The organism is Nocardia aurea, assembly GCF_003123685.1.
Classification (GTDB): Bacteria; Actinomycetota; Actinomycetes; order Mycobacteriales; family Mycobacteriaceae; genus Nocardia; species Nocardia aurea.
The window spans coordinates 633,636-748,978 of record NZ_QCYJ01000103.1 but is presented as its reverse complement, the minus strand read 5'-3'; the positions used below and the strand labels follow the sequence as shown (position 1 = coordinate 748,978).

Sequence of the window (115,343 nt, the reverse complement as noted above, 5' to 3'; positions counted from 1 at the left end):
TCCCAGCACCAGCAGCAACGCGACACCGCCGACGACCGGCGGCAGCACGAGCGGGACGGTGACGAGGGCGCGCAGCAGCGAACGTCCGGGCAGGTCCGCGCGGGCGAGCAGCCACGCGAGCGGAATCCCCAACACGAGGCAGATCAGGGTCGCCGAAGTCGCGCACACCAGCGAAAGCCGCAGCGCCTGACCGACTTCGGCACTCGCCAGCCGCTCGGGCAGGGTCGACCACGGCGCCCGGAGCAGCAGCCCGATCAACGGGACGACCAGGAATGCCAGCCCGCAGACGGCGGGCAGTATCAGCGCGACCGGAGGCCGCCCCAGTACCGCCCGTCGCCGCGAGGCCGTTCTCACGGGGTGTCGAATCCCGCCGCGGTGAACACCGTCTTCGCCTGGGCGCCGGTGACGAATTCGACGAACGCCGCCGCGGCCGCCGCGTTCGGGGCGTGCGCGAGCGGTGCGACCGGATAGTCGTTGACAGCCTTGGCCGATTCGGGGAATTCGATGCCGGCGACCTTGTCCCCCGCCGCCTTCACATCGGTGCGGTAGACCAGCGCCGCGTCGACCTCACCGAGCGTCACCTTGGTCAGCACCGCCTTGACGTCCTGCTCACGGGTGTCGGGCTGGGGCGTGATACCCGCGGTCTCGAATACGGTCTTCGCCGCCGCACCGCACGGCACCTGCTCGGCGCACAACGCGATCTTGGGCTCGGTCCTGCCGAAATCGGCCAGTCCGGTGATGGCGCCCGGATTGCCCTTGGGCACGGCGATCTCGAGTCTGTTGCGTACGAACGTGACCGGCGCGACCGTGACTTCGCCCTTGTCCCGTACCTGCTGCATGTTCTTGGGCGCCGCGGAGGCGAAGACGTCCGCCGGAGCGCCCTGGTTGATCTGTTCGGCGAGCGCCGAACTGGCGCCGAAGCTGTAGACGACCTTCACCCCCGGGTGCGCGGCCTCGAACTGCTTGCCGAGTTCGGTGAAGGTCTCGGTCAGCGATGCCGCCGCGAATACCGTCACGGTGCCCGACACCGACGCCGCGTCCGCGGATTCGGACTTGTCGTCGGAACCGCAGCCCGCCACGGTCACCACCGCGAGTACCGCCGCGAACGCGACGCCCCATCTGCGCATGAATTTCATCCTCGTCAACTTTCCGGAATCTCCACCACGACGTGGGTGGACTTCACCGAGGCGACAGCGATACTGCCGACTTCCAGACCGAGCTCGTCGACCGATTCCCTGCTCACCAGCGACACCAGCCGGAACGGTCCGGCCTGCATCTCCACCTGCGCCATCACGGTGTCCTTGACGATCCTGGTGACGATGCCGCGCATCCGATTGCGCGCGGACGCCGCGACCGTCACCCCCGGCTCGGGAGCTTCGGCGTTTGCTCGCAGGAATTGGGCGAGCTCGCGGCCGCTGACACCCTTGCGGCCGCTGTCGAGCTGGATCGCGTTCAACCGGCCCTGATCGATCCACCGGCGCACCGTGTCATCGCTGACACCGAGCAGGGCGGCTACCTCGCTGATCCGTAAATTCGACACGATCGACAGCATATTGCCGCAGACACGGAATTGTGAAGCGAGAAGATCCGTAGATCAGGAGGTCACTGCGGCAACGGCAGGAGTTCGGCGACGCTACCGCGTCCGGAGTTCGGCCCGAGCAGCGCGAGCGCCTGGCAGCCGATCAGGTCGGCCAGATGCGGTGTGCGCGCCGCACCCGCGCTCTGCCACACCCCGCCGGGCAACTGACGCACCGGCACCACCGCGGTGAGCGTCTCGTGTGATCCCGACCGGTCGCTGATCCGGCCCCACAGTCGCTGCCGCGAGGTGCGCGCGGTCAGCGCGTCCACGATCGCGGGAGCGCTGACCAGCAGCGCGGCCACCGCGGCGAACGGATTACCCGGCAACGCGAGCAGCACCCTGCCGTCGGGGAGTACCGCGACGATCTGCGAGCCGCCGGGCCGCATCGCCACCCCGTCGAGGAGTACGCGCGCGCCGATCTCGGTGAGCACATCGCGCAGATGATCGGCCGCACCGTGTCCGGTCGCGCCGGTGACCACGACCATCTCGGCGTCGCGTTCCTGGGTGAACCAGGCGAGCAGGTCTTCGGCACGGTCCGGCAGATGCCGGACCGGTCCGCATCCGATATCGCAGGCACGCAGCAGTTGCGGCAGTACCGGTGCGAGCGCGTCGCGGGTCTGGCCTTCGGCGAGCGGGCCGCGCGCGCGGATCTCGTCGCCGGTGATCAGCACATCGGCGCGTACCGGTCCGCGGACCGCGCCGGTGGGAGCCTCCGCGCTCGCCGCGGCCGAGACCACCGCGGGGCAGACCCGGGTCCCGTGGCCGACAAGCACTTCCCCGCCCTCCCACTGCTCACCGCAACGGCGCATATCGTCCTTCAGCGGCGCGCCGGGCACCCTGCGCACCATCAGGCGACCCGATACCCGCGCCGTCTCGGCGAATTCGTCGCGCATGACCGCCGTGGTCCCGGTCGGAGCCGCCGCGCCGGTCGCGATCCGCACCGCGACCCCCGACGACAGCGGACGCCCTCGACCGTGGCCCGCCAGCCTGGCATCGGCGCGCAACGTCCACCAGGGACCGGGGCCGCTCACCGCGTAGCCGTCCATCGCCGCGGTGTCGACCCGGGGCAGCGCGGTACCCGCGATCAGATCTTCGGCCAGCGTCGCTCCGGACGCGTCCGCGAGCAGCGCGAAACGGGCCGGGACGGCGATCAGTTCGGACCGGAGGACCTCGGCGACACCGTCGACGCCGATCGGCAGCATCCGCACACTCTCCACGCTCACGACAGCCTCCGATTCGATCTCCGCCCGCCCTGTGCCCGCGCTCGTCCCGTCCGCTCGACATCGACAACGCGGGGCGAATAGATCCTCATCGTCGGACATGACGCGCGATGGTCGCATCGGTTGCCCGACAGTCACCAAACCCTCACCCCGCCACCGCCCCGGCGGTGCGTTCCGCGCGCCCAGCCGGCGGATCTGAGGGGATGCCGACACGCTGTGCGCGATCGTCGGCGGCGTGCTCGGTGTGCGGCTCGGCTCTCGGGGTATCCCGGAAACATGGCGCAGCCGTCGAGAGCCCCTTCCGCTATGGGCGGGGTCGTAGGATACTTCGGCTACGCCCAGTTCTCAGCAAGCCCACAGTCATCTCTGGCGTATGCCACGGTTTGATGAGGTGAACTGGTATTCGGACGGCCGACAGGTCGCCGGCGACCGATCCCAGGAGGTCAGGCCGTGAGTAGCGCAATGACGACATCCCGCCGCGAGTTGGTACGGCTCGCCGGAATCGCGGGTGATTCGGTCAGCAGGCGCGGGCTGCGGTCGATCAACGCCGACGCCGTGGCCTCGTGGACCGATCCGGTCACCGGTCGGGTCGCCTTCGTCGTCGCCGACGGTGTCGGAGATCACCTGCTCGCGGCACGGGCCGCGCGGGCCGCCGCGACGGTCGCCGCGAAGGAGAGCGCCCGCGACGGCGCGGCGGCGGGCATCCTCGCCGCGCAACGACGTCTGCTGCGCGAATTCCCCGAACCCAAAGCCGACAGCGCGCTGGTCGTCGCGGTACTGCCGACGGCCGGCAAACCCGACTGTTCGGCCGACATCGCCTGGGTCGGGGATTGCCGCGCCTACCGCTGGAACGGCCGGATGCTGCATCAGATCACCACCGATCACACCCTCGCGGAATACCTCCGGATGCGCGGCCAGTACGCGGCGCCGCGCACGAATCACATCATCACCACCACCGTGCGCACCGTACGCGAAGATCAGATCGGCCGCGCCGCCACCGGCTCCAGCAACGGGCGAATCCTGCTCAGCACCGACGGGGTGCACAAACGCCTCGATATGGCGACGATCAAACTGCTGCTCGCCACGGGGGAATCACCGAGCGCGACCGCGGAGGCGATGGTGGACGCGGCCCTGGACGGCGGCGGCAGGGACAACGCCTCGGCATTCGTGATCGACCGGCACTGAGCCGCCCCGGCGGACCCGATCAATCGCCCCTGATCCGGGCGTGCAGGTGCATATCGTGCCACCCGTCCGCGTGCAGACCGGCGCTGCGCCTGGTGCCCTCCAGCGCGAATCCGAGTTTTCTCGCCACCCGGCACGATTGCGTGTTCCGCACCGAATGCGCGAGTTCGATGCGATGGAAGCCGCGCGCGTTCAGCGCCCAGTCGGTCAGGGTCGCCGCGGCGCGCGGGGCCACGCCACGGCCGCGTGCGGCGGGCACGGTCCAGTAGGCGACCTCGGCCTGGCCGTAGGCGGATATCCCGCAACGAGGCACGGCCGAGGAGGGCGTCGGTGCCGGTGTCGACGACCGCCCAATTGGCATGGGTCGCTTCGCTCCACGCCTTCGCCCACACCTCCAGCCAGCCGCGCACCTCGACCACCGAGACGGCGCTCCGGGTGTGCCAGCGCTGAATCCCGCTGTCCTGGAACGCCTCGAAGACCGCGGGCGCGTCGTCGGGAGACCACGGCCGCAGGGTGAGGTCGTCCACGACGAAGGTCGGTTGCGCTGTGGCGGTGAAGTATTCGGCGTCGAGTAGATCCGGCGTTGTCGGTGGCACGATCGTCCATTCTGCCCTCGAGCGCCGCCGAAAGGGAGAAGCCGCGCCCCCGAGGGAGACGCGGCTTCTCGAAATCGACCGGACCTTACAGGTATTGACCCGTATTCGACTCGGTGTCGATGGAGCGGCTGGCCGAGGCGTTCTTGCCGGTGACCAGCGTGCGGATGTAGACGATCCGCTCGCCCTTCTTGCCGGAGATGCGAGCCCAGTCGTCCGGATTCGTGGTGTTGGGCAGGTCCTCGTTCTCGGAGAACTCGTCCACGATCGAATCGTAGAGATGCTGGATGCGCAGACCCGGATTACCGTTGTCGAGCACCGACTTGATGGCGTACTTCTTGGAGCGGTCCACGATGTTCTGGATCATGGCGCCGGAGTTGAAGTCCTTGAAGTACAGGACCTCCTTGTCACCGTTGGCGTAGGTGACCTCCAGGAAGCGGTTGTCCTCGCTCTCGGCGTACATCCGGTCGACGACCCGCTCGATCATCGCGCGGATGCAGGCGCCCTTGTCGCCGCCGAATTCGGCCACGTCATCCGCGTGCAGCGGCAGCGTCTCGGTGATGTACTTCGAGAAGATGTCCTGCGCCGATTCGGCGTCGGGCCGCTCGATCTTGATCTTCACGTCCAGACGGCCCGGCCGCAGGATCGCGGGGTCGATCATGTCCTCGCGGTTGGAGGCGCCGATGACGATGACGTTCTCCAGGCCCTCGACGCCGTCGATCTCCGAAAGCAGCTGCGGCACAACGGTGGTCTCCACATCGGAGGAGACACCGGAACCACGGGTGCGGAAGATCGAATCCATCTCGTCGAAGAACACGATCACCGGGGTGCCCTCGGAGGCCTTCTCACGCGCACGCTGGAAGATGATCCGGATATGGCGTTCGGTCTCGCCGACGAACTTGTTCAGCAGCTCGGGGCCCTTGATGTTCAGGAAGAACGACTTGGCTTCCTTGGCATCCTCACCGCGCGCCTCGGCGATCTTCTTGGCCAGCGAATTGGCCACCGCCTTGGCGATCAGCGTCTTGCCGCATCCGGGCGGACCGTAGAGCAGCACGCCCTTGGGCGGGCGCAGCGCGTACTCGCGGAACAGATCCTTGTGCAGGAAGGGCAGTTCGACGGCGTCGCGAATCTGCTCGATCTGCCGGGTCAGGCCGCCGATGTCGTGGTAATCGACGTCGGGAACCTCTTCCAGTACCAGATCCTCGACCTCGGCCTTGGGGACGCGCTCGAACGCGAAACCCGCCTTGGTGTCGACGAGCAGGGAATCTCCGGGACGGAGTTTGCGGATCGGCGAATCCGGGTCGTCCACGTCGTCGTTCTCGGCGATCTTGGACAGCGGGCCCGACAGCCACACCACACGTTCCTCGTCGGCATGACCGACCACGAGGGCGCGACGGCCGTCGTCGAGGATCTCCCGCAGGGTGCCGATCTCGCCGATCGCGTCGAAGACGCCCGCCTCGACCACCGTGAGCGCCTCGTTGAGGCGGACGGTCTGGCCGTACTCGAGTACGGCGGTGTCGATATTCGGCGAGCAGGTCAACCGCATCTTGCGTCCCGAAGTGAACACGTCGACCGTCTGATCGTCGTACACGCCGATCAGAATGCCGTATCCACTCGGTGGCTGACCCAGCCGATCGACCTCCTCGCGCAACGCGACCAGTTGCTGGCGCGCTTCCTTGAGGGTGTCCATCAGCTTCGTGTTGCGAATGGTCAGCGAATCGACGCGGGCTTCCAACTCCCGTGCGTGATCCGGCGAATCGGCGAGTTGCCTTCGGAGTGCAGCCGCCTCGGCGCGTACCGCCTCGAGCTCTCTCCAGGCCGCCGAATCCGAATTCTCGATGGGGCTCATGTGCTGCTCCTCCCAGTCCCGGTCTATCAACGCTACCGGGCGTGGTCAATTCTCGCTTTCCGACATGGTTTCTTCGTGATCACATCTGCACTGCGATCGGCGGCCGGAGGTCCATGTTAGCCTGCCCTAACCCGATTGGGGCGAGAGTTGTCGCCCCACGAGCCGAAAGGTTGCTCACCATGCTCCTTCCCGCCAGAACTCTGCGCTTCTGCGTAGCGACGGCCGCGGCGGCCATCGCCGTGACAGTCGGTCTCACCGGATGCGGATCCGACGACGATTCCGGTTCCGCCACCGGCACCACTGCCACTGCAAGTACCACAACCGCCGCCTCGGCAACCACCGGATCGGGGCAGGCCGCGGGCGCGACGCCGTCGGTCGAGGAGTTGCAGACCACGCTGGCGATTCTGTCCGACCCGGCCAAGACCACCCAGGACAAGGTCGCGATCGTCGTCGACGGCGAGAAGCGGGCCACCAACATCGAGTCCATGACCAAGGCTCTCGCGGGCTACGGAACGCTGAAGTTCGTGGTCAGCGACGTGAAGGTCACCGGCGACACCGCCACCGCGCAGGTCGTCATCAGCTCGCCGAACGGCGACGCGCCGCCCATGCCCCTGACCTGGCAGCAGGTCGGCGGCAAGTGGAAACTCTCCGACGCGAGCACCTGCGTGCTGCTCGGGTTCGCCCAGGCGCCCTGTACGCCGTAGTCGCATCGGGCCCGTGCGTGCCCACCGGCATGCACGGGCACGGGGCTCAGCCCTTCGAGGGGCGACGTTGGGGCTTGGGGGTCACCGTTCCCTCGGCGAGGCGTCGCGCGCTCACCAGGAAGGCCGTATGCCCCTGCATGCGGTGCTCGGGGCGTACCGCGAGGCCGACCACGTGCCAACCGCGCACGATCGACTCCCAGGAACGCGGTTCGGTCCAGCATTCCTGTTCCCGCAATGCCTCCACGATCCGCGACAACTGTGTGACGGTCGCCACATAGACGATCAGGACACCTCCCGGCACCAGCGCCTTGGCGACCGCAGGCAGCGCGTCCCACGGCGCGAGCATGTCCAGCACCGCCCGATCGACCGGTTCGCCGTCGTAGTCGGCGACGTCGCCGACCGTGAGCGACCAGTTAGCCGGACGTTCGCCGAAGAAGGTCTCCACATTGCGTACGGCGTGCTCGGCGTGGTCGTCTCGGATTTCGTAGGAGATCACCTCGCCTTCGGGGCCGACCGCGCGCAACAGCGAACATGTCAGCGCGCCGGAGCCCGCACCCGCCTCCATCACCCGCGCGCCGGGAAAAACGTCGCCCTCGTGCACGATCTGCGCGGCGTCCTTCGGGTAGATCACGGCGGCCCCGCGCGGCATCGACAGCACGTAGTCGATCAGCAGCGGACGCAGCGCCAGGTACGGTGTGCCGTTCGTGGAATTCACCACGGCGCCCTCGTCGGCGCCGATCAGGTTGTCGTGCTTGATGCCGCCGCGGTGGGTGTGGAATTCCTTACCCGGCTCCAAGACGACCGTGTAGAGGCGCCCCTTGGCATCGGTCAGCTGCACCCGGTCACCGATGGTGAATGGCCCGGTCCGTCTGGCCGTCATGAATCTCCGTTTCGCTGGCGTGAAGGTGCTGTCGGCGCGAGCGTGGCCTGCGTGCTCACGCAGCGACCGCCGTTCGCGCCGCGGTGTCGGTACCGCCGGATAGCCTGCCAGGTATGCCAGCGCCCGTGTCCACGCCCCCTGCCGACGACGAGATGTCCTCGGCGCCCGAGCCTGCCCGGGTCCGGCGACGCCCCGCGCTGTCGCCCTCGCGGGCAATGGATTTCAAACAGTGCCCGTTGAAGTACCGACTGCGCGCGATCGATCGGATTCCGGAACCGCCCACCCGGCACGCCGTGCGCGGGACGGTCGTGCACGCCGTGCTCGAGGACCTGTTCGGACTGCCCGCAGCGGACCGGGCGCCCGAGCGCGCCGATACCCTCGTCGTCCCGGCCTGGGAGCGGGTACTGGCCGACCGTCCAGAGATCGCCGCACTGTTCGCCGACTCCGGTCTCGACGGATTCCTCGCCGAGGTGCGCGCCCTGGTCGAGAGCTACTACCGGCTGGAGGATCCGACCGGCTTCGATCCGGAATCGCGGGAGGCCGGGGTCGAGGTGGAACTCGACGACGGGGTGCTGCTGCGCGGATTCATCGACCGCATCGATGTGGCGCCGACGGGTGAGCTCAGGGTCGTCGACTACAAGACCGGTCGCGCGCCGGGGCCGACCAGCGAGACCAAGGCCCTGTTCCAACTCAAGTTCTACGCCCTGGTCGTGTTGCGCACTCGCGCGATCCTGCCCGCCCAACTACGGCTCATCTATCTGGCCGACGAACAGATACTCACCTACGCGCCGGACGTGGAGGAACTGCTGCGTTTCGAACGCACCCTCTCCGCGCTGTGGGCGGCCATCACCGACGCCGGGCGCACCGGCGATTTCCCGCCGAGCACCAGTTGGCTGTGCTCGTACTGCGATTACAAACCGCTGTGCCCCGAATACGGCGGTACGCCGCCGCCGTACCCGGGTTGGCCGTCCGATGGGCTGACCGAATCGCCGGACGAGACGCTGGCGGAAGCGGTTTCGGACTGAAGTCGCCCCCTGATCACACCCCGAGTTCGTCGCAGAGGTCGACGTAGCGCTCGAGGTATTCGGGGGTGGATCGGTGGGCCGCCAGCCCGACGGTGTCGAATTCGTCGGAGCCGGGTTCCGCGAGCACGCCGAGCGCGCGCAGGGCCTCGTTGACGGTGCGCACCGAGCGCACCGGTCCGCCGTCGACGGAGACGACCGCCCACTGACTTCCGTTTCCCGCGAAATAGTCCGTGAACAGCACGGCGAAGGTGGGGTCGGGCCGGCCGCACAGTCGCGCCGCGATCGTGGCGGTGACCGCTTCGCGGGGAAAGATGCCGGGCGCGTCGGAGGGCAGGTCGAAATATTCGGTGAATCCATGTCGGGCTTGCCGGTACGCCGTGTAGTAGTGCGTCAGGTGGAACAGGGTCAGGTTCTCGCGCAACGACACCGGCGCCAGATCCCATTCCACGGCCGCGTCCGCGTCGAAGTGTCCCGGTACGAGAAGCGCGGTGATGGCGTGTGACACACACAGCACCCTATCGCTGCCCGTCACGCGCCGAGGGAGGCCGCCCGTCGGACCGAGGCATCCGACGGGCGGTCACCCGAGTTCCCCGCGCGGCGCGATCAGACGGTGAAGTTGTGGAAGAGCAGCACCGAAAGACCGAGGCCGACAGCGAGATTGACCACCGCGGCCGAACCGAAGACCGCGATCGGTCGCCAGCCCGCGTCCCGCAGTCCCTTCAGGGAGAATTCCAGGCCGATGGAGACGAAGGCCAGGATCAGGAACCAGGTGCGCAGGTCGTTGACGATCGCGATATGCGCCGCGCCGGTCTTCTTGTCCACCGATTGCAGATACAGCGTGCCGATCACCGACGCCGCGATGAAGGCCAGTACGAATTTCGGGAAACGATCCCAGAATTCACGCGGTGACGGGCGCGCGCCACCCGCCACCCGTTCGACGCGCAACGTGAAATACGCGGTGAGCGCGATCGCGACGACGCCGATCAGGGCATTCTGCGTGGTCTTCACGATCGTGGCGATCTGCAACGCCTCCTCCCCCGCGATCGCGCCCGCGGCGGCCACCGCGGCGGTGGTGTCGATATTGCCGCCGATCCACGCGCCCGCGACCTCGTCGGACAGATCGAACACCTCGGCCAGCCACGGCAACAGGAAGATCGACGGCAGCGCGAAGATGATCACCAGCGACGCCGCGTACGCGATCTGTTCACGCCGGGCCTGCACCGCGCCCGCCGCCGCGATCGCCGCGCTGACACCGCAGATCGATACCGCCGAGGACAGCAACGCGCGCAATTTGTCGTCCAGTCCGAGCACTCCGCCGAACCACCAGGTGAACCCGAAGACGATGGTGATCAGCAGCAGCGCCTGCACGATCGAGGGCCCCGCCGCCGTCACCAGGATCTTCAGGTTGATCGAAGCCCCGAGCAGCACCACGCCGGTCTTGATGAAGAATTCCGTGCGAAATCCCGCCGAAAGACGCTCCCGCAGATCCAGTTTCGTCAGGATCACATTGCCGATCAGTCCGATGGCGATCGCGTACACCGGATACTCGATCGATTTCGCCACCCGCCGCAACGGCGTGTCCTGCGCCCACCTCGGCACATGGATCTCGAGGTACCTGGTCAGCGCCCCCAGCACCAGGACCACCGCGACACCGGCCACGATCCACGAGATCGTCCCCCGCGATCCCCCGTGCAGCGCGGCGTTTTCCGACACCGAGGCGTCGGCATCGCCGCTGTCGGCGCGCGCCTGCGCTTTCCGCACATCCACCGCGCCGGTTCGCTGACCGTCCGGCTCGGTACCGGCCCCCGACTCCGCACCGGTCACCACGGTGCTCCCCTCCTCGCCGGGCACCGCCTCGCGCTCGGTATCTCGGCCACCGGGCACCTGCGCCGACATCAGGGCACCAACCATTCGGGAACGGCCCCCACCAGGACCAACGCGACGAGAACCAGACCGACAACAGCCGCCAGCCAATCCTCGTTCCAGACGAACAAGCGCCCCCGACGTTCTTCGGGCGGTGTGTGCGACATGGTGAACTCCTTGCGTTCCTCACCGAGAGCCCGCACAGTACCGACGCCGCGCACACACTGACACCTGTTGCATTCACCGTGAATCAATCACGCGCACAGGCCGAATCGCCGAGAGCAGGGGCCTGTCGACGGAACGCCGAGTCGGACCGTCCGACGGAAAGTCGAGGTGGACCATCCGGCCGGTCGGATCGATGTGATGGGGCCGGTAACAAGCCATTAGGGGGACACCTAGGGGTTTGCACGCCTCACCGATGACGCGACAGTGAGGTCATGCGCACAATTTCCGGTGCCGGCTCGACAGACCGGTCCCCCCGCGGTCAGCGACGGCCACGAGTCGGGCACATCGAGTTCCTGAACTGGCTGCCGATCCTGTGGGGGCTCGCTCGCACGGGCAATCTCATCGATCTGGATCTGGTCCGCGATACGCCGGAGAACCTCAGCGACGCACTGGTCGCCGACGATCTCGACATGGGTCCCATCAGCCTGATGGAGTTCCTGAGCCACTCCGACCAACTCGTGATATTGCCCGATATCGCGATCGGCTGCGACGGCCCGGTCATGTCCTGTCTGATCGTCAGCAAGATTCCGCTCGATCAGCTCGACGGCGAACGAGTCGCGCTCACCTCCACCAGCAGGACCTCGGTGCGGCTGACGAAACTGCTCCTCTCCGAACACATCGGGGTCCATCCGGAGTATTTCGTGAGTCCGCCGAACCTGGAAACAATGCTGGCGCAGGCGCCCGCCGCGGTGCTGATAGGTGACATGGCATTGCGCGCCGCGCTGTTCGACGCTCCCGCAGCGGGACTGCTGGTGCACGACCTCGGGCAGATGTGGCGGGACTGGACCGGACTGCCCTTCGTGTTCGCGGTGATCGCGGCCCGGCGCGACTTCGTCGAGCGGGAACCGGAAACCGTCCGCCGCGTCCACGCCGACCTGCTCGCCGCCCGCGACATCGCCATGGCGGAGATGGACGAGCTCTGCGCACGCCTGGCTCGCTGGGAGGAGTTCGACGCCGCCACCCTGCGCCGGTACTACACCGACGCACTCGACTTCGGACTCGGCCAACGACACCTCGCGGGCATCGCCGAGTTCGCGGCGCGGGTGGGCGGCCCCGCGGCCGGCTTCTCGATGGATGTCTTCGCGACGCTGCCCGATTCGGCGTGAGCCGAGTCCGACGAAGGAGAGAGTGATGCGCTTTCACGGGTCACCGTTCGACAGCGATCCGGCGCGCGGCGACAGCGACAGGACCGTGGCGTGAACGATCAGGAATACGACGTCGTCGTGGTCGGTGGCGGATCCGCCGGGGTGGCCGCCGCCGTCGGCGCAGGCCGGGCGGGCGCGAGAACGCTGCTGGTGGAACGCGGTCCGTGCCTCGGTGGGGCGGCCACGCTGCGCAATGTGCTCACCTACTGCGGGATCTACACCAGGTCGGACCCGCCGCGGCAGGTGGTGTTCGGCATCGCCGAGGAGGTGTTGGCGGGCCTGCGGGCCATGGACGCGGTGACCCCGCCGACCCGATTCACCTCGGTCGCCGTCGTTTTCGATCCGGAAGCGGTGAAAGTCGTCCTCGACCGGATCTGCGCCGAGGCGGGCGTCGAAGTCCATCTCGACAGCCAGCTCGTCGCCGCCGATCGTGGTGCGGGCGAGATCATGTCGATTCGCGTCGCGAACCACCAGGGCGTTCGACAGATCAGCGCGGCCGCGTTCGTCGACGCGACCGGCGAGGCCGATCTGGCGACGTTCGGCGGCGCCGCGGTGCGCTACGGCAACGACGGACTCGTCCAGAACGGCACGCTGGGCGTCCGCTTCGGCGGTATCTCGGCGGAGGCCGATATCGCCCGCGACACGCTGTCGGCGGCCATCCGGGCCGCCAAATCCGGTGGCGCTCCGCTGCTGGCCGAACGCGGACTCGTCGCGCGCCTGCCGGTATCGGGTGACGTCATCACCTACGTCGTGGACGAGGGTTACGACGCCCGCGACGTGGGCCAGTCGACCCGCGCTCAGACCCACGCGCGAATCCAGGCGCGCGACTATCTCACCGCGCTGCGGGCCATCCCGGGATGGGAGCGCGCCTACATCGTGAGCACCGGCCCCGAGATCGGTACCAGGGAGTCACGCCACGTCGTCGGAACCTGTCAACTGACGGTGGACCAGGTCCGCGGCGCCGCCCGGTCCGAGGATGTCATCGCCCTCGGCGCCTGGCCGATCGAATATCACCCCGGCGCCGGGGTTCTCCCGCAGTGGGAGTTCATCGCCGACGACGGCTTCTACGACATTCCGTTCGGCGTGCTCCGGAGCATCGACACCGTCAACCTGTTCGCCGCGGGCCGCGTCGTCGACGCCGACCGCCTCGCCGGGGCGTCACTGCGGGTGATGGGCACCGCGTTCGCCACCGGACAGGCCGCGGGCATCGCCGCCGCGCTCTACGCCGACCGCACCACGGTGCTCGCCGTCGGCGCGGTCCAGAAACATCTCGTCCACCAGGGCGTCTACCTGCCCACGATGGATTCGCCCTGAGAACAGATTCCACCGAGACGAGAAACGGGGCCTGGTGACAGGCCCCGTTTCTCGTCTCGGTACCGGGTGGTCAGTCCACGCCGACGATCGCGGCGGTGCGCTCGACGACGCGGGCGCCGAACTCGGGATCCCGCGACGCCGACGACGAACGGGCGAACCCGTTCCTGTTGTGATAACCGCCGGTGGTGTGTGCCGACTCGGGGTCGGTGGCCAACCGGACGAGCGGGGCGGCCCCGCTGCGCGCACCGGTCATGAACGGGCGCCCCACGGTTTGGATCACCCGGAACAATCCGCCCGCCGCCACACCGAACCGGGTCGCCACCGCGCCCGGGTCGGCAGCGTTCACGGTGATCCCGGAGCCCTCCCAGCGCCGCGCGAGCGCGTAACTGTAGGCGAGAGCGGCCAGCTTCGCGTCACAGTACGCCGCAACCTGGCGGAACTTCCGCTCGTAGGACCAGTCGTCCAGGTTCGGATCGCCGCGTCTCTCCATGAACGACGACGTCACGATCACCCGCGAGGGCACCCCGGCCGACTCGGCACCGGCACGCAGTCCGTCGAACAGCCGGTGCGTCACCGCCGCGACGGCGATGTGGTTGAGGGCGAACGACCGCTCCACCCCGTCCGGCGAGAGCTCACGGTCGGCGAACCCGCCGCCCGCGTTGTTGAGCAACACGTGCACACCGCCGGGCGCGGCCGCCCCCACCTGTTCGGCGAACGCGCGCACCCCGCTCAACGAGCCGAGGTCGGCGGCGACCGGAACGAAACGGCCCGCGCCCGCGGCGCCCAACTGCCGCGCCGCGGCCGCTGTCCGTCGCGAATCACGTCCGTGCACGACCACTGTCGCGCCCGCCGCGCCCAGGGCCGCCGCGGCGGCATAGCCGATACCGCTGGTCGAACCGGTGATGACGACGGTGCGCCCGGACATCGATCCGGGCGCCGGGTCGGTCATCTCAGCTCGCGTTCGACTCGGACAGCGACACCACGGTCTTGCCGACGTTCTCGCCGCGGATCATCGCCGAGTACGCCTCGAACGCGTTCTCGATCCCGTCGAACACCGTCTCCTCGGCCTTCAACGAGCCGTCGGCCAGCCAGCCCTTCGCCTGCGCGAGGTAGTCGGGCAGGATCGCGAAGTAGTCGGCGGCGTTCATGCTGAACAGCGACACCCGCTTGCCGATGATCAACGGCAGGTTCTTCGGGCCGGGGGGCAGCGAGTCGGTGTCGCTGTCGATGGTGGCGAGCGAGCCGGACAGGACCACGCGGCCATGGGGTTTGATCACCCCGAGCGCGGCATCGAGCTGCTCGCCGCCGACATTGTCGAAGTAGACGTCGATACCGCCCGGTGCGGCAGCGGCCAACTGGCCGGCCACATCACCGGCGCGGTAGTCGATCGCGGCGTCGAACCCGAATTCCTCCAACAGCTTTCGGGTCTTCTCCGGTCCGCCCGCCGAACCGATCACCAGTTTGGCCCCGAGTTTGCGCGCCAGCTGACCGGCCACCGAACCGACAGCGCCCGCCGCCGCCGAGATGAACACGACGTCACCGTCGCTCACCTTCGCCACCTCGGTGAGACCGACGTAGGCGGTAAGCCCGGTGGTTCCGAGTACGCCCAGATACGCCTGCGGTGCAACGGAAGTCACGTCGAGGGGCTGCGCCCAGGCCGCCAGAGTGTACTCGCGCCAGCCGTCGAAGTGGCTGACGACCGCGCCGACCGGCAGCGCGTCGTTGGCCGAGGCGATCACCGTACCCACGGCGGCACCGGTCAGCGCGACATCGAGATCGAACGGCGGCAGATAGCCGTCACCCGCGTTCATCCGGCTGCGCATGTACGGGTCGACCGACATCCAGTCGTTGCGGATCAGCGCCTGGCCGGGGGCGGGATCGGCCAGGGTCACCGTGGCCAGTTCGACATCGGCGAGCGTGGGGGTTCCGGCGGGACGGGCGATCAGACGCCATTCACGGCTGGTAACAGGCAAGGCAAGCTCCTTGGCTCAGGGTGGGCGGCGCGCCGGGATCACGCCGACGCGGGGTTGCTGTCGATGAACTCGAATATCGCGGTGTCGTCGGCCAGATCGATCCGTGCGCCGACGACGTCGGGTTGTTGCGGGCCACGCAGGCGTTGCACGGCGTCGAGCAGTCCGGCGACGGCACGATCGCGTTCGGCGTCCGACGGATCGGCCGCGCCCAATCTGTCGAGCAGGGCGGTCAATTCGCCGAGCAGCGGCGCGACCGAGTCGGCATCGGATGCCAGCAGGCCACACAGGTGTTCGGTGAGCGCGTACGGCGTCGGATAGTCGAACATCACGGTGGTCGACAGCATGACGCCCATCGATTTCTTCAGGTGGTTACGGAGCTCGACCGTGGTCAACGAGTCGAACCCCATGTCTACGAATCTCTGTTGTGGTTCGAGTGCTTCATCGGCCACCCGACCGAGCACGGTGGCCACATGTCGTGCCAGCAGTTCCGACACGACGCGACGCCGGTCGGCGCCACTGCGCCCCACGAGCAGCAGCGCGGTGTTCTCCAGCACCGGCGCCGACTGCGCACTGCGACGCATACGAACGATCGTACTCAACATCGCGGGCAACGGCGACCCGGCCGTGGCCGACGCCCTCGCCGCCGCGACATCGATACGCATCGGGACCGACGCCTGCGTGCCCGACGACAGCGCCGCGTCGAACATCCCCAACGCCTCCGCGGTGGACAGGGGCGTGAACCCACCGCGCGCCATCCGGTCCAGATCGCGTTGCGCCAGATGCCCACTCACGCCGCTGCTCTGGGACCACAGCCCCCACGCCAACGATGTGGCGGGCACCGCGGAGCGGGCGGCGCGCACCGCGAGCCCGTCCAGGTAGGCGTTGCCCGCCGCGTAGTTGGCCTGGCCCGCGTTGCCGAGAACGCCCGCCGCCGAGGAGAACAGGACCAGCGCCGACAGGTCGAGGTCACGGGTCAGCTCGTACAGGTTCCACGCGGCGTCGACCTTCGCGGGCAGCACCCGGTCCAGATCGTCGATGGTCAACTTCTCGAACGCCGCGTCGCTCACGGTGCCCGCGCAGTGGATGACAGCACCGAGCGGATGCTCGGGATCGATACCGTCGAGCAGGGCCGCCAGCGCGGCCCGATCGGCGACATCGCACGCGGCGACCGTGGCTTCGGCGCCGCCTTCGCGCAACTCGGCGACGAGTTCGGCCGCCCCGGGCGTCTCGGCGCCGCGCCGGGAGGTCAGCAGGAGTCGCGCAACTCCGTACTGGGCCACGACATGTCGTGCCAGCGCGGCGCCGATCGTGCCGACACCGCCGGTGATCATGACCGTGTGGCCGGGATCCAGCGGCGGCGGCACGGTGAGTACCACCTTGCCGACCTGGCGGGCCTGGCTCACGAACCGCAGCGCGCTCGTTGCCTGTCGCACGTCCCAGGTGGTGACCGGCGGCGGGGTGAGCGCGCCCGCGTCGAACAGTGCCACGATCTCGGCCAGCATCTGCGCGATGCGGTCCGGCGCGACCTCGGTGACGAGGAACGAGTGGTAGCCGACACCCGGGTACTCGGCGGCGATCGCGGCGGGATCGCGGCGATCGGTCATGCCCATCTCGACGAACTGCCCGCCGCGCGGCAACAGCCGCAGCGACGCGTCGACGAATTCGCCTGCCAGCGAATCGAGGACGACGTCGACACCGTTCCCTTCGGTCGCGACGCGGAACTGTTCCTCGAAGTCCAGGGTCCGCGAATTGGCGATCTGCTCGGGCGACAACCCATCCGCGACCAGCACGTTCTGCTTGCCGGGACTCGCGGTCGCGTAGACCCGCACACCCCAGTGCTTCGCCAATTGCCGAGCGGCGGTGCCGACGCCACCGGTCGCGGCGTGGATCAGCAGGGACTGGCCCGCGCGCAGCTTCGCCAGGTCGAGCAGACCGTAGTACGCGGTCAGGTACACCACCGGTACCGAGGCGGCCTGAGGGAACGACCAGCCCTCCGGAATCCGCACGATCGTGCGGTGGTCGGTGACGACCGTCGACCCCACACCGTCGAACAGACCCATCACCCGATCGCCGGGCGCGAAGTCGGTGACGTCGGGCGCCACTTCGACGACCACACCGGCGCCCTCGCCACCCAGCACGGCGTCCGGATTCGGGTACATGCCGATACTGATCAGCACGTCGCGGAAGTTGATGCCCGCCGCCCGCATCCGCACCCGAACCTGCCCCGCGGCCAGCACCGGAACGGGATCCTCGGCCAGGCGGCTCAGACCGATCGTGGTCAGCGTGCCCTTCTCACCGATCGTCAACCGCCAGTGCGGATCCCGGATCGGGTCGGCCACGTCGATGACGTCGTGACGGACCATTCTCGGCACCGAGGCATTCGCCCCGCGCCAGGCCACCTGGGGCTCGGCCGCCGCGACGGTCGCGGCGACGGCGTCGTCGAGCCCGGTGTCGGGACCGATGTCGAGCAGCACCAGCCGATCCGGGTTCTCGGTCTGGGCCGACCGCAACAGTCCCCAGATCGCCGCACCGCGCAGATCGACGGTGTCGGTCACCTCGACGGCCACCGCACCGCGCGTCACCACGACCAGCGTGGTGTCGGTCAGGCGTTCGGTCGCGAGGAACCGCTGGACCCGGTCCATGACCAGCGCCGTGGTGGCGCGCACCTCCGAGGGCTCGTCGGTGCCGTCCGAGGCGACGACCAGGACCGCGTGTTCCGGTGCGGTCCGCGCGCCCTCGAGGTCGGCGACACTCGGCACGGGCGCCGCGGGCGTACTCGGCAGCGCGGCGCCGGGCAGAGGAATCCACTCCACCGCGTAGAGCGGATGCGCGCTCGAACGGGTCCGCGCGTCGGATCCCGCCGACTCGCGCAACAGCAGGGCGTCCACCGACAGCACCGGTCGGCCCGCGGTGTCGTCGGCGGTGACCCGGAGACGATCGGGTGCCGTCGCCGTCAGGCAGACGTGCAGCACCGACGCACCCACCGCGTGCAACCGCACGCCCTCCCAACCGAACGGCAACCGCAGGGGCGCACCGGGTTCGGTGTCGACCATGCCGTGCAGCGCGGCGTCGAGCAGCGCGGGATGCAGGTGGAACCGGGTGGTGTCGAGGTGGTCGGGCGCCGCGACGGTGGCGAACACGTCGTCCCCGCGGCGCCACAACCCGCGGACACCCCGGAACAACGGTCCGTATTGATAGCCGAGTCGCTCGAGTCGCTCGTAGAAGTCGGCGGTCTCGACCGGCACCGCGCCTTCGGGCGGCCACGGCGCCGCCGAGCCGGTATCGGTCGCGACGCGGTCGCCGAGCTCGCCGCCCGCGCTGAGGGTCGCTTCGGCATGGCGCCGCCAGCCCGCTCCGGCGCCCGCGTGCACCGTCACCGGGTAGCGGCCGTCCCGCGGTTGGTCGATGACGAGCTGGACGCGCACGTCATCGGTGCCGGTCAGCGTCAACGGGGCGACGACGATCAGGTCGTCGACGCGGTCACAGCCGACGCTGTCGGCCGCCCGCAACAACAGCTCGACGAATACCGCGCCCGCCACCACGATCTGCCCGTCGATCCGGTGATCGGCCAGCCACGGGTGCGTCCGGGTCGACAGCACGCCGGTCAGCACGACGCGGCCACTGTCGGCGACCGAGATCTCCGCTCCGAGCAGCGGATGCGCCGCGGCGTCCAGACCCGACGCGGTCACGTCACCGGCACCGGCCTCGATCGGCAACCAGAAGCGCTGGTGTTCGAACGCATAGGTAGGCAACGGAATTCGTCGCCCTCCGGCCAGCGCGGGCAGCCCGGCCCAATCCACCGCGACGCCGGCGGTGAAGGCACGGGCCAGCGCGGTGCACACCGAGAGTTCCTCGTCCTGCGCGGGGCGCAGCAACGGCGCGACGACCGCGTTCGACGAACCGTCGTCGTCGGCGAGCACCAGCGACGACAGCGCCGCACCCGGCCCGACCTCGAGGAAGACGCCCACCCGACCGGATCCGCGCAACCAACTCAGCCCATCGGCGAAGCGCACCGGGTCGCTGACATGGCCCACCCAGTATTCGGGCGAGCACAGTTGCGCCGCGGTGGCGCGTTCCCCGGTGCGGTTGGACACCACCGGAATGTTCGGCGGGTGATAGGTGAGATCGGCGCACACGGCGGCGAACTCGTCGAGCATCGGCGCCATCAACGGCGAATGGAACGCGTGGCTCACGCGCAGGCGTTTCACCGACGCCGCGTCGAAGTGCGCGGCGATCTCGGCGACGGCGGCCTCGGCGCCTGAGATCACCACCGATCGGCGCGCGTTCACCGCGGCGACGCTGACCTGGGTGGACCGCTCGGCGATCAGGGCCGCGACGGTCTGCTCGTCGCTCGCGATCGACAGCATCGCCCCGCCTTCGGGTAGCGACTGCATCAGGGTTCCGCGCGCCGCGACCAGGCGGGTGGCGTCGGCCAAGGACCAGACCTCGGCCAGATACGCCGCGCTCACCTCGCCGATGGAGTGTCCGACGAGGAAATCCGGTCGTACACCGAATGATTCGATCAGCCGGAACAGTGCCACCTCGGTCGCGAACAGCGCGGCCTGGGCGTAGGCGGTGCGGTCGAGCAGCCCCGGCTCGCCTGCGCCGTCGATGACGAGCTCGCGCAGGGATCGCCCCAGCGTGGCGTCCAGGTGCGCGCACACCTCGTCGAAGGCGGCCGCGAAGACCGGATAGCGCGCGGCGAGCGTCGCGCCCATGCCGACGCGCTGAGCGCCCTGGCCGGGGAACAGCATCGCCACGCGGGCCGACGGGTCCACCGAGCCGAGGTGGACCGCGCTGGATTCGGTGTCCGCGGCCAGCGCGGCCAGCCCGGATTCCAGCTCGTCGCGACCGTGGCCGAGGATCACGGCGCGGTGGCCGAACCGGGACCGGCTCACCGCCGCGCTGACACCGATATCGGCGGCCGTGTGTTCGGGGTGCTCGGCGAGTGCCTCGCCGAGCCGGGCGGCGTTGGCGCGCAGCGCCGCCGAGGTCTTGCCGGACAGGATCCACGGCGTCAGCGGCTCGTCCGCCGGGTCCACGAACGCGGGGTCACCGAACGCGGGGTCACCGACCGTGGCGGATTCGAGGATAACGTGGGCGTTGGTGCCGCTGATGCCGAACGACGACACCGCCGCGCGCCGTGGCCTGCCGGTCTCGGGCCACGACCGGGCCGTGGTGACCAGTTCTATCGCGCCGGAGTCCCAATCCGCGTGCGGCGTGCGGTCATCGACGTGCAGCGTGGGCGGGACGACTCCGCCTCGCATCGCCAACACGGCCTTGATCACCCCGGCCACGCCCGCGGCGGCCTGGGTGTGGCCGATATTCGATTTCGCCGAGCCGAGCAGCAGCGGACGGGTCCGCCCCTGCCCGTAGGTGGCCAGCAGCGCCTGCACCTCGATCGGATCGCCCAGCCGGGTACCCGTGCCATGGCCTTCGACGAGGTCGATGTCGTCGGCGGTGAGCCGCGCGGCGGACAGTGCCCGCGCGATCACCCGTTCCTGCGCCTGCCTACTCGGCGCGGTCAAACCGTTCGACGCGCCGTCCTGGTTGACCGCGCTGCCGCGCAACACCGCGAGCACCTCGTGGCCGAGACGGCGAGCGTCCGACAGCCTTTCGACCAACACGACCGCCGCGCCCTCGGACCAGCCGGTCCCGTCGGCGGCCGCGGCATACGATTTGCACCGGCCGTCGGCGGCCAGTCCGCCCTGCATCGCGAACTCGGCGAACACCTTCGGCGTCGACATCACGGTGACACCACCGACCAGGGCCATCGAGCACCCACCGCGCCGCAACTCCTGCGCCGCGGTGTGCAGAGCCACCAACGACGACGAACACGCCGTGTCTATGGTCACCGCCGGACCCGTGAGACCGAGCGCGAAGGCGACCCGGCCGGACACGACGCTGGCCAGGCTGCCCGTGCGCAGATGGCCCTCCACCTGTTCGGGCACGGCGTGCAGGCGATCGGCGTAATCGTGGTACATCACGCCCGCGTACACCCCGGTCTCGCTGCCACGCAGGCTGACCGGATCGATACCCGCGCTCTCGATCGCCTCCCACCCGACCTCGAGCAGCAGCCGCTGCTGGGGGTCCATCGCGAGCGCCTCACGCGGCGAGATCCCGAAGAACGCCGGATCGAAATCCATGGCGTCGTACAGGAATCCACCGAGATGGGGATAGGGCTGCGCGTCCGGTTCGTCGACCCAGCCCCGGTCACCGGGGAAGTCGCCGATGCTGTCCACGCCTTCGAGCAACTGCGTCCACCACCGGTCCGGTGAGTCGGCGCCGCCGGGCAATCGGCAGGCCATGCCCACGATGGCGATCGGCTCGGACAGCTGGGTACTGAGCTGATCGTTGCGCCTGCGTAGCTGATCGCCTTCCAGCAGCGAACTACGGAGCGCTTCGACCAGTTCGTCGTCGTGTGGCGTCATGGCTACCGCTCCTGGTTGCCGCAGCCGCTGCCACGCAGCGCGGCGATATCGATGAGATCGGCCATGGCGGCGTAACCCGCGGGGCCGACGTGGTTGTCCAGGCCGCGGTACCGCGACAGGATGATCGCGTCGGCGTGCGGGTCGGCCAGCAACGCGTCGTAGTCGACGACGCCGTCAGCGATCCGCTGGGTGCGCACCCAATCGTTGAGTTCGACCCTGCGCTGATCCGCGAACGGTGCGAAATTGCCCGCCAGCAGCGAGTACTTCAACGGCGGGTTGGTACCGAGCACCACCCGGATGCCCGCCGCCCGCAACCGGTGCACGGCCTCGGTGTAGCCGGCGATCATCTCCGCGGTCGTCGCCCACTCGGGGATCGCGAAGTCGTTGGCGCCGAACATGACGATCGCGTCGGTGACTCCGGCCACCTCGATCACGTCGGGCTGGATCCGGGTCAGGCCACGGGGGCCGAGTTGCGGCAGGGTGCGCAACGCGTCATCGAGCAGCCGATTGCCCCAGATACCCGAGTTGACCACCGAGATCGGGATCCCCGCGGCGTCGAGTCGACGTTGCAGGAAGTCGGTCGGACGCAGATTCTGGTCGACGGCCGCCGGTGACTGTGGCACCTCGGAGTAACCGCTGCCGACGAAACCCTCGGTGATCGAATCGCCGAAGGCCACCAGCGTCGACGCCGAAGCCGGGGCGAGGACGTCGACACCGGAGACGTACAGCACCGAAGTCGTTGTGCGGTCCAGCGATCCGCCGTCGACGTCGTGGGTCCGGTCACCGGTGCCCGGCGAACCGTAGTAGCTGGTCGCCATGCCCTGGAGATGTTCGGTCGGCGCGCGTGAGCTGCCCGGAACGTAGACGCTCACCGCCAGCGGTTCGAACGAACCGAACGACAGGGCGACCGGGTCACTGACCACGTCGCCGCCCGCCGGGACCGTCACCGACGACGCGCCGCCGAAGGTCACCGTCCGCAGCGAGTCGGACCAGACCCGCGGTCCCCCGGCCTGTTTGCCGACCGTCACCGAGGTGAAGGTCACCTCGGCGGGGCTGAGCCGGTTGGTCAGACGCACACGCAGGGTCGCGCCCGCCCGATGCGGCGTGATCACCATGCGGTAGGTCTGGTCACCCACCGAGGTGATCGGATCGAACGAGAAGTCGGCCTGCGAGGCCGAATCCGACGGCGCGGCCATCCAGGTCGCCACCCAGTGGTCCGCCCCGCAACCACCGCCGACCGGAGCCGACCCGGCAGACCCACCGGTGACCGCGACGAACCCCGCGATCAGCGGAACGATCGCCAGCAATCGCCAGTTGGCCCGGTTGCGTCGGCGTGTCATCGCCATCGACTCGCTCCTGTGTTCGCGAAGGCGGCGCGCAACGCGGCCGCCGGATTGTCGTTGCCGCGCAGGCTGCGCCAGCACACGTGGTGGTCGGGGCGCACCAGGATCGCCCCGTCGTCGGCGATCTCGCGGACCCGCGACCAGGCACCGTCCTCGCGATAGGTGGCCGCGACGTGGTCGTCGCCGATGGCCGCGACCACGAACGGGGCATCGGGGTCGGCGCCGAGCTCACGCGCCGCGTCGAGCCACGGCTGTCCCTCGGGACCGACCAGCAGCACCGGGCGGTCGCGCGGAACCAGGTCCAAGGTCGACAGTCGGGTGCCGTCCTTGTCCAACCACGCGTGCGGCAACCGGTGCCCGGGCCGCGTGGTCGGGTGGTAGATATCGCCCATCGGCGCGCGCGGCGGCGCCGCGGTGCCGTCGGGGGTGAGGGCGCCTTCGGCGTAGGCCAGGCCGAGTTCCATGTCGTGGGCCTGGCAGTCGACCCGGTGGGTGCGGAACACCTCACCGGCCCGGGCCCTGGTCGTCGCGCCACGACGGGAATCCTCGAAGTACACGTGGAAGAACGCGGGCCGCACCAGCCGCGGCACCTGGGGACCGAAGCCGAGCGCGTTCTCGGTGATCAGTTCGGTGTTCTTCAGGATGCCCAGCGCCCAGTCCAGATTGTCCCGGCCGACCGGGCGTCGCTCGGATTCGTAGCTGTCGAGCAGGGAGGCCTCCGAGCGCCCCGACTCCACGGCCGCGATCTTCCAGGCCAGATTGTGGCCGTCCTGGATGGCGGTGTTCAGGCCAAGCCCCGCGGCCGGTGGCATGCGGTGCGCCGCGTCGCCCGCCAGGAACACATTGCCCACCCGGTACTTCGCCGCGAGCACCGCGTCGACGGTCCAGCTGCTCACCTTGTGCAAGGTGATCGGCAGGTCCGGCGCCTTGAGCACATCGCGAATCCGTTGCAGCAGCGCGTCTTTGCGGGTACGTGCCGGATCGTCGGCGTCCGCGGTGAAGTGCAGACCCCATTCCTCGGAGAACTTCCCCCAGGTGGGTCCCATCTGTACCAGCATCGCGCCGGACAACTCGGCGAGTTCGGGGTTGATGAAGAAGGTGATCAGGGCGCCGTCGTGCTGCCAGCGCGACAGGTCGGCCGAGAAATGCGCCGTGGTGACCTGGTGGAACTTCGGCCACCCCTCCATCTTCACCTTCAGCCGCGGCCCCACGGTGCGACCGCCGTCGGCGGCGATCAGGTACTTCGCCCGCACCGTCGACTCCACGCCGTCGGCGTCGCGCAGCCGGGCCACGATCATCGAGCCCTCGTCGACCCAGTCGAGCAGTTCGCACCCGTACCGGACGCGACCGGGCGCACGCTGTTCGGCCAGGTCGCGCAGGATCGGCTCCAGCCGGATCTGTGGCAGGTTGGTCGAATCGACCGGGCTGTCGCCCGCGTAGCGTTCGCTCAGCGAGCCCGCCCCGAAGGCGTCGAGTTCGTAGAGCACCTTGCCGTCGTAGGGGCCGCGGCCGGTCAGCGAGGTCTGCCACACCACCTTGCCGAACTTGTCCAGTGGCGCGCCGACCGCGGTGATCGCGTCGGCGACCCCGTGCTGGCGGTACAGCTCCATGGTCCGCTGGCTCAGGTAGTGGGCCTTCGGCAGCCGCGACGTCTCGCCGCGTTGCTCGATCAGCAGGTGATCCACGCCGAGATTGGAGAGGAAGATCGACGTGGACAACCCACACCCGCCCGCGCCGACGATCAGTACGGTGACGTTGTCCGGCTGTGTCATTGGCGCTCCGATCAATTGTGGCTGTGCCCGGAGGTCATCCCGGGTGTGACCGGATGCGGATCGGCACCGGCCGCGAGCTCGTCCGGCCAGACCGGGTACGGGAACGCGGTGTCCATACCGCCGACCACGCCGGGAATGTCGCCGAACGGGCTCAGGTCCGAGGCCACCGGCGTCGTGGGGTTCGTCGGGTCGAGGAAGATGTGCACGTCCCAGCCGCGCGGATGGACCAGCCCGGACGGTGTCGACCCACCCGGCAGCGGGGTGTCGCCCCGCTTCTGGCCGAGATAGTCCTCCTGCGGCGGCATCATGTACATGTCGAACTTCGGGAAGGTGTGCACGCCACGCTCGTGGAAGGCCCAGTCGCCGCGGAACATGCACAGCCCCACCTCGTTCGGGGTCTCACCGGGGGTGTAGACACCGGCGTAGAACCAGCCGACCAGGTCGTACGGGAACGCGGGCGTCACGGCGTCGTGGTAGTCGAAGCCGGTCTGTCGTGAGCGGTAGAACAATCCCGCGGGCTTGCCGCTGACCACGGTGTCGCGGCCCGGGTTCATCCCGGGCATCTGCTTGCCGATGATCTGCAGTGCCTGGTTCAGGTCCAGCAGCGCCACACCCATCCGCTCGTACTGCACCCAGCCGTGCGAGTCGGGACCGTAGGTGCCCGCGGCCGCCAGCGGCGCCAGGTCCTGCGGGCCGTTCAGCGTCCGCAGCGGACCGAGCAGGTCGAACACGCGCTGCTGGTCGGCTCGCAGCGACGCGGTGCGCTGTTCGGCGGTACAACGGTCGCTCGCGATCGGCACCCCCGGCTTCGCCACGGCGATCGGTGACGCCACGGCGTTGGCGATGACCGCCAACGCGGACACCAGAAGAGCGGCGGCACCATGATGTCGCATTCGCATGAGGTCGGTATTTCCTTTCTGACGACCCGGCGCCGTCTCGTCGACGACGCCGGGTCAGGGGTGAGATGACGAACTGTGCCGCCGCCGCCCGCTGCGATGCCCGGGGCGCGGCGGCGGCCGACCTACCCCAGGCTCGCGGGGTCGCTGTCGAAGAACTCGAACAGTTCGTCGTCGGCGGCGCTGCCGAGTTCGGAGATCACGGCATCGTCTTCCTCGCCCCGCACGGCGCGCAGGAGTTCGTCGAGGCGGTCGGCGATATCGGTCCGCTCGGCACCGCTCAGTGCCGCTGCCGCGAAACCCGCGGCGACGGTGTCGATCTCGGCGATGATGCGCGCCGCCGCCGCGTCGGCCGGGACGATCTCCTCGCACATGTACCGAGCCAGGATGGCCGGCGTCGGGTAGTCGAACACCACCGTCGTGGTCAGCTTGAGCCCGGTCGCCGACTTGAGTCGGTTACGGAACTCCACCGCGCCGAGGGAGTCGAAGCCGAGGTCGGTGAACGCCTGGCCGGGCCCGATCTCGTCGGGCGAATCGTGCCCGAGCACCGCGGCGGCATGCGACCTGATCAGAGTGAGCATCGTGCGCTCCTGATCCACCGGACTCATCGCGAGCAGGCTCTTCGCCAGCGAAGAGGATTCACCGGCCTCGCCCGCGCCACCTCCGGCACGCCGAGGTGCGGCCCGCAGCAGACCGCGCAGCGGCGGCGGCAGCAGTGTCGGATCGTCGGCGCCCGCGGCCCTGATCGCCGCGAGATCGAGCCGCGCGGCCACCGTCAGCGCCGCACCCGTCGACAGGGCGTTGTCGAACATGACCACACCGTCGGCGGTGTCGATGCCGATCATGCCGTCGCGACGCATGCGCGCCCGGTCGATATCCGACAACTCCGCGGTGATGCCACTGGCCTGCGCCCAGAGTCCCCACGCGATCGAGGTCGCGGGCAATCCGAGTCGCTGCCGGTGCTGGGCCAGCGCGTCGAGGTAGACGTTGGCGGCGGCGTAGTTCGCCTGACCCGGACCGCCGAGCACACCGGCGACCGAGGAGTAGAGCACGAACTCCGCGAGCCCCAGGTCCCGGGTGGCCACGTGCAGGTTCCACGCGGCGTCGACCTTCGGCCGCAGCGCGGTCTCCAGGCTCTTCGGGGTCTGTGCCCCGAACACCGCGTCATCGGTCACGCCCGCCGTATGCACGACCGCGGTCAGCGGGTGTGCCCGCGGGATGTCGGCCAGCAGCGCTGCCAGCGCGTCGCGGTCGGCGACGTCGCAGGCGGCGATCTCGACTTCGGCGCCGAGCGCGATCAGTTCCTCGCGCAGTTCGCTCGCACCCGCCGCCGCCGAACCACTGCGGCTGGTCAGCACCAGGTGACGCATCCCCCTTGCCCGCACCAGGTGACGAGCGATCTCCCCACCGAGCACGCCCGTGCCGCCGGTGACGAGCACCGTGCCCTCGGGATCGAGCGGGGCCGGAATCGTCAGTACGTTCTTGCCGACATGCCTGGCCTGGCTGAGGAAACGGAACGCCTCCGGCGCCCGGCGCACGTCCCAGGTGGTGACCGGAAGTGGGGCAAGCGCGCCGCTCGCGAACAGCGCCACCAGTTCGGTGAGGATCTCGTGCAGCCGGTCGGGTCCGGCTTCCATCAGCACGAATCCGCGGTAGGCGACACCGGGATACTCCCGCGCGATCTTCTCCGGATCACGCACGTCGGTCTGGCCCATCTCGATGAACCGACCGCCGCGCGGCAGCAGCCGCAGGGACGCGTCGACGAAATCGCCCGCGAGCGAGTCGAGGACCACGTCCACGCCGCGCCCGTCGGTCGCGGCCAGGAACTTCTGCTCGAAGTCGAGGGTGCGCGAGTTCCCGATATTCGCGTCGTCGTAGCCGATCTCGCGCAGGGTCTTCCACTTCGGCTCGCTGGCCGTCGCGTAGACCTCGAGCCCGAGGTGCCTGGCCAGCTGGGTCGCCGCCATGCCGACACCACCGGTCGCGGCGTGGATGAGCAGCGACTCCCCCGCCCGCACGCCTGCCAGATCGACCAGCGAGTAGTAGGCGGTGCCGAAGACCGCGGGGACGGCCGCCGCTTGCGCGTAGGTCCACCCCTCGGGCATCGCGGCCACCATGCGCTGATCGGAGACGACGGTGGAGCCGAGTCCGGAGAACAGGCCCATCACCTTGTCGCCGACGGCGAATTCGGTGACGTCGTCGGCCACGTCGACGATGATGCCCGCGCCCTCACCGCCGATCGGCGCGTCCGGATCCGGGTACATGCCGAGCACGATCAGTACGTCGCGGAAGTTCATACCGGAGGCCCGCAGTCGCACCCGCACCTCGCCCGGGCGCAAGGGCTCGCTGTCGGAACTCTCGACCAGCACGATGTTGTCGCCGTGCAGCGTGCCCTTGCCGAGCGAGGTCAGCAGCCACGGCCTGCTACCGACCAGGGCCGATCCGGACGCGCTGTCCGCGCCGGGACGGGCGAGGCGGGGTACGTGCGGCACGCCGCGCCGGAACGCGACCTGCCCCTCGGAACCGCCGAGCGTCGCGGCGACGGCGGCGCGGTAGTCGTCCGCGTCGTCGACGTCGACGAGCTGGATACGGTCGGGCTGCTCGGCCTGCGCGCTGCGCAACAAGCCCCACACCGGCGCCACCGCCAGGTCACCGATCGGCTCGGCGCCTTCGATCGAGACCGCGTGGCTGGTGACCACCACCAGGGTGGCGTCGGCGTTGCGCTCGTCGGCGAGCACGTCCTGTACCCGCCGCAGCACCGTGGTCACCGTGGTGCGCACCGCGTCCGGGCCCGGCACGTCCTCGGTGTCGCCACCGAAGCGCAGCACCACGGCCTTGGCGCTCGCGGTGCTGACCACCTCTTCGTACTCGTTCTCGACGTCGGCGTAGGGCTCCCAGTTCCCCTGTGCCGCTTCGACAACCGGCTGCGGCACCCAGGTCGATGCGTACAGCCCCTCGGCGGCGGCCGGCTTCGCGGACCCGCCGAGCGCGTCGCGTGACATCGCCCGCAGCGACAGTCCGTCCACCGTGACGACCGGTGCGCCCGCCGTGTCGACCGCGGTGATCGACATCCGATCCGTGCCGGTGGCCGCGAGTCGAACGCGCACCGCCGTGGCGCCGACCGCGTGCAGGGTGACGCCCTCCCACGCGAACGGCAACCGGATCTGGTCACCGTCGGTATCGCCGCCGGCGACGGCCATCGCGTGCAACGCCGCGTCGAGCAGCGCCGGGTGGATCCCGAACGCTCCCGCCGCGCCGCGCGCCTGCTCCGGCAGTTCCACCTCGGCGAACAGTTCCTCGCCGCGCCGCCAGACCGCGCGCAGCCCCTGGAACACCGGACCGTAGCCGTAGCCCGCGTCGGCGAGTTCGGCGTAGGGATCACCGATCTCGACCGAGGTGGCGCCGGACACGGGCCAGCTGGCAGGCTCCGCCGTCACGACCGCGGACGCGTCGTCGAGCACCAGCGAGCCGGTGGCGTGCACTGTCCACTCCGCCTGCTCGACCTCGTCGTCGAGCTGCTGGGGCCGCGAGTAGACGGTGATGGGACGATCGTCGCCGGAACCACCGACCACGGCCTGCACCTCGACACCACCCCGCTCGGGCAACACCAGCGGTGCCTGCAACACCAGTTCGCCGATCCGGGGGACGCCGACCTGGGCACCGGCCAGCAGGGCGATCTCCACGAACGCGGTGCCCGGCACCAGGATCGAGCCGCCGACCACGTGATCGGCCAGCCAGGGCTGGGCCCGGGTCGACAACAGGCCGGTCAGCAGCACATCGTCGCCGCCGCTCGCCTGCGTGATCTTCGCGCCGAGCAGCGGGTGATCGACCACGCCGAGGCCGACGCCCGCGACGTCGCCGGTTCCGGTCGGCTTGTCCAGCCAGTAACGCCGGTGCTGGAACGCGTAGGTCGGCAGGTCGACCCGCGCGACCGCGTCCACATCGATGCCCCGGGTCCAGTCGACCGCGGTGCCCGAAGCGTGCGCGGCGGCCAGACCCGCGTAGAACGCGATCGGCTCGTCCTGCTTGGGTCGCAGCAGCGCGGTGGCCACGGCGACGGCCTCGTCGACACCGTCGTTGAGCACCTCGTCGACCAGGGTGGTCGAACTCGCGCCCGGCCCCACCTCGAGGAACACCGTCGCGCCGAAATCATGCGCGGCGCGCACGCCGTCGGCGAAGCGGACCGCCTCGCGGACATGGCGCACCCAGTACTCCGGGGTGCACAGCTGCTCGGGTTCGGCGACCGTGCCGGTGACGTTGGAGACGATCGGGATCGACGGCCGCTGGTAGGTGAGCGAGGCGGCGACCGCGCCGAATTCGGCGAGCATCGGCTCCATGAGCGGCGAGTGGAACGCGTGGCTCACCCGCAGCGGTTTGACCGTGTGTCCGAGCGAGCGCAACTCCGCCGCGATGTCGTCGACGACCTCGGCAACACCCGAGATCGTCAGCGCCGACGGGCTGTTGATCGCGGCGATGGCCACACCGCTCTCGCGGCCGGACAGCAACGGCAGCACCGTCTGCTCGTCCGCACGCACCGACAGCATCGCGCCACCCTCGGGCAGCGCCTGCATGAGCCTGCCACGCGCGGCGACCAGGGTGGCCGCGTCATCCAGCGACAGCACACCCGCGACGTGGGCGGCCGAGATCTCGCCGATCGAGTGTCCGAGCACCAGATCCGGTAGGACGCCGAAACTCTCGGCCAACCGGAACAGCGCCACCTCGACCGCGAAAAGCGCGGCCTGGGTGAAGGCGGTGTGATCGAGCAGCGCCGCCTCGGCGGTATCTGGTTCGGCGAAGACGACCTCGCGCAGCGAACGCCCCAGTGCGGGGTCGAGCCGCGCGCACACCTCGTCGAAGGCGGCGGCGTACACCGGATACCGCTCGTACAGCGCGCGCCCCATGCCGACGCGCTGCGCGCCCTGGCCGGGGAACATCACCGCGGTCTTGGCGGAGCTGCCCGCCACGCCGACCGCCACGTTGGCCCCGGCGTCGGCGGTCGCGGAGTCTTCGACGACCGACGCGGCCGTCTTCAGCGCCGCGATCAGTTCCTCGCGGGTGCTGCCGAGCACCACCGCGCGATGGGCGAACCTGGCGCGCCGGGAGGCCAGCGAATACCCGATGTCGGCGGGCGAGTGCTCGGGATGATCGTCGAGGAAGGTGCTCAACCGGGCGATCTGATCGGACAGCGCGGGCGCGGTGGCCGCGGAGACGACCCATGCCGTCGCCGCGGGCTCGACCTGCTCGACACCGGCTGCCTCGGGCTCGCTCTCCTCGGTGACGGGAGCGGGCGCCTCTTCGAAGATCACATGGGAGTTGGTGCCGCTGATACCGAAGGCGGACACCGCCGCCCGGCGCGGACGGTCGACCTCGGGCCACCGCGTGGCCTCGGTCACCAGTTCCACCGCACCCGCGTCCCAGTCGACCTGGTGCGACGGCTCGTCGACGTGCAGGGTCGGCGGCACCGTCCCGTGCCGCATCGCCATGATCACCTTGATCGCGCCTGCCACACCGGCCGCGGCACTGCTGTGACCGATGTTCGATTTGATCGAGCCGAGCAGCAGCGGCGTCGTGCGGTCCTGGCCGTAGGTGGCCAGCAGCGCGTTCGCCTCGATCGGGTCACCCAGTGGGGTGCCGGTGCCGTGCGCCTCGACGACATCGACGCCGGACGCGGGAATCTTGGCATTGCGCAGCGCGGCTTCGATGACCCGCCGCTGCGATGGGCCGTTCGGCGCGGTCAGACCGTTGGACGCGCCGTCCTGGTTCACCGCGGATCCGCGCAACACGGCCAGGACGGGGTGGCCGTTGCGCTGCGCGTCCGATAGTCGTTCCAGGACAAGCAGTCCGACACCTTCGGACCAGGTGGTGCCGTCGGCGGCGGCCGCGAACGCCTTGGCCCGCCCGTCCGCCGAAATCACGCGCTGACGGGAGAAGGCGATGAACGCCTCCGGTGTCGGCATGATCGTCGCGCCACCGGCCAGTGCCAGCGAACATTCGCCCGACCGCAGCGAATTCGCGGCCTGGTGAATGGCCACCAGCGACGACGAGCACGCGGTGTCCAGCGAGACCGCGGGGCCCTCGAGGCCGAGCGAGTAGGCCACCCGCCCCGACGCGACGCTGGAGGTCCGGCCGATCAGCAACCAGCCGGCCAGACCACTGCGGTCGTCCATGATGGTCGGGCCGTATTCGACCTCGATGATACCGGCGAACACACCGGTATCGGTGCCGCGCAACGTATTCGGGTCGATACCCGCACGTTCGAGCGCCTCCCAGGCGACCTCGAGCATGTGCCGCTGCTGCGGTTCCATCGCCAGCGCTTCACGCGGGCTGATGCCGAAGAAGGCAGCGTCGAAATCGGCGGCGGCTTCCAGGAAGCCGCCGTGCGAGGAGTACGACGTCCCTTCGTGGTCGGGGTCGGGGTGATAGAGACCGTCGACGTCCCACCCGCGATCGGTCGGAAACCGCGAGATCACGTCACGACCGTCGGCGACCATCTGCCACAGATCCTCCGGGGATTCGACGCCGCCGGGATACCGGCAGCCCATGCCGATCACCGCGATGGGCTCACTCGACCGGTATTCCACCTCCTGCAGACGCTGCCGGGTGCGATGCAAGTCGATTGCGGCTCGCTTCAGGTATGCCCGAAGCTCCTCTTCGGTCGCCATTGCGCGTCTCCTCCGATGAACGATGTGATTCGCGGTTCGCCGATTCCGACGCGACTTCGCGTGGATCGCACTCCGACTTGCGCGTTCGCCGTCGATTACTCCGACGGCCGACATCACCCATCGTCAACGGACCTGACACTCGCTGGAACCCCTAGCTTCTCCCCTACTCGCCGCACAACCGTTCGGATGGCCACCTCCCTTCTACCGGGGTAGCGTTCGTCTGGGGCAGGACCGACTTGACGGCTTCCGAATTGCGTGGGTAAATGAGAACGATCGTTCGTTCAGCGTGCAGACGACCGTAATCGGACGCCAAGGGGAGATAGGGCCGGAGATGACCTCGCAGACTTGGACAGAAGAGACCGACCCCGACTGCATCGACGACGCCACCGCGGCGGCGATGCTCGAGGGTGCGCCGTGGCGGCGGCTCGCCGTCGTCGGCGACAGCACCGCGATCGGCCTCGGCGCGCCCTATCGCGGCTACCGCAGGCTCACCTCGTTCGCGCGGATGGCCGATACGTTGGCCATGGCGGTCGGCCCGATCAACTACATGAACCTGGGCACCCCGTGGGCTACCTCACGGGAGGTCGTCGAGGGACAGAAAGACCTGATGGTCGCGTTCGAGCCGGATCTGGTGATGATCTCTTGCGGCGGCAACGATCTGATGACCGAGGCCCCCGACTACGAGGCGATCGCGGCCAATCTCACCGAACTGTTCGACGCGGGCAAGAGCGTCGGCGCACAGACGATGACGATGACCCTGGCCGACGCGTTTCCCGACCAGTCGATGGTGCGCTTTCGGAGCAGTCTGGCGCGGCTCAACGAACTGGTGCGCAAAATCGCCGCCGAGCACGACGCGATCCTGATCGACCTGTGGCATCACTCGGTCGGGCACCGCCCCGACGTGATGAGCAACGACCGGATCCACTTCAACATGTCGGGCCACGCCGTGCTCGCCGCCGAAGCCGTCAAGGCGCTCGCGGCCCGTATTCCGCAGCGGGCCGGCAGCGCTTAACCGATCAGGGCCGGCGCGCGATCCCCGCCGGTGGCGCATTCGCGCAGCAACCGCAGCATCGAGGCACGCGCGCGGTCGAAGACGTCCGGGTCGCCGAGCAAGATCATGTCGGACGCGGCGGCACGCTCGATCGCGGCCAGTTCGAACGCGAGTTGGGCCGGGTCGGTCTCGGCCGAGATCTCGCCGAGTTGCTTGGCCTCGATCACCGTCTGGCGGTGGAACTCGTGCCACTGCCGCCAGACCGACACGATCGCGTCGCGCACCCGTCCCGGCCGTGCGCCGTATTCCGATCCGACCGACAGGAAGAAGCACGCGCCACCCGAACCGATGTCCTCGTTGAGATGGTCGATCCACGCTTCGCACAGGGTGCGCAAGCGGACGAGGCCGGACGGCTGGCGCAGCGCGGGGCTGATCACCGACGCGATGAACTCGGCCTTCGCCTCCTCGATCGCCGCCAGCTGTAACTCCTCCTTGGAACCGAAGAGCCCGAACACGCCGCTCTTGCTGGCGCCGAGCGAGGTTGCCAGGCGCCCGATCGTGAGCCGGTCCAGTCCTTCGACCGCACCGACCCGGACCGCTTCTCGCAGGATGGCACGGCGGGTGTCCTGCCCACGCGCGGTCTGGATATCGCTCATCGACCCGAACTCCTCTCCCGACAAAAGTCCGATACGCCCGTTGTCGTGGCGTATCCATCACCCACGATAGCCGAACAAGCGTGCGGCCAGTTAGTGCACATGGCAACGGCCGAGCCGACACGTCTTGCATGTCCAGAGCACCCGTGCGTAAATAGATGCGTACGAACGTTCGGTTCATCACTAGACTGAGAGGTCGTCATGAACGTTTTCCCCTCCACCGCGCGCCCGCGCGGGCGGTGCGACGATCGGACAGGTGAACGATGACTGACAAGACGCCGACCGAAGTGCCGTCCGCGGTGGAGCCCCGTCGCGTTCTGCTGATCACCGCACTGGCCACCTTCGTGGCCTTCCTCGACATGTCCGTGGTGAATGTCGCGTTCCGCAGCATCGCCGAGGACTTCTCGGACACCTCGCTCTCCACGCTGTCCTGGGTTGTGAGCGGCTACGCCGTGTTCTTCGCGGCGGTACTCACCCCGGTCGGGCGCTATGCCGACCTGATCGGCCGCAAGACGGTGTTCCTGTGGTCGCTGCTCGGGTTCACCGTCGCGTCCGCGTTGTGCGCCGCGGCGCCGACCGTCGAAGTTCTCATCGGCGCTCGCGCACTGCAGGGCATGGCGGCGGGCGGCATGATTCCCGCCGCGCTCGGCCTGGTTCTCGGCGCGTATCCGCCGGAGAAGCGGGTCGCGGCGGTCGCGGCATGGGCGGGCGCCGCGTCGGTGTCCGCGGCGTTCGGTCCCGCGGTCGGCGGCTTCCTGGTGTCGGCCTTCGATTGGCCCGCCATCTTCCTCATCAACGTCCCCGTCGGCATCTTCGCCCTGATCGCGGGCCGCGCCTGGCTGCCCGAGATCAAGGTTCCCTCCTCGGTACGGCCCGATCCGATCGGCGCCATCCTGGTCGCGGTCGGCGTCGGCGCGGCGGTCGTGGGGTTGACCCAGGGCGGGCAATGGGGTTGGACCAGTCCGGCCTTCCTCGGCTGCACCATCGGCGGGCTCGTGTTGCTCGCGCTGGGCATCCTGCGTTCGATGCGCACACCGGTGCCGACCTTCGAGGTCGACCTGTGGCGCAATCGCACCTTCGCCTCGGCGAGCGCCGTCTCCTTCCTGTTCGGCATCGTGATGTTCGCCTGGCTACTGGCGACCCCGCTGTGGACCCTGCTCGTCTGGGACTACTCCGTCTGGGAAACCGGTCTGGCCAATACTCCCGGCGCCTTCACCGCGGCGGTCGGCGCGGCCATCGTCGGCAAGTCCAAGCACCCCGACATCGCGCGCCTCGCGACGATCGCGGGCACCCTCTGCTTCGGCGTCTCGGCGGTCCTGTTCGCGCTCCTGCTCGATGAGACGCCGCGCTTCTGGACGGTGTGGTTCCCGATCGGCCTGCTCCTCGGCCTCGGTATCGGCCTGGTGATGACGGCGGTGTCCAGCGCCGCAGCGACCTCGGTGCCGGAGGAGAAGTTCGCCTCCGGCTACGGCATGAGCACCACCGCCCGCCAGATGGGCGGCGGCTTGGGCATCGCGGCCTTCGCCGCGATCACCACGTCGGTCACCACCGGCTGGCTCGACGGACTGCACACGGTGTTCTGGTTCAGCGCCATCGCGTGCATCCCCGTGGTCCTGGCCGCCCTTCCGATGGGTCCGACCGTTTCGACGCCGATCACCGAGACCATCGCCGAGCCCGCTCCTTCACCGACACAGGCATAACCGCGTCCCTGAGCGGGGCCGCGGATCACTCGGTCGCGGCCCCGCTCAGGTGTTTTCGGGTCACGGCGCGCACCGTGAGCGCCCCGGTACCGCAAGGACGCGTCCAGCCTTCGAACACGGTGGGCACATGGACTGCGCCCGCTCGAAATCCCACGACCGGTCACGGCCGCGAACCTCCGTTTCTCCTACCGATCAGGAGCCTCGTATGTCCACCAAGGAACAGAGCCCGAGCAACGGCGCGAGCAGGCCGCCACTGTCGAAACGAGGTGTCGTCCAGGTCGCCGCGGCGGCGAACGTGGTCTCCGGCACGGCGTCGTTCGCGCTCGCGGCAGACCTCTGGAAACTCGACGACGGCCTGTCGACCCCGCTGCTGTACCTCATCGGAGCACTGTGCTTCGTCGCCGCGATCGTCACGGCGTGGGGCAGCCGCGTGGTCGGCGAGGGGGCATGGATCGTGGGGGTCGTCGCGATCGACGCCGTCGTGACGATCGCCTTCATCGCGACGATGATCCTGTCCTGGAGTCGGATCACACTGTCCGGCGGCTATCTCGCGATGGCCGGGGCCTGCCTCGCGACCCTCGCGTCGCTGGCGACAGTGGCGGTGGCGGTGGGGACCGGCGTGGTGGATGCCCCGGCGAGTCCGGGACACCGGCCGTCGCCGTCACAGAGCAGAGACCCTCGCGGACAGCTCCTTTCGCCCCAGTTCAACTGACCCACTGCGGTTACCTCCTGACCGGGGAGACCTGACGCCACCCTCCGATCGTGAGCGGCCGAGCCGATTGCGAGACAACAGGTTCTGTCGCATCGCGTCCGGCCGCGCCGTCACCGGGTGAGCCGAGGTAGGGGTCGGGTAGGGGTGGCGACGGCACCGGCGGTCACCTGTGATTGCCGTAACACGTTGGTAGACAACGCATTCGCGATACGGAGAGCTGGATTGTCCGAGATTTCCTCGACCGAATCGAATCCCGACCGTAGCGGTACGAGTCGACGTCGTATGCTCGCGGTCACCGCCGCGGTGATCGGCTTCGACATCGTGGCGGGCCAGTGGATCACCCACGGCACCGCCGCGGCGCAATCGCCGTTCGACGATGTGCCGGAACTGGACGGCAAACTCTTCCTGGACAACGGCGCTCGCGCCGGCATGTCCACCGATCGCGGCCAGATCGTCACCAGGATGCCCGCGGCCGTCCTGCGTCCCGGCTCGGCCACCGACATCCAGAAGATGATCCGGTTCTGCTGTCGACGAGGGATACCGGTGAGCGCGCGCGGTGACGGCCACGCCACCCACGGCCAGTCCCTGACCGACGGGCTCGCGATCGAGACCCGTTCGTTGACAGCGATTCACGAGATGTCCGACGACCACGTCGTCGTGGATCCGGGCATCTTCTGGGGTGACCTGGCCGTCGCGACGTACAACGCGCGTCGGCGCACGCCACCGGTGATCCCCACGATCACCAAATTGACCGTGGGTGGCACACTCTCGGTCGGCGGCGCGGGCGCCAACGTCCATTTCGGGCTCCAGACCGACAACGTGCTCGAACTCGACGTCGTCGATGGCACCGGTACCCTGCGCACCTGTTCCGCGACTCAGAACCGGGATCTGTTCGAGGCGGTGCTGGGAGGTCTGGGTCAGTTCGGCGTGATCGTTCGCGCCACCATCCCGCTGATCCCCGCGCCGACACGGGTGCGGGAGTGGCGATTCAACTACCTCTCCACCGCCGATCATGTCGCCGACACCCGCCTGTTCACCCTGCGCGGTGAACTCGACGAGGTGCACTCGGAATGGCTGCCCGGGTCCACCGGCCCGGTGCGGCTGGTGACGGTCGCGAAGTACTTCGAACCCGGCGCCGAACCCGACGGCGGACATTATCTGCGCGGCGGGACGATCCCCGGTCTGCTGGCGATCCAGGAGGACTACGACTGGTTGCCATATCTGCTCCGCAGCGACGCCCTGGTCGATCCGCTCGTGAACCTCGGCTACGACCAACTGCTCAAGCCCTGGTTCGACGTGATGCTGCCCGACTCGGTCGCCGCGGAATTCATCGCCGCGGAATTTCCCGAATGGGCGCCCGAGATCATGGGTCTGGGCGTGATGGACCTGAAAACGGTGCGGCGATCCCGAGTGTCCAACCCGATGTTCCGACTGCCCGCCCCCGACGGCAGCGACCTTTACCACACGTTGAGCGTGCTGCGGACCTCGCTGCGTCCGGGCCCCGACCCCGCCTACGTCGAGTACTGGCTGACCCGCAATCGCCAGATGTACGAGCGGGCACGCGCACTCGGCGCCGTCCGGTACCCGGCCGACTCCCAAGACTTCACCACGGCGGACTGGGCGGCCGAGTACGGCGACCGCTGGCCCGAGCTGGTCGCCCGCAAGCGTCGTTACGATCCCGAGTCGATCCTCGGTATCGGCGTCGACATGTTCGCCGGCGCATAGACGAGTTGTTCCGAGAGGTTGGCGTGTATGGCGGGTCGGTCGCCCGTGTCGGTGGGTGACGGGGTTGGTTGCTTGTCTGAGTAGCTCGGTTTTGTGACCGCATACGATTGCCGGTGTGGGGCCAGTCTGGACCTGGCCCCACACCGGGTGTTATCGAGCGGGAGCGACACTCAGTCGCGGCGGTCCCCATTCCGCGATGCGAACCGGCATCGACTCACCGACCTGTGGGGTCCGGTCCCATGAATCCTTGTGCAGCAAACCATGAATTCCGGGCGCGACCTCGACGAACGCACCGAACGGAACAACCGATACGACGGTCGCGTCGACAACGGCGCCGACTTCGTGCCCGTCCTGGAACGCCTGCCATACGGCAAGCGAAACCTCATGAGAGGACATTGATTTCACCTCCTTTCGCAGTCCCGAGAAATCGTGGGATGCGTTCGGAGGGCGGGCCTCTGGCCCGCGCCACGCTCACCGCGCGGCCGGGAACCCCGTCTGTGTGCGGCTTACAGCCGACCCGGCAGTCACGAGTGCCAGGGTAACAGAGCCGAGCAGGCGCACCGCACGACCACCGTCGGAGGTTCGGCTCTGATCGTTGGAATATTCTGCGCGGCAATCGATTCCGAACGTCGAGCCCGCGATGCACAGCGTCGGACAAGGACCGGATCCCCCGGACCGACACCCGCCCGGCGCATCGCCGGTCAACGGGGCCATCGTCGCCGGCTCCCGAGCCGCATGCCGAAAGCGACGCGAACTTCGCAGCGCCGCGACCGTCGGATCATCGAGCGGATTGCCATCCGAGCCCCCTCCCCACACTCCCAGCCCCGCCCCGCGCGAGCCCGACGAGCGCCCCATTCGCGGCCCGTCTCGCGTCCGACCGATCGAACGCACCCACCACAGGCGCGAGTCTTACGAGCGCCCCGTTCGCGGCCCGTCTCGCGTCCGAGCGGTCGAAGCAATGCGCCGAAGGCGCGAGTCTCGACCGCTCGGACGCGAGACAAAGGGGGCCGCGAACCCGCGGCCCCGGCCGCCAAATTTCAGAAAGCTCGGCAGGACCTGATGTCGGTGGCCAGGATCGCTTTCGCGCCGAGATCGGCGAGTTGGTCCATCACGTCGTTGCCCTGCTTGCGCGGTACGAGCGCGCGCACGGCCACCCACGTGTCGTCGGCCAGCGGCGAGACCGTGGGCGATTCGAGTCCCGGTGTGATCCGTACCGCTTCGTCGAGGAGGTTTCTCGGGCAGTCGTAGTCCAGCATCAGGTACTGCTGGGCGAAGACGACGCCTTGGATGCGGGCGACGAGTTGGTTGCGGGCGCGGTCCTGGTGGTCGGAGCCCTCGCGTTCGACGAGGACGCCTTCGGAGTCGCACAGCACCTCGCCGAAGGCGACGAGGTTGTGTTGGCGCAGGGTGCGGCCCGATCCGACGACGTCGGCGATGGCGTCGGCGACGCCGAGCTGGATGGAGATCTCGACCGCGCCGTCGAGGCGGATCACCTCGGCGCGGATTCCTCGGCGTTGGAGGTCGGCGCGGACGAGGTTGGGGTAGGAGGTGGCGATCCGTTTGCCGTGGAGGTCTTCGACCTTCCATTCGGTGTCGGCGGGGGCCGCGTAGCGGAAGGTGGAGCGGCCGAAGCCCAGTGACAGCCGTTCCTGGACCGGTGCGCCGGAGTCGAGGGCGAGGTCTCGGCCGGTGATTCCGAGGTCGAGTTCGCCCGAGCCGACGTAGATGGCGATGTCCTTGGGGCGGAGGAAGAAGAATTCGACCTGGTTGGAGGGGTCGAGGACGGTGAGGTCGCGCGAATCGGTGCGCCTGCGGTAGCCGGCTTCGGTCAGGATGGAGGTGGCGGCTTCGGAGAGCGAGCCTTTATTGGGGACTGCGACGCGCAGCATGGGAAGAGTGTCCTTTCGGGTGACGGTGTGAGCGGCGTCTCGCCTCGGCGGAGGCCGGGGCCGTCACAGATGTCGGTACACGTCTTCGAGCTTCAGTCCGCGGCCGACCATCAGCACCTGGACCCAATACAGCAGTTGCGAGATCTCCTCGGCGAGTGATTCGTCGCTCTCGTGCTCGGCCGCCAGCCACACTTCACCGGCCTCTTCGAGCACCTTCTTACCCTGGGTATGGACGCCGGCGTCCAGTGCGGCCACGGTGCCTGACCCCTCGGGTCGGGTGACGGCACGGTCCTGCAGCTCGGCGAACAGGGTTTCGAAGTTCTTCACGGGTGACCATTCTTTCAGACCCCCGCACACTCCCCGCACACCGCACCACCCGCCACACACCTCATGAGCGCCACGGTCACTCCGACGCCCGCGGCTCGCGCCCATCCGACGCCCCGGCCGGTCGAGACCCCACCCACCTCAGGCACGAGTCTCGACAGCGGCCCGTCCCGCCCCCAGCAGTCGAAACGCACCCACCACGGGCACAAACCTCACGAGCCCCCGCTCGCAGCCCGTCCCGCACCCGAGCAGTCGAAACGCACCTACCAGAGACACCTGTCTCGCAAAGCCCTGCAAGCGTCCCGATCACTACTCGTCTCACACCCGACCGATCGAAACGCACCCACCACAAGCACGGGCCTTACGAGCGCCCCGTTCACCGCCCATCTCGCGTCCGAGCGGCCGAGGAAACCCCGCCACAGGCACGAGCCCCATCTACAAACACCCCGATCACGGCCCGTCTCACACCCGACGGCCGAACCCCCCACCACAGGCGCGAGCCCGACCAGCGCCCCGTTCGCGGCCCGCCTCATGCCCGACCGATCGAAACGCACCCACCACAGGCGCGAGCCTTACCAGCGCCCCGTTCGCGGCCCGCCTCATGCCCGACCGATCGAAACGCACCCACCACAGGCGCGAGCCTTACGAGCGCCCTGTTCGCGGCCCGTCTCGCGTCCGAGCGGTCGAAGCGCATGCGACGAAGTCGCGAGTCTCGACCGCTCGGACGCGAGACAAAGGGGGCCGCGAACCCGCGGCCCCCGGGCCGCCAAAATCACAGCACCCGCGGCCCCGGCCGCAATCAACTCAGCAGTGCCTCGAGATCGGCGACGGCGGTGCGCAGATGTCCGGCGAAGGCGTGCATCTGGTCGGCGACGGTCTGCGGGGTGGCCAGGTACAGGTTCCAGCGGTCCGGCAGCAGGACGTAGGCGATGCCGATGCAGGTCGGGCTGGTCGAGCCGAAACCGAAGTACTCGATATTGACCGAGGGTGCCGAGCTGGTGCTCAGGTAGTCGTCGCGCATGACCACCCAGCCGGGGCTGTCGTAGAGCGCGATGGGTTCGGTGACTCCGAGTTCCTCGCCCCGGCGACGCTGGATCCACTGCAGTTCCCACAGGTGCTGTTCGGGGGCGTCACCGGATTGGCATTGCCGCGCGCGCTCGACGTGCGCGGTGGCGGCTGCTCGCGCGGCCTCGAGTTTGGCCGCGGTGTCGAGAGCGGGGTTTTCCACGGCGTCGACGAAGGCGATGATCTCCGGGGTCACCACGCGCATGGCCTCGGTGCGGCCGTTGCGGTATTGCCTGGTGGCGATCGATTCGTAGGTGGCTCCGGTGATGCCCTTGCTGCGGCGGTGCGCGAGCTGGTAGCTCAGTTGCGCGAAGGCGTCGGGGGAGATCTTGAGCTGCTTGGCCCGCGCCGTGCCGAAGTTCTCGAACGACACCGTGGTGGTGGCGTTGTCGGCGGCGTATTGCGCGAAGTCGGCTCCCGCGGCGGCGATATCGGCGCGCAACGCGTCGTCGAGTACGAACTCGATCGGCGCGATGGGTGGAGTGCCCTGTTTCTGCGCGCCCGAGTGTGCCGCGTGGTCGGCGGCCGAGGTTTCGAGCAGGGTGTCGACGAAGGACAGGATGGTGGTGCCGTCGAGTCCGCAGTGTTCGATGTTGATGCCCGCCCGGCCGTCTTCGAACACCAGGAACGAGACGGATTTGTCGAACCAGCGGTTGGCGCTGTCACCGTGCAGCAGCTGATCGCAGGCGTGCAGGGTGTCGGTGGGGGTGAGGTCTTCCAGGCAGAGGCAGAACAGCGCGGTTTCGAGGGTGTCGAGCGCGTCGACGTTGGCGGGCACCGCCCGCAGCGCCGCCCGGCTCGCGGCCCATTCGGCCCGCGCTTTGGTGGTCAGGTGCCCGACCCCGGCCTCGGTGCGGGTCGCGCCCGCCTCGCGGACCGCGCGCAGGCCGTCGATCAGGTCCTCCAGCGCGTACGGCGCGCCCTCGGGGCCGATCACGTCCATGCGGAAGATGTTGCCGCGGAACAGCACCGCGATGTGACGCGCGGTGGACGGGCCGGGCGAGTCGTCGCTGTAGGGCACCCGGACGCTGTCCTGCACCTCCCCCGGAATCCGGGTCTCAGAGAACAGGTACTTGTTCTGCCACATCGACAACTGCTGGCCGCGCTGGGTGACCGGCGGGATGGATTCCTCGTCGAGCGCGAGTTTGTAGTCGACGGCGGCCGAGACGATGGCGGCGGCGCGTTCCACCTGGGTCGCGCCGGTGGATGCCGCGAGCACGGTGTCGTCACGGAACAGGAAGAAGAAGTTGGCGTTCAGGGCGATCCGGTCGCGCCTGCCCAGGTACCGGGACGGCCAGAATCGGTCGAGCCAGCTGCCGACGCCGGGGGTGGCGTCGTATTCCCGCAGTTCCGCGTGCAGGGTGCGGGCGGGGCTGTCCGCGCGCAGCAGGTCGTCGACCGCCGCGCGGGTGGTGGCCAATTCGTCGTCGTTCAGCAGCGGGGCGCACCATTGCAGGAAGCGTTCGGCGCTGTCCTCCAGGGTGGGCAGGGGTACCCGGGGCAGTTGGTCTTCGGCGGCGAAAGTGCGGTCACTCAAGTCGGATTCCTCGGGGACGTGGGATGGGTTCGGAGAGACTGCGGTGGGTCGGCGGCCGTTGGCACGGCACACCGATTCCACTACAGATCCTCGGCCTACGGCCGAAGTTTGGGAAGGGGTGCGGCGCGTGTCGTCCGCCGCAGCCGTGCGGCCTGTCGCCGTGCGGTCCGCTCAGGCGTCCTCGTGCGAGCCGACCAGCGGGCGTGAGATGTGCAGACCGGCGTAGAGCCAGCCATCCGATTCTCTTCCCGCGGTGTCGATTCCCCTGTCCGCCAGCGTGTCGAGCACCTGATCGCGTTCGTCGGCCGAGGCGAATCGACGTTGTTCGAACAGGCCGGGCACCTGTTCGGTGCGGTAGCCGAGCGCGGCGAGTTCCTCCGCGATCGGCGCGAAATCGAACATCCGCAGGACGAAATGCGCCATCCACGGCCTGCGGTGCGGATGGGCGGTGGCGATCCGCGCGAGGGTTTTCTCGGTGACGTAGCCGATGCATCCGGTGGAGACGACGATATCGGCCGAGGCGAGGACCTCGCGCTGCTCGTCGGTCGGTTCGGCGGCCTCGAGGTCGGCGTGCACCGTGTCGTGCAGGAAGCCGGCTTCTCGCGCGTAGGCCAGTGCGGGCAGCGCGGCGTCCATTCCGAGGAACCGGAGATCGGCGTACCCGTCCGCGCCCACCAGCCGGGCGCGGTCCTCGGCGATCAAGCTGTCGCGGTCGGATTCCGAAGCGCCACGGTAGTGTTCGGCCAGTTGGTCGATACTCGCACCGAGACGTAACAGCGCCGCGTTGACGCCGTAGGAGCAGCCGATATCGAGCACGGTCGGCGCCCGGCCGCGCGCCGACGCGCGATATTCGCGGATCTGCTGTTCGAAGAAGGGCTTTGCCAGTTCCGGTATCCGGTAGTTCAATTCGGACATCCGGGCGTAGTACTCGCGGGGATCGTCTCGGTCGTAGATGTGGTCGAAGGAGGCTTTCCCGGTCGTATGTAACGGCACTGGCACGCGTGTGGTCCTCTCGGTCGAGCGCGATGATCGGCTAGTCGAGTAGCCGGTCGCCGCGGACAGCGTCGGCCGCGGCTAGATGGTCGGGTAGCACCCGGCCGAACAATTGGCGGGTGCGTTCGACGGTGCCGATGACACCGGGCCGGTCGGTATAGGCGAAGATCGCCGAATGTCGTTGGTCGCCACCGGTTACCGGGGACACACGGTGCAGGGAGAAACGTCCGCGGAACAGTTGCAGATCGCCCGGACGCAGGTCGAGACTTCGGATGAGCCGCTGCCCCGAACCGGTCAGGACATCGCGCACGTCGTCGAGGTTCTCGGCGTGCGGTGAGCGGATGTTCGGGCAGTACTCGAAGATTCCGCCGGATTCGGCGGGTCGGGTGAGCATGCTGACGGTGAATTCGTTGGTGTCGAAATGCCAGGGATGCGACATTCCCGGCGCGACCACGTTCAGGCACAGTCCGGCGAGCGGGTCGGCGAATTCGTACAGTTCGGCGAGACCGAAGCAGTCGGCGACGAAGCGCTGGAATTCGGGGCTGGTGTAGAGCCGGTGGATCAGGGCGTCGGCGGGAATGCGGTCGCGGGGAACGAAGGCGTTGCCTCGTTCCAGCACGATTCGGCCCGGATGTCGCTGCGGGAGTTCCGAATCCAGCGGGATGTTGTAGGCGTTGACCCGCTCGACCTCGTAGTAGGCGTGCGGCGCTATGGCCTCGCCCTGCTCGCGCAGGATCTCGATCAGCGCGGGCCGGATGAATTCGCGCAACACCGTGCAACCGGATTCGTCCAGTTCCGCCCGCGCGAGCGCCACGGCCTCGCGTCGGCGCGCCGATTCCGAATCGGTGAGGGGATACCGTGCGACATCGATGATCTCGTCGAGAACCCCCGTCGTTGCCATAGCGTTATTTTGTCCGAGACCGCGCCGACACGCCCGGGATTCCGAAAAAGTAGCCGGTGACTACAGTCACAGACAAAATTCTGGACCACTCGTGTTGCGCCACAGCGACTCTCGGCGCGACAGAGCGCGGATCTCCCTGTCCCGGCAGCGGAATCCGGTCGGTCGATATGCGACGAGGTCGTCAGATCCTGGCGTGGAGAGCGTGTTTCAGGTCCGACAGCGACAGCCCGGTCAGCGACTCCCGGAAGATCCGGCCCGGCGCGGGCGGCACGGCGATCTCGCACGGGACGACGATGACCGCGCATCCGGCCGCCTGCGCCGCCATGGCGCCGGTCGGCGAATCCTCCACCGCGACGCATTCTTTCGGATCGACTCCGAGCAGTTCGGCGGCGCGCAGGTACACGTCGGGTTCCGGTTTGCCCTCGGGAACCTCGTCACCGCAGACCGAGACATCGAAGTAGTCGCGGCCGAGCGTGTCGAGACCGAATTCCGTGAGCGACCGCTTGGTATTGGTGACCAGCGCCGAGGACAGGCCGGAGGTGCGCACGAGTGCGAGCGCGTCCTTGGCCCCGGGACGCCACGGGATCGGCCCGGTCATCAACTCGGTGACGCGGACCTCGAGGAAGCGCCCGGCCGCGAGTATCGCCTCGGCGGTCGGTTCGACACCGAGGCCGGTGAAGAGCAGGCGCAACGCGTTCGGACCCGAGGCGCCGATGAGCGCGTGGCGGAGTTCGTCGGTCATGACGCCGCCGAGTTCGACCGCGAGCTCACGGACGCCGATATCCCACAACTTCTCCGAATCCAGCAGCGTCCCGTCCATATCCCACAGAACCGCGGCGAGTCGCGCTGTCACCGGTGTGCTTCTCCTTCGATACCCGATCCGGGCAGGCGGCGGCCGAACCCGGGCAACGATCGCGACGGCGCTCGTACCAGCGGCGATCTGTTCCCGACCAGCCTAACCGGCCGACCGACCCGGCGGCGACCACCGGGCGGGCTCGCGAGATGTGGGCGCCGTCACCGGGTCAGGTACTCGACGCGGAAATCAGCAGGCGGCCACCTTCGGAGGACACCCGGAACCATCGGCTCTCCGTCGACGTGCTGCCGTCGGTCTTGACGTAGGTGAGCGAGGCCGTCGCGCCCTGACCACCGTCCGGGGTGACGCCGTTGACGCGCACCGAACGGATCGACGACCAGAACGAGGAATAGGCGTTGTAACCGCCGGTCTGGGATTGATACGACGGACTCAACTGAGCCCATGCCCCCGAGATGTTGCCGGGCAACATGCCGTAGTACCCCTGGATGAACGCCGCGACCTTGTCCGGCGTCGGCGGACCGCTCGGCGTGGTCGGGGCGGGCGTGGTCGGCGGCGGGGCGGTCGTGCTCGACGGCGGTGGCGTGGACGCCGACGGCGGGGCGGACGGAGACGAACTCGCGGCGGGCGGGGCCGCGGGCGCGGTCTGCGGCGGTTGCTCCATGATCGAACCGTCGCCCGGGCCGGAGGACGGCGCGACCGGGGCGTTGGTCGACTCGCCACCGGTGGGCGGGGCCGCGGTCGAGGAATCGTCGCCGCCGTTCTGCACGGTCACGATCAGGGCGATGACCACCAGCAGCGCCACCACGACGGCCGCGCCGACACCGAGCAGTTGTTTGTCCGGTCCGCGCGGATTCGAGCCGCCGAGGCCGGCGAGCGTGCCGCCCGGCCGGGTCGGAGGCGGTGGCGTCGGACTGGACATCGGCACGAATTCGGTGGCGTCGGTGGAATTTCCCGATGATGTCCCGGTCGCCGATGTGCCGAGTACGGCGGTCGCGCCCGCGTCCCCGCCGGGCGCGGGCAGGATGGCGGTCACCACCGGCACGGAGGAAAGTTCCGGGACCCGGCCCGCGGCGACGGCTTCCAGCGCCTCCTTGGCCTCCCGCATGGTCAGCCGCGCCTCGACGGTCCCGGCCAACAGCCGCATCAGCACCGGGCCGAGCGGTCCCGCGTTACGCGGTGCCGCCACCTCGCCGCGCGCGACGGCGTGCAGGACCGCGAGCGGGTTGTCGCCCTCGCCGAACGGCGGCGAACCCTCCACCGCGGCGTAGAGCGTGGACCCGAGCGCGAAGACGTCGGACGCGGGTTCGGGATCCTCCCCGCGTGCCACCTCGGGCGCGAGATAGGCGGGGGTGCCAGCGAGGAATCCGGTCGCGGTCACGGTCACGTCGCCGACGGCGCGCGAGATGCCGAAATCGGTGATCTTCACGGTGCCGTCGTCGGCGACGAGCAGATTGGCGGGTTTCACGTCGCGGTGCATGATGCCCGCGGCGTGCGCGGCGGCCAGCGCGGCCGCGGCCTGTGCGCCGATGCGGGCGACCTCGATCGGCGGCAGGGTGCGTTTACCGGAGAGTTTGGCGGCCAGGCTCGGCGCATCCATATACTCCATCACCAGCCAGGGCTGGCCGTCCTCCTCCGCCACGTCGAAGACGGTGATGGCGTTGGGGTGGTGCAGCCTGGCCGCGATCCTGCCCTCGCGCATCGCCCGCAATTTCGCCTCGAGCGCCTGGGAATTCGACAGGGTGGAGGCGAGCAGCAGTTGCTTGACCGCCACCGTGCGGCGCAACCGAACGTCGGTGCCGCGCCACACCACTCCCATGGCTCCGCTGCCGATCGGGTCCGCGAGCCGATACCTTCCAGCGATCAACCGATCCGCCGTCATGTGGTTGTGCCCTCCTGCGCCACGCCGAGCCATCCAGCACTACCGCGCGTCAGGAACCTCCTGTGGCCTTCGAAAATCCTACGCGCCGTAATGCTTTGCACCCACACACTCCAGCGTTAGCATCCGCCGACTGCTCCGGATGCAGTTGCAACAGTGTCGACAATGACATACCCACCCGACAGACATCCAGCCATGCCCCCGTCGAGAGGCGAACCGGCCGCCCGAACAGCGCGGGCCCGTTCGCGCACCCACCGTACCGGCCGGTAGCCATCGTGGTGCGATATTCGTTCGACACCAGGGCATTACACGCCCGCGACCGCGCCGCCAACCACGCGAGACGGCGCGGCGATCCGCGAACGGGCGACGGTGATCACGATCACAGTCGGGCCGCGCGTGTATCGAGTTCACCCGCGGCCCGGCGGTGTCAGGCGTTGAAGTACTTCGCCTCGGGATGCAGCAGCACGAAGGCGTCGGTGGACTGTTCGGGGTGCAACTGCAACTCCTCCGACAGCACGACGCCGATCCGGTTGGCATCGAGCAGATCCACCAGCTTCGCGCGATCCTCCAGCTCCGGGCACGCGCCGTAGCCGAAGGAATAGCGCGCGCCGCGATAGCCGAGTTTGAAATAGTCCGCCACGTCGGCGGGATCGGATTCGGCGACCGCGTGTCCTTCCAGCACCAGTTCCTCGCGGATCCGGCGATGCCAGTACTCGGCCAGCGCCTCGGTCAACTGGACGCCGATGCCGTGCACCTCGAGGTAATCGCGGTAGTTGTCGGCGGCGAAGAGTTCGTTGGCGAAATCGGCGATCGGCTGCCCCATGGTGACCAGCTGGAACGGCAGCACGTCCACCTGTCCGGCCTTCTCGGCCTGTTCCCTGGAGCGGAGGAAGTCCGCGATGCAGAGGAAGCGATCGCGCTGCTGACGGGGGAAGGTGAACCGATACCGCTGCGGCGCGCCGGGATCCGGTTCGGTCAGCACGATGACATCGTCACCCTCGGACACCGCCGGGAAATAGCCGTACACGACCGCGGCATGTTGCAGCACGCCCTCGGTGGACAGCCGGTCGAGCCAGTACCGCAGCCGCGGCTTGCCCTCGGTTTCCACCAATTCCTCGTAGCTCGGACCTTCGTCGCCGCGCTGACCACGCAGGCCCCACTGTCCGAGGAACAGCGCCCGCTCGTCGAGCAGACCCGAATATTCCTGGAGCGAGAGTCCTTTCACGACCCGGGTGCCCCAGAACGGCGGAACCGGCACCGGCAGATCGGCCGCGACATCGGACCGCTCAGGCACCACGACCGGCACTTCGGCGGCCTTGCGCTTCTCCGCGATGCGCTTGGACCGCTCGTGGCGGGCCTTGCGTTCGGCCGCCTTCTCCCGTTCGGCGACGGCCTGCGGACTGTTCGGATCGATGCCGCCGCCGCGTTTGACGGTCATGATCTCGTCCATCAGGCGCAGACCCTCGAAGGCGTCGCGGGCGTAGTGCACCGCGCCCTCGTAGACCTCGGTGAGATCGTTCTCGACATAGGCGCGAGTCAGCGCGGCGCCGCCGAGCAGGACCGGGAACTGATCGGCCACGCCCTTGGAATTGAGCTCCTGCAGGTTCTCCTTCATGACCACCGTCGACTTCACCAGCAACCCGGACATGCCGATCACGTCGGCCTTCTTGTCCACGGCGGCGTCGAGGATGGTCGCGATCGGCTGTTTGATGCCGAGGTTGACCACCTCGTATCCGTTGTTGGACAGGATGATGTCGACCAGGTTCTTGCCGATGTCGTGCACGTCGCCCTTGACGGTGGCCAGGACGATGCGCCCCTTGCCCGAATCGTCGGTGGCCTCCATATGCGGTTCGAGGTAGGCCACCGCCGTCTTCATGACCTCGGCCGATTGCAGCACGAAGGGCAGTTGCATCTGACCGGAGCCGAACAGTTCGCCGACGGTCTTCATCCCCGACAGCAGCGTCTCGTTGATGATCCGCAGCGGCGGAACCTCTTTCATCGCCTCGTCGAGGTCGGCGTCCATCCCGGCCTTCTCCCCGTCGACGATGCGCCGTTCCAGCCGGTCGAACAGTGGCAACGCGGCCAATTCCTCGGCGCGCGAGGCACGCGAGGACGATGTCGACACCCCTTCGAACAGGCCCATGAGTTTTTGCAGCGGGTCGTAATCCTCACCGCGGCGGTCGTAGACCAGATCCAGCGCGGTTTCGCGCTGTTCCTCCGGGATGCGCGCCATCGGCAGGATCTTCGAAGCATGCACGATCGCCGAATCCAGGCCCGCCTGCACGCATTCGTTCATGAAGACCGAATTGAGCACCTGGCGCGCCGCCGGATTCAGGCCGAAGGAGATATTCGACAGCCCGAGCGTGGTCTGCACCCGCGGATGCCTGCTCTTGAGCAGTCGGATGGCCTCGATGGTCTCGATGCCGTCGCGGCGCGACTCCTCCTGGCCGGTGCCGAGGGTGAAGGTGAGGGTGTCGATGATGATGTCGCTCTCGAGCACGCCCCAGTTCTCGGTGATATCGGCGATCAATCGTTCGGCGATCTCCACCTTCTTCTCCGCGGTGCGGGCCTGGCCCTCCTCGTCGATCGTCAGCGCGACCACGGCGGCGCCGTGTTCGGCGACCAGTCGCATCGTCTGCTGGAAGCGCGAATCCGGACCGTCGCCGTCCTCGTAGTTCACCGAGTTGACCGCACAGCGACCACCGAGGTGTTCCAGCCCCGCCTCGAGCACCGGGGTCTCGGTGGAGTCGAGCATGATCGGGAGGGTCGAGGACGTGGCGAGGCGGCTCGCGAGGGCCTCCATGTCCTTGGTGCCGTCACGTCCGACGTAGTCGACGCAGAGATCGAGCATATGCGCGCCGTCCCTGGTCTGATCCTTCGCGATATCCAGGCATTTCTGCCAATCCTCGGCCAGCATGGCGTCGCGGAATGCCTTGGAGCCGTTGGCATTGGTGCGCTCGCCGATCATCAGGACCGAGGCGTCCTGCTGGAAGGGGACCGCCGTGTACATACTCGACACGCTCGGCTCGTGCTCGGGATGCCTGCGTTCGGTCGGCGGGGCGAGGGTCGGCTCGACCTCGCGGACCGCGGCCGCCACCTGCCGGATGTGTTCGGGTGTCGTACCGCAGCAGCCGCCGACCAGCGCGAGACCGAATTCGGAGACGAAACCGCGCAGCGCGACGGCGAGTTCCTCCGGCGTGAGCGGGTATTCCGCGCCCTTGGCGCCGAGTACCGGCAGACCCGCGTTCGGCATCACCGACACCGGCACCTGCGCGTGCCGCGACAGATGCCGCAGGTGCTCGCTCATCTCGGCCGGGCCGGTCGCGCAGTTCAGACCGATCATGTCGATACCGAGCGGTTCCAGCGCGGTGAGCGCGGCGCCGATCTCACTGCCGACCAGCATCGTGCCGGTGGTCTCCACGGTGACGTGGGTGATGATCGGAATCCGGCGGCCCAGGCGCCGCATGGCCCGCCTGCTGCCGGTGACGGCCGCCTTCACCTGGAGCAGGTCCTGGCAGGTTTCTATCAGGATGGCGTCGGCGCCGCCGTCGAGCATGCCCAGCGCCGATTCGGTGTAGGCGTCGCGCAGCGCGGCGTAGGGCGCGTGGCCGAGGGTGGGAAGTTTGGTGCCGGGGCCCATCGAACCGAGGACGTAGCGGGGTGTGCCGTCGGCACCGGGCCCCATCTCGTCGGCGACCTCGCGCGCGAGCCTGGTCCCGCGTTCGGACAGATCGCGGATCCGGTCGGCGATGTCGTAGTCGGCCAGGTTCGGCAGATTGCAGCCGAAGGTATTGGTCTCGACGGCGTCGGCGCCCGCTTCGAAATACGCGCGGTGGATGGCGCGCAGCACGTCGGGACGGGTGTCGTTGAGGATCTCGTTACAGCCCTCTAGCCCGCGGAAATCGTCGAGGGTGAGGTCGGCGTCCTGCAACATGGTGCCCATCGCGCCGTCGCCGATGACGACACGCCGGGCGAGCGTGTCGAGAAGCGTGGTATCGAACGCAGAGGAATCGGGCACAGACATGGCTACAAGCCTAGTAGGCGGGCCCGACAGTCCAGGCAGCTACGTCTGTCGCCGAGGGTGTCCGCGTGGGCGACGCCACACCGCGGCGGGCGGTGGGTCTGTAGTACCGGGAATGCTTCGGACCGGAAAATTTTCAGTAAGAGGGTATCGGGGGGAACGGGAAAACCGATCGCGTCGTGTACGCGCCGATCCATCACAGACATTAGGCTGACCGGGTGAACCCCAGTGAAACTCCCGATTCGGAACTGCCGACGTTGCGGGATCCGGTGCTGGTCGCCGCCTTCGAAGGCTGGAACGACGCGGGCGACGCCGCCAGCGGCGCCGTCGAGCATCTGGAACTGATCTGGGACGCCGAACCGTTAGCCGAACTCGATTCCGAGGACTACTACGACTACCAGGTCAACCGTCCGACGGTGCGCCAGGTCGACGGTGTGACCAGGGAAATCCAGTGGCCGTCCACCATGCTCTCGGTCTGTTCGCCGCCGGGAAGCGACCGCGACATCGTGCTGCTGCGCGGTATCGAACCGAATATGCGCTGGCGCAGTTTCTGCGCGGATCTGCTGGAATTCATCGAGCAGCTCGGCGTGCAGACCGTCGTGATCCTGGGCGCGCTGCTGGCCGACACACCCCATACCCGCCCGGTTCCCGTCACCGGCTCGGCGTACAGCAAGGAAGCGGCCGAACGCTTCAACCTCGAGCAGACCCGGTACGAGGGGCCGACCGGGATCACCGGCGTCCTCCAGGACCAGTGCGTCAAGGCCGGGGTGCCCGCGGTGTCGTTCTGGGCGGCGGTGCCGCACTACGTCTCGCAACCGCCCAATCCCAAGGCGACCATCGCGCTGCTGCACCGGGTGGAGGACGTCCTCGATATCGAGGTGCCGCTCGGCGAGCTGCCCTCCCAGTCCGAGGACTGGGAGGTCGCGGTCAACGAGATGACCGTCGGCGACGACGAGATCAGCGAATACGTGCGCTCGCTCGAGGAGCGCGGTGACGCGGCGGTCGATATCAACGACGCGATCGCGAAGATCGACGGTGACGCCATCGCGGCCGAATTCGAGAAGTACCTGCGCAGGCGCGGTCCCGGTAGTTTCGGGCTGTAATCGATTCCGGTCACGACGATCCCCGCGTCGGCGCGGGGATCGACCGCTCCCCTCGATTCACTCGGTTCCGGTGGCGACCACCTCGCGGACGAGTTCGGCGTTGTCGACGGTCCATACCCGCGCCGCCGCGTCCTGCGCCAGTTTCGCGATGAGGATGTCACGCGGAATCGTCTGGCCGGCAAAGTGATCCAGTGACGGCACCACGACGTGGTGCGCGTCGGCGCGGCGCAGTTCGGCCGTGAGTTCCGCGAACGCCGTGCCGTCTCCCGACGTCGATTCATGGAATGTCGCGGCGAAACAGAGCCCTTCCGCACGGGCGAGCGTGCTCATCGCATCCTCGAGTTCCTCGCCGTGGCCTTCGGCGAGATCGTCGCGCACGTATCCGTAGATCAACGCTTCCACCCGAACCTCCGTTGGATTGGGTCGCTGTTCTGTTCTTCGGATCACCCCGAGGTTGCGCGCTGCCCGGCGACGAGGCGTAGACGAAGCTGTGTACCGCGGGCGCCGCGCACGGCGGAGTTGGAGCACACGGTCGAGCACTACCCGGCACGGCACCGAAACCCGGTGCCGCAGCAAACCGTAGAGCCTGGTGGCGAGGCCGCCTACAGTCCTGCGAATCGGGGTCCGGCCGTAGGGCTGGCAACCTGTCCGCTCCCTTTACAGGATGTCGGACGCAATCGTGCAAATGCAGATGTCAACCCAGTGACATCCACTTGCCCTATCCGGTCCACCAATCGTTAACTGGTGCGATACTACAGGCGTGGCCATAGGTGACGATCGTCCCGTCTGGGCTGTCCGAATGCGTTCCGAACGTGATGCGAGGGGGTGGTCACAGGCAGATGCCGTCCGCGTGATGCGCGCCAAGGCATCTCATAATCTGCCGACGGACAGTACGCTGCTACGTAACTGGCGACGTTGGGAGTCGGGCGAATCGCGCCCCGACGATTTCTACGCTCCCATCATCGCCGCCGCCTTCGACACCGTAACCGCCGCTTTCTTTCCCAAGGCCCGGCCGAGCCGCGACGACGAACTGCTTTCGGCCACAGGCATGGACACCGTCGAGTTCATCGGCAGATTGCGGATGTCGGATGTGTCCGCGGCGACGCTGGACGCGATCCGCATCACCGCCGAGCGACTGTGCTGCGAATATCCCGTCGCCGACCCGCACGCGCTGCACGCCGAGGGCACCTCGTGGCTGCGCCGGATCACCTCGCTGCTGGACGGCAGGCTCACCCTCGCCCAGCATCGCGAGATCCTGGTGCTGGCCGGATGGGTGGCCCTGCTCGTGGGCTGTGTCGACTACGACCTGGGCAGGCGCACCTCCGCCGAGGCGACCAGGCGCGCCGCGCGCTCGCTCGGCGAAGAGGCGGACCATCCCGAAATCGTCGGCTGGGCAGCGGAGATGGCGGCGTGGTTCGCACTGACCCAGGGCAATTACCGCGGCGCCATCGAGGCCGTCGACACCGCACCGCGCGGTGCGGGCAACCTCGGCGTCGAGGTGCAGCTGGCGGCGCAGCGCGCCAAGGCGTGGGCCCGGCTCGGTGATCGCCGCGAGGTCGAGCGCGCGCTCGACACCGGACGCGCGGTACTCGAGCGGCTGGTTCATCCGATCGATCTGGACAACCATTTCGTGGTGGATCCGCAGAAATTCGATTTCTACGCCATGGACTGCTGCCGCGTCGCCGGTGAGGACAAGATGGCCGAGGTCTACGCCCGCGAGGTCATCCGCACCTCGACCAACGCCGACGGCTCCGTGCGCAATCCGATGCGCATCTCCGAGGCGCACCTCACCCTGGCCGTGGTGGCGGTCCGTGACCGCGATCTGGAACGTGCCGTGGCGGAGGGCACCCGGGCATTCGCGGGCAAACGTCGCTCGCTGCCGTCGCTGATGTGGATCGCGGGCGAGACGGCGCGCGAGATCATCGCACGGTATCCGGGAGATCCCGGCACCCTGGCCTACCTGGATCAACTGCGTTCGATATCCACGGAGTAGCGACCGACCGGTTTGAACACCGGCGCAGTCGAATTCATCGCCCGTCGACGGCGGCCCCGCGTGCCGGGGACCGCCGTCGACCGATGCGGCGCACGGCGAGATCGTCCTCGTCGAGGACGGCGACGTGAAATATCGTGAGGCGTGGCAACTCTCGAGCATCCAGCACGAACAGGGCGCACAACCGGACCCCGGCCACGCCGAACAAGGGACCTTTCGCGCGGGCGGCGACCCGCCCGCTACTACCCTGTTCCCGGTGACCGACTCCGCCGAAGGCCCGATCAGCGCCGACACCGCCATGCTGGACGAGCGGCTGCGGCTGTTCTCGTTCGCGACGGCCGAGAAGCGCGCCGAATACCTGTGGGTGCTCCGGGCCTTCGACAGCGCCCGCGCCGCGTACGTGGTGCTGCTGCACGCCGACGATGTCGCGGAGTGGATCCGCCGCGAGAGCGGCGTCGAGAATCCGCCGCTGACCGCCGTCGACATCGGCCCGTTGCTCGACCAACTGCACCAGTGGGGTGTGTTGGAACGCAGCTACGACGGGACCAGGGCCGCGACCCTGGCCGAATACCGCAACCGGCATTACGTGTACCAGTTCTCGCAGGCCGGATTCCAGGCCTTCCGCGCGGTGACCGGCGTGCTGGAGGCGCGTATGGACGAGGCGGCGCTGTCGCGGCTGCTGCTGCCCGAACTGCTCGCGGACCTGCGGGCCCTGGCCGAGGCCAATCGCGGCGGCGACGCCGAACGCGTCTATCGGACGCTGCGCAGGCTCGACGCGGCGCTCACCGATATGGCCGCGCGGGCGGCGCATTTCTATCTCTCGCTCGGCGATCTGGTCAGGACCACCGAGATCACCCCGGAATCGTTTCTCGCGCACAAGGACGCGCTGCTGGCGCATATGCGGGAGTTCAGCACCGATCTGGCCCGGTTCGCGCCGCGGCTGGCGGAAGCGATCGGCGAGATCGAGGAGACCGGCGTCGACGAACTCGTCGAACGCGCCGCGAGCTGCGATGAACGGGTGCTGCTGAGTCTCGCCCAGCGGCGCGCGGATTGGCGGGCCCGATGGCAGGGTCTGCGCACCTGGTTCGTGGCGGCGGATTCGGTGAAACCGGGCGACACCGAATCGACCGAGGCCGACCGCCTGCGCGAGGCCACCATGAGTGCCATCGCCGCGGTGCTCTCGCTGCTGCGGCGCGTGACCGAGACCCGCCGGGGCGGGGTCAGCAGGGAATCGGCGCTGCGGCATCTGGCCGGATGGTTCACCGCCGCGCCGAGCGCCGACAGCGCGCACGCGCTGTTCGACGCGGTCTTCGGGCTCGGACGTCCGCGTCACCTGGCCATGGAACATCCCGACGCCGACATCATCCCGGCGACCAGGTCCTGGTGGGACGCACCGCCGCTGGAGATCTCGCGCACCCTCGCCGAAACCGGCAGGACGCCGAGCCCGGGCGCACCCGCCAGGATCCAGCGCAACGACGCGAGCATCCGCCGACTCCGGCAATCGCAACTCGACGCCCAGCGGGTCCGCGCCGAGGCCGCGAAATCCCTCGCCGCCGCCGATCTCTACGACCGCGAACTGGACGAGGGCGAGACCGAGGTGCTGCTGCGGCTGCTCGACGCGGCCTCGACCGCCTGGGTGCCGGTGAGCGGGCGGGTCGCCGGGACGACGGGCTCGGAGAGCGGGGTCACCCTCACTGTCTCCGAACATCCCGGTTCCACGGTCGTACGCACCGCGCGCGGACTGCTGCACCTGAACAACCGCAAACTCGAGGTGCGCCCGGGACGGGCACGGACTCCCGCCGCACACGGGGGTCGACCGGACGGGGGGACGCGATGATCTCGCTCGTTCGCGAACTATCCAGGGGCCGCGCATGATTCACGCACGCCGCATCGATGCGCTGGTCCTGGACAACTATCAGCGCGCCGCCCGGGTGATCCTGGCCAACCACCTGATCACCAGAAGCTATCCGGATCGCGTCGCGCTCCCGCTGATCCGCCGGTGGGCCACCGAACTGCGCGAGGATCTGGCCGAACTCTTCGGCTACCGTCTCGAGGTCACCGAGACCACGGCGCGCCTGTTCCCCGTCGCCGACCGATTGGATCCGGGGCGACCCGCCCGCACCGTCAACGACCGGATCTTCGACCGTCGCCGCTACGCCTACCTGGCCCTGGCGCTGGCCGCGCTCGGCCGCGCGGGCGACCAGGTCACCCTGTCGGAGCTGGCCGAGCAGGTCGCCGCCTACACCGGGCGCATCGACGGTCTGGAACTCGCCCCGGACCGGGCGGGCGACCGCGACGCCTTCGTCGACGCGGTCGGCTGGCTCGCCACCCGGGGCGCGATCACCCTGGCCGACGGCGACGCGGGCGGCTGGGCCTCGGATCCCGAGGTCGGCGAGGCGCTCTACGACATCGACCGGCCGGTGGTCTTCGCGCTGTTCCGGCCGCCACGCGCTCTGCAACATCTGCACAGCGTGCGCGGACTGCTCACCGAGGACAGCCCCGCGAGCGGGCGGCCCACCGACGACGCGGCCCGCCGGGTACGACGCACCCTGGTGGAACGTCCGGTCGTCTACGCCGCCGAACTGCCGCCGCAGGAGCGGACACTGCTCGCGCAGGAGCGTGTCGTCGCGGAGGTGGAACTGTTCACCGGGCTGAAAGCCGAGCGAAGGGCCGAGGGGGTCGTCCTGATCGACACCTCCGGGCGGCTGTCCGATATCCGCTTTCCCGGAACCGGAACCCTGGCGCAGGTCGCGCTGCTGCTCGTCGGCGAGATCGCCGACCGGGTACTCGACATCGACAATCCGGTGCCACGACGTCGGTTCGTCCCCGAGTCGGAACCGACGCTGGCCGGGCAACTCGACGACGCCATTCCCGAATCCACGGTGTTCGTGCCGCTGGCCGATACCCCAGCGGACTCGTCATCCGACGACGACCGGCCCGAGGACGACTTCGCGGACACCGAACCCGAGACCTACCCCTTCGTCGACACCGGCTGGGTGGGCGAGACCGTACAGGCGCTGACCGACCGCTACGGTGTCACCTTCGCCGCCCAGTGGCAGGCCGACGTGCCGGGACTCACCGCCGAGGTGGTGGCATTGCTGCGACGGCTGCGCCTGGTCCGCGACACCACCGACGGCCTGCTGGTGCTGCCCGCGCTGGCCCGCTATCGCGGCGCGGTCGTCACCGTACGCACCCGCAGGGCCGAGGAACTGTTCGTCACCGCCGCCGACACGGTCGGCGGCACCGGCACGGAAGGGATCTGAGCATGTCTGTCATCCACGGTGGAGTGCGATTCATCCCGACCCGCGCGGGCATCGTCAACCTCTGGGACTACCGGGACCAGGAGTTCTGCTTCGCCGACGGCAGGCTGGTGTTGCGCGGCCCCAACGGGTCCGGCAAGACCAAGGCGCTGGAGGTGCTGTTCCCGTTCGTCCTGGACGGGCGGATCGAACCGCGCAGGCTCAATCCGTTCGCGGGCGAAGAGCGCACCATGAAGTCGAATCTGCTCTATCGCAAACAGGAATCGGCCTACTCCTACGTCTGGATGGAATTCGCGCGCGGCGGGTGGCACGACCCGGAGACGGTCACCATCGGCATCGGCATGCGCGCGACGCGGTCCTCGGACAAGGTGACCCGCTGGTATTTCGTCGCCGACGGGCGGGTCGGGGTCGATTTCTCCCTGATCGGTCCCGACGACCGGCCCTTGACCCGCAAACAGCTGGCCGAACAGATCGGCACCGACGCCATCGTCGACCGCCCGGTCGAATACCGGGCCGCCATCGACGCCCGCATGTTCGGTCTCGGCGCGCAGCGCTACGACCAGCTCATCAATCTGATCCTGACCCTGCGGCGTCCGCAGCTGGCGAAGAATCTCGACCCGCGCGGACTGTCGCAGGCGCTCACCGACGGCCTGCGACCGCTCGACGAACAGCTGATCCTCGACGCGGCCCGCTCGTTCAGCGATATGGAGGAGGTCGGTCGCACCCTGGAGGGGCTGGTGCAGGCCGACAGCGCGACGCGGGCTTTCGTCGGCGTCTACCGCAAATATCTCGGGGTGCAGGCCAGAACCGATCTGGACCGGGCGCGGGCCAGGCTCGACGCGGTGACCCACGCCAGTACCGCCCTGTTCGCCGCCATCGCGTTGCGGCAGCGCAGGGACGCCGACCGCACCGGTGCGCAGGCCCGCGCCGACGACGCCGACCGCGCCTACGAACAGGCCATGACCGACCGCGAGACCCTGCAACGTTCCAGCGCCTACGAGGGCAAACAGCAACTCGACGACCTCGCCGACGCCGTGCGCAGACTCGAGACCTCGGCGAGCGTGCACGGGGACAAGGCGCTCAAGGCGGCGCAGACACTCGATCAGCGCGCCCAGGAAGCCGAACGTGCCAGCGCCGCGGTCACGAACGCGGCCGCCGCGCTGGCACGGGCCGAGGACGAATTGCGCGCCGCCGCCGAGGAGGCGGGCATCGACTGGACCGCGCCGTCGGCCGAGGCGCGGGCCGATACCCTCACCGCGACCGTCCGGGCGCGGGCCGAGGAACGCGACGCCGATGTGCGCGCGGTCAGGAAGTCGCTCGGACTCGTGGAATCCGCGGTGGCCGAACGGACCAGGGCCGAACGACTGGCCGAACGCGCGGTGCGGTTGCGCGAGGCGGCCGACGCCGAGGTCGCGGCGGCCGAGGCGGCCGTGGAAGTGGCGCGCGGAGATTCGGCGACGGCGCTGCGCGCGTGGTGGGAGCGACATCGCGAGCTCTACTCCACCGTCGCGAAAGATCTGCTGCGGGAACTGGATTCGGCACTACGCTCGGCCGGTTCCGAGGATGCGGCGGGTGTCGCCGAGGTGCTGGCCGAACGGGCCGAACCGCTGCTCGACGAGATCCGCGCCCGGCGAAGCGATGCCGCGGCTCGGCGCAAGGCAGCGCGGGAGCGGCACGGCGAATCGAGTGCCGAGCGCGATCGGGTGGCCGCGCAGCGCGACGACGCTCCGCCCCCCGGTGCGGCGCGCGCCGATGTCAGGGACGGACGTCCCGGCGCACCGCTGTGGCGGCTGGTCCGCTTCGCCGACGACGTCGACCCGGCCGCCGCCGCGGGGATCGAGGCCGCGTTGCAGGCCGCCGGACTGCTCGACGCGTGGATCTGCGCCGAATCGGAGATGCCCGGCGACTATCGATCCGACCATTTCCTCGTCGCGCTGCCGCCCGCCCTGCGGCCGACCGGGCGCACCCTCGCCGATGTGCTCGTGGTCGAGGACGGCTTCGACCGATCGGCGGTGCCGAAGCGCGAAGTCGCCGACGTCCTCGCCTCCGTCGCGCTGGACGACTCCCCCGTCGCGCCCGGCGCGGGTTCCGACGCCGATCGGACCGACGCGGCTTCCGACGCCGACCGGCCCGACGCGGGAACCGACAACGACCGGCCACACACGGCATCCCCCAACGACCGGCCCCATCGGGGATCCGACGCCGACGGAGCCCGCACCGACACCACGATCGGTTCGACGGGCGGTTTCCGGCAGGGTGTGCGGATCGGCCGTCACCACAAACCCGACGCCGAATTCATCGGCGCGACGGCGCGCGGCCGTCGGCGCGAGATCCGTCTCGCGGAATTGACGGCGGCGATGGACGCGGCGAACGCCGACGCGCGTCGCGCCGAAGCCGACGCGGCGAGCGCCGAAGCCGAACTCGCGCGCCTCGGCGCGGCCGCGAAGGCGCTGCCGCGACCGTCGGCTGTCACCGGCGCCCTGCGCGCGGTCTCCGAAGCCGCGGGCATGCTGCGGTCCCGTTCCGAAGCGGCGGCGCAGGCCGAACGCGACCTGGACCGGGCCGTCGCCGACGCGGCCGCCGTCGAGAAGAAGTCGCGGGCCGTCGCCGCCGAACATCGCGCACCGCGCGAACCGCGCGAGATCGACGCCCTCGCCGCCGCGATCCGGCATTTCGAGAACAGCGGCACCGGTCTGCTGCGCGTGCGCGCCGACTACGAGCGCGAACGCGAACGCGAACGGGAGGGCGCGGACCGCCACGACGAGGCGCGCGAGGTGGCCGAGGCGTTCGCCGAGGAGGCCGAGGCGGCGCAGGCCGGTTACCAGGAGCAGTTACGCAAACTCGACACGCTGCGCGAGGCGCTCGGGGCGGGCGCGGCCGATATCGACCGTGAACTCGAGGCGGCGCGGCTGCGCATCGAGGCCGCACGCGCCGAGCAGAAGGCCGCGCGCAAGGCCGCGAACGAGGCGATCGAAGCGGTCGGCGACGCCGAGGCGGCCTACCGCACCGCGCACGAATCCCTCGGCACCGCGCTCACCGAGGTACTCACCGACGTGCGCGCGCTCGCGCCCTACGCCCAGCCGGATCTGCTCCGGCTGCTCGGCGCGCCCGACGACCGCCGCTGGCCGAGCAGTGACGCGGCATGGTCGACGCCCGAACAGCTGCTGTACCGGATCTCGCAGGCCGGGCCGGAAGCCGAGCCTCGGGTACTGCCGGACGAGGTGGCCGAACTCTTCGACGATCTCACCGTCGCCACCGCGTCGGTGCGGGCGGGCGAGGCGGCCCGCAAGTCCACCCGCAGCGCGGTCACCACGGCGTTGCAGGAATTCGACGCCGCACTCGCCGCGTCCGGACGCGACTACCGGCTGCACTGGGACGCCGCCGACGGACTCACCGTCGTCCAGGTCTACGACGAGAACGGCGTCTCGGCGCTCGCCGATTTCGCCGGCCGTATCGATCGGGCCCGCCACGATCAGGAACTACTGCTCACCGACGCCGAGCGGCGCATCCTGGAGGACGCGCTGCTCACCGGCCTGGCCCAGCAGATCCACGAACGCACCACCGACGCCCGCGAACTCATCGGGCGGATGGGCGCGGAGATGAAACAGCGCCGTATGTCCTCGGGAAACACCATCGGCGTGCACTGGGTGCTCGCGGACAGTCTGTCCGATGCCGCGCGCGCCATGTGCAAATTGCTCGACCGCGACGCGTCCGCCCTCGGCGCCGAGGACCTCGCGACGATCCGCTCGCATTTCGCCGCCGAGATCCGGGCCGCGCGGGCGGCGCATCCGGAGCGTTCCTATCCCGAGATCCTCGCCGCCACACTCGATTACCGCACCTGGCGGGTGTTCTCGTTCACGTTGCTCTCCGCCGACGGCAGCGAGGACAAACTCACCGTGGCGCGGCACAGCGCGCTTTCGGGCGGTGAGCAGTCGGTGTCGCTGCACCTGCCGCTGTTCGCCGCGGCGCACGTGATGCTCGATTCGGCCGATCCGCAGGCCCCGCGCCTGCTGGCGCTGGACGAGGCGTTCGCCGGTGTCGATGACAACGGGCGAAGCGAATTGCTCGGTCTCAGTGTGCAATTCGATCTCGACCTGTTCATGACCGGCTACGACCTGTGGATCACCTACCCCCACGTCCCCGGATGCGCGCACTACGACCTGGCCCATTCGGCCGCCGACAACACCGTCAGCGCGACGCTGCTGGTCTGGGACAGCGGCGAACTGCTCGCCGAGCACGACGGCACCGATCTGACCGCCGCCCTCGGCTCGCCGGACCGGCGTCGTGTTCCCAACACCATCGAAGGTGGTCTGCCCCTCGACGATATGCCGGGCGCCACGGCGCCGGTCGGCTGAGCGATCCGAACGACTACCCCCGGTGATCACCCGGTTCGCCCGTCCCGACGGACAGTCGCGCGCCGAGCAGCTCCGCGACGGCGTCGAGTTCCTCACCGAGGTAGAAGTGGCCGCCCCGCAGCACGTGGGTCGTGAACTCCGCCGTGGTGTGCCTCCGCCATGCCTCGACATCGGCGCGGGAGACTCGGGGATCCCGGTCACCGACCAGAGCGGTGATCGGATAGTCGACGGTCACCTCGGCCGGGCACCGGTACGTTTCGACCGCACGGTAATCGCTGCGGATGACCGGCAGGTACAGCGCCGCCGTCTCCTCGTCGTCGAAGACTCGCGTGTCGGTGCCGCCGAGAGCGCGCATCTCGGCGACGATCGCGCGATCCGACCGTTGATGGACGGTCTCGACCCGGATCACCGACGGGGCGCGCCGCGCCGACGCGAAGAGCACGACCGGCGCGCCGCCGGGGAGCCCTCGCGCGACCTCGAAAGCCTGCGCCGCGCCCATACTGTGCCCGAACAGGATCGTGGGTCGGTCCAGCCATGTCGACACGCTCGGCAACACCGCCTCGGCGAGTTCGCCGATCGACTCCAGGCGCGGTTCCCGGTAGCGCTCCTGCCTGCCCGGATTCTGCACCGCCAGCAGTTCGATCGCCGGTGGTAGTTTGCGCGCCAGTGGGGTGAAGTAGTTCGCCGACCCACCCGCGTGCGGAAAACAGATCACCCGCGCCGCCGGATCGGTTCGTGGCACCGCGCGCCGAATCCACTTGTCGCTCATCGCCGTATCCCGCCGACACCCGGCGCGCCGCGGCGGCCACGCGCGGCGGTCATCGGACCTCGCGTACCGGGGCGAGGTCCGTGGCCACCAGCACGGCAACCAGATCGGAGCGGCGCGCGACACGCAATTTTCGGTAGACGCGCGTGAGGTGCTGTTCGACGGTACTGGTCGTGATGTGCAGCTCCTTGGCGATATCACGATTGCGCCGACCCGCGGCGGCCAGTTCGGCGACCTTCAGCTCGGCCGGGCTCAGGGTGTCGAGAGCGCGCGGCGGCTGGTCCAGCGACACCAGCATCGGCGCGCTCTCACCGCGCGGCCCGGCCAGCCGGATCCGCAACGGTTCGGCACCGCACTGCTCCGCCAGTCGGGTAGCGCGCCGATTCGCCGCGCGTGCCCGATCACGTTCGCCGATCGCGTGGTAGGCGTCCGACAGTGCCGCGAGCGCGGTCGCCAATTCGAGCTGATTTCCCCCGCTGTTGGCGATCGACACCGACTGACGTAACAGCGCGACCTGATCCAACACCGGACTGCTCGCCGCTATCAGTCGCACGGACACCCCGGCGGTGCGATGTCGATCGACGCCGCCGATACGGTCGAGATGGGCACTCGCCCAGCGCCGTGCGTTACGCGGTTCCCCTAGTCGCAGATACAGTTCGGCCAGATCGTTGCGCCAGGCCACCAGCCCGGGGATATCCATGTTCCAGCGGCGCATCCGCTCGCCGCAGCCGGAGAAATCCTCCAGCGCCTGATCGTAGGCGCCGACCGCCATGTGGTAGTGGCCGCGGGCATGGAGGAATTGCAGGCCGATCCGGGATTCGAGCACGCTGTCGGGTAGCGCGTGATCCAGGTAGGCGGCAGCCTCCCGGTATCTGCCCGCCGCCGTGGTCGCGGCGACGAGGCTGGCCACCGCCAGTCCGGTGTAGGTACCGAGGTTTTCGCTGTTGATTCGCCCCACCGCACCCGACGCGCGATCGATGGCAGCGTGCAGATTGCCCTCGCGCACCGACATCGCCGATCGCCAGATCGCGAAGATCGACTGCCAGGTCGGCGCCCGTCGGGCCGCTGCCTCCAACACCAGGGCTTCGCACCAGGAGGTGGCCACGTCGAGCTGATCGCTGTAGGTCAAGCAGTCCAAGGCGATCAAGAGCGCGCCGAAGGTTTCGTCGTCGAGCCGGTGACCGCGCAGCATACGTTGTGCGGCCGCCACGGCCCCGGCGCTCGCGCCGTTGGTCAGTACGTCGATCAGCAGCCGCGCGGCCTCGACGTCCGGCTCCGTACGCACCGCCGACGCCGACCCGCTCCGAACGGTCGTGCGGTCCGGTTCCGGCGCCGCCGCACGCCCCTCGAGCACACCCGGATAGTTACACGCCAGCCACTCGTTCATCGCCGCGAGCCGCGCGGGTCCGGTGGCGTCGCCGCCGTCCGCGGCCGCGTCGAGTTGATCGAGCGCCGCGGCGGCCTCTTCCGCGCGACCGTGCCACAGCAGGTACCGCGCCACCATCGGCACGCACTGCGGCGGTATCAACCCACCGCGCAGCGCCCCGATCAACCGGCCGAAGCTGCGGCCCGAGGTCGACGGGCTCAGCCGCCAGCGCACCACCGCCAAGGTCGTCAGGATGATGGCCCGCTCGTCGTCATCGGCCAATCGGGACGCGAGTTCCAGATAGTCCACGGCCCTGGTGATCTGATCGTCGGCGATGGCATCTCCCGCCGCGGCCCGCAGCAGCGAGACCGACCACGGGAAACGTGCGGTACCCGCGCTCACCAGGTGATCGGCCACCCGCATGGCGGGCGCACCGCCCGCGTGCAGCACACCCGCCACACGATGATGCATGCTGGTGCGCACCATCAACGGCGTCTCCCGCACCACCGCCTCACGGATGTCGCGCCGCCGAAAACGCGAATACGCCACCAGGCCCGCCTCGGTGAGTTCCCGAATCACCGCCCGCACCCACACCGGATCGGCGTCGAGCACTTCCGCGTGGATGCGGCTCGCGGTGGGTTGATCCACCACGGCCAGCAACTGCGCGACGCGCAACCGATCCGCACCGTCGTGGCTCAGGTAGGCCAGCGCCGACCGAACCGTCCACACAGAAGACTGCGAGCTATTTCCATTCGATGAAAACCGACCGTTTGAAATTGTTTTCGATGAAATATCATCCGCACTTACCCAATCCACATCGCGGAGATATTCCGATACCTCGGCGGACTGTGACCACTTCTCAACGGCACTCAAAGCGCACCTCGTTCGATCCAGCGCAACAACCGAATGCCGCGCCCGGGCAGGATATTAGCCCCGGACATCATTGTCCCCACCTGACTCGATCATAGCCCCGGCGGAGACCTCGGCAACTCGACCGCTTCACCAATTAGTGTGGTGCACAACACATTTCATAAGCGGGAATAGACAACGTAAGAATCACTAGGGTGGCGACGATCCGCGCACGACCGAAAGGAGTATCGACATTGCCGATACTCCTCATTCCTTTTATTACGGTCGGTCCGTCTTCCTTTATCCGACAAGTTCTCCGGTAATTCGCCGAGCCGACAGCGACATCGGTCGATTCACACACTTTCGACCGTGGCGGGCGCGGGCGCCGATTGCGCGACGGTAGCGCCGCACGACACCGGCGAGGCCATCAGCGGCGTGAATTCCGGCTGCGGAGGCGAACTTGTCCGGCGGCGCCGAGTCGTGACACTCCCCCCTCGTCGCCCACCCCCTCCTCGGCCACAGACCACGAGATCACCCACCGCAGACCCCCTACTGCGGGATCAACCGAACGTTCGCGCGGACCAATTAACGCACGAACGTTCGCATTCGGTCAAGGGAAGATAATCCCCGCTCAGCGGAGGACACGGCGGCAACCCACGACTCTCGGGCTGACACATCCGCGAACGGTCGTGCGGGCAATACGGAGGTTACCGCATGCCACGGACACCGGCCGAAACACGGTTCGAGCGCAGGTGTTCCACGTCCCCGGCCCGAACTACTAGGGGACGCGTAGGGGTTTCCGCAGTGCGGGTTCTCGCTGAAGGTTGGCCTATGCGCTCAGTCTCCGGTCACCCCCGGTCTTCCGACCGTCACCTCACCGACCGTCACTGCGGCGCAGGCCCCGGGTGGGCCACATCGAATTCCGCGACTACCTGCAGATCCCGGGGGGTCCTGCCCCGCACCGGACTGCTCGACACCGCTTGACCCACAACGATATTCGCCGCACCACCGAGGTATTGGGAGGAAGCCATGTCACCGACCGGACCACCGCGGACCGCGGATCTGAGCCCGGCGACGCGTATCGACGCGCTCGCCGAGCATTCCGGCAAACGCATCGCGGTCGTCTACGAGGGCGGCACCTACAGCTATCGGGTACTCGCCGACCACGCCGCGACGCTGGCCCTGGAATTGGCCGACCGAGGCGCCCGATCCGGTGACCGGATCGGGTATCTCGGCGGGAACAGCGTCACCTTCCTGGCCGCGTACCTCGCCGCGTCCCGCCTGGGCGCGATATTCGTCCCGGTCAATTCTCGGCTGACCTCGGCGGAGATCGCGGTCATCCTCGATGACTGCGCCCCGCATACGCTGATCGTCGAACCCGGGCACCGCGAGGTCGCCGACCGCGCGGTCGCCGCGACCACCGCGACGCCCACCCTGTTACTCGTACACGGCGACCCGGCGATCGGAGTGGACGATCCGGGCGCACCGTGGACGACTCTGCCCCGGGTTCGAGCGGGTGATCGAACCGTCCCGCCCGCGCTGCGTTGTGACGAATCCCGACTCGCGATGCTCGCCTACACCTCGGGCACCACGGGGCGACCCAAGGGCGTGTCACTGACCCACGGCAATCTGTGGTGGAACTGCGCCAACATGGATCTGGTCGCGCCCGCGGCGCCGAACGACGTGACCCTCGTCGTCGCGCCGCTGTTCCACACCGCGCCGTTCGGCTGCTTCGTCCTGCGCACCCTGCTCCGCGGCGGCACGATCGTGCTGCGGCGCGGCTTCGACGCCGAACAGATGCTCGCCGACCTGGTCGGCTATCGGATCAGCACCGTGTTCGCGGTACCCGCGATGTACGCGGCGGTGGCCGATCTCGCGGATTTCCCCGGCGTCGATCTCTCCGCCCTGCGCACCGCCGTCGTCGCGGGCGCGCCCGCGACCGGACAGCTGGTCAGCCGGTATCTCGACCGGGGCATCGCGTTGCAGCAGGCATACGGACTGACCGAGACGCTGTTCGCCTCGTGCCTACCCGCCGAACGAACCGCGGAGAATCCGGGTTCGGCCGGACTCGCGTTGCCCTTCACCGAGATCCGGCTCGTCGATCCGGCCACCGGAGAACAGCTGACCCGACCCGGTGACCGCGGCGAGGTGTGTCTCCGTGCGCCCACCGTGACGGCCGAGTACTGGAACAATCCCGATGCCACCGCCGCGGCGTTCGACGCCGACGGCTGGTTCCGGACCGGCGATATCGGCTATGTCGACCGGCACGGCTGCCTGTATCTGGTCGACAGGCGCAAGGACATGATCATCGTGGGCGGGGACAACGTGTACTCCGCCGAGGTCGAACAGGTGCTGACGCGCTTTCCCGGCGCGACCGATGTGGCCGTGGTCGGTGTGCCCGATCCCCACGAGGGTGAGAGCGTGGTGGCGGTGCTGAGCTGCCGCCCGGGTGTCGCGCCGAGTCTGGCCGAGATCCGCCGGTTCGCCGAGCCGCTGCTTGCCCGCTACAAACTTCCGACCCAGGTGGTTCTCGCCGGACAGATCCCGCGTAACGCCATGGGCAAGATCGACAAGGTCGCCATTCGCGCCGCGCTCGTCGCCGGTGAGGATTCCGTATTCCGAGCCGACACCGGCGCCGCGAATCCGGAAGCGGACGCGGCCGACCGGCCGGTACCCGCACCCGTCGTCGAACGTACGCCACGGATATCGGTCCGCACGACCACGCCGTCGGAGCCGATACCGGACTGGCTGCGCGAACTGCCGACCCTCGCACCGGATGCCCAGCACCGCATCGTCTTCGAACTGGTCGCCGACGCCATCGCCCGCACGATTCGCGGCGCTCCCACGGCGCTCAACGCCGATGACCGGCTCGGCGATCTCGGCCTCGGCTCCCTGGCCGCGGTCGAACTGGCCAAACGGCTCGGCGCGGCGCTGCGGCGAAATCTACCGAGCACCATGCTCTTCGAGCACGCGACCGTCGGCGCGCTCGTCCACCACCTGCGCACCCGGGTGCTCACCGAGCCGGTCGAGGCACTCGCACTCGACCGACTCGCCGAACTGGAGCGCGCGCTGCTGACCGATCCGCCGCAAGGCAGCACCCGCGCCGAACTGCGAGCGCGCCTGCGCGGTTCACTCGACCGACTCGCCGCCGAGGCCGCGGGCTCGCCCCCGACCACCCCGAACGCGGTCGCCGACGCCACCGATGACCAACTGTTCGCACTGCTCGACGCGGAGCTGGATCCGGCCCGCGTCCGCACCACCGGGGCAGGAGTACACCCGTGACCGATGTGTCGACATTCCGCAGCTATCTGCGCCGGACGACCGAGGCGCTGCTCGACACCCGCGCGCAGTTGCGCGAACTCGAGTCCGCGCGCACCGAACCGATCGCCATCGTCGGCATCGGTTGTCGTTTCCCCGGCGGTATCGCCTCCCCGCAACAACTCTGGGATCTCGTCGCCGACGGCGGTGAGGTGCTGTCCGCATTCCCCGGGGACCGTGGCTGGCATCCGGAATCGCTGCTCGGCTCCGACCCCGATCTCCCTGGCACCGTCACCGCCGAATCGGGCGGATTCCTGCGCGAGGCCTTCGATTTCGACGCCGACTTCTTCGGTATATCGCCGCGCGAGGCGTTGGCGATGGACCCGCAGCAACGACTGCTGCTCGAAGTGACATGGGAGGCTTTCGAACACGCAGGCATCGACCCGACGTCGTTGCGCGACAGTGACTCCGGCGTATTCGTCGGCGCCATGTACCACGACTACGCCGCGCGCCTGCGCACCGTTCCCGCCGAACTGGAAGCGCATCTGGGCACCGGAAGCGCGGCGGGGGTGCTCTCCGGTCGCATCGCCTACACCTTCGGCTTCACCGGGCCGGTGCTGACGGTCGATACCGCGTGCTCGTCCTCGCTGGTGGCACTGCACCAGGCGATGCGGTCGCTGCGCGGCGGAGAGTGCGGTCTGGCCGTGGCGGGCGGCATCACCGTGATGTCGACACCGGCCTCGTTCATCGAATTCAGCAGGCAGCGCGGATTGGCGGCCGACGGTCGCTGCAAATCCTATGCCGCCGCGGCCGACGGAACCGGATTCTCCGAGGGCGTCGGCGTCCTGGTGTTGGAACGCCTGTCCGACGCACGACGGCAGGGACACCCGGTGCTGGCACTGCTGCGCGGATCCGCGATCAACTCCGACGGCGCCTCGGCCGGCCTGACCGTTCCCGACGGCGCGGCCCAACAGCGGGTGATCCGGCGCGCGCTGACCACGGCCGGACTGCTACCCGACGAAATCGACCTCGTCGACGGCCACGGCACCGGAACCACCCTGGGCGACCCGATCGAGGTACGCGCGCTGCTCGAGGTCTTCGCGGGCCGTACCGGCGAGCCGGTCTGGCTCGGATCGGTGAAATCCAATCTCGGCCACACCCAGGGTGCCGCCGGGGTCGCCGGGGTGATCAAGACCGTCATGGCGCTCCAGCACGCGACGGTCCCGCCGACCGCGCATGTCGACGCGCCGACCCCGCACGTGGACTGGTCCTCGGGCGCGGTGCGGGTCGCCACGCACGCGCGTGACTGGCCCGTCACCGGGCGTCCGCGCCGAGCCGGTGTCTCCTCGTTCGGTATCAGCGGCACCAACGCGCACGTCGTACTGGAACAGGCTCCCGAAATCTCCGAAGCGGCGCCGGACGCGCGGCCACCGTCCTTACCGGTGACGGTCTGGACGCTGTCCGCGCGCACCGACGCCGCGCTCAACGCCCAGGCGAACGCGCTGGCCCGGCATGTGCGGGCCAGACCGGATCTGGCGCCGATTCCGGTCGGTGCCGCCCTCGCCTCGACCCGGACGGAATTCCCCCATCGCGCCGTCGTCTTCGGACACGATCGCTTCGAATTGCTCGCCGCGCTCGATACTCTCGTGGCGCGCGAGACCACGGGTACGGTGGCACGCGGCGTCGCGCGTCCCGGATCCGCCCGAACCGCGGTGCTCTTCCCCGGCCAGGGCGCGCAGCGACTGGCGATGGGCCGGGAACTGCACGCCGCCTACCCGGTCTACGCCGCCGCTTTCGACGAGGTCTGCGCCGAATTCGACGCGCGCCTGGACGGTCCGCCGTTGGCCGAGGTGATCTTCGCGGAGGCGGGCAGCGCGAAGGCCGAGTTGCTCGATCACACCGCCTTCACCCAGGCTGCCCTGTTCGCGGTCGAGGTCGCGCTCTACCGATTGGCCGAATCCTTCGGTCTACGACCGGATTTCCTGATCGGACATTCGCTGGGCGAGATCACCGCCGCCTATCTGGCCGGGGTGTGGAACCTCGCCGACGCGGTCACACTGGTCGCGGCGCGCGGCAGGCTCATGGGCGCGCTGCCGGGACGTGGCGCGATGATGGCGGTCGCGGCCGCCGAGCACAAGGTGACACCGCTGCTGGTCGGCCGCGAACAGGTCGCCGCCGTGGCCGCGGTGAACGGCGCCACCGCGGTGGTCGTCTCGGGCGCCGATACCGCGGTGAACGAACTCGCCGCCACATTGGATCGACTCGGCCGCAAGACGATTCGGCTCCGCGTGAGCCACGCGTTCCACTCGCCGTTGATGACGCCGATGCTCGCCGATTTCGCCGAGGTGTGCGCGGGACTCGAATACCGCGCCCCGACACTGCCGATCATCTCGAATCTCACCGGCGAGCCGGCCGATCCCGAACAGCTGCGCACACCGCAGTACTGGGTGCGCCACGTCCGGGAGACGGTGCGGTTCCACGCGGGGGTCCGCGACCTGCACGACCGCCACGGTGTCCGGATCTTCCTCGAACTCGGGCCGGGCAGCACGCTCACCGCACTGACCCGCGAGGCACTCGCCGACAGCGACGGCGTGACCACGGCAACGGCGCTGCCCAAGCGACCGGACGAGACGACGGCGGTGGTCGCCGCGCTGGCCACCGCCTACACGGCGGGAACCCCGCTCGACTGGTATCCGCGACCGCCCGCACGTCCGGTCACACTGCCGACCTACGCTTTTCAGCGCCGTCGCTACTGGCTGGACGCGGGTACCACCGAAACGCGTGCCGAGGGCGCCGGACATCCACTCCTCGGCACCGCACTGGAGACCACGGACGGCACGATCCTGTTCTCCGGCAAAGTTTCCCGCCGCACCGGCCGATGGATCACCGACCACGTGGTCCACGGTGCGAACCTACTTCCGGGCACCGCGTTCCTGGAAATGGCGCTAGCCGCGGCCGCCCACGTCGGGCGCGATCACCTCGCGGAACTGACACTGCTCGCACCGCTGGTCATCCCGGTGGACGGCGAGATCACCCTCCAGGTGTCAGTCGATCCGCCCGCCGAGGACGGCACCCGCGCGCTCGTCATCCATTCCAGGACAACCGAATCCGACGACGCGGCGATATGGACGCGCCACGTCGAGGCCACGATCGCCGAGATCCCGGACGACGACACCGCGCCGCCGATGCACCCGGTCGGCGGACCACCGGCCGATGCCGCCTCGATCGACGTGGACGAGCGCTACCGACTGCTCGACGCGGTGGGCTACGGCTACGGCCCCGCCTTCCGCGGCCTGCGCGCTCTGGCCCGGCGCGACAACGAATTCTTCGTCGACGCCGCTCTGCCGGACGCCGTCGACGACGCCGGATTCGGTATCCACCCCGCGCTGCTCGACGCGGTTCTGCATCCGCTGGCGCCGCTGGACGCGGGCTCGATCCGATTGCCGTTCACCTGGCGCGGCGTCACCGCGCACGCTCCGGTGCGCGGCCCCGTACGGGCCAGGCTCACCCCGACCGGCCCCGACGAAGCCGCCCTCACCCTCACCGACGCGGCGGGCGGTCCGGTGCTCACGGTGGCGTCGCTGGTGCTGCGCCCGATCGAGGCGGCGACACTGCGGGCGGCGGGCGGCGGGCGCGACGGAATGTACCGGCTGGACTGGGTGCGGCCCGTAGCGACCGAGACCTCGGCGGTGGATCGGTATTCGGCCGATCCGATCCCGTTCGATGTGCCGGTGGTCGAGCCGACACCCGCCGGGGTCCGAACCGCGCTGGCCTCGACGCTGGACCGGATACGGGAATGGCTCGCCGACGAGGACGGCGGCACCCTGACGGTGCGAACCCGGCGCGCGGTCGTGGTCACCCCGGAGGACGCCGTCATCGATCCCGCGGCCGCGGCGGTCTGGGGTCTGGTGCGCGCCGCCCAGGCCGAACATCCCGGCCGTCTGCTGCTACTCGATACCGACGGCAGTCCGCACGGTGTCCCGCCGCAGGGCGAACCGCAGGTCGCGGTGCGGGCAGGCACGGCGAGTGTGCCGCGCCTGACGCCCGTCGCCCCGGACACGGACACGCCGCCGTGGAATCCCGAGGGGACGGTGCTCATCACCGGCGCGGGTGGAGTCCTGGCGGGTTTGCTGGCCCGGCACCTCGTCACCCGGCACGGTGTCGGACATCTGCTGCTGATCAGCCGAGGGCCGGTCGACACCACGGCGCTCACCGCGCTCGGCGCCCGGGTGACCTCGGTGGCCTGCGATGTCGCCGATCGGGAGGCGCTGGCCCGGGCGCTGGCGGGCGTTCCGGTCGACCATCCGCTCACCGCGGTGATCCACGCGGCCGGCGTCGCCGACGACGGACTGCTGGAGAAACTCACCGAGGAGCAATTCGAGCGGGTGCTGCGGCCGAAATTGGACGGCGCGTGGAACCTGCACGAGCTGACCGCGCACGCGGATCTGTCCGCGTTCATCCTGTTCTCGTCGGTGGCGGGGCTGTTCGGCGCCGCCGGACAGGCGAACTACGCGGCCGCCAATGCCTCGCTCGACGCGCTGGCCCAGCTCCGCCACGCCGAAGGGCTGGCGGCGACGTCGCTGGCCTGGGGTATGTGGGAACCGTCGACGGGTGTCAGTGGGCATCTCGACGCGGCCGATCACGCCCGAATCGCGCGCGGCGGAATACTTCCGCTGGCGACTTCTGCGGGTCTGGACCTCTTCGACGCGGCCACGGGCTCCGATCACGCGCTGTTGAGCCTGGTCGCGCTGGACCGGTCCAGACTCGACGTCACCGATTCCCCCGCGCCGCTGCGCGGACTCGCGCGCCCACCGCGCCGCCGCGCCGACCGCGCCACCGCGGCGAGCAGACGCGACGCCGCCGATTCGCTCGCGGCTCGTTTCGCCGTACTCGACGCCGCGGGCAGGCGCGAGTTGGTGCACGATCTGGTGCGCGCCCAGGTGGCCGCGGTACTCGGCCACACCGATGCCGACCTCGACACCGACCGGACCTTCCGTGAACTCGGCTTCGACTCCCTGACCGGCATGGAACTGCGCGGCACACTCACCGCCGCGACCGATCTGCGGCTGCCCGCGACCCTGGTCTTCGACCATCCGACCCCCGACGCACTCGCCGCCCACCTGCACGCGCGACTGCTCGCGACCAGCGCGTCGGAGACCGAATCGGCGGCGGCGCGGGCGGCGGTGGCCGGTATTCCGATCGATCGCCTGCGCGAGAGCGGTCTACTCGACGCGCTGCTGCGGCTGGCCCAGGATCCGACGGCCACCGACGTCGTGGTCGGCGCGACACCCGCCGCCGACGGCATCGGCGACGTCGCGTCCGGTTCCGAGGTCATCCGCTCGATGAGCGCGGACGAACTGATCAAGATGGCGGGCGGCGGCGGTCGACGCGACGACGAATTCTGGACCGACGGACACGACCTCTGGAAGAACGGCGACCAGGGGCAGGTGTGAGTAACCCCGAACGACCCCGCGGAGCCGACCGGCGTCGGTGCCGCGGGGCCTCACGGTCGCGCCGTTGCGCGATCGGCCGGACGCACCGAGCACGCGGATCCTCCGGGCAGAGGGCTCAGCGTTCGCTCGCGTCGGACCGTAGCGGCGGACATACCCCGCCCGGCACGGTGGCCTGCTCGAAATGCCACCACTCGTTCTCGTAGGTCCGACACAGACCCCAGCGATCACCGTTGGCTTCCAGCCAGCGCGCGCCGTCCTGCGGGCCGACGTCGATCGCCCGACCGGCGACGTGACTGGATTCCTCGGGGGGCAGCACCCATCGACGCGCCGCGTCGGGGCTTCCGTAGGTGGCGATTCCGTCGTCCCACAGTGCCCGCTGTTCGGCCTCGGTGCGGTACCCGGAGTTGATCCAGAGCGGTACGCCCTCGGCGTGTGCCGCGTCCTCGGCAAGGGTGTAGGCCAGCGCCAGCGCGGGGTCGAGGCCCTCGGTCCCCGCCGCCGCGCCCACGGCCACGTACGAGTCGGTGGGTGCGGCGAGCGCCGTCGGGCCTGACCCGGTCACGGCGAGCACGGCGGGGGCCAGCACGGCCAGCAGCGCCGCGACCAGCCGCCCGCGTGAACTCTCGCCAGTCAGCACCATGTGGAAATACTAACCAACCACCCTCGCGTTCAGACGCGCTCCTTGGAGCGTTCCCGCACCCGCAGGGCGATCGGCTTCTGCGTTTCGGCGAAGAAATCGTTGCCCTTGTCGTCCACGACGATGAAGGCGGGGAAATCCTCGACCTCGATCTTCCAGACCGCTTCCATACCGAGTTCCTGGTATTCGAGCACCTCGACCGATTTGATGCAGTCCAGGGCGAGGCGGGCCGCGGGGCCGCCGATGGAACCCAGGTAGAACCCGCCGTGTTCCTTGCACGCCTTGGTCACCTGCGCCGAACGATTTCCCTTGGCGAGCATGACGTACGAGCCGCCCGCGGCCTGGAACTGATCGACGTAGGAATCCATGCGGCCCGCGGTGGTCGGGCCGAAGGAACCGGAGGCGTAACCGTCGGGGGTTTTGGCCGGGCCCGCGTAGTAGACGGCCATCTCGCGCAGGTATTCCGGCATCGGCTCACCCGCGTCGAGCCGTTCCTTGATCTTGGCGTGCGCGATATCGCGGGCGACGACCAGCGGACCGGTCAGCGAAAGCCTGGTCTTGACGGGGTATTTCGACAGTTCGTCGCGGATCTCCGACATCGGCCGGTTCAGGTCGATCTGGACCACGTCGCCGCCGAGGATGGAATCGGTCTGCTCCGGCAGGTACTGCGCGGGCTCGCGCTCGAGCTGCTCGAGGAACACGCCCTCCGCGGTGATCTTGGCCAGCGCCTGCCGGTCGGCCGAGCAGGAGACCGCGATGGCCACCGGGCAGCTCGCGCCGTGCCGGGGCAACCGGACCACGCGCACATCGTGGCAGAAGTACTTGCCGCCGAATTGCGCGCCGATCCCGAAGGATTGGGTGAGTTTGAAGACTTCTTCCTCGAGCTCGACATCGCGGAACGCGTGCGCGGCGAGCGACCCCTCGGTGGGCAGCGAGTCCAGGTAGTGCGCCGACGCGTATTTGGCCGTCTTGAGCGCGAATTCCGCACTGGTGCCGCCGATGACGACCGCGAGGTGATAGGGCGGGCAGGCCGCGGTGCCGAGCGAACGGATCTTCTCGTCCAGGAATTCGAGCATCCTGGTGGGATTCAGGACGGCCTTGGTTTCCTGGTACAGGAAGGATTTGTTGGCCGAACCGCCACCCTTGGCCATGAACAGGAATTTGTACGACGGATGCGCGGGATCGCCGGGCGCCGAATACAACTCGATCTGCGCGGGCAGGTTCGTTCCGGTGTTCTTCTCGTCCCACATGGTGATCGGGGCGAGTTGCGAGTAGCGCAGATTCAGTTTCGTGTAGGCGTCGAACACACCGCGGCTGATCCATTCGGCGTCGTCGGCCCCGGTCAGCACGCCCTCGGACTTCTTGCCCATCACGATGGCGGTGCCGGTGTCCTGGCACATGGGCAGGATGCCGCCCGCGGAGATGTTGACGTTCTTCAGCAGGTCGAGCGCGACGAAGCGGTCGTTACCGGAGGATTCCGGATCGTCGATGATCTTGCGCAGCTGGGACAGGTGCGCGGGCCGCAGGTAGTGGCTGATGTCGTGCATCGCCTCGGCGGTGAGCATGCGGAGTACGTCGGGCTCCACCTGGAGGAAGGTGCGTCCGCCTGCCTCGACGGTGCTCACACCCTCGGTCGTCAGCAGCCGGTAGGGCGTGTCGTCCGCGCCGATCGGCAGCAGATCTGAATAGCGGAATTCCGGCGCGGTCACGGATCGCTCTCCTTCGGGCGGGCCGGGCCGGAGCCTGGCTGGTCACAAGCACAGCGAGCCTATCCACCGGCCCGCGACGCCCACGGGTTAGGCAACCCTACATCGCGGTAACCCCCGGTAAAGGTTGCACGTTCAACCCCGGTGGTGCTACCTCTCAACCTGGCAGTTGTCGTGACCGATTCGGGCCGCGACGATTTCGGTGCACAGGTCAGAGTTTGGAGGGCTGCCGTGAGTGAGCGCAGCGAAGCGGTGTCGTGAGCGATCCGCAATGGCTCGACGACGTCGAGACGCGGGCGTGGATCGGTTTCGTGCGCACGCGTGACCTGGTCGCCGCCGCGGTCGGGCGCGATTCGGCACGCGATTCGAATCTGACCTTCGTGGAGTACTCGGTACTCGCCAACCTCGCGGACGCACCCGACCACCGGCTGACCTTCGCGGATCTGGCCGAGAAATTGGAATGGTCGCAGAGCAGGCTCTCGCACCAGATCACCCGGATGGAGAAGCGCGGGCTCGTCGTCCGGGAACCCATCCCGGACGACGCCCGCCGCACGGCGGCGCGCCTGACCCCGCGCGGCGCCGAAGTGCTCGACACCGCCGCGCCCGCGCACGTCCGCAGTGTGCGCCGACACATGATCGACGCACTCGATCGCGAGCAGCTCGCCGCGCTCGCCGATATCTACGACGCGCTGCTCGGCCACCATCGACGTCCGGCGGCCGAGCCGGAAGCCTGAATCAGCTCGCGGAGGCCACCGCGGGCGATTCGGCCGCGGGGGTTTCCGCCGGGGCGGACACCGCGCGCACACCGTTGGCGGGCACGCCGAGCGCGCGCTCGAAACCGTCGGGAACGACGATGTCGGAGCGATCCAGATCCGTCACCGCGGTCTTGCGCAGGCCGAGCAGGGCCGAGTCCACGCCGCCGCGCAGCACGTCGAGCACGTTCTCCACGCCCGCCTGACCGTTGGCGGCCAGGCCCCACAGGTACGCGCGGCCGATCATGACCGCACGCGCGCCGAGGGCGACAGCCTTGACCACGTCGCTGCCGCGGCGGATACCGCCGTCGAGCACCACCTCGATCTGCGATCCGACCGCGTCGGCGATCACCGGCAGCGCGCGGATGGCCGCCGGGGTGCCGTCGAGATTGTTGCCGCCGTGGTTGGACACCGAGATCGCCGAGACGCCCGCGTCGACCGCGCGGTGCGCGTCGTCGACCCGGATGACGCCCTTGAGCATGACCGGCCCGCCCCACTGCTCGACGATCCAGCGCACGTCGTCCCAATCCGGGGCCGGGGTGCTCATCCATTCGCCGTACGCGCCGAAGAAGCCGGGCGCCGCGCCGTCGCCGACGGCCATGTTCGGGGCGGTCAGGTCGGGGATGTGGCCCGAGCGCGCGTAGGTCGCCAGCCAGCGCGGCCGCGCCAGGGTCTGCGGGGCGAATTTCAGCATGGTGCGCAGGTCGAGCTTCTCCGGGATGACCGGGCTGCCCCAGTCGCGTCCGTGCGAGAAGGACCAGTCCAGGGTCAGGATCAGCCCCACCGCGCCCGCCGCCTTGGCACGGGCCATGCGCTGCACCAGATCGTCCTTGCTGCCGCACCAGTACAGCTGGAAGAAGGTCGACGGATTGGCCGCGATGACCTCCTCGATCGGCTTGCTGGCGAAGGAGCTGAGTCCCATCGCGATGCCACGGGCGGCGGCGGCACGGGCCACGGCCACCTCACCGTCGGGGTGCACGGCCTGCACACCGGTCGGCGAGATCATCACCGGCATGGACAGCGGCTGTCCGAGAATGCTGGTCGACTGGTCGCGCTCGCCGATCGATCCGGCGCAGTGCGGCGCGAAACCGAGTTCGGTGAACGCCTGCTGATTCTCGTCGATGGTCTGGCCGCGCTCGGAGCCGGCGATCAGCGCGCCGTACACCGATTTCGGCAGCCGTTTCTTGGCGCGCCGTTGCGCCTCGGCGACGGTTTCGAACCAGGGATTCATCTGTGGATCCTTTCGGGTGTGGCCACCGGCCACCAGTGCCGGGTCGTTTCGTACAAGTCGGTGATCAGCTGATCGAGCAGGACGGTGCCCGCGTCGGCGGTCGCGCCGGTGGGGTCGCCGAGCACGCCGTTCGGGCTGACCGCGCGCACGCCGCCGGCGCGCAGCAGCGCCAGCACCTCGGCCAGCGGACGGGTGTCGCCCGGCTCGGCGCGCGCGGCGCGGACCGTCTCCGGCCGCAGCGCCAGCATCAGCGCGGTCTCGGCGCGACCCGCGTGCGGATCGCCCTCGTAGCGGGGGAAGTGACCGCGCACGTCGCGGGATTCGGTGCGCAGCAGTGTCTCGGCGCGGCGCAGCGGTTCCAGATTCCCGCCGTGTCCGCTGACGAGCAGGATCCGGTCGAAGGTGTCGGTGGCCGATCGGCACAGCTCGACCAGGACCAGTTCCAGCGCGGCCTGCCCGATCGAGAGGGTGCCCGCGAAACCCGCGTGCTCGCCGCTGGATCCGTAGGGCAGCGCCGGTGCGACCAGGACATCGGATCGCCGCCCGGCCAGTCCCCGACACAGCGCCACCGCGATATCGGTGTCGGTGGACAGCGGCAGATGCGGGCCGTGCTGTTCGGTCGCGCCGAGCGGTATCGCGAGGATCACACCGGGGTCGGCGCGTTCGCCCGCCTCCGGCCACGTGAGATCCGCCACTTCCATGGTCGGAGATTAACGTCAGTCACTGACAAAATCAAGACCGCGGACGACAGCCGAGCTGACATACTTTCCCCGTGACGACAACGGGCACGACCACCGGCCGCGGCCGCCCACGCGGCACCAGCAAACGCGAACTGGAACTGATCGCGATGCGGCTGTTCAGCGAACAGGGCTTCGACAACACCACCGTCGAACAGATCGCCGCCGCCGCCGGTGTCAGCGGGCGCACCTTCTTCCGCTACTTCCCCACCAAGGCCGAGGTCCTGTGGGCCAGGTTCGACGACGAGGTCACCAACCTGCACACCGCCTTCGCCACCGTCCCCGCCGACGAACCGATGATGACCGCCGTCCGCCGCGTCGTCGTCAACGCGAACAGATACCGCGCCGAGGACGTCCCCGAACTACGCACCCGCATGCAGTTGGTGAGCGACATCCCCGCCCTCACCGCCACCGCAGGAGCACACTACGACGCCTGGGAACGCGCCGTCAGCGCCTTCGCCGCCCACCGCCTCGGCCAATCCGAGGACGACCTCATCCCCCTCGCCGTCGGCCGCACCACCCTCGCCGCGGCCCGCGCCGCCTTCGACGCCTGGCTCCCCCGCGCCGACGCCGACCTCACGGTGTACCTCGACCAAGCCCTGGCCGCCCTGGAAAACGGCTTCGCCACATAGCCGACCGTTTGCAAAGGGGGCCGCCAACACAAAGGTTTCGTGGGCATTCATCGTGGGGTATGACTAGGCTCGGTGTCGGTTAGCAGCCGCACAGCACGATGATCCCGACCCACCCGTCGAAAGGGGCTGGAATTTCCATGTCCGAGGTGTCCATGAGCCTTTCGGCGGATTCGCTGCCCGCGGGACCGGTCGACAACCTGTTGCCACAGCTTGTCGAGCACCTGCGGCAGAATCGCACCGCCCTGCGCGAGGAGTGGGCACGTCGTATCACCGATGCGCAGCTGCTCACCGCGATGACCCCGGAGGAGATCTTCTCCGAGGCGACCTCCGTCTACGACAACTACGTCGAGGTGCTCGAGACCGGTAGCGTCGAAGCGCTACAGGCCTACGCGCGGGATCTGTCCGAACGCATCATTCCGCGAGGGGTCGAGACCGACGAGGTCCTCGGCATCGTGCTGCTGCTGCGCGACGTGCTCGCCCGTTCGCTGTTCGAGAAGTACCAGTCGAATTTCGAGTTGCTGAACTCCGTCCTCGACGCGTACGAGCCCGCCGCCAACCGCATCGCGAGTACGGTGGCCATCTCGTTCGTGCAGGAGCGCGAGCGCGTCATCCGCCAGCAGCAGGAAGCCATCCGCGAGCTCTCCACGCCTGTTCTCCAGGTGCGCGAGCAGTTGCTGATCCTGCCGATCATCGGCGTGCTGGACAGCCAGCGCGCCCGTCAGCTCACCGAGCAGTTGCTGCGGGCCATCCGCGCCAATCGCGCGAAGGTGGTCGTCATCGATATCACCGGTGTGCCGACCATCGACTCCACGGTCGCCAACCACCTCGTGCAGACCGTCGACGCCTCCGGCCTGATGGGCGCCAACGTCATCATCACCGGCCTGTCCTCGGAGATCGCGCTGACGCTGGTGACGATCGGGCTCGACCTGTCCAAGATGAATGCCGTCGGTGACCTCCAGGGTGGCATCGAAGAGGCCGAACGTTTGCTGGGCTACGAGGTCACCCGCGTGACCGACCGGCCCATCGAACGGGACGGGCGCTGATCGGTAGCCCTGATGCCGGTACCCATACTGAAGCAGGGCACGTATCTCATCGCGTCGGTTCAGTCGGCGCTGACCGACGCCGACACCGAGCGTCTCCAGGACGACCTGATGAAACAGGTCAGCAAGTACAGAGCACACGGCATCATCGTCGACGTCACCGCGATCGACGTGATGGATTCCTTCGCGGCCAGATCGCTGCGTACCATCGCGCATATGACGCAGCTCCGCGGTGCCGAAACGGTGATCGTCGGCCTGCAACCCGAAGTCGCTTTCGCCATGGTGCAATTGGGGCTCACATTCGAAGACATGCACACCGCCCTCGACCTCGAGGAGGGCCTTGCGTGGCTGGATCGCAAGGCTTCGGGACGTCGCCAGCGAGACGGTCGTGACAGTGGCCGCTGAGAACATGGTGATCGCGGTGAAGGTGTCGGGTGACATCGTGACCGCACGTCAAGCCGGACGGGAGTTGGCGGCACAGCTCGGCTTCTCCCTCACCGACCGGACCATGATCTCCACGGCGATCTCCGAAATCGCCCGCAATATCACCAGTTACGCGGGCAGCGGTGAGATCCGACTGCTCGTCGGCGACCGAGAGGGACGCCAGGCACTGGTCGTCCAGGCCGAGGATCAGGGGCCCGGCATCCGGGATATCGCGCGCGCGTTGGATGACGGCTATTCCACCGGACGCGGTCTGGGACTGGGACTTCCGGGCGCGCAGCGCCTGATGGATCGACTCATCGTCGATTCGGCACCGGGGCGCGGCACGTTGATAGAGATGTGGAAGTGGGTGCCCAACGGTGCGTGACGACGGGATCATCGGCCGGATCGAGTGGGCGGTGGCCGGTCGCGCGCTTCCCGGGCAACACATCTCCGGTGATCGCTGCGTGGTGCTGGACGCGGGCGACGGCGGTGTCCTGTTCGGGGTGCTCGACGGTCTCGGACACGGCGCGGCCGCGGCGGACGCGGCCGACCGTGCCGCACAGGTGCTTTCGGAGAACCGGGCCGAACCTCTCGACGTCCTGATGGTGCTGTGTCACCGGGCGATGGCCGACACCAGGGGCGCCGCGGTGTCGCTGGCCCTGTTCGGCATCGGTGACGCGATCCGCTGGCTCGGGGTCGGCAATGTCGAGTCCCGGGTGCTGAGCGCGAGCCCGGCCGGGTTGACGGTGCGGGCGACGGTGCTGCTCACCGGCGGGATCGTCGGGTACCGGCTGCCGCAGAACCTGCAACCGCAGACCGTGCACGTGCGTCCGGGGGATCTGCTGCTGATGTCGACCGACGGCATCGTCGCCGAATCGGCGGAGAGTATCGACCTCGCCAAATCCACCGCGGACATCACCTCCGAGATCCTGTCCCGCCATGCCAAGGACACCGACGACGCCCTGGTGCTCGCCGCCAGGCATCGCGGCACGACGGTGAGCGAAGCGCCATGACGACAGTGCTCGCGGCCTTCCTCGACGCGTACACGAACGCGCTACGGCGACACCTGGATTCACCCACGCACGCGACGCTGTCCGAGGGGTACGAACTCGGCAGGCGGGCGCTGGTCGAGGACATCAGCCTGCTCGACCTGACCGAACACCATTTCCGTCTGGTCACCGCCGCGGAGGCCGCGCGAGTCGCCGAGATCGCCGAGAGCGGCGGGGTTTCCGGTACCGTCGATCCCCGGCTGGCCGAGGGCGCGCTCGAATTCCTGCTGCAAACCCTGGCCGCGCTCGATATCGCCACCCGCGGCTACCTCGACGGCACCCGCCGCTACGAGCAACAGCGTTCCCGAGCCGACGATCTCGCCGGGCGCGACGCCTTCCGCACCGCGCTGGTCGAGTCGTTGCAGGACGGCTTCTTCGTCGCGGACGCGAACGGCAGTGTCATCGAGGTCAATACGGCGTTCGGCGCGCTCACCGGTTACGGCGCCGCCGGTGTGCCCTACCCGCTGCCGCATCCGTGGTCGGTGCCGTCGGGGCCGCGCTACCCCGATCTCGGCACCGAGGCTTCGCGATTCGTCATCCCCATCCGGCATCGCGACGGCCGCGATCTGTGGCTGGCGGTCAGCACGAGCGCCCTGATCGAGCCTGCCAACAATCAGCGGATCTTCGTCGGCACCATTCGCGACGTGACCGCCGAGCACGACGCGCAGGCCAGGGATCAGGCGGCGTCGCGGCTGGCGACGGCGGTGGGCGCGGCGACCAGCGTGGTGGAGGTGCTCGCGGTCGGCCTGGACGAATTGCGGCGCACCGTCGGCGCGGAATCCGCGGTGGTATCGGTCTGGCCGAATCGCCACGCGAGCCCCGAGGTCTACATGTCGGGAGCCATCGAGCCCGGCACGTCGAACACCGAGGGCCCGGTGCTCGATGAGCGGGCCCGCACGATATTGGACCGGGCCCGGCGCAGGCTGCCGCGCAGTCTGTCGGCGATTCCGGAGGGCGCGCAGAGTTCGGAGGGGATCGTCGCCCCGCTCGGTGAGACCGGCGATGCCGCGCTGTGGTTGCGCTTCGCCGCGCCGCGCGCCATCACCGCGGCGGATTGGACGATGTTCTCGCTGCTCATCGGGCATCTGAGTCTGGCCGTGCAGCGGGCGCGCAACTTCGACCAGGCCCGTTCGACCTCGCTCACCCTGCAACGCGCCATGCTCGGTCCGATCGAACTTCCGCCCCGATTCTCGGTGCACTACGAACCCGCGCTGCCGCCGCTCGAGATCGGCGGCGACTGGTACGACGTGGTGCCGTTGAAGGACGGGACCATCGGCGTGGTCGTCGGGGACTGTGTCGGCCGTGGCTTGTCCGCCGCGGTGGTCATGGGCCAATTGCGCACGGCAGCACGGGCTCTGCTGCTCAGGGAGACCGGGCCTGCGCAACTGCTCGCCGAGTTGGACACGGTGGCGAGCCGGATTCCCGGCGCGATGTGCACCACGGTGTTCGCCGCGGTCCTCGATCCGCAGCGAGGGGTGATCCGCTACAGCAGCGCGGGCCATATGCCCGCGATCGTCGCCGATGTCGGCGAACGGGGCACGATGTTGGAGGACGGCCGTTCGGTGCCGCTGGCGACCTTCGATATCCCGCGTCGCCCCGAGGCGACCGCGACGCTGGCTCCCGGATCGACCATGGTGCTGTTCACCGACGGACTGGTCGAGCAGCGCGGTGTCGATATCTACGACGGTTTCGACCAGATCGCCGAAGTCCTCGCCGATACCACCGGCAAACTGCCGCGTGAGGTGGCCGACGCGGTCCTGTCGCGGCTGCGCCCCGACGGCGGATACGACGACGACGTCGCCATGGTGGTGTACCGGCAGCCGCCCGCGCCGCTGCGTCTGACCGTCGCCGCGCACGCCGATCGGCTCGCCGGACTGCGCCGCGCCCTCAAGGCCTGGTTCGCCGCGGCGGCGGTACCGCACGATCTGGCCTCGGATCTGGTCGCGGCCGCCAACGAGGCATGCAGTAACAGCATCGAGCACGCCTACCGGGATATGGCCGGTGAGCACGTGGTCGAACTCACCGCGACCTGCGATACCGAGACCGTCGCCATCGTCGTCACCGATTCCGGCGGGTGGAAACCGCGTTCGGCCGATCCGGGTACCCGCGGCCGCGGCATCGACATGATGCGGGCGCTCACCGAGAATCTCGATATCGACAACACCGAATCCGGCACGACGGTCCGCATGTCGATCACGCTGCCCGCGATCAAGTCACCGGTGGCGAATCCGCTGCGCGGCACCCACCGGCGCCTGGCCGGGTGATCGGCGGGTAGCCGAATCGCCGCGTGCGCTGTGCCGGGATTCCTTCGGCGGGCTGCTAACTTTCCAACGACGTTCGAACGAATGCCCCGCACCACTACCGCACGGAGGCATCCATGAGAATCACGCCCGCGTTGGTCGCCGCCTGTGCCGCGATCGGCACCGTACTCACCGCGCCGCATTCCTCGGCGGCTCCCGGCTACGACGAGTATGTCGCGCTCGGCGATTCCTGGGCGGCCGACGCCACCCTCGCTGCGGCCCTGGTCACCACCGAATTCGCGCCTGCCGGATGCGCGCAGCGGATAGACAACTACTCCAGGCAGGTCGCCGCGGCGCTGGCCATACCGACCTTCCGCGATGCCGCCTGCGCCGGTGCCGTCACCGCCGACATGCTCGTGGACCAGCCGGTGGGCCGGGATCTGTGGCCGGGCGCCAACACCCCGCAGTTCGATCGCCTGACGCCCACCACCGATCTGGTCACCGTCCTGATCGGAGGTAACGACGTGGGGCTGGCCGCCGCCGTGCGCGGGTGCGTGACCGTCGATCCCGCGGTGTCACCGTGTCAGCGCACCTGGGTCGTCGACGGCGTCGACCGCATGTCGCGGAATATCGCCGCCGCCGAACCGCACGTCACCGCCGCGATCGAGGGAATCCGCCTGCGCTCGCCCGACGCCCGCGTGCTCGTGCTCGACTATTTCGAAGGGGTCGCCGCCAACGGCGGCTGTTTCCCGACGATCCCGATCTCGCCGACCGATGTCGATTGGCTGGCCGCCAAACTCGTCGAACTCGACGCCATGCTCGCACGCGTCGCGCGACGCACCGGCGTCGAATTCGTCGACACCTACGCCGGTTCGGCCGGGCACGACGCCTGCCAGGCCCCCGGCGTGCGCTGGGCCGAGGGGCTCGTCCCCTACACCAGCGACCCTCCCGGGCCCGCCCTACCGTTCCATCCCAACCAGCTCGGCGTGAACTATCAAGCGCGCACCGTGATCTCGGCGCTGACGGCCTGACTCCGACGTCCGGTCGCGTTCAGCCGGTCGGACTCTCGATCAGGTCGAGTGTGCCCAGATCCCGGATCGCCTCGCATCCGCGCCGCAGCATCACCACCATCATCTCGTCACCGCGTTCGGTCGTGGAGGCGAACGCGCAGCCGAGGGTGGCGATCAGCGGCACCTGCAACATCCCGAATCGATAGTCCTGCCAGCAGGTTTCCCGGTCGTAGCCGGTGATGCCGTATTTCCCCAGTGCGTCGTGGTAGCGGTGGACCAGATCGGCCTCGTGCTCGCGACGCGCGTCGGGCAGCAGGCTGGTGCCGAGGAAGTATGCGAGATCGCGGGCGGGCAGTCCGACGCCCATGGTCTGCCAGTCGACCACGCTCACCGCGTCCGCGGCCGGGTCGAACAGCAGGTTGTCGAGCCGGTAGTCACCGTGCATGAGCGAGAACCGCTCCCGATCGTGCAGCAGCCACGGCGTGACGAGTCCCATGGCGGCGGTGAGGGTTTCGCGCTCGGCGGCGTCGAGTTGGTCGCCGATCTTGTCGAGTACGATGCCGACGCCCATCTCCGCGATCTGTCCGAGCCCACCGGAGGCGGCGGCATCCCCCGGTTTGGGCATCGCGCATTCGGTGAGCTCGAGCCAGCGCGGATCGCACCAGCTCGGCCCGTGCAGGCCCGCCAGCGCGGTGACGGCGAGCTGCGCGGCGTGGGCGCCGCATCCGGCGAGCTGATCGCCCTGCACCGCGGGGTTCATATCGGCGAGCAGCAGGGCGAATTCGCTGCCGTCCTCGTTGATGTCGCTGTAGTAGCAGCGCGGGGTCGGAACATGCAGCCCGCCAGCCGCTTTCGCGTAGAAGGCGACCTCGCTGATGTAGCCGAGCACGACGCCGGCGCGCACCGAATCGTCGAGTACTGGAAGTTTGATCACGAAGGTCGCGGGCAGGGTTCCCGGGTCGGACAGGTAGGTCGGGGTGAGGCGGTAGGTCGCGCCGGTCTGGCCGGTGCCGACCGCGTGCACGTCGACATCGCCGATGGTCACCGGGTTCTCGGCGGTGCTCAACGCGGCGGACAGCCAGGCGCCGGTCACCTCGGAGGGATGACGCGGAATCGTCACGGGTGCGTTCATGGGGCTCACATCTTCTCGCGGTGGGTCGGCGGCCGAGGCGAGTGTCACGGATTCGCCGTGCGCTCGCGGTAGGAGGTGACGATCGGTTCGAGTTCGTCGGGGGTGCAGCCGTGCATGATGACCGCGTCGGCGCCGTAGTCGAATTCGCGGCGGATCCGGTCGACGCACTGTGCCGCCGATCCCGTGGCCGAGACTTCCAGCCATTCCTCGGGTAGCAGCGTCGCGATGTGCTCGATCTGTGCGGCCGACGCCTTGTGGTCGATACCGCCGGGGATCGAGTTGACCACCGCGTCGGCCCGGAAGCGTTGCAGTACGGCCGGATCCCAGTCGTTGGTCCGCACGAGCAGATCGCCGTAGCCCTGGAGGTAGGTGGCGAGGCGGGCGACGGTCTTCTTGAGCCGCAACTCCTCGGGCAGATGATCGCCCACCGTCGCGAAACAGGACCACACCCGCACGGCGTCCGGATCGCGGCCCGCCTCCTCGGCGGCCTTCTTCACGATGTCGACGCTGCGGCGCAAGGTGTCGGGGGTGAAGTAGGTGTGCAGGATGACGTCGTCGAAGGCGCGGCCGCCGAGGGCGAGCGAGCGGGGGCCGAAGGCGACCAGGCCGAGGCGGATGTCCTCCCGAAAATCCGGGTCGAGGAAAAGCACCTGGTATTTGCCGATGGGACCGTCGTGGCCGATGATCACCTCACCGTTCCACAGCCTGCGCATGACCTGCGCGAAATCCTCCATCTGGGCGGTGGTCACCGCGGGCACCCCGAAGGCCGCGTACATCGCCGCGACGCCACGTCCGATGCCGAGGGTGAAACGTCCGCCGGAGAGCCGGTGCATGGTGGTCGCCCAGGATCCGGTGATGAGCGGATGGCGGGTGTTGTGATTGGTCGCGGCGGTGGCGATCCGCATGTGTTCGGTGACCGCGCACGCCGCGCCGACCAGCGAAGCGGCCTCTTTCACGTTCCATCGTTCGGAGATGAACGCCGTGCCGAAACCGAGTTCCTCCCCCCTGCGGGCCTCCTCGACCAGGGTTCTCGGGCCCTCGCCGCCCGCGCCCGCCAGCAGGTAGAAGCCCAGTTCGTCGAGTGCGCGCCGACTCATCTCGCGACCCCGGGGATGCCGATCTCGCCGACACCCGGGTGCGGCGGAAGTATGGCCTGCGTCATGATCGGCCTTTCGTGTGATGTAGTTGACACTCGTCAACCAAGTTAGTTGTCGAGCGTCTAATATCGCAAGGGTGACTTCTCCGACCCCGCGACTGACGCAGCCGGAGCGCGTCGAACTCTCCAATCGACGGCTCGTCCTCGCGGCGATCGCACTGATCGCCGAAAAGGGATGGGAGGCGACCACGGCGGCGGAGATCGGTCGTCGCGCCGGCTACAGCCGGGCCATGGTGCACGCCCGTTACGGCAGCAAGGACGCCATCCTCGAAGCGTTCTTCCAGCAGGACTACGTCGAGCGGCTCGCACCCGATCCGAGGCCGGACGCCACCGGACTCCAGCGGGCGGTCGCTCATTTCGACCGCGTCGTGCAACTGCACGGCGAGGATCCCGATTTCCTGCGCGGCATGTTCATCGCGGGTTTCGAGGCGGTCAAGACGACATCCGGACTACGCCCGCGCGTGCGGTCCTATCTGCGGCGCGGAACCGACCGCGTCGCGGCGGGACTGCGAGACGGGATACAGGACGGATCGGTGCGCTCCGATATCGATATCGAGCGCGCGGCGACCGATATCGCGATGGCCGTCTTCGGCGTCGCCTTCCAGTGGACGGTGTTTCCCGACTTCGACCTGGTCCCGGAACTGGAATACATTCGGGCGCGGCTGATCCGGACCTACGGCACCGCTCAGTAAGCCCCGTCGCCCGCGGCGACGGCGCGCACGGTTTTGGCGACGATGCGCAGGTCCAGCAGCATCGACCAGTTCTCCACATAGGACAGATCCAGTTCGACCGACTCCTCGGGAGCCAGATCGGAACGTCCGCTGACCTGCCACAGTCCGGTGACGCCCGGACGCACCAGCAGGCGTCTGCGGGTGATTCCGTTGTAGGAGTGCACTTCCCTGCGCACCTGCGGCCTCGGGCCGACCACACTCATGTCGCGGCGCAGCACGTTGAAGAACTGCGGCAGTTCGTCGAGGCTGTACTTGCGCAGGAACCGGCCGACCGGGGTGACCCTCGGATCGTTCTTCAGTTTGAAGAACAGCGGATTGCCGCCGTTGCCCGCGATCAGGGAGCCGACGTGGCGGTCGGCGTGCACGTACATGCTCCGGAATTTGATCATCCGGAAAGGTTTGCCGTCCATACCGATTCGCTCTGAATGATAGAAGACCGGACCTTTGCTGGTGATTTTCACCGCGACCGCGACGGCGAGCAGCGCGGGCGCGATGAGAGCCAGGGCGAGCAGCGAGAAGCAGACGTCGAACACCGACTTGCTCAGCGACAGCGCCCGGTCGTACTGCGGTTTCTCGATATGCAGCATCGGCATACCCGCGAGGACCTGATTCGACATCCGGGTGCCGGAGATGTCCATGACACCGGGCGCGACGATCAGTTCGGCGCCGAAGGTGTCCAGATCCCAGGCCAGACACCGGATATCGTGCGGTCCGAGCCGATCGGTCGCCATCACCACGACGGTGTCGGCACCGGTGCGGCGGGCCGCGCGCACCACCGAACGGTCGTCGCCGGTCACCGGGATCTCGCGCCCGCCGACTCGGATCGTCTGCGGGGCGGCCGGATCGGGTCCGTTCGCGGTGCACACGCCGACCACGTGATAACCGTGCAGATGATTGCGCGAGAACGCGGCGGCGATGGCGCGCGCCGCGTCGGGACCGCCGACGACCAGCACCGAATGCCGATACCGGCCGAGCGCGCGATGACGTGCCGCGTGCGCGCGCCATATCGTCCGCGTCGCCGCCAGTCCGACGAGTCCGAGCGGCAGCGCGACGGTGAGGTAGTCGTGGGTGAGTTCGACGCGCAGGGTCAGCGACACGATCGCCATCAGCCCGAACAGGTTCAGTGTCGCCGCGAGGATCCGGCGATATTCCTCGCCGCCGACACCGACGGTGCGCCGGGACCGAGAACCCTTCCAGCCGAGCAGGATAGACCAGGCCGCGACGATGCCCACCGAGAACAGGGTGTTGTGGAGGCCGAGTTGCGGGTTCCAGACCAGCGGCGCCGACGCGGAGGCGTCGATGGTGAACAGTTGCGCCAGCGCCACGGAGGTCGACATCACGGTGATATCGGTGGCGGCGATGCGGCGTAGATAGTTGGTACGCCAGCCGTCGCGTTCGCCGGGGCGGGCGAAATGCAGGCGCAGGTCGACCGCGCCGCCGGAGGCACCGAGCTCGAAAACCATGGAAAGCACCTGCTTGAAGCTTGAACCGTCGCATTCTTCGCGGCCTCGGAGGCCGCGCGGAATTCCTGGGGCAGTACGTCCGGCGACGTCGAGGCGGAGACGATTCGAAGCCGGGGGCGATCTGTTGCGAAAGTATTGCTCCCCGCATGGCTTCCGCACAAGCGATAGGAGACAGGTCACAATGTGGCCGATGTTTGGCTGTGCCGTGATCGGGTACGGGCATACGGAACGAGGTGTGCCGCAAATTCATCCCATGTGTCCGATCGCGGCGACTTCCGCCCGATCGGCGGTAACTGAAAACATGCTGTTCACCCGGCGATCGACAATTCCCGCGCCCCTTCGACTCGCAATCGCGGCGCGCGGATGATAATTTCTCCCGGTCGGCAGGGAAGTCCGCTTCTCGGGCTGCGGGGCGCCGCCGATATCACATCAGTTTTCGAGTGGAGCCCGCGTGCGTTGTCGTTTGTGTGACTCGGTCCGACTGTCGAGCGTTGTGGACCTCGGAGCCACACCTCCGTGTGAGAAGTTCCTCACCGCCGACGAACTCGATCTGCCCGAGCAGACCTATCCGCTGCACCTGCGGGTGTGCGAGGACTGCCTGCTGCTCCAGATACCGGCGCTCATCACCCCCGAGGACACCTTCACCGAATACGCCTATTTCTCCTCCTATTCCGACAGCTGGGTGCGCCATGCCGCCACCTTCGTCGACGAGGCGATCACCCGGCTCGGGCTCACCGCGGACTCGTTCGTGGCCGAAGTCGCCAGCAACGACGGATATCTGCTGCGCCATGTGGTCGAGGCCGGAATTCCCTGCCTCGGCATCGAACCCTCGGTCAATGTCGGGGCCGCCGCGCGCGAGGCGGGCGTGCCGACCGTGACCGCCTTCCTGGACGAGACGCTGGCGCGGCGCATACGCGCCGAACACGGCCCCGCCGACCTCGTGGTGGCGAACAACGTCTACGCCCACATCCCGGATCTGCGCGGTTTCACCCGGGCCCTGCGCACGCTGGTGGCCGAGGACGGCTGGCTCTCGATAGAGGTGCACCACGCGCTGCCGCTGGTGCGCCACGGTCAGTTCGACACGATCTACCACGAGCATTTCCAGTACTACACGCTGCTGTCGGCCCAGCGCGCCCTCGCGAGCGCCGGGCTCACGGTGGCCGACGTGACCGAATTGCCCACGCACGGCGGATCGCTGCGGATCTGGGCCAGGCCCGACTCGGTCGCCGTGCCGACCGAGCGGGTGGCCGCCCTGCTCGAACGCGAGGCCGCCGAGGGGCTGCACGAGGTCGCGGGGTACGCGGCCCTGCGCACCCGCGCCGAGACCGTGCGCCAAGACCTGTTGCGGTACCTGTTGGCGCAGCGCGAGGCCGGGCGTCGCGTGGTCGGCTACGGCGCGCCGGGCAAGGGCAACACACTGCTGAACTACTGCGGTATCCGGCCCGACCTGCTCGAGTACACGGTGGACCGCAACCCGTACAAACACGGCCGCTACACCCCCGGCACCCGCATCCCGATCCACTCCCCCGAGCGCATCGACGCCGACCGGCCCGATGTGGTGGTGGTGCTGCCGTGGAATCTCGAATCCGAGATCACCGCCCAACTGCGCCATATCGGCGAATGGGGCGGGCGACTGGTCTACCCGATGCCCACCGTGCGGGTGGTCGACCCGAACGCGGTCGGGTCCGAGGCCGTGGAGGTGGTCCCGGCATGAAGGTGGTTCTCTTCTGCGGCGGATACGGAATGCGTATGCGCCACAGCGATACCGACGTGGTGCCCAAGCCGATGCAGATGGTCGGCCCGCGTCCGCTGATCTGGCACGTGATGCGGTACTACGCCCATTTCGGGCACCGCGAGTTCATCCTGTGTCTCGGGTACGGCGCACACCACATCAAGGAATTCTTCCTCGGCTACCAGGAGACGATGTCCAACGATTTCGTCATCCGGGGCGGCGAGGTGGAACTGCTCGGCTCCGATATCGCGGACTGGACGATCACCTTCGTCGACACCGGCGTCGAATCGGCCATCGGCGAACGGCTGCGCCGGGTGCGCCCGCACCTCGACGGCGACGAGATGTTCCTGGCCAACTACTCCGACGTCCTGACCGACGCGCCGCTCGACACCATGGTCGATCGGCTCCGCGAATCGGGCGCGGCCGCCTCCATGATGGTGGTGCCGCCGCAGTCCTCGTTCCACTGCGTGGAGATGCGCCCCGGCGGCGAGATCAAGGACATCACGCCGGTGGCGCGGCTGCCGATCTGGGAGAACGGCGGCTATTTCGTGCTCACCCAGGAGATCTTCGATCACCTGCCGCCCGGCGGCGACCTGGTCGAGGACGCCTGCGGCGCGCTGGCCGCGCGGGGACGGCTGCTCGGTTACCAGCACTCGGGGTTCTGGAAACCCGCCGACACCTTCAAGGAACGGGCCGAACTCGACGCCGGCTACCACCGCGGCGACCGTCCGTGGATGGTGTGGGAGCCGCAGTCACCGTGATCACGCTGACCACCGCGCCGCTGCGCGAGATCGCGATACTCGGCGCGCACTGCGACGATATCGCCATCGGCATGGGCGCGACCCTGCTCGCGCTGACCCGTCGCCATCCCGATCTGCGCGTGCGCGCCCTGGTGCTCTCGGGCCGAGACACCCCGCGCGCCGAGGAGGAACGCAAGGCGCTGGAGAGTTTCTGCGGCACCGCCGATCTGGAACTGACCGTGCTCGACGTCCCCGACGGGCGCGCCCCCGCGCACTGGGCTGCGGTCAAGGACGCGCTGGCGGCGTTCCGGCACGGCACCGAGCCGGAGGTGGTCTTCGCACCCCAGCGCGGTGACGCCCACCAGGATCACCGGACCCTCGCCGAACTGGTGCCCACCGAATTCCGTAACCATCTCGTCCTCGGATACGAGATACTGAAGTGGGAGACCGACACCCCGAAACCGGAACTCCTGCATCCGGTTTCGCCAGAGCTCGCGGCCGAGAAGGCACGCCTGCTCATGCAGTGCTATCCCTCGCAGGTGGGGCGGGACTGGTTCGATGAAGCGGCGTTCCTCGGTCTGGCACGGATCCGAGGGGTGCAGTGCCATGCCGCGTACGCGGAGGGTTTCGTGATCGACAAGGCTGTCATCGAGTTCGGAGGAATGTAGCGGATGCGTGTACTCGTCACCGGCCATCAGGGCTATCTCGGCACCGTCATGGTGCCGGTGCTGCGCGCGAGCGGCCATGAGGTGACCGGACTCGACATCGGCTACTTCGCCGATTGCGTCCTGGGTTCGGCGCCGCAGGATCCGCCCGGGATCGCGGCCGATCTGCGCGATGTGACGGCCGAGCAGCTCGCCGGGTTCGACGCGGTGATCCACCTGGCGGCGCTGTCGAACGATCCGCTGGGCGCGCTGGTCCCCCAGATCACCCACGACATCAACCATCACGCGTCGGTACGGCTGGCCCGGCTGGCCAAGGACGCGGGCGTGACCAGATTCCTCTACGCCTCGACCTGTTCGGTGTACGGGTCGGCGGGCGACGGTCTGGTCGACGAGAGCGCGCCGCTGCGACCGCTGACCCCCTACGCGCAGAGCAAGGTCCGGGTCGAGGACGATCTGGTGGCGCTGGCCGATTCCGGGTTCAGCCCGGTATTCCTGCGCAACGCCACCGCGTTCGGATTCTCGCCGCGTCTGCGCGCGGATATCGTGCTGAACAACCTGGTCGGTCACGCGGTGCTCGACGGCGTGGTCAAGGTGCTCTCCGACGGCACCCCGTGGCGTCCGCTCGTGCACGCCGAGGACATCGCGCGCGCGTTCGCGGTCTGTCTGGAGGCGCCGACGGCGGCGATCCACTGCCGGGCCTACAACATCGGCACCGAGACCAACAACCTCACCGTCGCCGAGATCGCCGACGCCGTGGCCGAGGTGGTGCCCGGCGCGAAGGTGCTGATCACCGGGGAATCGGGGGCCGATCCGCGCTCGTACCGGGTCGATTTCGCCGCCGCCCGCCGTGAACTCGGATTCGAGGCGCGCTGGAGCGTCGCCGCCGGGGCCGAGGAGCTCTACACCGAATACCGCGACCGCGGTTTGACCGCGACCGATTTCGCCGAACGCTTCGTCCGGCTGGCCCGGCTGCGCGAACTCGGCGAACGCGGGGATATCGACGGCGAATTGCGCCGGATCGGACACGCCGCCGCGTCCGCCGGGGACAGTCCGGTCAGGGTCGGTGGGTGAGGTGAATCGTATCCGCCGGGGCGTGTGCCCGAATCCCCATCGCCCGCCGGTGACGACCGGGCGACGACGGCGGCGCGATCCCCGATGAGCGACGTCGTCAGCACCGATTGCCGGGCGTGCGGCGGCCGGGACCTGGAGACCGTCCTCGATCTGGGGCGCATGCCCGCCGCCGACCACTTCCCCGCCGCGACATCACCGGTGCGGCCCGAGGAGGCCGCCCATCCCCTGTCGATGACGCTGTGCCGCCGCTGCGGGCTCGCCCAACTCGGCGCGGACGACACCGATACCGCCGAACCGCGCGGGGTCGAGCCGCGCGCACTGCGCGAACAGGCCGCCGACGCGGTGGCGCGGGTGGCGTCGGCGGGTGTGCTGCGCGGTACGACGGTGCGCGAATTCGGTAGTCCACACGGCGGTAGCTGGCTGGGATTGCTGGCGGAACGCGGTTTCAGCCCGACCGACGGACCCGCCGACGTGGTGCTCGACAGCTTCGGCTTGATGCACGAACCGGACCAGCGTGCCGCCTTCGCCGCGCGGGCCGCCGCCACCGCGCCCGGTGGGGTACTGCTCGTGCAGTACCATTCGCTGCATACCATCGTGGCGGGAGAACAGTGGAATGCCTTGCGGCACGGTCACTTCGCTTACTACACACTGGCCGTACTGCGCACACTGCTCCGCACGGCCGGTCTGTCGGCGATCGCCGCGTGGGAATTCGATCTGTACGGCGGCACCGTGCTGATCGCGGCCGTCCACGACGCGGCGGCCGAGACCACCGTCATCGACATCGACGGGCCTGAATCGCTGGGGCGGGTGCTCGCGCGCGAGCACGGCATGGACGACCCCGACCTGGTGCGAGGACTGCAACGCGCCGCCGACCGCAACACCGCGGCGCTGCGCGATCGACTGGAAGACTTCGCCGCCCAGGGATCGACGGTCTACGCCTACGGCGCGGCCTCGCGCGCCGTCGCGCTGCTGTGCCGGGCCGGTGTGCACAGAGGTTTGCTGGCGGCGGTGGCCGACGCCTCCCCCGCCAAACAGGGCAGGCGGATGCCCGGCACCGACGTGCCGATCATCGGTCCGCTCGACCTGGTCGCCGCCGACCCGGACCGGGTGCTGCTGACCATTCCCGACCTGCGGGACGAGGTCGAGGAAACATATCCCGAACTGGCCGGACGCTGGTTCATCGACGAACCGTCCGCGATTTCCGGGGAGCGGCCGATCCGATAGTGCGCTGGCAGGGGTGGCGCCGCTGTGAAGTCGACCACGTGCGGTGAATCGGGGTTCCCACCCCAGGTAATTCGAGATAGCTTTTCTATTGCTCTGCCGATTCTTTCATTCGGAATTCAGGGCATTACAGACAAGGGCAGTATGAAAGTTCCCGGGACACGGCCACTACGAGTGCCGCCGGACCATTCCCCCCGCACCGATTCGGCGTGTTGGACGCGATTCCTTCTGTGCTAGGTCGCCTTGTCCGCCGATTCTCCCGCGAAAACGTGATGTCGGCCCTCGGTTGCCGTGCCGCGTCCACCGACAATTCACATCGTATTGCCGCCATGTTGCCGAACTTATTTCTATCAGATTTATCCTATTAAAAGGAGGGGAAGTGGTCAGCCTTTCGGTATGTGTCCCCGCCTACCAAGCCGGACGCACTCTGGAACCGACGTTGCGCTCGATTCTGAGCCAGGACGCCGACTTCGAACTGCTCGTGCTCGACAACGCGAGCACCGACGCCACGGGGGAGATCGCGGCGTCGTTCGACGACCCGCGATTGCGGGTGGAACGCAACGATTCGAGCCTGCGCATCGGCGACAACTGGAACCGGGCGATCCACCTGTCGACCGGCGACCTGGTCAAAGTCGTGTGCGCCGACGACATCCTGCTGCCCGGCTCGCTGGCCGCGCAGCTCGAGGTCATGCGTGACCGCACCTTCGCGATCAGTTCCTCTCGTTTCCAGGTCATCGACGAGGGCGGCGAACTGCTCGAGACCGATCTGGGACTGCCCGGCCTGGACGGTGTGCACACTCCCCGTTCCCTGGCGCGCACCATCGTGCGACGCGGACCGGCCGATTTCGGCCCGACCGCGGCGGCGATGTTCCGGCGCGAGCATTTCGACAAGGTCGGCGGACTGCGCGGGGATCTGGTGTTCCCGATGGATGTCGACCTGTTCGCCCGCGTCGGCCAGTTCGGCCTGTTCTACGGACTCACCGAAGTCGCCGCCGCCTGGCGCGATTCCACGTTCAATCTGTGCAGCCGGACCTCGACGTTCAGCAAACTGACCGAACTGCTGCGGTTCCATCACCGGCTCGCCCGTGACTGCCCGCGCCTGCTCTCACCGCTGGACGTGGCCGTCGGCGATCTGCGCCTGGCCCGCGAAGTACTGCACCGGCTGCGGGTGCGCACCACCGCGCTCGCACTGACGGGACTGCGGCGATGACGGCGTCGGAGAACCCCGTGCGGGTCCACATGACCGGATCGGAATGGTTCGGCTCCGCGCCCGGCGGATTGAACCGCTATTTCACCGATCTGCACGGCGCGCTCGCCGCCCGTCTGGATGTCGTGGTCTCCTCCACCGCCTTCGGCACCGCGCCCGACGGCGGCGGTTCGTGGGGTCCGGTCGGCGGATCGACCCTGCGACGCGCCCGCACCGCCTACCTCGACCGCGCGGGCGCGGGTCCGGTGATCCTGGACCGGCATTTCGCGCTCTACGGGCCGCCCGCCCGTCGCGGGCATCGGCTCGTCGTGCATTTCCACGGCCCGTGGGCGGCCGAGAGCCGGATGGCGGGCGGCGGAACACTCGCGGTCCGCGCCAAATTCGCGATCGAACGGCTGCGGGCTCGCGGGGCGGACCGGTTCGTCGTGCTGTCCGAACATTTCCGCGATCTGCTCGTCGCCGACTACCGGATACGGCCCGAGGCCGTTCGAGTGCTGCCGCCCGGTGTCGATCTGGACCGCTTCCCGCTGCGCGAACGCGACGAGGCCACCGCGCGACCGCTGGTGCTGTGCGTGCGCAGGCTCGAACAGCGGATGGGAATCGACGTCCTGCTGCGCGGCTGGCCCGCGGTGGTGGCGGCGTGCCCCGACGCGCGATTGGTGATCGTCGGCACCGGCACCGCCGAGGCGGCGTTGCGCGAACAGGCCGCCCAGCACCGCGACACCGTCACCTTCGAGGGCACCGCGACCGACGAACGGCTCGCCGAGTTGTACGCGCGGGCCGCGTGCACCGTCGTGCCCTCGGTGGCGTTGGAGGGGTTCGGGCTGATCGCACTGGAATCGCTGGCGTCCGGGCGCGCGCCGGTGGTGACCGACTGCGGCGGGCTCCCCGACTCGGTACGCGGGCTCGACCCGTCGCTGATCGTCGCGGCGGGTGACGCGGACGCGTTGGCCGCCAGACTCGCCGCCGCGCTGTCGGGAGACCTGCCCGATCCGGCACGGTGCCGCGCGCACGCGGAGACCTTCTCCTGGGCCGTCGCCGCCCAACGGCACGTGAACCTGTACCGGGAGTTGGCCGGATGATCACCGCCGTCTTCCTCACCCACACCGCCGCGCCGTCTGGCGCCGAACTGGCGACGCTGCGCCTGCTCACCGCGCTGGAGCGCGGCGGGTCGGTGCGCGCGTCGATGCTGCTCACCGAGGACGGTCCGCTGGTCGCGTTGCTGCGCGCGCGAGAGATCCCGGTGACGGTGTGGCGCAACGATTTCGACAGCCGCTCACTGACCATCTCCGGATCCGGACCGCTCGGCCTGCTCCGCGGCGCGGCCGATCTGGTGCGACTCGGTCGCGGTCTCGGCGCCGCCGTCGCCGAGGCCGGGGCCGACGTGGTGGTCGCGCAGAGCACCAAGGCGCTGCTGATGGGCGCGATCGCCGCCCGGCGGGCCGGGGTGCCGCTGGTCTGGCAGGTCCACGACCGGATCTCCGGTGAATACTTCGGCGGCCCGCTGGCATTCGGGCTGCGTGTACTCGGCTGGTCGGCCGCGCGAGGGGTCGTCGCCAACAGCCGTGCCACCCTGCGGACGCTGCTGACCCGGCGCAGGCCGCACACCGTCGCCTATCCGGGGCTCGAACCCGGTCCCGCGATCGAGCGCGAGGCCCAGCGCGCGCCGGACGAGGTGCGGATCGTCATGGTCGGACGCCTCACCTCGTGGAAGGGCCAGGATGTGCTGTTGCGCGCGGTGGCCCTGCTGCGGCACCGGCCCATGACGGTGCGACTGGTCGGCGGCACCTTCTTCGACGAACAGGACTATCGCGCCGAATTGGAGCGCCTTGCCGCCGAACTGGCGGTTCCGGTCGAATTCACCGGTCATCTCGGTGATCCCGGTCCCGAATTCGCCCGGGCCGATATCGCGGTGCACTGCTCGGTGACGGCCGAACCGTTCGGCCAGGTGGTCGTGGAGGCGATGCGGGCGGGTTGCGCCGTCGTCGCGGCCGACGCGGGCGGTCCCACCGAAATCGTTCGCACCGAACACGATGGACTGCTCGTCGCGCCGGGGGACGTGGCCGCGCTCGCCGCCGCGCTCGACCGGCTCATCGCCGACCCCGAACTGCGCACCCGGCTCGGCGAATCCGCGCGCGCACGCGCCGCGGATTTCGGCATCGAGGCGACCGCCGCTTCGGTGACCGCACTGCTCGACACCGTGGTGCGCGGGCGCGCACCGGTTTCCGACCCGGATTCGGCGGCGTCGCGATGACGCTGCCCACCGAGCGCACGGTCCCCATCCGGATCCGCCCGCGCTACTACCCGGTCTCGCTGGACGGTCTGCGCGCGCCCGAATTCGATCCGCCGACCGAGATACTGCCGGTGCAGTACGTCGACCCGCCGACGGTCAAACTCCCGGTGCTCACCGTCTCCCTGCTGACGTCGCTGCCCGAGAACCCCGCGGAGCCCTCGCGCACCCGCGAACTGCTCGGCGTGCTGCGCGATATCGCCTACGTCAGCTTCGGCAAATACGGTCAGTACCTGGTGACGGTCGCGACCCTGCCGATCATCGCGCGCGTGCTCGGCGCGGCGGGACTCGGTCTGCTGGCGATCGGGATGTCGTCGTATTTCCTCGGGTCGCTGGTCGTCGACCTCGGAATCACCTCGTTCCTCGCGGCGCGCGTGCAGGAGACGGGCGTGCGTCGCGATTCGGTGAACCGCACGCGCGGAACCTATCTCGCGATCCGCGCGTCACTGCTGGGCGTGCTCACCTTGGCCCTTGCCGTCGGCATCGCCCTCAGGGTGCCCGAACACCTGCACATGATCCTGCTCGGACTTTTCGTCGGCGGTTTCTGGTCGATGTCGGAGGACTGGGTCCTGATCGGACAGGGCCGTTTCGGGGCGTCGACCGTCTACCAAGCGGTGGCCCGGCTCGCCTATCTCGGTCTGCTGCTCGTCGCGCTGCCGCACTGGCCGACCGCGAGCGTGGCGATGCTGTGCCTACTCGCCAACGCGGCGGTGAGCGTCGTGCTGACCTGGTGGGACACCTGGCGCGGTTTCGGGCCGCCCGCCCGGCCGCGCGGGGTGTTCGCGATGCTGCGGACGGCGGCGCCCGTCGTCACCGGACGACTGATGACGACCAGCTACGGCCAGGGGTCGGCCACCGTCTACGGATCGGTGCTCGACGCGGTGTCGCTGGGCCTGTACTCGGCCTCGGACCGGTTGGTGCGCGCGGTGCAGTCGATGCTGGACCCGATCGGGTTCGCGCTGTTGCCACGGATGGCCAAACGCAGCGGCGAGGCGCGGTTCTGGCCCGACGCCCATCGCGCGCTCGCCGCCTGCGTGCTCGCGGCGTGTGTGGCGTGCGCGGGGCTGTGGTTCGCCGCGCCGACCATCGTCACCCTGGTCTTCGGCCAGGAATTCGAAGGGGCGGTGGCGGTGCTGCGACTCGAGGTGCTGATCCTGCCCGCGACCACGGTGACCTCGTTCGTCACCACCGCGGTGCTGCCGGTGCGCCAGGACACCGTCGGTGTGCTGATCGGCGCGGTGACCGGCACGGTCGTCGCGGGAATCGCGCTGCTGCTGGCGGTGCGGTCCCATTCGGTGTGGACCCTGGTCGGCGGCATCGTCGCCGCCGAGATCGCGGTCGCGATCTGGTATCTCGCGCGGATGCGCGGGTTGATGGCACGAGAACGCAGAGCGGCGCGTGCCGCACCCTCGCCCACGGTCTCGGAAAGGCGGACGCCATGAAGATCCTCTTCGTCGGCGACGACTGGCTCGGAAGCAACGCACGCTCACTCGCCGAGGGTTTCCGGCGGCTCGGCCACGAGGTCATCATGGTCGACTCGACCCCGGCGACCCTGCCGCCGCGGCTGTCGCCGTCGTGGCTGTACGCGAAATCCCACGAGCAGCGGGCGCCGTGGACGGTCGAGCACGTCCACACCCGGATCGAGCGTGCCGCGGCCGAACTGCGTCCCGACCTCGTCTTCGCCTTCAAATCGGTCCATCTGGACCAGCGCAGGCTGCTCGATATCCCGGCCAGGCTGCATGTGCACTACAGTCCCGACGACGTCGCCAACCCGGTGAACACGACATCGGACTACCTGACCCACGAATCCGAGTGGGATCTGGTGGTGACGACCAAACGGCACAATGTGCCCGAACTGCTCGAGCGAGGCGCGAAGGAGGCACTCTTCGTGCGCAGTGCCTACGACCCCGCCTGGCACCATCCCTGCGCCCGGCGCACCACCCGCCAGTACCTGGTCGGTTTCATCGGAGCGTGCAGGCCCGACCGCCGCGACGGCATGGTCTCGCTCGCACGGGCCTACGGCGCGCAGTTGCTCGTCGCCGGTCCCGGCTGGCGACGGGTGCGCCAGTTGCGCACCACCCGCGCCGAAGTCGCGGGCGCGGTCTACGGCCAGGACTTCTCGATGACGGTGGCGTCGGTGACCGCGAACCTGGTGCTGCTCAACTCCGATAACCGCGACACCCACACCTGCCGCACCTTCGAGGTGCCCGCGGCGGGCGGTCTGTTCGTCGGCGAGCGCACCGACGAACACGCCGAACTGCTCGAGGACGGGTCCGAGGCGTTCCTGTTCTCCAGCCGCGACGAACTCGACGAGATCCTCGAGCGCGCGTCGCTGTATCCGGATCAGGTGGCCAAGATCGCCGAAGCCGGCTTCCGCCGCATCATCGACGGCGGCCACAGCTATGCCGATCGAGCCGGGGAGATCCTGCATGCGCTGGACCGATAGCGCGGTGCGGCCGTGACGATGCCCGCCCTCGAACCCGAAATCCTCGTCATCGTGGCGGCATTGGCCACCATGGTGGTCGCCGCCGCGCTGACCTCGGGCGTACTCCGGGTTCTCCTCGTCGCGCAGGCGCTGTACTGGGCGATGTCCTACGTGGCCCGGCCCGCGGTGCTGCTCACGGTCCTGCCCGACCCGCATTTCGGTGACAACGTGGCCGATCCGCGGCTGGCGGCGCTCGGCTACGACGTCGCGATCGGCGAGGTGCTGCGCCCGGTGGCCTTCGGCCTGTCGGTGTACGCGCTGCTGGTGCTCGGCTACGCGCTGTGGTCACGACGGAATCGGACACCGCGGGTCGCCGTGCTCGCGGGCGACCCCGATCTGACCGCCACCCTCGGCGTGCTCTACGTACTCGGCACCATGGCCAGGCTGGCCGCCGCCGCCACCGGCGCCGCGGGCGGTGCCGGTGAGGTGCAGAGCGCCTCGCCGATCCTGAGCCTGCTGACCATGCCCGCCACCCTCGGCGCGGTCGGACTGATCGTCTTCTACCGCTCGGCCAAACCGGTGAACACCGCACTGCTGCTCGGCATCCTGATGCTGGGCGAGTTGTGGTGGACCACGACGATCCAGTCCAAGACGCCGGTACTCGGCGCGGCGCTGGCCATCGCGGTGCGCTTCGCCCTCACCGGTTGGTCGCGGGGCAAGATCGCGGGTATCGGGGCGGTGTCGATCGCGGGCATCGCCGGATTCGACTGGCTGCAATCGCTCAAGTCGACTCCGTATCTGCGCGCCCAGGCCGAACTCATCGACTCGGCCTACCCGGAACCCGTGCGGCCCTTCCTCGGTCTGCTGCGCCGGTTCGATCTGCTCGAGGCCGCCACCGACGCGTACTACACCGGCCCGTCCACGTGGCTGTCGCCGGGGGAAGTGGTCGGCCATCTCGCGCGCAGCATGATCCCCGGTCAATTGCTGGCGGAGCCGAAGCTACAGTCGGGCACCGCGTGGGCCACCGAGGTGCGCGGCGCTTCGGTCGACATGAGTCAGATCTCGGTCTCGCTGGCCGAGGGCAATGTCAACGAGGGCTACGTGATCGGCGGGACCGCCGGTGTCGTGGTCGGTGTGGCGTTCACGGCGGTCGTGCTCGTCTGCTGGTCGCGATCGCTGTACTCGCGACATCTGCCCGCCGTGATGTTCGGCATCGCGCTGATCGAGGTGCCCGTGGTCTTCGAACGCGGAATGCTCGGCAGCGCGGAAACTCTCGGAAAATATCTCCAGGTCGTCGTCCTCGCGTGGCTCACCCACCTCGTGGTCGTCGAATGGCGGCGTTACAGACAACGAACGACCACGACCGGAACCGCGGTGCCGGTGTCCGTGGGAAGCAAAGGAAGCGAATAATGGGATTTGTCGACTACCTGCATATCGCCCGCAGGCGCTGGGCGGTTCTGCTGGCCGGGTTGGTGCTGGGCGTCGTGCTCGCGGCGTTCCAGATCCAGTCGACACCCGCGACCTACTCCGCCTCGAGCACGATGTACGTCTCGATGGCGACGGGAACCTCGGTCGCCGATTCCTACCAGGGCGGGTTGGCCGCGCAGCAGCGCGTGCGCTCGTATCTGGAACTGGTCTCCAGCGACGCCGTGGTGGATCGGGTGATCGGCCAGCTCGGGCTGCGGCTGTCCCGCGACGAGATGCGCGGCAAGATCACCGTCGACGCCCCGCCCGCGACCACGCTGCTGACGGTGACGGTCACCGACGAGGATCCCGAACGCAGCCGCATGATGACCGACGAGGTCGTCTCGCAGTTGCGCGCGCTGGTCGACGATCTGGAGACCATCGAGCGCACCGCCGCGCCCGCCGCCAGGGTCGCGGTGGTCGACCGCGCGGAACGTCCGACCGACCCGAGCGGACCGCAGTCGACGAAAACCCTCGCCCTCGGCATCCTGGCCGGGCTCGTACTCGGCGCGGGCGCCGCGTTCGTATGGGAGCGGCTGGACCGCACGGTGCGCGCCGCCACCGAATTGGCCTCGCTCGGACCGATTCTCGGTTCGGTGACCCCCGGCGCGGAATCGGAGACCGACGACCTGCGCGCACTGCGCGCCCGGCTGCCCGAGCAGGCGAAATCGGTGCTGATCTCGTCGCTCGGCCCGCTGCCCGCGCCGAATGTGGCGGGCGGCCTGGCGAATACGCTCGCCGCGACCGGCGCGCGGGTGCTGCTGATCGATACCGCGGCCGGGCGCACCGTCGTCACAGCGGCCGATGTCGTCCGCGCCGACGCGACGCCCGCCGTCGCGGACCGACCGCTCGCCCCCGAGGGCGAATGGCCGGTGCACCACAACGGTCAGTCCGCCCCCGTCGTCCCGGTGCCCGTCGCGGCGACCGACGGCGGCGAGATGCTGTTCGAGAACGCGGCCCAGCGCACGACGGTCCTGGATCTGCGCAAGATCCCGGCCAAACCGCCGGTCGGCGGCGGTGCGAGCCCCGCCGCACCGCCGCATATCGCCGCACCCGCGCACCCTCTCGCCCCGTCGCAGCCCGGCGCCGCGCGCTCGGGCGGACTCGGCGCGCTGCTGCGCAACGAATCGGCCTTCGCCGACGCGGTGCTCGCGCCGGGCGAGCAGTCCTATTCGCTGCTGCCGCTCGGCGACGCCGATCCGACGACCTCGGATCTGCTCGCCTCCGATCGTTTCGACACCGTCCTGACCGACGCCGAGGCGCGGTTCGACCACGTCGTCGTCGCGGCGAGCGGGACCGACGCGCTCGCGGTCGCCGCGAAATGCGACGCGACCGTCGCGGCTGTCGAACTCCCCGCCCGTAGCCTCGACGGCGTCACCGCCGACCTGAACGCGCTGAGGGGCGCCGGGGCGACGCTCACCGGAATCGTCACGGTGCCGGTGCGCCGCCGGTGGGGCCGCCGCATCGTGCAGGTGCGTGAATGACGGCGCGCCCGCCGATCGTCTCCACCACATCCACCGCCGACCACGACGGACCGGGACGGTAGGCCGTGTACGCGCGCCTACCCGGACGCCGGAAACATCGGCTGGCCCTCCTGTCCGTCGGTCTGCTCGCGTTCCTCGCGACGGTCGTCGTGGCGGGACTTCCGGTCTACGTGTACCCGCAGGTCGACCCGCTGCGGCCCGCCGACGCGATCGTCGTGCTCGGCGGCACGGCCTACGAACGTTTCGACATCGGACTCGACCTCGCCGAGCGGGGGCTCGCGCCGGAACTGGTGATCTCGGCCTCGACCGGGCTCGACGACCCCTGGATGGCCAAGTACTGCGACGGCGCATTCCCTTTCCGGGTGGCGTGTTTCGAGCCCGATCCGTGGACCACCCGGGGTGAGGCGCAGGAGATCCGGCGCCGCGCCGAGGCCGAGAACTGGCGTCACATCATCGTCGTCACCTTCACCCCGCACGTGTCGCGCGCCCGCTACATCGTCGGCAAATGTTTCGACGGCGAGCTGACCATGGTGGCCAGCCCGAGCCGGTCCGACCTCGCATTCCAGGCGTGGATGTATCTGCGTCAGAGCGCCGGATATCTCAAGGCCGCCACCGAATTCGGCTGCTGAGAACCGAGAGGAACGAGCATGGACCCGACCACGTCGAGGAGTTTCGCCCGTAGCGACGCCGCGCGGGCCCGCCTGCACGAGCTGGTACCGGGCGGCGCGCACACCTACGCCAGGGGCGACGACCAGTATCCCGAGCACATGGCCCCGATCCTGGTGCGCGGCAACGGATGCCGGGTCGTCGACCGCGACGGCAACGAATACGTCGAATACGGCATGGGCCTGCGCTCGGTCACTCTCGGACACGGATACCGTCCCGTGGTCGACGCGGTCGGCGCCGCCATCGCCGACGGCGTGAACTTCTCCCGCCCCACCGAACTGGAACTGCTGGCCGCCGAGGATTTCCTGGCGCTGGTCCCCGGCGCCGATATGGTCAAATTCGCCAAGAACGGCTCGGACGTGACGACGGCGGCCGTGCGCCTGGCCCGCGCCGTCACCGGGCGGCTCACCGTCGCCGCCTGCGATCAGCCCTTCTTCTCCGTCGACGACTGGTTCATCGGCACCACGGCGATGGACAGCGGCATCCCCGCCCCGCCGACGGTGCGCTTCCCCTACAACGACCTCCCCGCGCTGGAGGCGGTCCTCGCCGGAAACGAGGTCGCCTGCGTGCTGCTGGAAGCCGCGACCGCGTTGCACGAACCGCTGCCCGGCTACCTCGAAGGGGTGCGCGCGCTGTGCGACCGCTACGGCGCGCTGTTGATATTCGACGAGATCATCACCGGATTCCGCTGGTCCTCCGGTGGCGCGCAGCGGGTGTACGGGGTGGTGCCCGACCTGTCGTGCTGGGGCAAGGCGATGGGTAACGGCTTCCCGCTGTCGGCCCTGGCGGGCAAGCGCGAGTACATGGAACTCGGCGGTCTGCGCACCGACCGGGCGCGTGTCTTCCTGCTCTCCACCACCCACGGACCGGAGACCGGAGCGCTGGCGGCCTTCCGCGCGGTGGTGCACGCCTACGCGACCACCGATCCCATCGGGCGCATGGAACACGCGGGGCGGCGGTTGCGCGCGGGATTCGAGGAGATCACCGCCGACCTGGGAATCGCCGATCGGCTGCGGATCGCCGGACGGTCGTCGTGCCTGATCTTCCAGACCTTCGACCCCGACGGCGTCGCCTCCCAGGAATTCCGCACCCTGTTCCTCCAGGAGCTGCTGCGCCACGGGGTGCTCGGTCAGTCCTTCGTCACCTCCGCCGCCCATACCGACGCCGATATCGACCACACGATCGCCGCCTGTCGCGCGGCGGCGCGGCTGTATCGGCGCGCGCTCGACGACGGCAGCGCGGACCCACATCTCACCGGCAGACCGGTCGCACCCGCGTTGCGCCGTTTCGCCGACCCACGACGGCTGGAAGGAGCGGTGCTGTGAGCGAACCGCGTATCGCCCTGGTACACGAACGATTCACCGAATACGGCGGATCGGAGGCCGTGGTCGGCGAATTCGCGCGCACCTGGCCGCAGGCGTCGGTGTACGCGCCGATCGTCGACCCCGCGCGCGCTCCGGCCATCGCCCATCCGCCGTGGGACACCATCGAGACCACCTGGCTCTCGCGCGTGCACGCCACGACCGGCCGTCGCTCGCACGCCCCGCTGTTACCGCTGGTCCCGCGCGCCCTGCGCGCACTGCCGTTGCGCGACCGGTTCGACGCGGTGGTGGTCAGCCACCACGCTTTCGCCGTTCAGGCCGTGTTCGCGACCGACGCGCCCGTCGTCGCCTACGTCCACAGCCCGGCGCGCTGGGCCTGGGATCCCGCCTTCCGCGCCCGTGAGGCGGGCGGTTTCGCCGGTCGCGCGGCGCTGGTCGCGCTGGGCGCGGTCGCCCGTCGCGCCGAACGCGCCGCCGCGCCGCGACTGCACACCGTCGTCGCCAATTCACACGCGGTCGCCGCGCGGGTCGGCCAGTGGTGGGATCTGCCCGCGGTGGTGGTCAACCCGCCGGTCCGCCTCGACCGCTTCTCCCTCGACGCCGCCGTCCCGCGCGAGGATTTCCTGCTCTTCGCCGGACGTCTCGTGCCCTACAAACGTCCCGATCTCGCGATCCGCATCGCGCAGCGTTCCGGTCGCAGGCTGGTCGTCGTGGGCGACGGCCGCTACCGCCGTCAACTGGAGGCGATCGCCGGATCGGAGACCACCTTCCTCGGCGCCGCCCCCGACGACGTGCTGGTGGACATGTACCGCCGCTGCCACGCCCTGCTCATGCCGGGCGTGGAGGATTTCGGCATCGTCCCCGTCGAGGCGATGGCCTGTGGCGCACCGGTTCTCGCGGTCGGCGAAGGCGGCGCGCTCGACACCGTCACCCCCGGCGTCACCGGCGCGCACATCCCGTTCGGCACCGACGAGGAGGTCGTGACCGGCTTCGCCGAGGCCCTCGGCACGGGGAAGATCTACGACCCGGCCGTCATCCGCGCGCACGCGGAATCCTTCGGGCCCGAGGTGTTTCGCGCGCGGATGGCGGAAGTGGTTGCGGGAGTGCTCGATTCGTCTTCCCAGAAATCTGTTCGATGAGACGGCCGCGATACTTGACCTGAACCATGGTTGATGTCCGAGGCTGGGACCATGACACAGAACCCGGACAACTGGAACATCGTCTACGACAACGACACCGCCCCCTGGGTGATCGGCGCGCCGCAGCCCGCGATCGTCGCCGCCGAGGCCGACGGCTGGATTCGCGGTCGCGTCCTGGATCCGGGGGCGGGCGCGGGCGAACACACCATCGCCCTGACCGAACTCGGCTACGACGTGCTCGGCGTCGACCTGTCACCCAGTGCCGTCGCGTACGCGCGCCGCAACGCCGTCGCCAAGGGGGTCGCGCGAGCGCGATTCGAGGTCGCCGATCTGCTCACCTTCGCCGATCCCGCCGTCGAGCCGCTCGGCGAATTCGACACCGTCCTCGACAGCGCCCTCTTCCACGTCTTCGTCGACGACCCCGCGGGACGGGCCACCTATGTGCGCGCCCTGCGCCGCCTGTGCGTCCCCGGCGGCCACGTCATCGTCCTGGCCCTTTCCGATACCGAGAAGGGTTTCGGCCCGCGAATCGGCGAGAACGTCATCCGTGACGGTTTCGCCGACGGCTGGACCATCGAACAGCTCGGCCCGACCTTCTATCGCGGCCGCGTCACCGAGGTCGTCGCCGAGGACGCCGCCCGCCACGGCCTGCCCACCGAAGGCCCGATCGACACCGCCGCCTGGCTCGCCCGCATCCGCCGCGACTGATCCGGCGGATACGAGCCACCGCCTCGACGCTCACGTGGTGACGATCGTCGCCCCCGCGGTACCCGGCGCACCGTAGAGCAGCGCGAACCCCGCCTTCGGCGCGCCGGCGACCTGGCGTTCGCCCGCGGTACCACGCAATTGCAGCACCAACTCGTGCAACTGACGCATACCCGACGCGCCGATCGGTTCCCCGTTGGCGATCAGCCCACCGTCGGTGTTCACCGGCAGCGAGCCGGAGATCTCGGTGGCGCCGTCGGCGATCAACCGCTCCTGATCGCCGTGCGCGCAGAACCCCGCCTCGGCCATATGGATGACCTCCGCGCCCGCGTCGGTGTCCTGCAACTGGACCACATCGATGTCCTCGGGCGAGAGTCCGGCCGATTCGAAGGCCGCGCGCGAGGCGTACACCGACGGGGACACGTCCTCCTCCACCGGCGCGTAGGTCGTATTGACCTCGTAGGCGCCGTAGGTGCGCGTGCGCACCTCCACCGCGCGCACGTACACGGGTTTGCTCGTGTAGCGATGCGCGATATCGGCCCGGCACATGATCACCGCCGCCGCGCCTTCGTCCGGCGCGCAGAACATGTAGTGGGTCAGCGGGTAGTTGAGCATCGGCGCGGCCAGGATCTCCTCCTCCGAAACCGGCTTGCGACGAAAGGCGTTCGGATTCAGACCACCGTTGCGGTAGTTCTTGGCAGCGACCCTGGCCAACGTCCGCACCGAGATATCGTGATCGTGCAGATAGCGATTGGCCTTCATGCCGAAGAACTGCGTGGTCAGATATTGCCCGTTCTCGCCGTACCACTTGGGCATGCCGACCAGGGTCGGGTCGACGGTGAACGCCCCGCGCGGATGTTTGTCCAGGCCGATCGCGATGCCGATGTCGTACTTCCCGAGCCGGATCGCGTCCGCGCACGCCTCGGTGGCACTCGCCGAGGTGGCACACGCGTTGAAGACATTGGTGAACGGAATTCCGGTCAAACCCATCAGGCCCACGATCGCGTCGGGATTGGCGACCTCCCAACTACCTCCCACGGCGAATTGGATATCCCGCCATTCCAATCCGGCGTCGGCCAGCGCGGCGCGGATCGCGTCGGTCCCCATCGCCATGGCGGTCTTACCGTCGAAACGGCCGAAGGGATGCATACCCACGCCGATGATCGCGACATCGTTGCTCATATCAGATCTCCTGCCGCGCGGCGGGTCGGAAGGCGAAGGTGATGACCTCGTTCCCCTCCGGGTCGGTACCGAGCGGGACGGGCGTCAGGGCGACCCGCATCCCGAATTCCAGCTTCTCCGGGTCGTTCTCGGTCAACCGGCCCTCGACCCGGATGACGTCACCGAGCTGAACCAGCCCGACCCCGAACGGCACGAAGGTCTTCGGCGTCTCGTCACCCAGATAGGGCGCGCCGGGAAGGAACCCCTGGGTCGTCCACGCCACCAACGTCCCGGTCGAGGGCAGCGTGATCTTCCGGACCGAGGGCCGACTGCACCGCGGGCACAGATCCTGGATCGGGAACACCGTCGCGCCACAGTCCCCGCACGCGCCGCCGACCAGCCGGAAATCCGCTTCCGGCCAGGTGGATATCGCCGGGTCGATAATTCTCTGCATCCATCGCTCCTCACACGCTGTCCGCCATCTTACGGAGAAGACTACAGATAGCAATACAGTAGCGCCGACAATCGTCGCCTCCCCCGTGACCGCCCGCCCGCCGACTCCCCCGCGCCGGTGCCGCCGACCGAGGCGATTCAGGCGGTGTCGGCACTCGATCCGAGACGGGGGAACGGCTCGGTGGAGAACACCACTTCGACCGCGACCTCGAAATAGGCGGCGATCCGCAGCGCCAGGTACAGGCTCGGGCTGTACTCGCCGCGTTCGAGGTAGCCCACCGTCTGATAGTGGACTCCCAGCGCCTCGGCCAGCTCCCGTCGCGAGATGCCGCGCTCGGCGCGCAGCATCGCGAGACGGTTGTGGATGACCTCAGAAGGCACGCTGCATCGCCTTGTCACGCCGCGTGGCCATGCTCGATCCGGATTCGTGTCGCGCCATGCGTGCCAACACTATCGGCGCGATCACCAGCCCCGCCGAGGCCCACCCACCGAGCACGCCGACCATTTCCGGATGACGCCACGACCCACCGATCTCGACGGAGACCGCCTCGGGAGGCAGCAGCACCGAGCGCATGCCGAGTCCGGTCCAGTAGATCGGGAACGCCTGCGCCACCCCCTGCAACCATCCGGGCAGGGCCGTCAGCGGATAGAAGATGCCCGAGATCGCGACCAGACCCATCAGCGGCACGGTCAACAGGAAGGTGGCGCGCGGCCCCTCCAGCACACCGCCCAGGATCGCACCGGCGGGCAGGGTCGCCAGCAGACCGAGCAGCATGATTCCGGCGAAGCCCGCCCACGCCCCCGGACCGTCGAAGGCGGAACCGCCGATGATCACCGCGCCCACGGCGAGCACCACGACCACCTGCGCGCACACCGATCCCGCACTCGCCACGATCTTGCCGACGAAATAGCTGATCATGCCTTTCGGGACGGTCTTGGCCCGCAGCAACGTACCGTCCTCGCGATCGAGTACCAGCACGTTCGTGATGGCGAACAGACCGTTGAACGCGACGATGCTGCCGATCAGTCCGGGCAGCGCGAGTTCGGCGATCGACATGCCGGTGTCGGCGTAGTCGCGGTCACGGATCAGGTACAGCACCGCGAGTGCGATGGCGGGAGTGAGGAACTGCCCGATCAGATCGGGGGCGGCGGTGAACAGTTGCCGCAATTCGATACGTCCGCGCGCCAGGCCGACGCGGAACGCGGTCACGGTGGGATTCATCGGCCGACCTCCGCGAGAGTGCGGACGGCGCCGTCGATCTCGCCCGATTCGTGGCGACGCACCAGGGTCATGTAGACCTCTTCCAGCGACGCCCGGCGCACCTCCAGTTCCCGGACCTCCGCGCCGTGCTGGCCGAACAGTTCGTGGACGAATTTCGTCGACTCCGAGGTGGTGTGGACGAAATGCCGATCGTCGAGGCTCCACCGCACTTCGGCTTCGCCCGCCACCGCGCGGGTCAACTCCGCCGCAGATCCGTCGGCGATGATCCGACCACCGGCCAGGATCAGGATCCGGTCGGCCAACTTCTCCGCCTCGTCGAGGTCGTGGGTCGTCATCAGCACCGTCGTCTCCTCCAGATCGGCCAGCCGATGCACCAGATCGTGGAAGTCGCGGCGCGCGGCGGGATCGAAACCCGCGGTGGGTTCGTCCATGAACAACAACTCCGGGCGGCCGAGCAGCCCGATCGCCACATCCAGCCTGCGGCGTTGCCCGCCCGACAGGGTGGCGATCCTGGCATCGCCCTGGTCGGTGAGCCCGACGAGATCGATGAGTTCGTCACTGCCCCAGGGCGGCCGGATACCCTCGCCGCGATACGGGAGATACAGCGCGCCCAGATGGCCGAGCAGCTCACGCACCCCTCTGCGACGGCCGGGTGCGGATTGATTCGAGACCGGTGCGAGATGAGCGTCATGGATATGCAGTGGAGTATTCGGAGCATTGGAATGCTCACGGCGGGCTCATAGCGTTGTCGGAAGTTCGATCGCGACAACGCACCGGAGGAATCATGGAACTCGGCGTCATTCTGCCCACGTCCACACCCGACCCCGCACAGCCGATCCTCGGTGACGTGCGGGCGAGCGCCAGGCTGGCCGAACAGGTCGGGCTCGAATCCGTCTGGTCCACAGACCATCTCATCGCGAGCGCGCCGATGCTGGACAGCACGGTCACCCTCGCCACCGCCGCCGCGGTCACCGATCGGATCGGGATCGGCTTCAATGTCATGTTGCTCGCGCTGCGGCCCGTCGCCTGGGCGGCCAAGCAGATCGCCACCCTCCAGTACGTGTCGGGCAACCGGCTGCTCCTCGGTGTCGGGACCGGCAATCCCGCGCACGGCGATATCGGGTGGCGGGCGGCGGGTATGCCGTTCGAGCAGCGCGGCAGGCGCACCGACGAGGCGCTCGCCGTCCTTCCCGGCCTGATCTCCGGCGCGCCGACGACGCTGTCGGACGGCCTGGAGATCACCCTGACGCCCGGCGCACAGGTACCCCCGATCCTGGTGGCGGGCAACGGCGTTCGCGCCCGCCGCCGCGCCGCCGCCTACGCCGGGGGGTGGATCGTCCTGAATCCGGCGCGCGAACAGATCCCCGCCGATATCGCCGACCTCCGCGCGCTCGCGCAGGAGTACGGGAGGCCGACACCTGCGGTCACCGTCGTCGCGCCCACCCTGCCCGCCGACCTCCCGGCCGCCGCCGGATTCCTGCACGATTACGCCGCGCTCGGCATCGAACGGGTGATCCTCGCCCCGACCGGTCCCGACTGGCAGCGCGATTACCACTTCGCCGCGGAACTCCGTGCCGCGCTCGAGTGAACAGAGTGTGATATGTAGTCACCGACACCCGCTTGTTGCCGTCCGGTCTCGGAATGTTTTCCCACCCGAGTGGCGGGGCACACCACGGAAGCGAGCGAGCGTGTCGGACCGGCTCAGGCCTGGTGCGACACCCGGTCGTCATCCTTGACACACACCGAACACCGAGGTCGCGCCCATGCAATACATCCAAGGCCCTGAAGACAACCAGCCGTACGAGTCCGGGCAACGACCCGCGCTCCCCAAGCGTGCGGCACAGGGCGTCCCGTCGGCCCCGACCACCCGGGGTGTGACGCGGATCGATGAGGTCTCCCGCGCGGCGGCCGCCATCGCGATGTGGGCGGACAACCCCGGCGTCGAGGAAAACCCCTCGACGGCGCCCACGCGACCTCCGGCCGATCTCGGATACACCGAAACCGACTACCCCTAGCGGGCACTCGACGGGGAACCAGCCGATCCGGCCGATTCGTCCACGCCGTTTGCCGCCGGACCCAGCGGGTAGGCGCGACTGAGGAGGTGACGGTCCATGGCACATCACATGCCCGGCGAATCGGAAGATCGACCCGGTCCCGCATCGGATTCCCGCGACGACACGGTGACGCGGTTCCCGCATGTGGTCGAGGCGGGGACGTTCGATCGGAACGAACAGGTGCTCTCGAAGGACTCGGTGCGCGAGCCGCTCGACGCCATCGGCAAGCACGTGGAGGACTCGGCACGCAGGAACCACGTGCCGATCGCCGCCATCGCCGCCGGATCGGCGGCCGTGCTCACGTGGATCGCGCTGCGCCGGAAACGGTGAATACCGGCGTCGCCGACCGGCGAGCCAGGCGCCTGAACCTCGGGTGTGGGAACTCGGGACCGATCACCGGTTTCGCCCTCAGCCGTCGCGGCGGGCACCGTCGGACGGTGTCACGGTGAACCGGGTCGGGGTGGCCAGACGTCTTGTCGCGAACGCCTTTTCGACGGCGTCCGAGATCGCGGGCACGGCGTCGGCCGGGGCGAGCGCGATGGCGGCGCCTCCGAATCCGCCCCCGGTCATCCGCGCCCCGATCGCCCCCGCCGACGTGGCGGCTTCCACCGCGACATCCAATTCCTGCACCGAGATCTCGAAATCGTCGCGCATCGACACGTGCGAGGCGTCCAGGAGCGCCCCGATCGCGGCCGGGCCGTCGGTACGCAGGGTGCGCACGGTGTCGAGTACCCGCTGATTCTCGGTGACGACGTGGCGCACGCGCCGAAACGTCGTCTCGTCCAGCAGGTCCCGCGCCCCGCTCAGGTCGTCGATGCCGACATCACGCAACGCGGGCACCCCGAGCGCGGCGGCGCCCGCCTCGCAGGCGGCCCGCCGGTCCCGATAGCCGCCGGTCGCGTGCGCGTGCCGGACCCCGGTGTCGATCACAAGCACCTTTAGGCCCGCCTCCGCGAAACCGAGTGCCACCACCTCGGCCACCAGGGAACGGCAGTCCAGGAAGACCGCGGCATCGGCACTGCCGAGCAGCGAAGCGGACTGATCCATGATGCCGGTCGGCGCGCCGACCACGTCGTTCTCCGCCCGCTGCCCCACCCGCGCCAGCGTCTCCCGGGAGAAGTCCAGATCCCACAGCTGCGTCAGGGCCAGCGCCACCGCGCTCTCGATCGCCGCCGAGGAGGACAGGCCCGCTCCCACCGGCACGGTCGAATCGATGACGAGATCCACACCCGGCACCCCGGACAGATCGACGCCGAATTCGCCCAACGCCCACACCACCCCCAGCGGATAGGCCGCCCAGTCGCGCAACCGCCCCTCCGCGTGCACGCGCGCCAGATCCGTCAACTCGACCCGCACCGGTTCCGCGGCGAAGGTACTCGCCACCCGCACCAGACCGTCGTCGCGCCGACCCGCGGCGACCACGGTGCGCCGATCGATCGCGAACGGCAGCACGAAACCCTCGTTGTAGTCGGTGTGCTCACCGATCAGGTTGACCCGGCCCGGAGCCGACCACACCCCGTCGGCGACCCGGCCGGTGAGTGTGCCGAACAGTTCGCGCACATCGCTCACGCCGAGACCACCGCCTCCACGCCGTGTGCGGTCCGGCCGGTGGACGCGTCGAACAACTCGTGCACACTCACGCCGAGGCCACCGCAGCCCGGATGCTCTCCGCCGCGACCTCGGGCGGGATATCGCCGACCCACGCGCCCATCGCCGCCTCCGAACCCGCCGGATATTTGAGTTTGTCCGCGCCGCGCCTCGGCGAGGTCAGTTGCAGATGCAGACGCAGCGCGTCCCGCCCGACCCGCACCGGCGCCTGATGCCAGGCCGCGATGTAGGGGGTCGGCGTCTCGTAGAGCGCGTCCACCCCGCGCAGCAGACGCGGCAGCAGCGTCGCGAGTTCGGCGCGCTCGGCCTCGTCGGTACCCGCGAAATCCGGGACGTGGCGGTGCGGCAGCATATGCACCTCGATCGGCCAGCGGGCCGCGAACGGCACGAAAGCGGTCCAATGCTCACCCTCGAGCACCACGCGTCCGCCGTCGCGCTCGAAGTCGAGAACGCGCGCGAACAGGTCGGAACCGAGCCCGGCGGCGGCGTCGAGCAGTCGCGCGGTACGCGGGGTGACA

At 69.1% G+C, this 115,343-nt stretch carries 87 protein-coding genes and 1 pseudogene (2 of these 88 cut by a window edge); 44 read left to right on the top strand and 44 right to left on the bottom strand.

The window, feature by feature from the left end; all coding sequences use genetic code 11:
* The 4 genes from modB to DAT37_RS24515 form a co-directional block, all read right to left on the bottom strand.
* On the bottom strand, positions 1–354 hold the start of the coding sequence (gene modB, locus DAT37_RS24530) for a molybdate ABC transporter permease subunit (RefSeq protein WP_109527141.1). 459 nt of this gene lie to the left of the window's left edge; 354 of the gene's 813 nt are visible here — the first part of the coding sequence; it begins with the start codon at positions 352–354; its stop codon lies beyond the left edge, outside the window.
* The gene (gene modA, locus DAT37_RS24525) at positions 351–1,127 is read right to left on the bottom strand and encodes a molybdate ABC transporter substrate-binding protein (protein WP_109527396.1); all 777 of its coding nucleotides are present in this window, start codon (positions 1,125–1,127) and stop codon (positions 351–353) included. Before modA ends, modB begins: the two co-directional genes overlap by 4 nt.
* A gap of 14 nt (positions 1,128–1,141) precedes the next feature.
* Positions 1,142–1,540, bottom strand: coding sequence for a TOBE domain-containing protein (locus DAT37_RS24520; protein ID WP_109527395.1), 399 nt, complete (start codon positions 1,538–1,540; stop codon positions 1,142–1,144).
* 62 nt (positions 1,541–1,602) lie between these two features.
* Complete coding sequence (locus tag DAT37_RS24515) at positions 1,603–2,802, bottom strand: molybdopterin-binding protein (RefSeq protein ID WP_232839965.1); 1,200 nt, start codon at positions 2,800–2,802, stop codon at positions 1,603–1,605.
* A gap of 447 nt (positions 2,803–3,249) precedes the next feature.
* Between DAT37_RS24515 and DAT37_RS24510 the strand changes: the two genes are divergently transcribed.
* On the top strand, positions 3,250–3,984 hold the full coding sequence (locus DAT37_RS24510; protein WP_232839964.1) for a PP2C family protein-serine/threonine phosphatase: 735 nt from the start codon (positions 3,250–3,252) through the stop codon (positions 3,982–3,984).
* Positions 3,985–4,003: 19 nt separating this feature from the next.
* Here the strand turns inward: DAT37_RS24510 and DAT37_RS24505 are convergent.
* Both DAT37_RS24505 and arc read right to left on the bottom strand, forming a co-directional pair.
* Positions 4,004–4,508: pseudogene (locus DAT37_RS24505) on the bottom strand (GNAT family N-acetyltransferase).
* A 154-nt stretch (positions 4,509–4,662) separates the two neighbouring features.
* Positions 4,663–6,423, bottom strand: a complete 1,761-nt coding sequence (gene arc, locus DAT37_RS24500; RefSeq protein WP_109527138.1) for a proteasome ATPase — start codon at positions 6,421–6,423, stop codon at positions 4,663–4,665.
* Positions 6,424–6,602: 179 nt separating this feature from the next.
* On the opposite strand from arc, the gene DAT37_RS24495 reads away from it, so the two are divergent.
* A complete protein-coding gene (locus tag DAT37_RS24495; protein WP_109527137.1) occupies positions 6,603–7,127 on the top strand; it encodes a nuclear transport factor 2 family protein in 525 nt (174 codons plus the stop codon).
* A 46-nt stretch (positions 7,128–7,173) separates the two neighbouring features.
* Here the strand turns inward: DAT37_RS24495 and DAT37_RS24490 are convergent, their stop codons facing one another.
* Positions 7,174–8,007: a tRNA (adenine-N1)-methyltransferase gene (locus tag DAT37_RS24490; RefSeq protein ID WP_109527136.1), complete on the bottom strand. Its 834-nt coding sequence runs from the start codon at positions 8,005–8,007 to the stop codon at positions 7,174–7,176.
* Between the two features lie 113 nt (positions 8,008–8,120).
* Between DAT37_RS24490 and DAT37_RS24485 the strand changes: the two genes are divergently transcribed.
* The gene (locus DAT37_RS24485; protein WP_109527135.1) at positions 8,121–9,032 is read left to right on the top strand and encodes a RecB family exonuclease; all 912 of its coding nucleotides are present in this window, start codon (positions 8,121–8,123) and stop codon (positions 9,030–9,032) included.
* Positions 9,033–9,045: 13 nt separating this feature from the next.
* Here the strand turns inward: DAT37_RS24485 and DAT37_RS24480 are convergent, their stop codons facing one another.
* The 3 genes from DAT37_RS24480 to DAT37_RS46100 form a co-directional block, all read right to left on the bottom strand.
* A complete protein-coding gene (locus DAT37_RS24480) occupies positions 9,046–9,537 on the bottom strand; it encodes a hypothetical protein (RefSeq protein ID WP_157978642.1) in 492 nt (163 codons plus the stop codon).
* Between the two features lie 98 nt (positions 9,538–9,635).
* Positions 9,636–10,928: a YeiH family protein gene (locus DAT37_RS24475; protein WP_232839962.1), complete on the bottom strand. Its 1,293-nt coding sequence runs from the start codon at positions 10,926–10,928 to the stop codon at positions 9,636–9,638.
* On the bottom strand, positions 10,928–11,062 hold the full coding sequence (locus DAT37_RS46100; RefSeq protein ID WP_256461481.1) for a hypothetical protein: 135 nt from the start codon (positions 11,060–11,062) through the stop codon (positions 10,928–10,930). The genes DAT37_RS24475 and DAT37_RS46100 overlap by 1 nt, the downstream gene beginning before the upstream one ends.
* Before the next feature lie 270 nt (positions 11,063–11,332).
* On the opposite strand from DAT37_RS46100, the gene DAT37_RS24470 reads away from it, so the two are divergent.
* Both DAT37_RS24470 and DAT37_RS24465 read left to right on the top strand, forming a co-directional pair.
* Positions 11,333–12,226, top strand: coding sequence for a menaquinone biosynthetic enzyme MqnA/MqnD family protein (locus tag DAT37_RS24470; protein ID WP_109527133.1), 894 nt, complete (start codon positions 11,333–11,335; stop codon positions 12,224–12,226).
* A gap of 90 nt (positions 12,227–12,316) precedes the next feature.
* Positions 12,317–13,579 (top strand): FAD-dependent oxidoreductase, encoded by a 1,263-nt coding sequence (locus tag DAT37_RS24465; protein WP_109527132.1) that lies wholly within the window; start codon positions 12,317–12,319, stop codon positions 13,577–13,579.
* A 70-nt stretch (positions 13,580–13,649) separates the two neighbouring features.
* On the opposite strand, the gene DAT37_RS24460 is transcribed toward DAT37_RS24465, so the two are convergent.
* From DAT37_RS24460 to DAT37_RS24430, 7 genes are all read right to left on the bottom strand, one after another.
* Complete coding sequence (locus tag DAT37_RS24460; protein WP_109527131.1) at positions 13,650–14,528, bottom strand: SDR family NAD(P)-dependent oxidoreductase; 879 nt, start codon at positions 14,526–14,528, stop codon at positions 13,650–13,652.
* Between the two features lies 1 nt (position 14,529).
* Positions 14,530–15,552 (bottom strand): NADP-dependent oxidoreductase, encoded by a 1,023-nt coding sequence (locus DAT37_RS24455; protein WP_109527130.1) that lies wholly within the window; start codon positions 15,550–15,552, stop codon positions 14,530–14,532.
* 38 nt (positions 15,553–15,590) lie between these two features.
* Entirely contained in the window at positions 15,591–21,983 is a 6,393-nt protein-coding gene (locus DAT37_RS24450) for a type I polyketide synthase (RefSeq protein WP_109527129.1), read from the bottom strand.
* Between the two features lie 2 nt (positions 21,984–21,985).
* Entirely contained in the window at positions 21,986–23,329 is a 1,344-nt protein-coding gene (locus DAT37_RS24445) for a GDSL-type esterase/lipase family protein (RefSeq protein ID WP_232839961.1), read from the bottom strand.
* A complete protein-coding gene (locus DAT37_RS24440) occupies positions 23,320–25,098 on the bottom strand; it encodes an FAD-dependent monooxygenase (RefSeq protein WP_109527127.1) in 1,779 nt (592 codons plus the stop codon). The genes DAT37_RS24445 and DAT37_RS24440 overlap by 10 nt, the downstream gene beginning before the upstream one ends.
* Before the next feature lie 11 nt (positions 25,099–25,109).
* Positions 25,110–25,997, bottom strand: a complete 888-nt coding sequence (locus tag DAT37_RS24435; RefSeq protein ID WP_157978641.1) for a hypothetical protein — start codon at positions 25,995–25,997, stop codon at positions 25,110–25,112.
* Between the two features lie 122 nt (positions 25,998–26,119).
* Positions 26,120–32,656 carry a type I polyketide synthase gene (locus tag DAT37_RS24430; protein WP_109527125.1) on the bottom strand — a complete coding sequence of 2,179 codons (6,537 nt, stop codon included), beginning with the start codon at positions 32,654–32,656 and terminating at the stop codon, positions 26,120–26,122.
* Positions 32,657–32,987: 331 nt separating this feature from the next.
* On the opposite strand from DAT37_RS24430, the gene DAT37_RS24425 reads away from it, so the two are divergent.
* Positions 32,988–33,668 carry an SGNH/GDSL hydrolase family protein gene (locus DAT37_RS24425; protein ID WP_109527124.1) on the top strand — a complete coding sequence of 227 codons (681 nt, stop codon included), beginning with the start codon at positions 32,988–32,990 and terminating at the stop codon, positions 33,666–33,668.
* Here DAT37_RS24425 and DAT37_RS24420 read toward each other — a convergent pair.
* On the bottom strand, positions 33,665–34,303 hold the full coding sequence (locus DAT37_RS24420) for a TetR/AcrR family transcriptional regulator (RefSeq protein ID WP_109527123.1): 639 nt from the start codon (positions 34,301–34,303) through the stop codon (positions 33,665–33,667). The two genes, DAT37_RS24425 and DAT37_RS24420, sit on opposite strands and share 4 nt — an antisense overlap.
* Positions 34,304–34,563: 260 nt before the next feature.
* On the opposite strand from DAT37_RS24420, the gene DAT37_RS24415 reads away from it, so the two are divergent.
* The 3 genes from DAT37_RS24415 (at position 34,564) to DAT37_RS24405 (ending at position 38,437) form a co-directional block, all read left to right on the top strand.
* Entirely contained in the window at positions 34,564–36,000 is a 1,437-nt protein-coding gene (locus tag DAT37_RS24415) for a DHA2 family efflux MFS transporter permease subunit (RefSeq protein WP_109527122.1), read from the top strand.
* A gap of 205 nt (positions 36,001–36,205) precedes the next feature.
* A complete protein-coding gene (locus DAT37_RS24410) occupies positions 36,206–36,712 on the top strand; it encodes a hypothetical protein (RefSeq protein WP_109527121.1) in 507 nt (168 codons plus the stop codon).
* Positions 36,713–36,934: 222 nt separating this feature from the next.
* Positions 36,935–38,437: an FAD-binding protein gene (locus DAT37_RS24405; RefSeq protein ID WP_232839960.1), complete on the top strand. Its 1,503-nt coding sequence runs from the start codon at positions 36,935–36,937 to the stop codon at positions 38,435–38,437.
* A gap of 150 nt (positions 38,438–38,587) precedes the next feature.
* Here the strand turns inward: DAT37_RS24405 and DAT37_RS46465 are convergent, their stop codons facing one another.
* The 9 genes from DAT37_RS46465 to metH form a co-directional block, all read right to left on the bottom strand.
* Positions 38,588–38,833, bottom strand: coding sequence for a S1 RNA-binding domain-containing protein (locus tag DAT37_RS46465; RefSeq protein ID WP_109527119.1), 246 nt, complete (start codon positions 38,831–38,833; stop codon positions 38,588–38,590).
* 641 nt (positions 38,834–39,474) lie between these two features.
* Positions 39,475–40,326 carry an ATP phosphoribosyltransferase gene (hisG, locus tag DAT37_RS24395; RefSeq protein ID WP_109527118.1) on the bottom strand — a complete coding sequence of 284 codons (852 nt, stop codon included), beginning with the start codon at positions 40,324–40,326 and terminating at the stop codon, positions 39,475–39,477.
* A 63-nt stretch (positions 40,327–40,389) separates the two neighbouring features.
* Complete coding sequence (locus tag DAT37_RS24390; RefSeq protein WP_109527117.1) at positions 40,390–40,653, bottom strand: phosphoribosyl-ATP diphosphatase; 264 nt, start codon at positions 40,651–40,653, stop codon at positions 40,390–40,392.
* Positions 40,654–41,449: 796 nt separating this feature from the next.
* On the bottom strand, positions 41,450–43,252 hold the full coding sequence (locus tag DAT37_RS24385) for a choline/carnitine O-acyltransferase (RefSeq protein ID WP_109527116.1): 1,803 nt from the start codon (positions 43,250–43,252) through the stop codon (positions 41,450–41,452).
* Between the two features lie 171 nt (positions 43,253–43,423).
* On the bottom strand, positions 43,424–44,251 hold the full coding sequence (locus DAT37_RS24380) for a class I SAM-dependent methyltransferase (protein WP_198654402.1): 828 nt from the start codon (positions 44,249–44,251) through the stop codon (positions 43,424–43,426).
* 34 nt (positions 44,252–44,285) lie between these two features.
* Entirely contained in the window at positions 44,286–45,146 is an 861-nt protein-coding gene (locus DAT37_RS24375; protein WP_109527114.1) for a HalD/BesD family halogenase, read from the bottom strand.
* Positions 45,147–45,327: 181 nt separating this feature from the next.
* Positions 45,328–45,999 (bottom strand): HAD family hydrolase, encoded by a 672-nt coding sequence (locus tag DAT37_RS24370; RefSeq protein WP_332873349.1) that lies wholly within the window; start codon positions 45,997–45,999, stop codon positions 45,328–45,330.
* A gap of 169 nt (positions 46,000–46,168) precedes the next feature.
* Entirely contained in the window at positions 46,169–47,839 is a 1,671-nt protein-coding gene (locus DAT37_RS24365; RefSeq protein WP_109527113.1) for a serine/threonine-protein kinase, read from the bottom strand.
* Between the two features lie 424 nt (positions 47,840–48,263).
* Positions 48,264–51,860, bottom strand: coding sequence for a methionine synthase (gene metH / locus DAT37_RS24360; protein WP_109527112.1), 3,597 nt, complete (start codon positions 51,858–51,860; stop codon positions 48,264–48,266).
* 215 nt (positions 51,861–52,075) lie between these two features.
* On the opposite strand from metH, the gene DAT37_RS24355 reads away from it, so the two are divergent.
* Entirely contained in the window at positions 52,076–52,960 is an 885-nt protein-coding gene (locus tag DAT37_RS24355) for a PAC2 family protein (protein WP_109527111.1), read from the top strand.
* A gap of 57 nt (positions 52,961–53,017) precedes the next feature.
* Here DAT37_RS24355 and DAT37_RS24350 read toward each other — a convergent pair whose 3' ends face one another.
* Positions 53,018–53,362 carry a hypothetical protein gene (locus tag DAT37_RS24350; protein WP_109527110.1) on the bottom strand — a complete coding sequence of 115 codons (345 nt, stop codon included), beginning with the start codon at positions 53,360–53,362 and terminating at the stop codon, positions 53,018–53,020.
* Between the two features lie 451 nt (positions 53,363–53,813).
* Here DAT37_RS24350 and DAT37_RS24345 point away from each other — a divergent pair, with 451 nt between their 5' ends.
* From DAT37_RS24345 to DAT37_RS24330, 4 genes are all read left to right on the top strand, one after another.
* A complete protein-coding gene (locus DAT37_RS24345) occupies positions 53,814–54,953 on the top strand; it encodes a hypothetical protein (RefSeq protein WP_109527109.1) in 1,140 nt (379 codons plus the stop codon).
* A gap of 295 nt (positions 54,954–55,248) precedes the next feature.
* The gene (locus tag DAT37_RS24340) at positions 55,249–56,787 is read left to right on the top strand and encodes a TIGR02677 family protein (RefSeq protein ID WP_109527392.1); all 1,539 of its coding nucleotides are present in this window, start codon (positions 55,249–55,251) and stop codon (positions 56,785–56,787) included.
* A 37-nt stretch (positions 56,788–56,824) separates the two neighbouring features.
* Positions 56,825–58,213 carry a TIGR02678 family protein gene (locus DAT37_RS24335; RefSeq protein ID WP_109527391.1) on the top strand — a complete coding sequence of 463 codons (1,389 nt, stop codon included), beginning with the start codon at positions 56,825–56,827 and terminating at the stop codon, positions 58,211–58,213.
* Positions 58,214–58,215: 2 nt separating this feature from the next.
* Entirely contained in the window at positions 58,216–62,565 is a 4,350-nt protein-coding gene (locus tag DAT37_RS24330) for an SbcC/MukB-like Walker B domain-containing protein (RefSeq protein WP_109527108.1), read from the top strand.
* A 13-nt stretch (positions 62,566–62,578) separates the two neighbouring features.
* Here the strand turns inward: DAT37_RS24330 and DAT37_RS24325 are convergent, their stop codons facing one another.
* Together DAT37_RS24325 and DAT37_RS24320 are read right to left on the bottom strand one after the other, a co-directional pair.
* Positions 62,579–63,334 (bottom strand): thioesterase II family protein, encoded by a 756-nt coding sequence (locus DAT37_RS24325; RefSeq protein ID WP_109527107.1) that lies wholly within the window; start codon positions 63,332–63,334, stop codon positions 62,579–62,581.
* Positions 63,335–63,383: 49 nt separating this feature from the next.
* The gene (locus DAT37_RS24320; RefSeq protein ID WP_109527106.1) at positions 63,384–65,426 is read right to left on the bottom strand and encodes a helix-turn-helix transcriptional regulator; all 2,043 of its coding nucleotides are present in this window, start codon (positions 65,424–65,426) and stop codon (positions 63,384–63,386) included.
* Between the two features lie 1,149 nt (positions 65,427–66,575).
* Between DAT37_RS24320 and DAT37_RS24315 the strand changes: the two genes are divergently transcribed.
* Both DAT37_RS24315 and DAT37_RS24310 read left to right on the top strand, forming a co-directional pair.
* Positions 66,576–68,828, top strand: coding sequence for an AMP-binding protein (locus tag DAT37_RS24315; protein ID WP_109527105.1), 2,253 nt, complete (start codon positions 66,576–66,578; stop codon positions 68,826–68,828).
* On the top strand, positions 68,825–74,257 hold the full coding sequence (locus tag DAT37_RS24310) for a type I polyketide synthase (RefSeq protein ID WP_109527104.1): 5,433 nt from the start codon (positions 68,825–68,827) through the stop codon (positions 74,255–74,257). The genes DAT37_RS24315 and DAT37_RS24310 overlap by 4 nt, the downstream gene beginning before the upstream one ends.
* 115 nt (positions 74,258–74,372) lie before the next feature.
* On the opposite strand, the gene DAT37_RS24305 is transcribed toward DAT37_RS24310, so the two are convergent.
* Both DAT37_RS24305 and DAT37_RS24300 read right to left on the bottom strand, forming a co-directional pair.
* Positions 74,373–74,897: a M15 family metallopeptidase gene (locus DAT37_RS24305; RefSeq protein ID WP_109527103.1), complete on the bottom strand. Its 525-nt coding sequence runs from the start codon at positions 74,895–74,897 to the stop codon at positions 74,373–74,375.
* 29 nt (positions 74,898–74,926) lie between these two features.
* Positions 74,927–76,603: a fumarate hydratase gene (locus tag DAT37_RS24300; protein ID WP_109527102.1), complete on the bottom strand. Its 1,677-nt coding sequence runs from the start codon at positions 76,601–76,603 to the stop codon at positions 74,927–74,929.
* 254 nt (positions 76,604–76,857) lie between these two features.
* Between DAT37_RS24300 and DAT37_RS24295 the strand changes: the two genes are divergently transcribed.
* A complete protein-coding gene (locus DAT37_RS24295; protein WP_109527101.1) occupies positions 76,858–77,334 on the top strand; it encodes a MarR family winged helix-turn-helix transcriptional regulator in 477 nt (158 codons plus the stop codon).
* Position 77,335: 1 nt separating this feature from the next.
* Here DAT37_RS24295 and mftD read toward each other — a convergent pair whose 3' ends face one another.
* Both mftD and mftE read right to left on the bottom strand, forming a co-directional pair.
* Complete coding sequence (mftD, locus tag DAT37_RS24290; RefSeq protein ID WP_109527100.1) at positions 77,336–78,583, bottom strand: pre-mycofactocin synthase MftD; 1,248 nt, start codon at positions 78,581–78,583, stop codon at positions 77,336–77,338.
* A complete protein-coding gene (gene mftE, locus DAT37_RS24285; protein WP_109527099.1) occupies positions 78,580–79,284 on the bottom strand; it encodes a mycofactocin biosynthesis peptidyl-dipeptidase MftE in 705 nt (234 codons plus the stop codon). Before mftE ends, mftD begins: the two co-directional genes overlap by 4 nt.
* A gap of 71 nt (positions 79,285–79,355) precedes the next feature.
* On the opposite strand from mftE, the gene mftR reads away from it, so the two are divergent.
* The 7 genes from mftR (at position 79,356) to DAT37_RS24250 (ending at position 85,735) form a co-directional block, all read left to right on the top strand.
* Positions 79,356–79,952 carry a mycofactocin system transcriptional regulator gene (gene mftR, locus DAT37_RS24280; RefSeq protein WP_109527098.1) on the top strand — a complete coding sequence of 199 codons (597 nt, stop codon included), beginning with the start codon at positions 79,356–79,358 and terminating at the stop codon, positions 79,950–79,952.
* Between the two features lie 137 nt (positions 79,953–80,089).
* A complete protein-coding gene (locus DAT37_RS24275) occupies positions 80,090–80,995 on the top strand; it encodes an STAS domain-containing protein (RefSeq protein ID WP_109527097.1) in 906 nt (301 codons plus the stop codon).
* A gap of 12 nt (positions 80,996–81,007) precedes the next feature.
* On the top strand, positions 81,008–81,397 hold the full coding sequence (locus DAT37_RS24270; protein ID WP_109527096.1) for an STAS domain-containing protein: 390 nt from the start codon (positions 81,008–81,010) through the stop codon (positions 81,395–81,397).
* Between the two features lie 4 nt (positions 81,398–81,401).
* Entirely contained in the window at positions 81,402–81,800 is a 399-nt protein-coding gene (locus DAT37_RS24265) for an ATP-binding protein (protein ID WP_109527390.1), read from the top strand.
* Positions 81,793–82,428 carry a SpoIIE family protein phosphatase gene (locus DAT37_RS24260; RefSeq protein WP_109527095.1) on the top strand — a complete coding sequence of 212 codons (636 nt, stop codon included), beginning with the start codon at positions 81,793–81,795 and terminating at the stop codon, positions 82,426–82,428. Before DAT37_RS24265 ends, DAT37_RS24260 begins: the two co-directional genes overlap by 8 nt.
* Positions 82,425–84,728 carry a SpoIIE family protein phosphatase gene (locus DAT37_RS24255; protein WP_109527094.1) on the top strand — a complete coding sequence of 768 codons (2,304 nt, stop codon included), beginning with the start codon at positions 82,425–82,427 and terminating at the stop codon, positions 84,726–84,728. The genes DAT37_RS24260 and DAT37_RS24255 overlap by 4 nt, the downstream gene beginning before the upstream one ends.
* A gap of 113 nt (positions 84,729–84,841) precedes the next feature.
* Complete coding sequence (locus tag DAT37_RS24250) at positions 84,842–85,735, top strand: SGNH/GDSL hydrolase family protein (protein WP_109527093.1); 894 nt, start codon at positions 84,842–84,844, stop codon at positions 85,733–85,735.
* A 19-nt stretch (positions 85,736–85,754) separates the two neighbouring features.
* Here DAT37_RS24250 and DAT37_RS24245 read toward each other — a convergent pair whose 3' ends face one another.
* Positions 85,755–86,846, bottom strand: coding sequence for a phosphotransferase family protein (locus DAT37_RS24245; protein ID WP_109527389.1), 1,092 nt, complete (start codon positions 86,844–86,846; stop codon positions 85,755–85,757).
* A 44-nt stretch (positions 86,847–86,890) separates the two neighbouring features.
* Entirely contained in the window at positions 86,891–87,943 is a 1,053-nt protein-coding gene (locus tag DAT37_RS24240; protein WP_109527092.1) for a TIGR03857 family LLM class F420-dependent oxidoreductase, read from the bottom strand.
* A 136-nt stretch (positions 87,944–88,079) separates the two neighbouring features.
* On the opposite strand from DAT37_RS24240, the gene DAT37_RS24235 reads away from it, so the two are divergent.
* Positions 88,080–88,694: a TetR/AcrR family transcriptional regulator gene (locus DAT37_RS24235; RefSeq protein WP_232839958.1), complete on the top strand. Its 615-nt coding sequence runs from the start codon at positions 88,080–88,082 to the stop codon at positions 88,692–88,694.
* Here DAT37_RS24235 and DAT37_RS24230 read toward each other — a convergent pair.
* On the bottom strand, positions 88,688–90,196 hold the full coding sequence (locus DAT37_RS24230) for a sugar transferase (protein ID WP_109527091.1): 1,509 nt from the start codon (positions 90,194–90,196) through the stop codon (positions 88,688–88,690). The genes DAT37_RS24235 and DAT37_RS24230 overlap by 7 nt on opposite strands.
* A gap of 451 nt (positions 90,197–90,647) precedes the next feature.
* Between DAT37_RS24230 and DAT37_RS24225 the strand changes: the two genes are divergently transcribed.
* From DAT37_RS24225 to DAT37_RS24150, 16 genes are all read left to right on the top strand, one after another.
* Positions 90,648–91,910, top strand: a complete 1,263-nt coding sequence (locus tag DAT37_RS24225; RefSeq protein WP_109527090.1) for a class I SAM-dependent methyltransferase — start codon at positions 90,648–90,650, stop codon at positions 91,908–91,910.
* On the top strand, positions 91,907–92,689 hold the full coding sequence (locus DAT37_RS24220) for a glycosyltransferase family protein (RefSeq protein ID WP_109527089.1): 783 nt from the start codon (positions 91,907–91,909) through the stop codon (positions 92,687–92,689). The genes DAT37_RS24225 and DAT37_RS24220 overlap by 4 nt, the downstream gene beginning before the upstream one ends.
* Positions 92,686–93,336 (top strand): PIG-L deacetylase family protein, encoded by a 651-nt coding sequence (locus tag DAT37_RS45655; protein WP_109527387.1) that lies wholly within the window; start codon positions 92,686–92,688, stop codon positions 93,334–93,336. The genes DAT37_RS24220 and DAT37_RS45655 overlap by 4 nt, the downstream gene beginning before the upstream one ends.
* A 3-nt stretch (positions 93,337–93,339) precedes the next feature.
* Positions 93,340–94,404: an NAD-dependent epimerase/dehydratase family protein gene (locus tag DAT37_RS24210; RefSeq protein WP_109527088.1), complete on the top strand. Its 1,065-nt coding sequence runs from the start codon at positions 93,340–93,342 to the stop codon at positions 94,402–94,404.
* An 84-nt stretch (positions 94,405–94,488) separates the two neighbouring features.
* On the top strand, positions 94,489–95,628 hold the full coding sequence (locus DAT37_RS24205) for a class I SAM-dependent methyltransferase (protein WP_109527386.1): 1,140 nt from the start codon (positions 94,489–94,491) through the stop codon (positions 95,626–95,628).
* A 376-nt stretch (positions 95,629–96,004) separates the two neighbouring features.
* Positions 96,005–96,835 (top strand): glycosyltransferase family 2 protein, encoded by an 831-nt coding sequence (locus tag DAT37_RS24200; RefSeq protein ID WP_109527087.1) that lies wholly within the window; start codon positions 96,005–96,007, stop codon positions 96,833–96,835.
* Between the two features lie 29 nt (positions 96,836–96,864).
* Positions 96,865–97,914, top strand: coding sequence for a glycosyltransferase family 4 protein (locus DAT37_RS24195; RefSeq protein ID WP_109527086.1), 1,050 nt, complete (start codon positions 96,865–96,867; stop codon positions 97,912–97,914).
* Positions 97,911–99,086: a glycosyltransferase family 4 protein gene (locus tag DAT37_RS24190; RefSeq protein ID WP_109527085.1), complete on the top strand. Its 1,176-nt coding sequence runs from the start codon at positions 97,911–97,913 to the stop codon at positions 99,084–99,086. The genes DAT37_RS24195 and DAT37_RS24190 overlap by 4 nt, the downstream gene beginning before the upstream one ends.
* Positions 99,083–100,564 carry a lipopolysaccharide biosynthesis protein gene (locus tag DAT37_RS24185; RefSeq protein WP_109527084.1) on the top strand — a complete coding sequence of 494 codons (1,482 nt, stop codon included), beginning with the start codon at positions 99,083–99,085 and terminating at the stop codon, positions 100,562–100,564. The genes DAT37_RS24190 and DAT37_RS24185 overlap by 4 nt, the downstream gene beginning before the upstream one ends.
* On the top strand, positions 100,561–101,568 hold the full coding sequence (locus DAT37_RS24180; protein WP_109527083.1) for a CgeB family protein: 1,008 nt from the start codon (positions 100,561–100,563) through the stop codon (positions 101,566–101,568). The genes DAT37_RS24185 and DAT37_RS24180 overlap by 4 nt, the downstream gene beginning before the upstream one ends.
* Positions 101,569–101,586: 18 nt before the next feature.
* On the top strand, positions 101,587–102,957 hold the full coding sequence (locus DAT37_RS24175) for a hypothetical protein (protein WP_109527082.1): 1,371 nt from the start codon (positions 101,587–101,589) through the stop codon (positions 102,955–102,957).
* Entirely contained in the window at positions 102,957–104,495 is a 1,539-nt protein-coding gene (locus DAT37_RS24170; RefSeq protein WP_157978640.1) for a hypothetical protein, read from the top strand. Before DAT37_RS24175 ends, DAT37_RS24170 begins: the two co-directional genes overlap by 1 nt.
* A 65-nt stretch (positions 104,496–104,560) precedes the next feature.
* Positions 104,561–105,124, top strand: a complete 564-nt coding sequence (locus tag DAT37_RS24165; RefSeq protein ID WP_109527080.1) for a YdcF family protein — start codon at positions 104,561–104,563, stop codon at positions 105,122–105,124.
* 18 nt (positions 105,125–105,142) lie between these two features.
* A complete protein-coding gene (locus tag DAT37_RS24160) occupies positions 105,143–106,486 on the top strand; it encodes a glutamate-1-semialdehyde 2,1-aminomutase (RefSeq protein WP_109527079.1) in 1,344 nt (447 codons plus the stop codon).
* Positions 106,483–107,622 carry a glycosyltransferase gene (locus tag DAT37_RS24155; RefSeq protein WP_109527078.1) on the top strand — a complete coding sequence of 380 codons (1,140 nt, stop codon included), beginning with the start codon at positions 106,483–106,485 and terminating at the stop codon, positions 107,620–107,622. Before DAT37_RS24160 ends, DAT37_RS24155 begins: the two co-directional genes overlap by 4 nt.
* Before the next feature lie 51 nt (positions 107,623–107,673).
* Positions 107,674–108,330 (top strand): class I SAM-dependent methyltransferase, encoded by a 657-nt coding sequence (locus DAT37_RS24150; protein WP_109527077.1) that lies wholly within the window; start codon positions 107,674–107,676, stop codon positions 108,328–108,330.
* 30 nt (positions 108,331–108,360) lie between these two features.
* Here DAT37_RS24150 and DAT37_RS24145 read toward each other — a convergent pair whose 3' ends face one another.
* The 5 genes from DAT37_RS24145 to DAT37_RS24125 all read right to left on the bottom strand — a co-directional run bounded on the left by DAT37_RS24145 (position 108,361) and on the right by DAT37_RS24125 (position 111,798).
* Entirely contained in the window at positions 108,361–109,509 is a 1,149-nt protein-coding gene (locus tag DAT37_RS24145; protein ID WP_109527076.1) for a thiolase family protein, read from the bottom strand.
* 1 nt (position 109,510) lies between these two features.
* Complete coding sequence (locus tag DAT37_RS24140) at positions 109,511–109,942, bottom strand: Zn-ribbon domain-containing OB-fold protein (protein WP_109527075.1); 432 nt, start codon at positions 109,940–109,942, stop codon at positions 109,511–109,513.
* 137 nt (positions 109,943–110,079) lie between these two features.
* The gene (locus DAT37_RS24135; RefSeq protein ID WP_109527074.1) at positions 110,080–110,322 is read right to left on the bottom strand and encodes a helix-turn-helix transcriptional regulator; all 243 of its coding nucleotides are present in this window, start codon (positions 110,320–110,322) and stop codon (positions 110,080–110,082) included.
* Positions 110,312–111,163, bottom strand: coding sequence for an ABC transporter permease (locus DAT37_RS24130; protein WP_109527073.1), 852 nt, complete (start codon positions 111,161–111,163; stop codon positions 110,312–110,314). The genes DAT37_RS24135 and DAT37_RS24130 overlap by 11 nt, the downstream gene beginning before the upstream one ends.
* Positions 111,160–111,798: an ATP-binding cassette domain-containing protein gene (locus DAT37_RS24125; RefSeq protein ID WP_232839956.1), complete on the bottom strand. Its 639-nt coding sequence runs from the start codon at positions 111,796–111,798 to the stop codon at positions 111,160–111,162. Before DAT37_RS24125 ends, DAT37_RS24130 begins: the two co-directional genes overlap by 4 nt.
* Positions 111,799–111,947: 149 nt before the next feature.
* On the opposite strand from DAT37_RS24125, the gene DAT37_RS24120 reads away from it, so the two are divergent.
* The 3 genes from DAT37_RS24120 (at position 111,948) to DAT37_RS24110 (ending at position 113,547) form a co-directional block, all read left to right on the top strand.
* Positions 111,948–112,751: an LLM class flavin-dependent oxidoreductase gene (locus DAT37_RS24120; RefSeq protein WP_109527071.1), complete on the top strand. Its 804-nt coding sequence runs from the start codon at positions 111,948–111,950 to the stop codon at positions 112,749–112,751.
* Positions 112,752–112,926: 175 nt separating this feature from the next.
* Positions 112,927–113,178 (top strand): hypothetical protein, encoded by a 252-nt coding sequence (locus DAT37_RS24115; RefSeq protein WP_109527070.1) that lies wholly within the window; start codon positions 112,927–112,929, stop codon positions 113,176–113,178.
* A 96-nt stretch (positions 113,179–113,274) separates the two neighbouring features.
* Positions 113,275–113,547, top strand: coding sequence for a hypothetical protein (locus tag DAT37_RS24110; RefSeq protein ID WP_157978639.1), 273 nt, complete (start codon positions 113,275–113,277; stop codon positions 113,545–113,547).
* A 78-nt stretch (positions 113,548–113,625) separates the two neighbouring features.
* Here the strand turns inward: DAT37_RS24110 and galK are convergent, their stop codons facing one another.
* Together galK and galT are read right to left on the bottom strand one after the other, a co-directional pair.
* Positions 113,626–114,786, bottom strand: a complete 1,161-nt coding sequence (gene galK, locus DAT37_RS24105) for a galactokinase (RefSeq protein ID WP_109527068.1) — start codon at positions 114,784–114,786, stop codon at positions 113,626–113,628.
* 67 nt (positions 114,787–114,853) lie between these two features.
* On the bottom strand, positions 114,854–115,343 hold the final stretch of the coding sequence (galT, locus tag DAT37_RS24100) for a galactose-1-phosphate uridylyltransferase (RefSeq protein ID WP_232839955.1). Its footprint extends 632 nt past the window's final position; the window shows 490 of its 1,122 coding nt (coding positions 633–1,122); its start codon lies off the right edge, out of view — the gene reads right to left on this strand; its stop codon occupies positions 114,854–114,856.

Bases quoted from the DNA above. Each gene is read 5' to 3' on its own strand.
- modA (WP_109527396.1), bottom strand. From the start codon at position 1,127: ATGCGCAGATGGGGCGTCGCGTTCGCGGCGGTACTCGCGGTGGTGACC.
- arc (WP_109527138.1), bottom strand. From the start codon at position 6,423: ATGAGCCCCATCGAGAATTCGGATTCGGCGGCCTGGAGAGAGCTCGAG.
- DAT37_RS24495 (WP_109527137.1), top strand. From the start codon at position 6,603: ATGCTCCTTCCCGCCAGAACTCTGCGCTTCTGCGTAGCGACGGCCGCG.
- DAT37_RS24490 (WP_109527136.1), bottom strand. From the start codon at position 8,007: ATGACGGCCAGACGGACCGGGCCATTCACCATCGGTGACCGGGTGCAG.
- DAT37_RS24485 (WP_109527135.1), top strand. From the start codon at position 8,121: ATGCCAGCGCCCGTGTCCACGCCCCCTGCCGACGACGAGATGTCCTCG.
- DAT37_RS24475 (WP_232839962.1), bottom strand. From the start codon at position 10,928: ATGTCGGCGCAGGTGCCCGGTGGCCGAGATACCGAGCGCGAGGCGGTG.
- DAT37_RS46100 (WP_256461481.1), bottom strand. From the start codon at position 11,062: ATGTCGCACACACCGCCCGAAGAACGTCGGGGGCGCTTGTTCGTCTGG.
- DAT37_RS24470 (WP_109527133.1), top strand. From the start codon at position 11,333: ATGCGCACAATTTCCGGTGCCGGCTCGACAGACCGGTCCCCCCGCGGT.
- DAT37_RS24460 (WP_109527131.1), bottom strand. From the start codon at position 14,528: ATGACCGACCCGGCGCCCGGATCGATGTCCGGGCGCACCGTCGTCATC.
- DAT37_RS24450 (WP_109527129.1), bottom strand. From the start codon at position 21,983: ATGACGCCACACGACGACGAACTGGTCGAAGCGCTCCGTAGTTCGCTG.
- DAT37_RS24445 (WP_232839961.1), bottom strand. From the start codon at position 23,329: ATGGCGATGACACGCCGACGCAACCGGGCCAACTGGCGATTGCTGGCG.
- DAT37_RS24440 (WP_109527127.1), bottom strand. From the start codon at position 25,098: ATGACACAGCCGGACAACGTCACCGTACTGATCGTCGGCGCGGGCGGG.
- DAT37_RS24435 (WP_157978641.1), bottom strand. From the start codon at position 25,997: ATGCGAATGCGACATCATGGTGCCGCCGCTCTTCTGGTGTCCGCGTTG.
- DAT37_RS24430 (WP_109527125.1), bottom strand. From the start codon at position 32,656: ATGGCGACCGAAGAGGAGCTTCGGGCATACCTGAAGCGAGCCGCAATC.
- DAT37_RS24425 (WP_109527124.1), top strand. From the start codon at position 32,988: ATGACCTCGCAGACTTGGACAGAAGAGACCGACCCCGACTGCATCGAC.
- DAT37_RS24420 (WP_109527123.1), bottom strand. From the start codon at position 34,303: ATGAGCGATATCCAGACCGCGCGTGGGCAGGACACCCGCCGTGCCATC.
- DAT37_RS24415 (WP_109527122.1), top strand. From the start codon at position 34,564: ATGACTGACAAGACGCCGACCGAAGTGCCGTCCGCGGTGGAGCCCCGT.
- DAT37_RS24410 (WP_109527121.1), top strand. From the start codon at position 36,206: ATGTCCACCAAGGAACAGAGCCCGAGCAACGGCGCGAGCAGGCCGCCA.
- DAT37_RS46465 (WP_109527119.1), bottom strand. From the start codon at position 38,833: ATGTCCTCTCATGAGGTTTCGCTTGCCGTATGGCAGGCGTTCCAGGAC.
- hisG (WP_109527118.1), bottom strand. From the start codon at position 40,326: ATGCTGCGCGTCGCAGTCCCCAATAAAGGCTCGCTCTCCGAAGCCGCC.
- DAT37_RS24375 (WP_109527114.1), bottom strand. From the start codon at position 45,146: ATGGCAACGACGGGGGTTCTCGACGAGATCATCGATGTCGCACGGTAT.
- DAT37_RS24365 (WP_109527113.1), bottom strand. From the start codon at position 47,839: ATGACGGCGGATCGGTTGATCGCTGGAAGGTATCGGCTCGCGGACCCG.
- metH (WP_109527112.1), bottom strand. From the start codon at position 51,860: ATGTCTGTGCCCGATTCCTCTGCGTTCGATACCACGCTTCTCGACACG.
- DAT37_RS24345 (WP_109527109.1), top strand. From the start codon at position 53,814: ATGCGCGCCAAGGCATCTCATAATCTGCCGACGGACAGTACGCTGCTA.
- DAT37_RS24340 (WP_109527392.1), top strand. From the start codon at position 55,249: ATGCTGGACGAGCGGCTGCGGCTGTTCTCGTTCGCGACGGCCGAGAAG.
- DAT37_RS24330 (WP_109527108.1), top strand. From the start codon at position 58,216: ATGTCTGTCATCCACGGTGGAGTGCGATTCATCCCGACCCGCGCGGGC.
- DAT37_RS24325 (WP_109527107.1), bottom strand. From the start codon at position 63,334: ATGAGCGACAAGTGGATTCGGCGCGCGGTGCCACGAACCGATCCGGCG.
- DAT37_RS24315 (WP_109527105.1), top strand. From the start codon at position 66,576: ATGTCACCGACCGGACCACCGCGGACCGCGGATCTGAGCCCGGCGACG.
- DAT37_RS24305 (WP_109527103.1), bottom strand. From the start codon at position 74,897: ATGGTGCTGACTGGCGAGAGTTCACGCGGGCGGCTGGTCGCGGCGCTG.
- mftD (WP_109527100.1), bottom strand. From the start codon at position 78,583: ATGAATCCCTGGTTCGAAACCGTCGCCGAGGCGCAACGGCGCGCCAAG.
- mftE (WP_109527099.1), bottom strand. From the start codon at position 79,284: ATGGAAGTGGCGGATCTCACGTGGCCGGAGGCGGGCGAACGCGCCGAC.
- DAT37_RS24275 (WP_109527097.1), top strand. From the start codon at position 80,090: ATGTCCGAGGTGTCCATGAGCCTTTCGGCGGATTCGCTGCCCGCGGGA.
- DAT37_RS24270 (WP_109527096.1), top strand. From the start codon at position 81,008: ATGCCGGTACCCATACTGAAGCAGGGCACGTATCTCATCGCGTCGGTT.
- DAT37_RS24265 (WP_109527390.1), top strand. From the start codon at position 81,402: ATGGTGATCGCGGTGAAGGTGTCGGGTGACATCGTGACCGCACGTCAA.
- DAT37_RS24255 (WP_109527094.1), top strand. From the start codon at position 82,425: ATGACGACAGTGCTCGCGGCCTTCCTCGACGCGTACACGAACGCGCTA.
- DAT37_RS24250 (WP_109527093.1), top strand. From the start codon at position 84,842: ATGAGAATCACGCCCGCGTTGGTCGCCGCCTGTGCCGCGATCGGCACC.
- DAT37_RS24245 (WP_109527389.1), bottom strand. From the start codon at position 86,846: ATGAACGCACCCGTGACGATTCCGCGTCATCCCTCCGAGGTGACCGGC.
- DAT37_RS24240 (WP_109527092.1), bottom strand. From the start codon at position 87,943: ATGAGTCGGCGCGCACTCGACGAACTGGGCTTCTACCTGCTGGCGGGC.
- DAT37_RS24230 (WP_109527091.1), bottom strand. From the start codon at position 90,196: ATGGTTTTCGAGCTCGGTGCCTCCGGCGGCGCGGTCGACCTGCGCCTG.
- DAT37_RS24220 (WP_109527089.1), top strand. From the start codon at position 91,907: ATGAAGGTGGTTCTCTTCTGCGGCGGATACGGAATGCGTATGCGCCAC.
- DAT37_RS24210 (WP_109527088.1), top strand. From the start codon at position 93,340: ATGCGTGTACTCGTCACCGGCCATCAGGGCTATCTCGGCACCGTCATG.
- DAT37_RS24205 (WP_109527386.1), top strand. From the start codon at position 94,489: ATGAGCGACGTCGTCAGCACCGATTGCCGGGCGTGCGGCGGCCGGGAC.
- DAT37_RS24195 (WP_109527086.1), top strand. From the start codon at position 96,865: ATGACCGGATCGGAATGGTTCGGCTCCGCGCCCGGCGGATTGAACCGC.
- DAT37_RS24190 (WP_109527085.1), top strand. From the start codon at position 97,911: ATGATCACCGCCGTCTTCCTCACCCACACCGCCGCGCCGTCTGGCGCC.
- DAT37_RS24185 (WP_109527084.1), top strand. From the start codon at position 99,083: ATGACGCTGCCCACCGAGCGCACGGTCCCCATCCGGATCCGCCCGCGC.
- DAT37_RS24180 (WP_109527083.1), top strand. From the start codon at position 100,561: ATGAAGATCCTCTTCGTCGGCGACGACTGGCTCGGAAGCAACGCACGC.
- DAT37_RS24175 (WP_109527082.1), top strand. From the start codon at position 101,587: ATGCCCGCCCTCGAACCCGAAATCCTCGTCATCGTGGCGGCATTGGCC.
- DAT37_RS24170 (WP_157978640.1), top strand. From the start codon at position 102,957: ATGGGATTTGTCGACTACCTGCATATCGCCCGCAGGCGCTGGGCGGTT.
- DAT37_RS24160 (WP_109527079.1), top strand. From the start codon at position 105,143: ATGGACCCGACCACGTCGAGGAGTTTCGCCCGTAGCGACGCCGCGCGG.
- DAT37_RS24150 (WP_109527077.1), top strand. From the start codon at position 107,674: ATGACACAGAACCCGGACAACTGGAACATCGTCTACGACAACGACACC.
- DAT37_RS24145 (WP_109527076.1), bottom strand. From the start codon at position 109,509: ATGAGCAACGATGTCGCGATCATCGGCGTGGGTATGCATCCCTTCGGC.
- DAT37_RS24140 (WP_109527075.1), bottom strand. From the start codon at position 109,942: ATGCAGAGAATTATCGACCCGGCGATATCCACCTGGCCGGAAGCGGAT.
- DAT37_RS24130 (WP_109527073.1), bottom strand. From the start codon at position 111,163: ATGAATCCCACCGTGACCGCGTTCCGCGTCGGCCTGGCGCGCGGACGT.
- DAT37_RS24120 (WP_109527071.1), top strand. From the start codon at position 111,948: ATGGAACTCGGCGTCATTCTGCCCACGTCCACACCCGACCCCGCACAG.
- DAT37_RS24115 (WP_109527070.1), top strand. From the start codon at position 112,927: ATGCAATACATCCAAGGCCCTGAAGACAACCAGCCGTACGAGTCCGGG.
- DAT37_RS24110 (WP_157978639.1), top strand. From the start codon at position 113,275: ATGGCACATCACATGCCCGGCGAATCGGAAGATCGACCCGGTCCCGCA.